The following is a 95911-nucleotide window of genomic DNA, read 5'->3' as shown; positions in this document are numbered from 1 at the left end:
CAACCACCGCCGACGCCACTCAGCACTGGGCTACCGCAGCCCCGCCGACTACGAACGAACCCTGGAAACCGTTACGCTGCAGCAGAGCGCGGCATAACCCGGTGTCCACATCCCGGGGGGAAGCTCAGGGCGCAATCGGGCGTAAGCCCGCGCCACCTGCCTCTCACGAAGTCCGAGCGCCCTGACAGCATCCGAAGCCACGCGCCTATGCCACAAAGGTAGGTCGGCCGAGGGCAGTGGTGCATACCTGCCGCCGTTGCACCCATCATGTCGCGCGCCGTGTTGACGAAGGAGATCAGCACCTTAGGTACATGGCCGCTGACCGCAGCGTTGGCATAGGGTTTGGCTGATGAGCCGGCGGCGGGCTAGTGGGCGCGCATTAGGGCGGTTCGCCATGCGCTCTCGGACAACCCCAATTCGTGACAATCCTTGCAACGCTGCAGCGCAGCCGACTGACGATCGACCGAGAAGATACGCACCTGACACAAGCCACTTCACGCCGGAGCCGAAACAGGTCTCGCCTTTCTGACAGACGGGTCCAGCCGAGCGACATGACTTGACGGGAGCGAGGCGTTCGCGAATCGTTTCGGTGAGCAGTAGGCACCGGCCGGTCTCGAGGGAGGCGTACAGCAGTGCCCTTGGTCCCATCACGGGGTCTTGCCACTCTGCGTGCGCCCCCCCTAACCGTGCGCTACTTGCGACACGTTTCATAAGTGCGTGGCCCTATCGCTACGCCAGCGGGTTAATGCTGCAAGATGCCCTAGAGGGCTGCTTGCCACAGATGGGCGCCGAGACTGACTGGGAGAGCAGTGACTGACCTGAGTGTCGTAGAAATTTGCGCTGGCGCGGGCGGGCAGTCTCTCGGCCTGCACCTGGCAGGCTTCAAGCACGAACTTGCCGTGGAGCTAGATCCGACGGCGGCGGCCACCCTGGCGGCGAACCTGCAGCGCCTTCAGCCTGATGACGACGTCGACGACCTGGTGCGGGTGGGCGATGTCGCCGATGAGGCAGTGTGGAAGCCGGAAGACTTCACCGGCAAGGCGGCTGTACTGGCCGGAGGTGTGCCTTGCCCGCCGTTCTCAGTGGCCGGCAGGCAGCTGGGCTCCGCCGATGAGCGTGACCTGTTCGCCTGGGCGGTCGAAGCCGCAGGCCGGATGCAGCCGGAGGCAGTGCTGCTTGAGAACGTGCGCGGGCTCAATGACGCTCGGTTCGCCGGCTATCGCCAGGCGGTGGTTGATCGCTTCGCCACGCTGGGCTATACGGCGTTCTGGGAACTGCTCGAGGCTCGGGACTTCGGTGTGCCGCAGCTTCGGCCGCGAATGATCCTCGTCGCCTTGCGCCCGGAGTATGTCGACTATTTCGCTTGGCCGGAGAAGTCGGCCGTCACTCGTACCGTCAGTGGTGTTCTGGGTGACCTAATGGCAGCGAACGGCTGGAGCGAGGAGTACCTGGCCAGGTGGATGGCTAAAGCCGATCGAATCGCTCCGACCATCGTAGGCGGCAGCAAGAAGCACGGTGGCGCTGATCTAGGTCCAACCCGCGCGAAGCGAGCCTGGGCCGAGCTGTGGACTGACGGGCATGGCCTGGCAGACAGGGCCCCCGGCGAAGACTGGAAGATCGAAGACCATCCCAGGGGGCCCAAGCTCACGGTCGAGATGGTCGCACGCATTCAGGGCTGGCTCGGCGAGGAATACCGATGGGATTTTGAGGGCAGGAAGACGAGTCGTTACCGGCAGATTGGCAACGCATTCCCGCCACCCGTGGCCCGTGCGGTCGGTGTCTCCATCGCCCAGGCCTTGGGAAAGAAGCAGAAGCCTTCCACAATTCCGGCACCGCGCCGGGTTCATGACGAGGTGTATCGGCTACTGCGCGACCGCGACGAAGCGCTTACGGCCGAGCGCATCCAGCAGCTGCTTGGCAGTACGATGAGCATCGAGAAGATCATCCAGCGCATAGAAGCCATCGCCCTGGACTTCATTGTTGAGGTGCAGTCCCGTGGTGGGCGCCCGACCTACCGCCTGGGCGCATGGAGGGCCTTCCGGGGGCAGGACGATCACGACCGCCACATCGCTTTCGCCGAAGCCCGGAGCCGGGCAAAAGTGAGCTAACCGGCAGCATACTGGCAGCAGCGCTCGTGGGCGTTGACGCGAGCCAGCACCGCACCCAAGTTTGATAGTGGATATCTGCCGTCAGACCTGGGCACAGTGGTCCCATGCCTCACGGCCCACGCGAACAGGCCTGGATCACCGGCCGTCATCCCCGCCCTCTCAACGAGGGCCGGTCCCGCAACATGCAGGCGAACAGGCGCACCGACACGAGACCTGAGATGCGTCTGAGAGCGGCACTCCATCAGCGCGGCTACCGCTTCCGCAAGGATCTGCGCCTCGATCTGGGCGGTACGCGGGTGCGGCCGGACATTGTTTTCACCCGAAAGCGGATCGCCGTCTTCGTTGACGGCTGCTTCTGGCACCTGTGCCCGCTGCATGGTCGCAAGCCCAAAGTAAACGACTGGTACTGGGGCCCAAAGCTGCAGCGGACAGTAGAGCGCGACCGCGCCGCGACCGCTGCGCTGACAGCCGCGGGCTGGAACGTCGTGCGCCTATGGGAGCACGTGTCGCTTGAGGCAGCCGTCGAAGAGGTTGAGCGCGCAATGGCGGATAGCGCCGCCATTCGGCCGTACCAGTAAGGCCTTCTTTCCGAGATCACATGGCACTGACCAAAAAGGCCACGACCGCCAGCCGGTCATGTATCACGTACGCGTTGTCCGCCATATAATTGTCGATTTGACAGACGGTCAATTTCCACCAACATGGCAGAAAACGCTGCTCGAATCCGTGGTATGGCACCGGTTTACTGTCTCCGTGACGGCCATTTGTGAGGCACTCTTCGCCGCCCAGCGGAGATTTGAAGCGCACAAGTTTCCACGGCGTCTGGTGTGTCACTCTTCGCGCCTAGCGGCCAATCTATCGAGGCCAGCGACCAACTAGGCCTGTCCTGGTTCTGGTTATAGCTTCACGCTCTCAATCTACGAGGGTTTCGGCCTTCGATCAGCACGGCGATTCGTGTCAATTTGCAGCCGAGAAGCTTCGGTCGGCGGGGAGGCACTCAGGTCCACGGGCTCATGGCGACCCGGACCAGATCGCCTATCAGCGTGCCTCGTCGGCTCTCGCGGCCGGCCTCAGGCCGGCTCGACCGTCTTCACCATGACGCAGTTCTTCAGCCCTTTCGGCCGGTCGTAGGCGAACCCGAGCCGCTCGTACAGTCGGCGGGTGCCGTTGTAAAGGAAGGACGACGACATCTTCTTGGTCTGGTCGGTCAGGTCGTGGGGATAGCTCTCCACCCGCCCGCCGCCGGCCTGGGCGATGAGGTCCAGCGCACCGGTGATCGCGAGCTCCGTCACCCCGCGTCGCCGGTGGCGCTTGTCGACGAAGACGCAGGTGATCCGGTAGTCCGGGTCGGCGGTCTTGGTGGCGTCGTACTCCTTGCGGTGGTGGATGGTGGGCAGTTCGGCCGGGGTGCCGTACTCGGCCCACGCGATCGCCTCGTCGCCGTCCATCACCAGCGCGGCGTGCGCCCTGCCCTGCTCGACGTAGGCCTTCTTCAGCGCTCGGTTGGCCTCCGCGCCCTGGCCGCGCTCGGGCCCGTCCGGGTGGAACCAGATGCACCAGCAGCCGCCGAAGATGCCGTTGTGCCGCTGCACCAGCGCGTCGAAGGCGGCCCAGGTGTCCAGGCTGAGAGGCGCGACGGTGTACGACGACTCGGTAGCCATGCCGGTCACGGTATGCGATCTCGCGGGGGACACGGTCAGTTGTTTCCCGAGGGCGCGTCCCGATGCTGCTCCAGCAAGGCCTCGAAACGTTCCGCCGGCATCGGCCGGCCCAGCAACTCGCCCTGCCCCAGCCGGCACCCCGCGGCCTGCACGACGTCGAGATCCTCCGGGGTCCGCAGCCCGTTGGCGATCACCTCCAATCCGAGCCGCCGCCCGAATCCCACCGCCACGTCCATCACCGCCCCGCCGTGGCCGAACGCGGCGTCCGGCAGCCCGAACACCTCCCGGTCCATGATCAGCAGGTCGATCGGGAGGATCCGGAGCCGGCTCAGCGAGGTGGGTCCCGCGCCGAAGTTGCTGACCGCGGTGCGGATGCCCTGGGCGCGTAGCGAACCGAGCCGGACGCCGACGTCCTCGGCGGGTGACCGGGGTGGTGCGTCGCGGGTGTCCCGGAGGTCCTCTTCGGCGACCTGGACGACCAGCGCCGACGGTGGGATGCCGTACGCGGCCAGGGCCTGGTGCAGGCCGGCCTGGAAGGCGTGGGCGGCCAGTTCGGCGGGGCCGACGGTGACGGCCAGCCAGAGGGATCCGTGCCGCCGGCGCCAGTCGGCCAGGAGCCGGCACGAGCGGTGCAGCACCCAGTGCCCGATTCGGGTCCGCAGGCCGAGGTCGCCGGCGAGGGCCAGCAGTTCGCCGGCCGGGACCGGGCCGAGGGTGGGGTGCCGCCAGGCCGGCACCGCCTCGACGCCGACCGGGCGGCGGGCGGACAGGTCGACGATCGGCTGGTAGGTCAGGTCGAGTTCGCCCCGGGCGACGGCACCGGGGAGGTCCTGTTCCAGGGTGGACCGGCGGACGAACCGCGCCTCCATCTCCTGTTCGTACCAGTCCAGGGAGGCCGGCGGGCCGGACCGCACGGAGCGCAGCGCGAGCGCGGCGCGGCGGATCACCTCGTCGATGCCGGCGTCGCGGGTGATGTCGGCCAGGCCGGCCCAGGCGCTCAGGTGGGAGACCTTGCCGACCACGGGGTACGGCGCGGACAGCGCGTTGAGCACCTGGCCGGCGAGCAGGTGCGCACGGACGGCACCGCTGCGGGTGAGCACGCCGAGCCGGGTCTCGCCCAGCCTGGCCGGCACGTCGGTGCTGTCCACCCGGCTCCGCAGCCGCCGCGCGGCCTCCACCACCACCGCCTCGGCGAGGTCGGCGCCGTGCACGTCGCCGATCGCGGTGAGCCCGCCCAGCTCGATGACGATAACCACGCCGGCGTCCCCGGTGAGTTCGGCCGCCCGCCGCAAGCCCTCCCGGTTCGCCAGGCCGGTCTGCGGGTCGAGGTGGGCGGCCTGGTGCAGCGCCTGTTCGAGGTCTCGCAGGTTGCTGACGTCGCGGACGTGCACCACCAGGGTACGGCCGGGTTCGGCGGGGTCGGCGCCGCTGGTCGTCCACTCCGTCTCGCGCCACCGGCCGAAGCCGTCGCGCAGCCGGACCACCACGCTGTCCCCGGGCGGCGGCGCCGCGGCCATCCGCGCGGTCAGGTAGGCGTGCACCGTGTCCGCCTGGTCGGGATGCACCAGCGCGGACGCGGACCGGCCCAGCACCTCCTGATCGGAGAGTCCGAACTGGCGTGCGGCGGCCGGCGACTGCCATCGCACCGCCAGGTCCGCGTCCAGGACCATGGCCACGTCGGTGGCGCCGAACACCAGGCTGCGCAGCCGGTTGCCGTGCGCGTCGAGGTGGTCGGCGTGCCTGCGCAGCGCGATCGCCGAGGTCCATTCCCGGCCCGCCACGGCCGTCATCGCCACGACGCCCAGGACGATCGACATGGCGTCCAGGCTGCCGCCGTGCAGCAGGTGGTACACGGCCGCCAGGGCCGAGCCCAGCACCGGCAGCGCGAACAGCGGGAACCCGGCGGAGGCCTCGCTGCCGGCGGGTGGGAGGGGACGCGCATCCGGGCTGATCCGGACCGATCCGTGCCACAGCACGGCGGCGGCGACGTTGATCGCGGCGGCGGCGGCCACGGCGGCGATGGCCGCGTTCGGTTCGCCGGGCAGGTCCATGGCGATGACCAGCGCGGTCAGCCCGATCAGGGAGAGCGCCGCGCCGGAACCGCACCACAGCAGCGCCGCTCGTTGCCGGATCGCGTGCACGCCCGCCACCGCCACGGTCGCCGAGACGGCACCGCCCAGGATCAGTGCGGTGATCGCCGCACCGCGCCGCTCGCCGGTGCCGAACAGCAGCAGCCAGGGCGGGAAGATCAGGCAGGAGGTCACGCCGACGGTGTCCAGGCCGACCCGCAGGCGCGCCAGTGGCTCCCGCCGCTGGTGCGGGCGGAGGATCGCCGGTAGGTAGGCCCCGGCGACCAGGAACAGGCTGACCAGCGGAATCTCCGCCGGCAACGGCACCTCCGAGACGAGAACGCCGGGTGCCACCAGTGCGGCCACGCCGCTGGCACCGCTGCTCAGCCCGGCGAGCAGGACGCCGCCACCGAGCGCCATCGCCCGCAGGCGCGGTCCGCGCGATCGCCCGGCCGCGGCGGCACGGATCATCAGCACGCCGAACCACACCGAGCACGCCGCTACCAGACCCGCGCCGGCGGTCGCCGGAAACCGGACGAAGACGGCGATCAGGAGGGGTACGCCGACGAACACCGACACGGCGAGGGGTACGCCGGGCACGCGGGTACACCTCACCCGTCCCAGCATCGACCATCGTCGTGATTCCGGCTATCACTCGACGGCCGGATTGACGTCCGTATGCCGGAAACGCCGCTGAGCGCGCGACCCCGTTGCTACGTTCGGTGACGATACGAGGGGGCGTACGCCATGAATTACGACCATATCGTCGTCGGCTCCGGATCTGCCGGCACCATCCTCGCGAGCCGGCTGTCGGAAGATCCGGGACGGTCCGTGCTACTGCTCGAGGCCGGTCCCGACTTCCCGGACCTGGATCTGCTCCCGTCGGATCTCGCCTCCGCGGCCACGGTGTCCGTCGTCGACCACGACTGGGGTTACCGCGCCGAGGCGATCCGCGGCCGGACCATGGAGTACGCCCGGGGGAAGGTCACCGGCGGCTGTTCCGCGGTCAACGGCGCGATCGCCCTGCGCGGCCTACCCGCCGATTTCACCGAGTGGGCGGGGTTCGGCAACGACGACTGGTCCTGGGACAAGGTGCTCCCCTACTACCGCCGGATCGAGAGCGACCAGGACGTGGAGGGACCGCTGCACGGTACGGACGGGCCCACCCCGTTCGTCCGGTTCAAGCACGACGAGCTGGTTCCGCTGCAGAAGTCCTTTCTGGACGCCTGCCTGGACCACGGCTTCGGCTACGTCGCCGACCACAACGATCCGGACAGCACCGGCGTCGGCCCGATCCCGATGAACCGCCGCGGCGGCCTGCGCGTCTCGACGGCCATCTCGTACCTCAATCCCGCCCGCCACCGGCTGAACCTGACCGTCCGGCCGAACACGCTGGTGCACCGGGTGCTCTTCGAGGGCACCCGGGCGGTGGGCGTCGAGGCCGAGGTCGACGGGCAGGTGCAGACGGTGTACGCGAACCACGTCACCCTGTCGGCCGGCGCGATCAACACGCCGACGATCCTGCTGCGCTCCGGGGTAGGCCCGTCGGCGCAGCTGGAGGAGTTGGGCATCCCGGTGGTGCTGGACCGCCCGGGGGTGGGCGCGAACCTCATCGAGCACCAGCAGATCACGGTCGGGATCATCCCGAAGGACGGCGTCACCCAGCTCACCGACCCGGACGTGCAGGTGATCGCCCGCTACACCGCCCCGGGCACCGAGCAGTTCAACAACATGCAGCTCTACTTCGTCAGCCGGTACGTGCCCGTCACGCACCGGCCGATCAGCGTGATGAGCGTGCTGCAGAAGCCGAAGTGCCGGGGACAGGTCTCGCTGACCACGAGCGATCCGCACGTACAGCCGGAGATCTTCCTCAATTCGTACGGTGAGGCGGAGGACCGGAAGATCGCCCTCGACGGCGTCCGGCTGTGCTGGGAGATCGCCACCTCGAAGGCGATCTCGGAACTGTCCGCCGGGGTCGCCGACACGCTCACCGAACGGCAACTGGACGACGACGAGGCGCTGCTCGGCTACATCAGGCAGCACTCCGCGACGCTGTGGCACCCGGTCGGCACCTGCCGGATGGGTGGCTCCGGCGACCCGGACGCCGTGGTCGACCAGCATCTCTCGGTGCACGGCCTGGACAACCTCAGCGTGGCGGACGCCTCGGTGATGCCCGCACACGTGAGCGCCAACCCGAATCTCACCTGCTTCGTCATCGGCGAACGGGCCGCCGAGTGGCTCCGGGACTGAAAGGGACAACGATGAAGATCGGCGTACTGATCGAGGATCATTTCGACCAGACCGAGTTCCGCGCGTTCAACCGGTACTTTCCCGAACAGGGCCTGGCGGTGGAGTACCTGTCGCACCTGTGGGGACAGCCGGAGCTGACCTTCGGCAGCAATCCCGACGACGGTACGGTCGCCGACCACGTCACGGTCACGACCGAGGTGGCCACGGCCGATCCTGCCGACTACGCCGGCATCATCCTGATCGGCGCGTACGCGATGGACCGGTTGCGTTACCAGGCGGAGATCACCGGGCCGGGCGCCCGGAACCAGGCACCGGCGGTCGAGTTCCTCCGCCGTGCGGTGGCCACGCCGAACCTGCGGATCGGCACGATCTGCCACTCGCTGTGGTTGTTCTGCGCGGACCCGGACCTGCTGCACGGCCGCCGGGTGACCTGCGCCCACAACATCGTCTGCGACGTCGAGAACGCCGGCGGGATCGTCGAGTACGCCGGGCGGTCGACCGCGGATCTGGTGATCGACGGCAACCTCATCTCGGCGCGGCACCCCGAGGTCACCGACCGGTTCATGGCGACGTTCCTCGCGGAGATCACCAGCGCTGCCGCCGTACCCCGCTGAACGTGCCCCTATCGGTCCTCGGCGGCGTGGCGGGGCGCCGCGCCGCGGTCCGCGCGGTCCCGCCCGGCCTTGGCGGCCATGCCGACCAGCTTGGCCGCGTCGGAGCGGCGGGTGCCGGTGATCGCGCCCACCGCCGGTCCGGTCGCGGCCACCGGAAGCGTCAGCTCGGCGGGAATCGTCACCGCCGCGGTGACGCCCCGGTGCTCCGATCGCCGGAGCACCACCCGGATGCCCCGCTGGGCGGCCAGCAGCGCCACCACGAAGAGGCCGAGTCGTGCGCTCTGCGCCGGATCCAGGCCCTGCGGGCGGGCCAGCCGGCGGTTGGTCTCGTCGAGTGCGGACGGGGACATCCCCAGGCCGTGGTCCTCGATCTCGACGAGGACGCCGTCCGGCACCCGGTGTGCCGACACCCGTACCGTGGTGTCCGGCGGCGAGAACGTGGTGCCGTTCTCCATCAGTTCGGCGAGCAGGTGGCCGATGTCGGCGACCGCGGCCTCGGGCACCTCGGCGTCCGCGACCGGGCCGAGCTCGATCCGCTCGGCGTGTTCCACCTCGCTCGCCGCCCGGGCGATGATCCGGTCCAGCGGTTCCGGGCCGAGGCCGCGCCGGCTCCGCGCGGAACCCGCCAGGATCATCAGGTGCTCGGCATGCCGGCGCATCTGGATCGCCAGCTGTTCGGCCCGCGCCGTCGCGCGCTCGCCGGCGGCGTCCACGGCCGGCGTCTGCACGAGGCTCTCCAGCTGCCGGTCGATCAGCGTCTGGTTGCGGCGGGCGATGTTGACCAGGACCCGGTTCATGTCGTACCGCAGGGCGGCCTCGGCGGCCGCCGACTCGACGGCGCTCTGCTGCACCTCGCTCAGCGCGGCACCGACGTCGGCGATCTCGTCGTCCCCCATGGACAGCCGCAGCGCGTCGCCGTCCAGGTCGACCCGCTCGCCGGCGCGTAGTCGCACGACCATCTCGGGTAACCGCCGGTGAGCGAGGTCGGTGGCCGCCGTGCGCAGCACGGACAGCCGTCGCACCACGGAACCGCCGATCCGGACCGACAGGTACAGCGAGATCAGGATGGCGGCCAGCCCCAGCACCCCGGAGAGGCCGAAGCGGAACAGGATCCGGTCGCGTTCGGCCCGCGCGAATCCGACGGCCTTGTCGTAGCCGTTCGCGAGGAAGCCGTACAGCTGGCGGACGGCCGGGTTGAACGTCGCCTTCCACACGTCCCGCGTGGTCGACACCGGTCCCCCGGCGTCGCCGTCCCGGAGAATCCGGTCCTCGGCCGCCCGCAGCGCCGCGAACGTCGGGCTGCTCAGCATGCTCTTGAACGCCGCCTGGTCCGCGGCCGGCAGGGTGGAACCGGCGACCGGGATCTGGAAACGCAACGCGCCGACGATCTCGGTCAGCTGCCGATACTCCCCGGGCCCGAACCGGCCGGCCGTCGTCGCGCCGGTCAGCAACGCGTCCTCCTGGTGCAGCAGTTCGCCGGCCCGGCGGATCGCCACCGTGGTCCGCATGACGCGTTCCACCAACGGTTCGCTGGACGCGGCGGCCGCCGTGGAGACGCTGAAGGCGTAGCTGATGATGCTGGTGTAGCCGCTCACCACCGCGGCGCGGTTGACCACCCGGGCGTCGACCTGGGTCCGGAGCAACACCAGCGAATCCACGGTCGTGATCATGTCGGCGATCCGGGCCCGGGTGATGCCGGCCGAGATCCCGCTCCCCCGGTAACGCCGGGACAGGTTCCGGAACTCGGCGACCGCCGCGTCGGTGGCCGCCCGCTGCGGGCCGAGCGTGGCGACGTCCCCACCGGCCGCGGCCAGGACCTCGACGGACCGGCTGCGCTCGATCTGCAACGCTTCCACCAGCTTGTCGCAGGGCAGACTGACGTTGTCCCGGGTGTGCGAGCTGTTCCGGACCGCGGTCACCTCGGTGACCGACGCGCTCACGTCGACCGCCCACAGCGCGATCAACGCGACCACGGGCACCAGCAGAGCCAAGATGATCTTCGAGCGAATCGATCTCGGTCTTCTCCGCATGAGGCCTTCCCGGATCCGTCCACGGTGGATTGCCCCCGTAGGTACTCCGCCCGGCGACCCATGGTTCAGAATCGAGCGGCGGTGTCCGGAACACGACAGATGTGGATGGCTCGATGATCGTTGACCGCTCGGTGGAGATCGGCGGGCGGACCCTGCGGTACTGCCTCTACGGGCCCGCCGACGGCTTCCCGGTCATCGCGCACAACGGCACGCCGAGCACCCGGTGGCGGCGGCCTGACCAGATCGAGACCATGCACCGGGCCGGCGTCCGCGTGCTGATGCCCGACCGTCCCGGGTACGGCGGCTCGACCCGCCGCCCCGGGCGCAGCGTCGCCGACGTCGCCGACGATGTCCGGGTGCTCGCCGACGCCCAGGGCTGGGACCGGTTCGCCGTGTTCGGTGGCTCGGGCGGCGGGCCGCACGCGCTGGCCTGTGCCGCGCTGCTGCCCGAGCGGGTGATCCGGTGCGCCGTCCTCTCCGGGATCAAGCCGTCCCCGCTGCCGGAGTCGCCGGAGGAACGGACTCTGCGACCCGATCTCGAGCGGATCGCCGGCCAGATCCTGGCCCGGGTCGAGGCCGGCGGCCCGGAGATGCCCGGACTGCCGCCGGGGACTCCGGCCCGGGACGATCCGGCGGCCATGGCGCGGCTCCGGGCCACGTTCGTCGACGGCCACGACGGCTGGGTCGACGACACGATCGCGTTCGCCCGGCCCTGGGGCTTCGCCATGCCGGACGGCACGGTTCCGGTCGGCGTCTGGTACGGGACACACGACGAGAACGTCTCCGGCGAGCACGCGCAGTGGCTGCTCGCCCACATCCCCGGGGCACGCGGCCATCGGTACGCCGGCGGGCACGTCCCGGGTCCCGGCACGTTCCGCGAGGTGTACGACTGGCTGCGCGGCGGCCCGGACGACTGACCGGCGGGACCCGCGGCGGCACCAAGTCGGCACACCGCCACGATAGTCAGACGACTATAGTCGGGTGTATGCCCCGCGAATCCCTTCGCCTTGTCGGCGCGCACGAGATCCGCAAACTGATCGGAGTCAGCCGCCAGCGGGTCTACCAGCTGGCGCGGCGGCCCGACTTCCCCAAACCCGTCGCGAAGCTCACCCAGGGCAAGATCTGGAATCTGAACGACGTCGAGGAATGGATCAGCGTCGAGCGGACCGGCAGGGAACCGGACCCGCGCTGACGCACCCCGCCGGCCGGGCCGTCACCCGTAGAACAACCCGAGCAACCCGAACACCGCGAACAGGGCACCGGCCCCCAGCGGCACGCCGACCGTCAGGGCGTCGTGCGTGGTCGAGCCCAACCGTGCGGCGTACGGGCGCCCCGGCGGGTACCGCACCGGGACCTCCTCGCCGACCGGATGAACCCGCCAGCTGACCCGGAGGTCGGCCGTGAAGCGCCGCGTGTGGCCCGCCGCGTCGACGAACGTGACCACCGGCGAGAAGACCGAGCCGTCATCGGCGTCCTGCTCGTGGCCGACCACCGTGCCGACGGAACGCACCCCGGTCCGGCGCAGGTCCCGGATCTGCCGCCACCGCACCACTCCGAAGCAAACCAGGCCCAGGCCCACCAGGAGCGTGAGGACGGCACCCGAGTTCACCACACCATCGTGCCGCCGGCCCGCGACGAGCGCCGTCCCGAGCACCGCGGATGGGCCCGAAAGACCCGCAACCCTGCCCGCCGGCGCGGCCGTCCCGGCACCCGGGTCGTCGAGGCGTCACGGCTTCCGGGCGACTCCGCAGAACTGGTAGACGTCCGTGTCCGCGGTCGGGTCGCCGGGGTCCGGGCGCCATTTCGTGCACGTGACCACGCCCGGTTCGAGCAGGTCGAGACCCTCGAACCAGCGGAGCATGTCGGCCTTGTAGCGCAACGTGATGGGTGGCGTGGCCGTCTTGTTCCACTGCTCGGCGGCGGCCGCCGACTCCGCCGGCCTGATCTCCAGCGTGGGATGGGCGACCGCCAGGTAGCTGCCGGACGGGACGGCCGCCATCAGCTGCCGCACGATGCCGAGGGCCTCGTCGTCGTCGCCGATGAAGTTGAGGATGCCGAGCAGCATGACGGCGACCGGCCGGTCGAGATCCAGCGTCCGCCGGGCGGCCTCGACGATGGCGGCGGTGTCCCGGGCCTCCGCGTCGATGTAGTCGGTGACGCCCTCCGGGACGCTGGTGAGCAGCGCCCGGGCGTGGGCCAGCACCAGCGGGTCGTTGTCGCAGTAGACGACGCGGCACTCGGGCGCGATCAGCTGGGCCACCTCGTGGGTGTTGTCGGCGGTGGGCAGGCCCGCGCCGATGTCGAGGAACTGGCGGATGCCGGCCTCGCCGACTAGGTGGCGGACGGCGCGCCGGAGGAAGGCCCGATCGGCGCGGGCCGACGTGACGATGTCCGGCAGGTGCTGCTGGACCTGGTCGCCGACCGCCCGGTCGGCCGCGAAGTTGTCCTTACCGCCCAGCCAGTAGTTCCAGATGCGCGCGGTGTGCGGCACCTCGGCGTTCAGGACGCCGTTCGCGTCATCGGTCACGTCGTCCTCCGCCGCCGGTCAGGGATACGCGCACGATGATAGATCGACGTCGCTACCCATGGTGCGTACGCCGGGCGGGTGAGGGCCGATGAGACGGCCGTGGCGATGCGGCAGGATGACCGGATGAGCCCTGTGCGTCGCGGCCGGAAGCGAACGGCCACCGGTTCCGGCCGGCCCGACCTGCGCATCCTGGAGCCCTTGGCCAGCGGCCCGGAGGAATGCGACTGCCCGGCCTGTACGGGCGCGGACCTCACCCCGGAAGCCTTCGTCAAGGACCTGGCCGCGGACGCGGCTGACCTCCTCGCCGTCGACGACCCGTTGGACGCCGAGTTGTTCGGCGCGAACCTCGTGGCCGTCAACGACCTCGTCGACGACTTCATCGGAGCGCTGGCGGAGGACATCGTGCCGGCGCTTGCCCGGATGTCCACGCCGGCCTCGCTGGGCGTACTCCTCGCCATCGGCGCGGTGGAGCCTCGCGTGCGGTCCGTGGACGCGGCCCGGCAACTGCTGGCGGACGGGGTGCCCGCTCCGGCGTGGGCGTCGGAACTGTCCGAGCCGGTCACGGTGGGAATGTGCCGGCGCTACGCCGACCCGGCCGGCGGAGCGTCGATGCTGCTGTGCTCCTTCGAGCGGTCCGGGCGCACACACGCCTTCCTGGTGCACGTCGATCACCTCGACTGTGACGCGGCGGCGGACGTCACCCTCTTCCCGGGCGAGGTACTGGACCGGCTCACCACCATGATCGAAGCGGACAGCCGCCGGATCGGCGCGCCCCTCGTCGCCGAGGACCTGAACCCGGACGAGTTCCGCCGGCAGGCGGAACGGGCCCTGGACGCCCGCGCCGTACACGATCAGGAGACCGGCCCCGATCTGGACGACCTCGACGACCCGGACGGGCCCGGCTACCACCCGGTGGCCGCGCTGCTGCGCGCCCGACTGGCGGTTCTTCCCCGGCCGACCCGCCCGTCAGACCCGCACGGCGCCCATGATCCCGGCCCGGTGCGACCGCGCCGGACGTCGTCGCCCCGCATGCCGGCGAAGCGCAGGAAGTCCGACGGACCGCCCAGGATCTATCAGATCAAGGTCAGCTTGCGGGATGCCGAACCACCGATCTGGCGGCGCCTCGAAGTCCCCGGCGACACCAACCTGGCCGAACTGCACCGCATCATCCAGGTGGCGTTCGGCTGGGACGACTGCCACCTGCACGTCTTCGAAACCCCGTACGGCGCGTTCGGCGTCGCGGACCGGGAACTGGGCCACCGCGCCGAGAAGCCGGTGACGCTGGAACAGGTCGCGCCGGACGCCGGGGCTCAGGTGCGGTACCGCTACGACTTCGGCGACGACTGGGAACTCGACATCGTGGTGGAGAAGCTCCTCGACCGGCAGGCGGTGGGGTATCCGCGCTGCACCGCCGGCCGGCGCGCCGCGCCTCCGGAGGACTGCGGCGGCATCTGGGGGTACGCCGACCTCGTCGACATCATCAGCGACCCCGCTCACCCGCAGCACCGGGAACGACTGGAGTGGCTCGGCCTGCCGTCGGCCGACGACTTCCGACCCGCCCGGTTCGACCCCGCGGAGGTGACCGGCCTCCTGACCGGACAAGGCCGACGAGGGTAGTCTGCCGTCCCATGCAACCCGCGTCGAAGCTGGAGCGCCGGGTGGTGACCGCCGCCGAGCAGGCGTTGACCCGCCAGCATCAGGTGAGCCCGCTGGACGTCCTGACCGGTCTGGGATGGGTCCCGCCCGGGCTGGTGACGGACTGGCGGCAGGGCCGTGCGCCGCACCTGGAAGCGGTCGCGGCGGTGCCCACCGGACGCCTCGCCGACGCACTGGAGGTGTTCCACCGCTGGGTCGCCCACCGCGACCTGCGGCCGTCCGAAGTGGAGTATCTGGCCGCCGCCCGCGACCGGCGGCCGTTGCGCTTCACCGCCGCCGGCGACCCCGAACTCGAACGGGCCTACCGCACCCACTGGACACCGGCGGACCTGCCGGAGGCGAAGCGCGAACGGCTGGCCGCCCGCCAGAGCAAGGCGCCGGACCTGGTCGTGGTGCAGCCCTTGACGGCGTTCACCTGCGCCACCTGCGGGCGCGCCGACGCCGACATGCTGATCATGGAGGACGCCGGGCCGACGTGCCTCACCTGCGCGGACTTCGATCACCTGGTCTTCCTGCCGTCCGGCGACGCGGCCCTGACCCGCCGGGCGAAACAGGCCAGCCGGCTGTCTGCGGTGGTGGTGCGGTTCAGCCGTTCCCGCAGACGCCACGAGCGGCAGGGGCTGCTGGTCGAACCGGCCGCGGTCGAGCTGGCCGAGCAGCAGTGCCTGTCCGACGAGGAGGCCCGGGCCCGCCGCCGCGAGCGGGACCGGCTGCGCCGGGAGACCGCGGACGAGCACTTCCACCAGGACTTCGCCGACGAGATCGGCCGGTTGTTCCCCGGCTGCCCGGCGGGACGGGCCGCGGCGATCAGCCGGCACGCCGGCACCCGCGGAAGCGGCCGGGTGGGACGCAGCGCGGCCGGCCGGGCACTCGACCCGGAGGCGGTGACCCGGGCGGTGATCGCCTCGATCCGGCACGAGGACACCGGCTACGACGAGATGCTGATGGCCGGCGTGCCCCGGGACCAGGCCCGGGAACGCATCCGCGACGACATCGATCAGATCATCGAACGCTGGCGGCGCCCGGCCTGACCATCGGAACCGGCCGGCGGGCCGGTCGAGACGGTCACCCGGCGCATGCCGACAGGCTCGGGGCCCATGCGCCCGAGCCGGTCCTGGCCCGGGGGCCCGGGTGCGCGGGACCGGCTCAGACCCGTTTCGTACGGCGGCGCACCACCGGCACCACCAGCGTGACGATCGCCAGGGCGGCGAGGACCGCCAGCCCGACCGGCCACCACCGCCACCCGGATTCGCCCGCGGCCGTCCGCCGCGCCGCGGACACCGGCGCGGCCTGCGCCGGTGCCGACTGGGCCGCCCGGGCCCGCACCTCGACGGCCGTCTCGCCGGTGTACGGCCTGGGCGCGCTGACCGTCACCCGCCAGCTGCCGGGCGCCAGAACCGGACCGCTGGCATAGAAGCCCTGTCCCTCCCCGGCCGGCTCGAGTTGCCGCGGGCCGACGGTCCGCCCGCCCGCGGCGGTGGCGGTGAGCACCAGCCGGACCGGCTTGTCCAGCGGGTGCCCGTCGGCGTGGCGGGCCCGCACGGTGACGCCGGTGGCGCCGTCGCCGGCCACCTCCAGCTTCAACCTGGTGTCGTGCGCCCAGGCCGGCCCGGCCGCCGGCAGGGTGGCCAGCAACAGGCCGGCCAGGACGGCCGCCGATCCGCGGGTACGGCGTACCGGGACGTTCCTCCCGAACACGACCGGGCGGCCCATCAGCGCGGTCGGTCCGGGGAGACCCGGGTCGGGTCCCCGGCGAGACGGCCGGCGTCGGTGACCGGATTGCCGCCGTTGGCGCGTACCCCGGCCTTGGTGGCCGTCCCGCCGAGCCGCACGATCATCGCGTCGGCGTCCCGGATCAGGGTGTTCCGGACGTCGGCGTCGCGGACCAGGGCGGTGTCGCCGGCCAGCGCCTTGAATGCGGTCAGCTGCTGCACCGCCCGCTTGTCGTTGCCGGCCGCCTCCGAGGCCCGGGCCGCGTTCAGCTTGTTGGTCAGCTGGCGCTGGGCGTCGGCGGAGAGCCGGCCGGTCGCGCGGAACCGGTCCACCAGGTTCTGCATGTCGCGGAACGAGGTGCTGACGAAGAACCGTACCGTCGAGGTGGTGTGGTTTCCGGCCTTGTCGGTCGCCGTCACGGTCAGGTCGTGCAGGCCGAGCGGCAGCTCGTACATCGCCTGCAGGGTGCCGCTGGCGTATGGCTCGCCGTTCAGCGTGCCGGCCGTCGTCGCCACGCCTGAGGTCGGGTCGACCGCCTGCCACGAGATCCGGACGTCCTGGCTGTCACCGTAGAGCTGGCCGTCGGCCACGCCGGAGACCAGGAGCGTGGGCTTCGTACCGTCGATCTTCAGGACCGCCGACTTCAGCGTCTCGGCGTTTCCGGCGGTGTCGGTGGCCCGGTACAGCAGTTCGTGCTCGCCGTCCCCGGTCACCGGCACCGGCTCGGTGTACCGGGTCCAGGCGCCGCCGTCCAGGGACCATTCCAGGACGTCCACCCCGGAACCGGCGTCGGTCGACGTCAGCGTCACCGGGACGGCGCCGTCGTGCCAGCCGTCGTCGTTGGGCGGGGCGAACTGCGCGGCGCTGACCGGGGCCGTACCGTCGATCTTGACGGTCACCGACTTGTTCTTCTCCACGTTGCCGGCGGCGTCGGTCGAGCGGAAGCGCACCTCGTAGGTGCCGTCCGAGGTGACCGGCACCGGACCGGTGTACCGGGTCCAGTCGGTGGCGTCCCCGATCTGGTACTCGGTGCTCTCCACCCCACTGCCGCCGTCCTCGTCCGCCGCGGTCAGCGTGACCGTGACGGGACCGGGGTACCAGCCCTGGACCGGAGTGCCGGAGACCTGCGCGCTGGTCACCGGCGCGGTGCTGTCGGCGTCCCCGGCGCTGATCCGGAAGTAGTCGAACGAGGCGGTCTTCGAGGCTGTCTGGTTGGCGCCGAGGGTGAACACCCCGACCTTCGGGACCGCCCCGACGGCGGTGCTGGTCAACGAGTCCAGCGTGGTCCACTCCGTGCCGTCGGCCGAGTACGAGGCGGTGTAGGTGGCGCCGGTGCGGGCCAGCCGCAGATGCCACACCCCCGACGTCAACCCGGTCGCCCCGGGCTGCGGATCCTGCACCACCGCGTCGATCTCGCTGCGGAACTCGATCCGCCGGCTGACCGATGCACCGGCCGCGTTGTCGGTCACGAAGTCGAGCTTGAGGTAGTTGTCGTCGTCGGCGTAGACGAGCAACCCGGCCTGCTGGTACTGCTCGTCCAGCAGGCTGCCGTCGACCTTCGTCTGGATGGTCCAGTCGCCCTCGGGGGCGTTCTGCAGGACGAAGTTCGTCGGCCCGGTGTTGTTGCCGGTGTAGATGTCGCCGTTCGGCACGTCGATCCGCAGCGCACCGTCGGTCACCCGGTACGTCGCCGGGTCCTCCCGGACGACCGCGTCCCACCGGCACTTGTCGAGCGCGTCGCCGGTGAACTCGTCCGACCGGTCGACCGGTTCGGCCGGGGCGTCCGGCGCGAACTGGAACCAGTCGAAGGCCGCGTCCACCACCGGGGCGGTGGTGCCGCCGTTGAGCGCGTACAGCCCGATCCGGGGGTTCTCGATGCCGGCCAGCGCGGCCTCCCGGCCGATCGGGCTGAACGTCCGGCCGTCGGCGGAGACCGCCGCGGTCAGGTTCGTGCCGTCGCTGCTCAGCCGCAGGTAGACGGCGTCGCCGTCGGGTGCGGCGGTGCTGTCGGCCGACTCGTTGCGCGGGGTGCCGGCGGTCTCGGAGATGAACTCCACCCGGCGGCCGCCGCTGTGCACCAGGTCGACCTTCGCGTAGTTGTCGTCGTCGCCGTACACCAGCAGGCCGGCCTGCTGGTAGTCGGCGGTGGTGGGCAGGGTGACCATCGTGGTGGCCTGCCAGGCCCCGCCGGGTACCGGCTGCAGAACCAGGTTGGTGGCGTCGTTGCGGGTGCCGTAGAGGTCACCCGCGGAGGTGGGCAGCCGCAGTCCCCCGTCGGCGATCGAGTACTGCTGGTTCTCCCGGACCACGGTCCAGCGGTCCCGGCTCAGCGTGCCGCCGAGGAAGTCGTCCGAGCGGGCCCCGAAGCAGGACGTGTTCGGCGCGTCGACCCGGATCGGGACGTTCGCGTACGACTTCGCCCCGCGCTTGTCGGTCACCGTCAGGGTGGCGGTGAACGTGCCCGGGACGGTGTACGTGTGCCGGGCGTCCAGGGTGGTCGCCGTGCCGCCGTCGCCGAAGTCCCAGGCGTACGTGAGCGGGGTGTCGCCCTCGGCGTCGGTGGCCGTGCCGTCGAACTCGACGGTGATCGGCGCCGTGCCGGCGGTCGGGGTGGCGACCGCGCTGACCTGGGGCGGCGCGTTCTCGGTCACGCCCCGGCCGAGGAAGTCCATCCAGTTCACGTTGAACAGCGACCCGGTGCCGCCGGCCGGGTCCCGGGCCACGAAGTACAGCGTGCCCGCGTTGGTACCGGTCACCGGCGCGGTCACGTCGACGTAGTCCTGCCAGTCCCCGGTGCCGGGCACGTCGGCCGAGGCGACCAGCGGGCCGTCGGCCGCGTCGGCGCGTACCTCGATCCGGCCGCCGCTGTTCGCCGAGGCGACCCGGAAGCGGATCGAGTCGATGCCGGTCAGGCTGGCCGGGCGCAGCGACCACCAGTCGCCGTCCTCGACGAAGCCGATGTTCTGGCCGCCGCCGGCCGAATCGCTGGTGGTCTCCCGCACCACGCCCGCGTCGCCGCCGCCGGCGCCGCCGGGCACCCGGCCGGTGCCGGTGAAGTACTCGGCCTGCTTCCGCTTGGGCTGCAGCTGCTCGATGGCCCGCCCGGTGAGCCGGCCGGCACCGCCGGTGCCGCCGTCGTCGGTGTAGGTCGCCTCGAACACGGCGAACACGTTCGCTTCGGCGCCGTGCCCGGAGGCGAGCGACGTCTGTACGGTGCCGGTGCAGCCGGTGTGCTGGTCCAGCGGGTGGCCGTGCTCGTCGTGGCCGAGCAGCACCTGCAGCTTCACCCGGTCGCAGTCGATTTCGCCGTCCTCCGGGTCGGTCACCGTGATGGTGTACCGGACCTGGTCGCCCCAGTCGAAGAAGCCGCCGTTCGGCGGGAACTCGATGGTCACCGTCGGCGCGGTGTTGCCGACCGTCACCGGCACGTTCGCCACCGCGGTACGTCCCTTGGGGTTGGTCACGGTGAGTTGTGCGGTGTAGTCGCCCGCCTCGGTGTACCGGTGGACCGGGTTTGCCTCGGCGGAGGTCCCGCCGTCCCCGAACGTCCAGGCGTAGGTCAGCGCGCCGCCGTCCGGGTCGCGGGAGCCCGCGCTGGAGAACTGCACCGCCAGCGGCGCCGGCCCGGACGTCGGGGTGGCGCTCGCCGCCGCGATCGGGGCCCGTTCACCGGCGACGTAGTCGATCCGGTAGATCCCGGAGTCGTCGTTGTTCCCGCCGAAACCGGTGCCCCATTCGATCAGGTACATCGCGCCGTCCGGGCCGAACTCGAACTCCATCGGGCGGATGAAGCTCATCCCGGTCAGCAACTGGTTGATGTCCACCAGGGACTTGCCGTCCGCGGTGACCTGCATCGCGTACATCTTCGACTGGTTCCACTCGCCGAGCAGCGCCTTGCCGTCGTAGTAGGCCGGCCACTTGCGGGTGGAGTCCAGTTCGGCGTCGTAGCGGTAGACCGGGCCGCCCATCGGGGCGCCGCCGCCACCGATCTCCGGGAAGCGCGGGTTGCCGCTGTAGTCGTAGTCCACGGTGGCGCTGACGGCCGGCGGCAGGTTGGTGAGGCCGGTGTTGTTGGGTGAGTTGTTCACCGGCGCCGCGCAGTTGAACTTCGCCCCGCTCGGCCCGGACGGGAACTGGTAGTCGTTGTACGCGTAGTTCGCGCCGGCGCAGTACGGCCAGCCGAAGTTGCCGGGGGCGGCGACGATGTTCCACTCCACCGTTCCCTCGGGACCGCGGGCGGGGTCGGTCGAGGCGGCGTCCGGCCCGTAGTCGGCGACGTAGAGGGTGTCGGTGGCCGGATCGATGCCGATCCGGAACGGGTTGCGCAGGCCCATCGCGTAGATCTCCGGGCGGGTCTGCGCGGTGCCGGCCGGGAAGAGGTTCCCGGCCGGGACGGTGTAGGACCCGTCGTCCTCCGGGTGGATCCGCAGGATCTTGCCGCGCAGGTCGTTGGTGTTGCCGGCGGTGCGCTGGGCGTCGTAGTCGGACCGGCCGGGCCGCTCGTCGAGCGGGGTGTACGCGTCCGACTCGAACGGGTTCGTGTTGTCGCCGGTGGCGAGGTACAGGTTGCCGGCGCGGTCGAAGGTCATGCTGCCGCCGGCGTGGCAGCAGGTGTTGCGCTGCGTGTTGACCTGCAGCACGACCTTCTCGCTGGCCGGGTCGATGGTGTCGCCGGTGACGGTGAACCGGGACAGCAGGTTGCGCGCCACCCCGTCGTTCTTCGCGTAGTAGAGGTAGATCCAGCCGTTGTCGGCGAAGTCCGGGTCCAGCCGGATGCCGATCAGGCCGTCCTCGTTGCCGGTGAACACGTCCAGGTCGACGGCGGTGACCGTGGTGCCGGTGCCGGGCTTGACGATCCGCACCCGGCCGTCGCGCTCCACATAGAACACCCGGCCGTCTCCGGCGATGTCCAGCTCCATCGGGTTGCTGGTGTTGCTGTCCAGGCTGACCTTCTCGAAGCTGTCGGTCAGCGAGGCGCCGCAGTCGGCGTCCCGCACCCCGGCGGCGGTCTCGATGCCGCCGAGCAGGTGGGTGAGGAACTCCGGTTCGGCGTACGACTCCGCGGTGTGGCCGCCGCCGGTGTACCAGGCCCGCCCGCCGTCGTAGTCCTGGCACCAGGCGGTCGGGTGGTCGTGGCCCATGGCGCCGGCGCCCGGGGTGTAGCTGGTCTCGTCCAGGCTGGCCAGAACGTGCACGTCGCCGCGCGGGTTGGACCGGAAGTTGTACCACTCGTCGAATCGCGACCAGCGCTCCGGCAGCCCGGCCGTGGACGGGTGGGCCTGGTCCTCGACCTTCACCGTGGCCTGCTGGTTGGCGGGGTGGCTGGCGAAGTAGGCGCCGACCAGTTCGCCGTACCAGGGCCAGCTGTACTCGGTGTCGGAGGCGGCGTGGATGCCGACGTACCCGCCGTCGGCCTGGATGTAGCGCTCGAAGGCGGCCTGCTGGCTGGGGTCGAGGACGTCCCCGGTGGTGGACAGCCAGACCACCGCGCGGTATTTGGCGAGGTTGGCGTCGGTGAAGGCGGCGCTGTCCTCGGTGGCGTCGACGGTGAAGCCGTGCTCCGCCCCGAGCTGCCGGATGGCGGCGATCCCGGTCGGGATGGAGTCGTGCCGGAAGCCGGCGGTCTTGGAGAAGACCAGCACGGAGTACGGCTCGGCCTCGGCCTGGGCGGCCACCGGTCGGGGTGCGGCCTGGGCGGCCGGTGCGCCGGTGAGTACGGTCGCCAGGAGCGCGAACGGGAGCAGGGCAGCGGTGAGCAGGCCACGCCCGAGGTGGCGTTGGCGTCGACGGGACACGCGTTCTCCTTGTCCTGAGTGGACATCAGGTTGCTGGGCGGGCCCGCCGAATGGCCATCCCGTCCCGATCCGTGCCGCCTCCGTGGAGTCACGCATCGAGATTGTTGACTTCCCTAACAAGCTAGGGTGGCGGGCTCCGTGTCCGGCACGTTGCGGAGATAACGGTTTGATAACCGGCGCGTCACTGACCGTGCATAGTGGATCATTCCGACCGGAACCGTGCGGGTCACTCCGGGACGGAGCCGGCCGCCGCGTCCGGATTGCCCTCCAGCCAGCTGACGTGCTGCGTGAGGGCGGCGATCTTCCAGCCGTCCGCGGTGCGCACCAGCTCGTTGTCGTACGAGCCGCGCATCAGGTAGAACTCACCGCCCGGTGCGCCCTTCTTGTAGTGCTGCGCGTACATGTAGGAGTAGCAGGTCGCCTTGTCCGGATCCATCCCGTCGAAGACGACCCGGTGGTTGGGACTGAGGTGCTGCCGCGCGGTCCACCCCGCCAGCGCCCCGGACGCGAACCCGACGAACTGGTCGCGCGGGAGGTCGGCGGCCGGCAGGCCGGCCTCGGAGAAGTCGATGTGCACCGGGTCGGTCATGGTCGAGGCGAAACCCGCCCAGTCCGCCTCGTCGATGGCGACGGCGTACGCGACGACGGTGTCGATGATCGCGTGGCGGTCCTCGATCCGCCGGATCCGCGCTTCCAGGTCGTCGGTGTGCATGGCTCCTCCAGGTGGGTGTGATCAGCGCGAACGCCGGGACGCGCCGGGGGTGTGGCATCATAGCGATGGAACGTACGTAGCTTATGTTTCGTTAGCCGCTAAGAAAAAGTAAGTGGAGTTGATCGTGGTGTCAAGCGCTCCTCCCCCGCCGCTGTTCGCCGAGCACGGCGCCGACGCCGGCGGCGTGTGCGAGACCCTGAGCGAGCCGCTGTCCCGGGTCATGACGCTGCTGGGGAAGCGCTGGACCGGCGTGGTGTGGGGCACCCTGATGCAGGGCCCGGTCTACTTCAGCGACCTCAGGCGCGGCATCCCCGGCATCAACGACCGCATCCTCAACGAGCGCCTCGTCGAGCTGGTCGACCTCGGTCTCGCCACCCGTACCGTGATCGACGAACGGCCGATCCGCGTGCGGTACCAGCTCACCGAGCACGGCGCGGCGATCCGCCCGGCCCTCGACGAGCTGACCCGCTGGGCCCAGGAACACCTGCAGCAGGCCGTCGACCGCTGATGCGCTGTGGCCCAGCTCACCTCGGTTCGTGATCCGTCGCCGCCCGCGGCAGCGATGAACCGGGTGTGAACGCGAACCCGCCAGACCCCGAGCGGCTGCTGCGCCGCGTCGCCAAGGGCGACCGGGCGGCGTTCGACGAGCTGTACCGCAGGACGGCGCCGACCGTCGCGGTACGGCTGCGCCGACGGTGCTCCGACGACGGGCTCGTCGCCGAGGTCCTGCAGGACACCTACCTCACCGTGTGGCGGGCCGCCGGGTCGTTCGCCGACATGCGGCCGCGCGGCGGCGGGGCGGCCGGCTGGCTGTGGACGATCGCCGCGCGCCGCCTGGTCGACGCGCTGCGCCGGCAGGCCCGGCGGCTCGAGGAGCCGGCCGGGGAACTGCCGACGGTCAGCACCCCGGCGGCCGAGGACGAGGCGCTGGCCGGCACGGTCGGCGGCGAACTCGGTGTCGCCCTGGCCCGGCTGGCGCCGGAGCTGCGGGCGGTGCTGCGCGCCATGGTGCTGGACGGGCTCACCGTCCGCGAGACGTCCGTCCTGCTGGGGTTGCCCGAGGGCACGGTGAAGAGCCGGGCGCGGCGCGCCCGCAACGCGATGAGGGAGGCGCTCTCATGACCGCCCACGTTCCGGCCGCGACGCTGACCGCGTACGCCTCCGGCGATCTCGGCGCCGACGACGCCATGGCCTGGCCGGTCGAGGCGCACCTGGAGAACTGCCCGCGGTGCCAGGACCGGCTGGCCGAGCTGGTCACCGGGCCGGTGCAGGAGATCCTCGCGGTGGCCCGGACCGCCGTCCTGGCGGAGTCGCGCAGCGGCCCGCGGCCGGCCCGGCGCCGCCGGCTGCGCCGCCTGTCGTACCGCTGGCTCTCGCCGTCGGTGATCCCGTGGGCGCTGGTGACCCTGATCGCCGTCGCCGCGGCATTCCTGCTCGACGAGGCCTTCTCGGCGCGGTCCTCGGTGGTGCTGCTGCTGGCGCCGGTGGCGCCGCTGAGCGGGCTGGCCGTGGCCTGGTCGCGCCGCTGGGACCCGGCGTGGGAGACCGTCTCGGGCACCGCCCGGGCCGGCCTGGACCTGCTGCTGCGCCGCACGGTGGTGATCCTGCTGACCGTGCTGCCGCTGCTCGCCGTGGTGGGCTGGCGGGTCGGCGCGAATCCCGCGCTGTGGCTGCTGCCCTGCCTGACGTTCACCGCCGCGGCCCTGCTGCTCGGCGGCCTGATCGGGGTGAGCCGGGCGGCGGCGCTGATCGGCGCCGCCTGGATGCTGGCGGTCGCCCTCCCCGCCCTGGTGATGGTCCGCCTGCCGGTGCTCGTCCAACCCGAGAGCCTGCGCGGATGGGCGGTGGCCGCGGTGGCCCTCGCCGGGCTGGTCGTGCTGCGCGCCGGTGACCACCGGCAGCACGCCGGCCGGAACTGATTCCCCCCTCGACGACGAAGGAGTATCCGTGGTTCGCGCAGTCAGAGCCGACGAACTGGCCCCGTCCACCGGCGCGTGGCAGGTCGAAGCCACCGGCCTGCGGGTCAAGGCGGGTTCCCGGCTCGCCGTCGACGGCCTCGACCTCACCCTGGGTCCCGGGGTGCACGGTCTGCTCGGCCCTAACGGCGCCGGCAAGACCACCCTCATGCGGGCGCTGGGCACCGTGATCAGGCCGAAGGGCGGCCGGCTGCACCTGCTCGGCCGGGACGTCACGGACCGGCGCTCGCTGCGGGCGGTGCGCGCCCGGCTGGGATACCTGCCGCAGATGTTCGGCTTCTACCCGAAGTTCACCGTCCGCGACTACGTCGAGTACATGGCCTGGTTGCGCGAGATGCCCGCCGCCGCGGTCCCCGCCGCCGCGCAGCGCGCCGTCGACCGGGTCGGCCTGACCGACCGCGCGGACTCGCGGCTCAAGTCGCTGTCCGGCGGCATGGTGCGCCGGGTCGGCATCGCCCAGGCGATCGTCAACGAACCGGACCTGCTGCTGCTCGACGAGCCGACCGTCGGCCTCGACCCCGAGCAACGGGTGGAGTTCCGGGAACTGCTGCGCGACCTCGGCGACACGTCCTGCGTGCTGGTCTCCACCCACCTGGTGGAGGACGTGGTGGCGGCCTGCGGCGACGTCCTGCTGGTCGACCAGGGCCGGCTGGTCTTCCGGGGAGTGCCCGCCGACCTGGCGCGCCTCGGCGCCCACGACGGTGCCGGGGACAGCGCCGCCGAACGCGGCTACTCGGTGCTCCTGCGCGACCACCGGAGCGCCGCATGATCCACGCCATCCGCACCGAGCTGCGCCGCTCCAACGCCGTCGCGCTGGCCGTACTGCTGTTCGTGACCGGGGCGCTGCCGATCGCCGCGCTGGCACAGAGCTGGGACCGGCAGTGGCTGACCTTCTCGTTCATGCAGGCCAGCGTGCAGTTCTTCGTGGTGCCGCTGGCACTGGCCGGCGGCGCGATGCTCGGCCGCCGGGAGAAGCGCACCCGGGCCACCGAACTGATCGGCAGCACCGGCCGGCCCCGGTGGCAGAAGGTCACCCCGCCCGCCACCGCGCTGGCCGTGGCGGTGACCCTGGTGCAGCTGCTGACGCTCGGGGCCGGCGCCGCCGTGATCGGCGCGACCGGCGGCTTCCTCAACGCCGGCGGCGCGTTGCCGGCCCTGGTGGACGTCACCGTCCTGATCGGTGCGACCTGGCTGGGCTTCGCCGCCGGCCGCGCCTGGCCCGCGCCGCTGCTGCCGCCGGCGTTGGCCACGGTGGCCCTGGTGGGCCAGGTGGCGGTGGAGTCCGCGGGCGAGAACAGCAGCCTGCGCAACCTCACGCTGATGCTGCCGCCGCCGGGGTTCCCGTGGGAATCGTTCACCGCCGAGGCCCTGCTGGGACGCCTGGCGCTGGGCGCCGGCCTGCTGCTCGGCGGCCTGCTGCTCAGCTTCGGCGGGTCCTGGCGGCCCCGGGTGGCGGGCGTCGCGGCGCTGGCCGCGGGTGTACTGCTCAGCGCGGTCGTCACGCCGGTCGGGCTGGGCGCGCGGTACCAGGTGAACACCGCCGCGCAACGGCTGGTCTGCGCCGACGGCGCACCCCAGGTGTGTGTCACCGAAGTGCACGCCTACCAGCTGCGGACGGTGACTCCGGCGGTACGCCGGGCGCTCACCATGCTGGCCAGGCTGCCCGGCGCACCGACCCGCGCCGTGGAGTGGCGCGCCGACGCCCCGTCCACCTTCGACGCCGCCCAGTTCCGGGGCCGCACACCGAAACTGGAGCCCGGCACGGTCGCGTTCCGCCTCGCCCCGGACAACCGCATGCTCAGCACCGCCGACCTGTTCCGCTTCTCGCCGGTCTCCCCGGACGCCGTCACCGCGAGCATCGTCAACGGCGCCGGCACCACGGCGAACGGCTGCCGGCTCGGCGACCGGGTGGCCCTGGGCGCGGCCGGCGCCTGGCTGATGGACGTCGACGTACTCCCGCCGATCCACGGGGAACCGTTCGACGACGGGACCGCCCGCGCCGAGATCACCGCGACCGTCCGGGCCCTGCGCGCCCGGCCCGCCGCGGAACAGGTACGCCGGGTGACCGCCCTGCGCGACGCCGCCAACGCCTGCCGCACCGACGACCTGCGCAGCATCCTCACCGGCGAGCCGACCGTATGACCACCGGCTGGCTGCCGCTCTACCTGCGCTCCCGGCGCGTCCCGTACGCCGCACCGGTCTCGGTCGCCGCGGTCGCCGCGGTCGTGCTGCCCTGGTCGGCGTGGGCGGAGAGCCCCGAGGTGGACCCGAGCCTGGCGGTCCTCACGGTGATGCTGGCCCTGACCCCGCTGATCCCCACCCTGGCCGGCGACGACGACGCCCTGGAGAAGACGGCGGCGCTGCCCTGGCCGCCCCGGCGGATGCTGCACCTGATCGGGGCCGGCACGTTCGTCGCCGTCCTGCTGCTCGGCGCGCGGGCGGCCGGCGCCGACTTCGGCCCCGGCTGGCTGATCCTGCGCAACTGCGCCGGACTCGCCGGGCTGAGCGGGCTGAGCGTGGCGCTGCTCGGACCGCGCCTCGCCTGGGCCGCCCCGGTCGCCTGGTCGGCCGTGCAGGCGATGCTGGCCGCACCGGGCGGCTCGGGCTGGCGGCAGTCCCTGCTCTGGCTGATGCAGCCGGTGGGCAGCGTGCCGGCCGCGGTCACCGCCCTGGTGCTGCTGGTGGTGGGCGTGCTCGCGTACGCCGCGCGGGTCAGCCCGCCCCGGGCACCGAACGAGACCGCGATGGGCCGGTAGGCGCCCCGAGCCCGGAGATCTCCTGGTCCCACAACCGTTCGGTGAGCTGCGCGACGGCCCGGTCGCGGTGCCGCCGGTAGGTGTTGAACGACAGGTGCAGCGTGGCGGCGACCCGCTCCTGGGTGGTGGCCGGCCGCAGGAACGTCCGGGTGATCAGCTCGCGGGGTTCCGGCTCCAGCGTGGCGGCGGCCCGCTCGATCACCTCCCGCAGCACCTCGGCCGGCGCCGCTCCGGCACGGCGGTGCCGCCGGACCATGCGCGACGACAGCAGCGGATTGTCCCGCAGCAGGTCGGGCGCGTGCAGATGACGCAGGGCGGACCGGACGGCGTCGGTGAACCCCGGCCGGTCGAGCACCGGCTCGCCGAGGTCCTCCCGGGCCGGGCGCGGCGGCGCACCCATCCGGCGGGCGTGCAACCGGTTCACGTACTCCTCGACGCCGGTCCGGCGCCAGTCGTGCGCGAACACCGGGAACCGGGTCGCGCCGACGTCGTACTCCGCCTCGGCGGCCGCCCAGAAGTCCAGGGATTCCATGGCGGGCGCCCACCGGTCGGCGTCCTCGAACGCGCCCACCAGGCTCCACGCCGTGCCGGCCGGCAGCAGGATGATGTCGAGCATCTGCGACGCGACGAACAGCGTCAACGACGGCGACGGACGCTGCCCCTGGTCGCGGTCGAGGAAGAACCGCCAGGCCCGGATGCCCTCGCCGGGCCGCGGCGGTCCGTACTTCTGGGCGTACCGCCACATCGCGTCGACCGCCGGGTCCACGCCGACGTCGGCCTCGGTCAGCTCCAGGCACGCGGTGTACCCGCGCAGGTCGCCGCTCGCGTCGCGGAAGACCCGGAACGCCTCCGGACGACACCCCATCCAGTACGCCGCCAGCTCCGCCTGTTCCCGTCCCTGCCAGCGGGCCGTCAGCGCGACGATCGGCGCCCGGTCGCCGTCCCGCAGGCCGTCCGCGTACCCCTGCATGGTCGGCGGCAGCGACCGCATCGCGGCGATCGGGGAACGGGCACCGTTCAGCACGACGGTGAGCGCCACCATCTGCAGCCGCTCGCGTTCGCCCGGGGTGGCCCGGATCCGTTCGGCGACCGCGGCGAGTTTCCGGCGGTACAGGTCGGCGTACCGGTCCGGGTCACGCCAGCGCAGGTCGGCGTCGAGGGCGTCGCGGACCACGTCGTGCGGATACAGCCCGTACGCGCACTCGTCGACGAACGGCTGGGCCCGCAGCCAGGCGAACACGTCACCGACCTCGCCGCCGACCATCGAGCGCAGCAGGGCCTCGGTGGTGACCGCGGTCTGCGCGCACACCTCCAGCGCCGCGCGATGCCGTGGTCCCGGCACCTCGTCGATCATCTGGGTGAGCAGCGCACCCACCACGTCGGGCACGTCGGCCAGGGTCCGCGGCGAAGCGCCGCGGCGTACCGCGTCGACCAGCATCGAGAGGGTGAGCGGATGGCCGCGGCTGATCGCGAGCAACCGGTCGTGCAGGTGCGCGGGAACGTCCTGAGCGGCCAGGTACGCGCGCCCGTCCGCGGGCGGCAGATTGCCCAGCGGCACGACCCGGAGCAGCTCCCGCCACGCCGGATCCGCTCGCCACCGCGGTCCCGGAGCACGCCGCCCCGCGATCACCACCACACCACCCGCCGGCAGCGACGGCAGGTACTCCTCGCGGAACCAGTCGTCGATCGGCTCCAGCAGCTCGTAGGTGTCGATCAACAGCACCGGGCGCTCCCCGGCGACCGGCGCGGGCAGTCCGTCCACGCCGAACGCCAGGTGCCGGGCGTCGACCCGGACCGGGTCCGCGCCGTCCTGCGCGGCGGTGCGCGCGAACGCGTCGAGCAGTGCGCTCTTGCCCACCCCGCCGGGGCCGTGGACGAACGTGACACCGGGGGTACGCAACGTGTCCCGGAACGCCGCGACCTCGTCCGCACGGCCCGCGAACGACCGCCACCGCAGCTCGTTCAGGGTCTCTCCGAGCAGCGCCACGCGGGCGACTGTACCCGGCCGTGTCGCGCCCTCCGGCCGCCCTAGAACACCGCGAGCGGATTCACCGGGAGGCCGGTCGTTCCGGCGATCCGGGGTACCGCCACGACGAACTGGAACGTCCAGCGGCCCAGGCCGGCACAGGTCTGCGCCAACTCGTCCGGGTCGGCGCCGTCGATCAGCGGGATGGCGAGCCGGCCCAGCGCGAGGAAGTGCAGCGCGCCCGGCACGTCGCCCGGGATCGGCGGGCGGGCGTCGCCGATGTCGCCCGCGTAGACGGAGATCCCGTGCCGGTGCATCCAGCGGACCGCGTCCGCCGTCATGCCCGGCCACCCGGGCCGGCCCCAGTCGTTGCTCGTGTTCCAGCCGCCCCGGACCACCAGCGCGTCGCCGGACAGCACCTCGACACCGGCGCGGGCCGCGGCCGCGTCCAGATCCGCACCGGTCACCGGATGGCCCGCGGCCAGCCGCCCGCCGGGCGCCAGGTCGAGCAGCACGCCACGGGTGAGGATCCCGCCGGCGTAGACGTCCGCCGCGCCGTGCCGGACGCCGGAGGGGCCGGAACTGTCGGCCGCGTCGACACCCGGGTACACCTTGCCGCCGGCGACCCAGTGACTCATCGCGTCGAGGTGGGTGACCTCCGGGTGGTGGGTGGTCACGACCATCACCTCGGCCATGGCGGGAGCGTCGATGCCGGTGAACATCATGGCGGTCTGTACCGCGGTCGAGGACGCCGTGGTGGTCGCCGTCGGACCCCCGGTCAACGGGTACGGCGTGGTGATCCGGGCGATCGACACGGTCCGGCCGGTCCGGGCCTCGGCGGCGCCCCGGGACCGGGCCTCGTCGGTGATCAGGTTGACGGCGCCCCGCTCGTCGCTGTCGCCCCACCGTCCCCAGTTGGTGGGAAAGTCGTCAGTTGTGGCGGTCATGTGGCGGCCTCCAGGCAAGAACGGGTGTGCGGAAGATGCAGACCCGATCGTCACCGGACCGGCCGGCGACCGCCTGGCCACCGGCTGCCCAGGCGGTGCCCAATCGGGCTCCGCCTGGGCAGCTCATGCGGCCTCGGCCTGAAGGGCGGGGCCCAGCAGGAGTCCACCGTCGATGACGTACTCCGAACCCGTGATGAACGAGGCGTCCGACGACGTGAGGAACAGAAGCAGCCGGGTGACGTCGGTCGGTTCGCCGAGCCGGGGGATGGCGAACGGCTCGGGTGAGTAGAAGTCGGCGATTGCCGTGGCGGCGCCGGCCGCCGGTTCCTGGATGAAGGAGGTCGCGATCACGCCGGGGTGGATGGTGTTCACCCGGATGTGGTCGCGGCCGAGCTCGAGCGCTGCCGTTCGGGTGAGACCACGCACGGCCCACTTGCTGGCGACGTACGGCGCGTAGTGCGCCGTGCCGCCCAGGCCCATCGTCGAGGCGATGTTGACGATGACTCCCCCGGCCGCGCGGCGCAGAGCGGGGGCGGCGACCTTGATACCGAGGAAGGTCCCGGTGAGGTTGACGTCCAGGATGCGCGACCACGTGGCCTGGTCCGTGTTCTCGATCGGCGCCGGCGGGTTCTGCACGCCCGCGTTGTTGACGAGCACGTTCAGGGCGCCGAAGGCGCTCTCGGCGGCCAGTACGGCGGCGGACCACGACCTCTCGTCGGTGACGTCGAGGCGGGTGAAGCGTGCCCGGGTCCCGAGCTCGCCGGCGAGAGCGGCGCCGCGTTCGGCGTCGATGCCGCCGATCACCACGTTCGCTCCCTCCCGGTGGAAGGCGCGTACGTGGCTGGAGCCCTGGCCGCCGGTCCCCCCGGTCACGAGCACGGTCTGGTTGTCGAAGCGGGGCATCAGATGTTCCCTCGTCAGGTGGTGGCCAATGGTGAGCCGAGCGACTCACCATTGCCCCGACCCTAGGTGGGCGGCAGAGGTGAGTCAAGCCACTCACCTCGTATGCTCGGCCGATGAGCCGGATCGTGACGACGTACCACCAGCGCGTCGCCCAGGAGAAGCGCGCACTGATCGTGACGGCCGCGACCGCGCTGTTCCTCGAGTCGGGCTACGACCGGACGTCGCTGGCGCAGATCGCGGAGCGCTCGGGCGTTTCCCGGGCCACCCTGTTCAAGCAGTTTCCGAGCAAGGCCGTCCTGTTCGACGCCATCGTCACCGAGTCCTGGTCGACGGCCGACGAAAGGAATCCACCGCCGGCGGGCAACCTCGTCGACGGGCTCAGCACCATCGGTCACCGCTACGCCGAGCTGTTGCGCCAGTCCCGGATGACCGACCTGTTCCGAATCGTCATCGCCGAGCTGCCGCGCTTCCCCGAGCTGGCCCACGCGCAGTTCTCGCAGGGCAAGATGCCTTACTTCGAGTCCGTACGCGACTACCTCGTGGCCGAGCACGAAGCGGGAACGGTGCGGGTTGACGACGTTGATCTCGCCGCCACCCAGTTCCTGGGCATGATCTCCAACTACGTCTTCTGGCCGACCCTCCTGGTGCCGGGCTGGGAGGTGAGCGCCGAACGCGCCACTCAGGTGGTCGACGAGGCCGTCCGCACCATCGTCGCCCGGTATGCCGCGGCGGGACGAGAGACGTCCGCCACCGGCTGATCCCGCCGGAGGCCTTCGCCGCAACCGCCTCCGAGTGATCGGACTGAACCGGTCGCGGATCCGGACCATGGTCCGGGCGGTCAGCCCCGGTCCGGGAACGCAGGCGTGGGGGGCCCCGGGGACCCCCGGGGGGCCCCCGGCCGGTCCCCCCCCCCGCGGGGGGCAGGACCGGGGGGCCCCCCCCGGCCCCGGCACCGCGGGGGGGGTCCCCCGGGTCACCCCGGGCCCCACCACGGGCCTTTCCCACCGCCGGTGGGCTACTTCACGTCGATCGTGGTGATCATGCGACCGGCGCTGCGGCAGTTCGCCTCGAAGGTCTCGAACGACTCCAACCGCTGGTACCGGGTGTCGGACTGGCCGAAGCTACCGCCGCGGTGCCGCCAGACCGCCATCACGTACGAGTCGTTGGGGTGGGTCTTGAGGATCTTGAGGTCGTACCCGCGCCGCTTGTTCCGTGCATTGACCCGGTCGAACTCGCTCATGTTGTTCTCGTCCACGCCGGTGGCCGGGATGCCGTACTGATAGACCTCCGCGGCCGTGCCCTGGTCGCCGCGCCAGACCGCGGCGATGTCGTCGTCGTCCTCGATGACCACGTCGACCAGCCGCCTCCCCCGGTTGAACTGGACCGTGTTCTCATTCTCGAAGTCCTTCCAGGACGGGATGCCGGACCGCACGAACTGGCCCCCGGAACCCGGCCGCCACACTCCGGCCCAGTCGTCTCCGTCCCGGTCGATGTCGACCAGCCGGAGCCCCTGCGCGAAGTAGGTACTGTCCAGCGCCAGGAACTCGTCCCAGTCGTGGTTCCAGCGGATCCGCTCGGTGCCGGTGCCGGGCTGCCACACCGCGGTGATGCCGTTGCCCTCGATGTCGAACTGGGCCACCCGCCGCCCCGCGTTGAAGTGGGTCGTGGCGAGCGCGTCGAACTGAGCCCAGGACTTGCCGGTCGCCCAGTACTCCAGCACCGGTGACGCGGTGGAGCAGGAGGCGGTGAAGCCGTCCCACGGAGCGGCCTGGGCCGGTGCGGCCGGTCCGGCCAGCGTGACGGCAACCACGGTGGCCAGCGCGGCGGCCAGCCCGGTCGTGGACCGCAACATGGTGCGTACGGTCATGTTCCCCCCTATCGGTCGGTTGCTCATCGGGGTCGACGAGCGTGTTCGGACGGCGGCCGGTCCCGCCCTGCCGGGCCGGCCGGCGCGTCCGCCGTCAATCACCGTGCCGCCTGCCGCGCACAGAGGAATCGGGGAAACCCCCCGCCGACGATCGACCGGGGTCCGAGGGTCGGCGTAAACCCGACACTCCACTTCGGATGACAAAGCCCATCGATGGACGTTTCACTGAAACGCCAGAGGATCGACGGGGGTGGGCATGGCGGACGAGCTACCTGACGCGGAGGGCCGGGTCACCGAGCTGGCCGCGATCGGCGGGTTCCTCGACACACTGCCCGGTGGCGCCACGGCACTGGTTCTGAACGGCGAGGCCGGCATGGGGAAGACCACGTTGTGGCACCACGGCGTCGCGAACGCCCGCGCGCGGGGCTACCGGGTACTGCTCTGCCGGCCCGCGGAGGCCGAGGCCGCGCTGACCCTCAGCGCGCTGGGTGACCTGCTCGACGGCGTACTCGATCTGGTCGCTCCCGATCTGCCCGCGCCGCAGGTGGCCGCCCTGGAGGTGGCGTTGCTGTGCCGGGCGGCCGACGACCCGCCGTGGCCCGAACGTGCTCTGGCCGCGGCGACGCTGTCCGCGGTGCGGGCGCTGGCCCGGAGCGGGCCGGTGCTGCTGGCCGTCGACGACGCGCAGTGGGTGGACGAGGCCAGCTGCCGGCTGCTCAGCTACCTGGCACGCCGGCTCGCCGACGAGCCGGTGGGCCTGCTGGCCACCCGCCGCACGGAATCGCCGGCGCCGCCCCCGTTCGGGCTGGCCGCGGCGCTGCCCGCCGGACGGCTGACGAGCCTGAGCCTCGGCCCGCTGGACCTGCCGTCGCTGCGCCGGGTGCTGCTCGCCCGGACCGGACTCGAGTACGCCCTGCCCGAACTGCGGATGATCCACCATAGCGCCGGCGGAAACCCGCTGAACGCCGTGGAGATCGCCCTGTCGCTGCAGCGCGCCGGGCATCGCCTGCGGCCCGGCGAGCCGCCGCCGGTCCCGGAACCGGTGATCGCGTTGCTGTGCCGGCGGATCCGGGCGCTGCCCGAACCGGTCTTCGAGGCCCTGCGGTACGCCGCGCTGCTGGCGCAGCCCACGCTGGGCACGGTGCGCGCGGCCCTCGGCGTGCCCGACGGTGCGGTGTCCCCCGTGGCGCCGGCCGAGGAGGCGGGCATCGTGCAGGTCACCCATGGCCGCATCCGGTTCAGCCACCCGCTGTACTCCTCCGCCGTACGCGCGCTGACCTCGACCGAACACGGTCAGCGCGCGCACCGCCGGCTCACCGCGGTGGTGACCGACGTCGAGCAACGGGCGCGTCATCTGGCGCTGTCCAACAACGTTCCCGATGCCGGCGTCGCCGCCCTGCTGGAGCAGGGGGCCGAGCAGGCGTGGCGCCGCGGGTCCTCGATCTCGGCGGCGGAGCTGTGGCGGCTGGCCGCGGTCCGCACCCCGGCCGCCGACCTCGACGACCTGCACCGGCGGAATGTCGCGGCGGCGGAATGCCTGTTCGCGGCCGGCGACGCGGCGGGCGCTCAAGACCTGTTGCGGGCCGTGGTGACCGGCTGCCCGGCGGACCGGCTGCGCTCCCGTGCGCTGCTCAAGCTGGCCGAGGTCACGTTCTACCAGGGCAGCGCGGCGGAGGCCGCCGAGCTGTGCCGCGCGGCCCTCGCCACGGTGGCCGACGACCCCCAGCTGACGGCGGAACTGCACCTGCGGCTGGCCTGGTTCAGCTCCCACGACGCGGGCGGGCAGCTGGCCAGCGCCGAGGCCGCCGTCGCCGCTCTGCACCGGCCGGGTGCGGCGCCGGAACCGGCGATGCTGGCGTGCGCGTTGGCCGTACGCGGGGTGTTCCGGCTGGCCAACGGCGGGGGCATCGCCCGGGACGACTTCGACCGCGCCGCCCGGCTGCTGCCGGCGCGGCCGACCCGGCACTGGGCCGACACCTGGGGCCGGCAGATGTTGGGCACCTGGGAGAAGTACGCGGACCCGGTGGCGGCGCGGGCCCGCTTCGCGCTCGAGCTGCACCTGGCCACCGAATTCGGCGACGAACCCGCGATGGGGCATGCCTTGATGCACCTGTCCGAGATCGACTGCTGGCTCGGGGACTGGGCGCGGGCGGCCACCGGGGCCGAGCGGTCCATCCAGGTCATCGAGCTGACCGGCCAACGGCACTGGCTCGGTCACTGCTGGTTCGCCAGCGCGCAGGTGGCCGCGCACCAGGGTGCCGTGGACACCGCCGAGGACACCGCCCGGCGGGCGCTCGCCCGGGCCCGCGAGGGCGGCGATCCGTACCAGGCCGCCTTGCTGTTGCAGGTCCTCGGCTTCATCGGGCTGTCCGTCGGGGATCCGGAGCGCGCCGCCCACCACCTCGGCCAGGCCGCCGACCTGGTCGACGGCATGCGGCGCACGGAACCGGTGCGGCACATGTTCCACGGCGACCAGGTGGAGGCCGCGATCGCCACCGGCCGGCTGGCCGAGGCGCACCGCCTGCTCGACCGGCTGCGGGCCCGGGCGGCGGTGGCCCGCCGGCCGTGGCTGCTGGTCGTGCTCAACCGCGGTGCGGCGGCGGCCGCCGCCGCGGAGGGCGACCTGCATTCCGCCGCCCGGGCCGCCGGCCGGTCCCTGGAGGTCTGCGACGCCCTGCCGATGCCGTTCGAGCGCGGTCGCTCCCTGCTCGTGCAGGGCCGGATTCTGCGGGCCGGCCGGCAGTGGAGCGCGGCCCGCGCGTCGCTGGGCGCCGCGAAGCGGGTCTTCGACGAGCTGGGCGCCCCGCTGTGGTCGGCGCAGGCGGAGGTGGATCTGAGCCGGTGCGGGCAGCACCGGGCGGAGACCGATCAGTTGACGCCCACCGAGGAACGGATCCGCGCGCTGGTGGCGACCGGCCTGACCAACGTCGAGGTGGCCGGTCGCCTGTCCATCAGCGCGAAGACGGTGGAGGCGAACCTCACCCGGATCTACCGCAAGCTGGGCGTCCGCAACCGTAGCGAGCTGGCCGGGCTGGCCGACTCGCACCGGCGGTCCGGCGACGGCCGGACCCGCCGGTTGACCGGACCGGGCGTGGGTTCCCCGGTCAGCCCTTCACCGCGCCGGCGGTGAGCCCTTCGGTGAGGAAGCGCTGCCCGAACGCGTACATGATCACCACCGGGATGCTGACCAGCAGCGACGCCGCCGCCAGCTGACCCTGCGGTACGACGTCCCCGGCGATCATCGACTGCATGCCGACGGGGAGCGTCTTGTACTCGTCCTTCGTGATGAACACGAAGGCGAAGAGGAACTCGTTCCACGCGTTGGTCAGGGTGAACAGCGCCACCGCCAGCAGGCCCGGCTTGGCCAGCGGCAGCACCACCCGGCCGAACGCCTGGATGCGGCTGCAGCCGTCGACCAGCGCGGCCTCCTCCAGCTCGATCGGGATCGACGAGAAGTACCCGACCAGCAGCCAGGTGGCGAACGGAAGCGTGAAGGTCGGGTACGTCACCACCAGCGACCACAACGAGTCGGTGAGCCGCACGCCGATGAGCATCTGGTACAGCGGGATGAACAGCAGCGCACCCGGCATGACGTAGGTGAGCAGCACCGTGACGGTGAAGCCCTGCGCCCCGCGGAACCGCAGCCGGGCCAGCGCGTAGCCGGCCAGGGCGGCGCAGACCAGGGCCACCGCGGTGGACGCCGCGGACACCAGCAGGGTGTTGGCGTACCAGCGGCCGAACGGCTGGTTGGTGAACAGGGCACCGAACTGCTCCAGCGTCCACGGCGTCGGCCACAGATCGCGTTCGCGCGTGACGACCTGGCCCTCGGTCTTGAACGCCGTGACCGCGATCCAGTACAGCGGGGCCAGCACGAACACCAGCAACCCGGCCAGCGCGACACCGGATCCGAGGCCCGACACCACCGACGACGCCCGGCCACCTCCCCGGGACTTCAGCGTGGAGACCACCCGGCCGACGGCCGCGGCGATCAGGAGGAACACCGCGAGGACCACGGCGGCCTTCCAGAAGATCTGTGGTGACGCCCAGATCAGCAGGCCGGTGACCACCGCGGTGGCGACCCACGGCAGCGCCTTGCGCGCCGTCGGGGTCCACCGCATCGACCCGACCCAGCGCGCCGTCCGGGTCCGCCCGGGCAGCTTGACGCCCGGGTCCTGGCGCAGCTGACGGACCAGGAAGAAGACCAGCGCGCCGATGATCGGCAGCATGATCAGCGTGACCGCGGCCCCGGCGCCGTACTGCAACTGCAGGATCGCCTTCGAGTACGCCACGAGCACGTACGGCGCGGTCACGTCGCCTGGGCCGCCCTGGGTCAGCAACCAGATCAGGTCGAAGTTGTTGAACGTCCAGATCGACGAGAGGGTCACCGTCACGGTGATCACGTGGCGCAGTCCGGGCAGCGTCACGTTGGCGAACCGCTGCCACGGCGAGGCGCCGTCGATCGTCGCCGCCTCGTACAGGTCCGCCGGGATGGCCTTCAACCCGGCGAGGAAGCAGACGGTGAAGAACGGCACGCCCTTCCAGACGTTGACCATGATCACCGACGGCATGGCCAGCGACGGGTCGGAGAGCCAGCCCGCGGGCCAGCTGTCGACCAGGTGCAGGTCGACCAGCAGCGGACCGATCCCCGACTTGGTGAGCAGCATGTTGACGCTGCCGAAGATCGGGTCGAGCAGCGAGCGCCAGCTGAACGCCGTCACCACGGTCGGCACCACCCAGGGCATCAGGAGCAGCCCGGCCAGCACGGCCCGCCCTCGACGCCGGTGGTGCAGCAGCAGCGCCGCGGCCAGCCCCAGCACCACCTTGAACACCTCGGCGTACACGGTGAAGACGAACGAGTTCACCACGCCCGTGTGGAACTGCTCGTCGCCGGCGAGCGCGAGGTAGTTGCCCAGGCCGACGAAGACGCTCTCCTGCCCGTGCCGTTCCGTGGTGCTGGTGATGATCGACCGGGCGATCGGCACGAGCACGAGGCCGCCGACCAGCAGGGCCATCGGCGCCAGGAACAGTGCCGACAGCCGCCAGTCCCGGCCCAGCCGTCGCTGGGTCTTCGTGAGGGAGCCGGGCCCCGGCGGCGAGGGTTTCCTCGCCGCCGGGGCCGGTGCCGGACGGACCGATGTCACTGCGGCAGCCCCTGCTGGGTGAAGATCTGCACCATCTTGGCGTGGGCGGTCTTGACCGCCTGCGCGGCCGCCGTGCCCTGCACCACCTGCTGCATCATGTCGGTGAGGACGTAGGCGGCGCCCACCGCCTGCTGCCCGGCGCTGGCCTTCTGCGGGAACTTCAGGCCGTTCTTGGTGGACAGCGGCAGGGACAGTTCAGTGATCTTGCGCAGCATCGGGAACGCGGGGTCGCCGCTGGTGAAGAACGGGTCGGCGTCCCAGACCTTCTCCCAGGCGGGCATGACCAGGCCGGGTGCCTCCTTCGCCACCCCGAGCAGGGCCGGCGCGCTGACCAGGTACTGCGCCAGAAGCTTGGCGAGCGTGGGGTTCTTGGCGCCCTTGAAGACGACGAAGCCCTGCGACTGGCCGAGCAGCAGCGGCGTGTCGGTGGCCGGCCCGGTGCAGTCGGAGAAGACGTGGGTGTTCGCGTGGACCGGGTTCTTCTTGGTCCGGGAGTCCGCGTAGACGCTGAACTGGTTACGGGTGTAGCCGAGGATCCCGGCCAGCCAGTTCTCGTTGTTGCTGGTGTCGGTCCAGCTGGCCACGCCCGGCGGCAGCATCGGCTTGAACTTCGGGTTGGTGTAGATGTCGCCGAGGAACGTCACCGCCTGCACGGTTTCCGGCGAGTCGAACGTGACCTTCCGGCCCTCGTTGTCGGCGATCGCCCCGCCGTACGCGTTGATCAGTGCCTCGATCATGCCGTTGGCGTCACCGGACCGGTTGACCGTCATGCCCCAGCCGTACCGTCGCTTGCCCGGATCGGAGATCGCCAGGCACAGGTCGCGCAGTTCCTCCCAGCTGTACTGGTCCTTGGGCGTGATGCCCTTGTCCTGCATCCAGTCCTTGCGCAGGAACGAGCCGATTCCGATGAAGTGGTACGGGATCGCGTACCACTTGCCGTCGAAGACGCAGAAGTTCTTGGCCTCCGCGCAGGGCTCGCCGTACTTGGCGGTGAGCGTCTTGACGACGTCCGTGACGTCCTCCAGGTCGCCCAGCCCGTGGAACTGCGCGATGAACCGCGAGTCGGTCATGAACGCCAGGTCCCGTGCCACGCCGCCCTCGACCTCGGCGTGGATCTTGGCCACCACGTCGCCGGCGTCGGCCTGGACCAGACTGTTCTCGATCTTCGTCCCGGTCGCCCCGGCGAACGCGTTGATCGACTTGTCGAGCGCCTCGTTCGCCGCCGCCGAGTACAGCTTCTGCGACAGCACGCCCATCGAGGTGCCCTTCGCCGCCGCTGCGGCGTCGATCAGTTCCTTGGGGACCTCCGCCTGCGGCGTGGTGGGCGATTCGGATTCGCCGCCGCACGCGGCCAGACCGGCCGCGCCGAGCACCCCCACTCCCATGCCCAGAAAGCCGCGCCGGGACCACACTGGATTATCCCTCATGGACAGTCGCCTCCCTCATCTCACACACCGCTGCACGCCGACGGCGCACTTGGCGGACACCGCGTTCCACACGCTCAGGTTGTGTCTTGATGTCGGCGACCGTGGGCCCGTCATTGGTCGCCCCTCGCCGCGGGCCCCCGACGTCGCCGCGTACGGCGCAAACGGCGGCCCGAGTTCGGGAGGTAGCGCTGACGTTCCGGTTCGGTAGACTCACGGACACCGCCGTTCGAAATTTCGAACTGAGTTCGATATATCGTTTCGAGTGGACGCGAGGCTAGAGGACCGCCGTAAGGGGTGTCAATGTTTCTACGCTGTTTCCGGCTGGATCCGGCACGCCGGCTATCGAGGCTGGGCCAGGTATCCCATCCGGGCGGACAGCGTGGCCGCGCCGTCGCGAATCAGCCCGGTCCACTCCACCTGCGCCGCCGGGGTCCAGCGGATGATCGGCGCGGAAAGACTCATCGCGGCGATCGCGGCGCCGGAATGGTCCCGGATCGCCGCGGCGACGCACCGCATGGCGCTGTCGGACTCGCCGATGTCGACCGCGACGCCGTCGGCCCGGACGCTGTCCAGCTCGGCCCGCAGGCGGTCCGGATCGGTGACGCTCTCCGGTGTCATGCCCGGCAGGTCACCCTTCACCAGGAGGGCGTCCAGGGCCGCCGGAGCCAGGTCCGACAGCAGCACCTTGCCGACCGCCGTGCAGTGGGCCGGCAACCGCCGCCCGACCGCGGAGACCATCCGGACCGGGTGCGTGCTGTCGACCTTGACCAGGTAGATGACGTCGGCGCCGTCGAGCACGGCCACGTGGACCGCCTCGTCACACGCGGCGGCCACGTCCCGCGCGACGCTCTGCGCCTCCCGGACCAGGTCGAGCCGGCCGGCGAACGCCGCGCCGAGCTGGAACAGGGGCATGCCGAGCCGGTACTGCACCGGCTGGCCCGGGACGGAGATCAGGTACGAGCGGGCCTCCAGCGTCACCAGCAACTCGTGCACGGTGGTGCGGGGCAGGTCGAGCCGCTCCATCACCTCGCGGGCGGACAGCTGGGGACGGTCCAGAAACAGTTCGAGGATGTCGAGTGCACGGATGACCGCCGGTACCACACGGGGCATGTCGATAGTCCCTTCGCGTTGCCGGACGCGGGTCAGCGATCTCCACGGACCGGCACCTGACGAGGGTAACCGCGTCTCGACGCCAGGCGAACCGCACATTTCCGCATTTACACACACTTAGGATGGCCAAATGCCGATCTCCATTTACCACCTGCGCGCCGGCGGCGCCTCGCGCTGGGCGGTGCGCCAGGACGGCGCCTGGGGCGAACTCGACGGTACTCTCGCCGACCTGCTCGCCCTGCCGCTCGACCAGGCCCGCGCCGTGGTCGAGGCCGCCGCCCGCGACGCCGGCGGCGACATGCCGGGCGACACGACGCTCCCGCCCATCGACCAGCAGGAGGTGTGGGCGGCCGGCGTGACGTACCTGCGCAGCCGCGACGGGCGCAAGGACGAGTCCGACCACGGTTCCCTCTACGACCACGTCTACGACAACGAGCGCCCCGAGATCTTCTTCAAGTCCAGCCCGTGGCGCGTGGTCGGCGACCACGACCCGGTCGGGATCCGCGTCGACTCCGGCTGGGACGTACCCGAGGCCGAGGTGGGCCTGGTGCTCAACGCGGCCGGCGAGGTGTTCGGCTACACCCTGGGCAACGACATGAGCAGCCGGTCGATCGAGGGCGAGAACCCGCTCTACCTGCCACAGGCGAAGATCTACGACCGTTCCTGCTCGCTGGGCCCGGCCATCGTGCCGAGCTGGGCGGTCGGCGCCGATCCCTTCCCGATCGGGGTCCGGGTGCTACGCGACGGACGCGAGGTCTTCGCCGGTACGACCTCGACGTCGGCGATGGCCCGCGGCTTCGAGGACCTGGCCGACTGGCTGTTCCGGGCGCTCAGCTTCCCGGCCGGCGTGATCCTGCTGACCGGCACCGGCGTGGTGCCGGACGCCGACTTCACCACGCAACCCGGCGACACGATCGAGATAACGTCCGAGACACTCGGAACGCTGACCAACCCCGTCGTCGCGGTCGGCGATGCCACCAGTGGAAAGGGACAGTCATGACCACGATCGAGAGCCGCTCCCCGCAAGCGCCGTCGGACGTCGTCGTCCGCTTTCCCGACACCCCCGCGGAGCAGGTGGCGGCGGCCGCCGGCGTTGCCCGTGACGCGGCCACCGGCTGGGCGCGCGGACCGGCGCACGCCCGGGCCGCCGCCCTGCACGCCTGCGCCGAGGCGCTCGCCGCCGCGACCGGCGAACTGACCGATCTGGTGGTCCGCGAGGTCGGCAAGCCGCTCGGCGAGGCGGGCGCCGAGATCGGCCGCGGCGTCGCCATCCTGCGCTACTTCGCGCAGCAGGCGCTGTACCCGGAGGGCGAGGTGTACCCACCGGCCGACGGCGTGTCGCTGCTGCACACCCGGCGCCGTCCGCACGGCGTCGTCGGGCTGATCACCCCGTGGAACTTCCCGGTGGCGATCCCGCTCTGGAAGGCCGCGCCGGCCCTCGCGTTCGGCAACACGGTTCTCCTCAAGCCCGCGCCGCAGTCGTCCGCGGTGGCGCTGCGGCTGGCCGAACTGTTCGCCGGAGCGCTCCCGGACGGCGTACTCACCGTGCTGACCGGCCTCGGCGGAACCGGCGAAGCGGTGGTCGACACCGCGGACGCCGTCTCGTTCACCGGCTCCGTCGCGGCCGGGCAGGCGGTCGCCCGCCGGTCGGTCGCCCGCGGCATCCCGGTGCAGGCGGAGATGGGCGGCCAGAACGCCGCCATCGTGCTGCCGGACGCGGACCAGGAGGCGGCCGCGAAGGCGATCGCCGCGGCGGCCATGGGGTACGCCGGCCAGAAGTGCACCGCCACCAGCCGGGTGATCGTGGTCGGCGATGCCGCACCGTTCGCCGAGCGGCTCGCCGCGGCGGTCGAAGCGCTGCCCACCGGCGACCCGGCGGATCCGGCGACGGTGGTCGGCCCGCTGATCGAGTCGCGGCCGCGCGAGGCGATCCAGGCGGCGGTGCAACGCGCCGGCAAGGGCGGCGCCCGGGTGCTGACCGGCGGCGGCCAGCCGGACCGCGACGGGTGGTTCCAGGCGCCGACGCTGTTGACCGACGTGCCGGCCGGCGACGACCTGCTCAGCGAGGAGTACTTCGGACCGGTCTGCGTGGTGCTGCCCGCGGAGTCGGCCGAGGCCGCGGTACGCACCGCCAACGAGGTACGGCACGGGCTGGTCGCGGGCGTGTACACCCAGCACCTCGGGTCCGCGCTGACCTACGCCAACCAGCTGGACGTGGGGATGGTGAAGGTCAACGCACCGACCACCGGAGTGGACTTCCACGCCCCGTTCGGCGGCGAGAAGGAGTCCAGCTACGGGCCCCGCGAACAGGGCATCGCGGCCCGCGACTTCTACACCCGGACGGTCACCGTGACGATCACCCCGTGAGGCCGCGGGCACCCCGGTGCGGCGAGTCACTCTGATCGATCCGTCACACCAGCTGGGCAGGGTTGTTCGCAGTAACCCGCTTCGATACCGTGAGGCCGCCTTGTACAGCTTCCACGGGGGGTGCCGTCAACGTGCGGTCAATGCTTGCTGTCCTATTCCACTCCAGACGCCCGGTGTCACGCCGCGTGAGATCCATCGCGGCCGTCGTCGTTCTCGTTCTGATCGGCTCCTTCATCTCTCCGGGCGCACCGGCCGCGGCCGACGACGACGTGGCACTGGACCGCCAGGAGGCGGTGTGGGACCTGTCGTCCGGTGGGCCGTCGTTGCGACGGGCGGCCGAGCTGGCCCTGACGGGCTCGGACGAAGACCTGCGTGCGTACCTCGACACCGGTTACCGGACCGCCATGGAGGCCGACGAGCGGGCCTCCGCCCAGATCCTCGCCGCCATGGACGGTCCGGCGATGCGGGCGGCGGCGCAGCGGGCGCTGGCCGGGTCGCGCGCCGACGTGCAGGCGTTCATCGGCGGCGGGTGGCACACCCCGTTCGAGGCCGACGAGCGGGTCCGGGCGCACCAGCTCCTGGAGAGCGGTGGGCCGACGGTGAAGGCGGCGGCGCGCAACGCGCTGGCCGGGACGCCGGAGGACCTGGACGCCTTCCTGTCGTCGGGACGGAACGCGGCCGCGTACGCCGACGACCGGTTGGCGGCCACCCGGATGCTGACCGGGGGCTCGAACAACAGCGGGCCGGTGCTGAACACCGCGGCGCAGCAGGCGTTGCAGGGTACGGCGGAGCAGTTGCGCGACTTCCTCACCTGGGGCCAGTTCACGGCCCGGGCGCGGGACAAGGAGATCGCCGAGGTCCGCGCGCTGACCGAGCAGGCACGTCAGGCCGGACAGGACACCGCCCGGGAGGCGCTGTCGGCGCAGCAGTCCTCGGACCGCGCCGAGGCGGCCGCCGGGCAGGCCAAGAACGCGGCCCAGACCGCGGCCGCGGAGGCGAAGGCCGCCGGCAGTGACGCGGCCAAGGCGACCGCTGCGGCGGGACGTGCGGCGGACGCGGCGGAAGGCGCGGCGGACGCGGCGCGGGAGGCCATCAAGGCGTCGAACTCGGCCATGCGGGCGGCGCGGGTCGCGGCCGACGCGGCCCGGCGCGCCACGTCGGCGGCGTCACTGACGGCGCAGGCGGCGGCGCGGGCCCGGCGCGCGGCATCCGCGGCGCACCTGAACGCGGGCGACGCCCGGCTGGCCCGGGAGGCCGCCGAGGCGGCCCGCGACGCGGCGGCCCGGGCGCGCGAACTGGCGCAGGTGAAGGCCGAGTCCGACCGGGCACAGGCACAGGCACAGGCGGCGGCGCAGGCGGCCAAGCGGGCGAGCGGCAACGCGGCCGCGGCGGGTACCGCGGCGGACGAGGCCGGGCGGCACTCCGGCGTGTCGGCGGCACAGGCCGCACGGGCGCGCAACGCGGCGGCGCAGGCACGCAACGCGGCGGCGACGGCGGACCGCGCGGCGGACCGGGCCGAGTCCCTGGCGGCGTCCGCGGCGCAGGCGTCGCAGGAGGCGTTCGCCTTCGCGGCACGGGCGGCCGAGCACGCGGAGAACGCGGAGCGGGCCGCGCTGGACGCGGCCGTGGCCGCGGAGCAGGGCCGCAAGTCGGCGGAGAAGGCCTTCGAGCACGCCCAGGCGGCGGTGGAGTCGGCGAACCTCGCCGTGCAGGCGGCCGGTGACGCCGACGCCGTGCAGAAGCTGGCCCGTGCCGAGGACGTCGCACGCCGGGCGGAGTGGACCGAGCAGGGCGTGCTGGCGGCGCAGGAGGCGCTGGCGGCCGAGCAGGCGGTGAAGTCGGCCGGTGGCGAGGCCGCGGCCTGGGACCGAACGCTTGCCTGGGACACCGCGGAGCAGGACCGCATCGAGGCGGGCACCCGGACGTCGCTGGATCAGGCGAGTGCGGTCGGCGCACCGAGCGCGGTGGTCCTGGACCACGGCCGGCGGGCGGCGATCACCCTGAGCACGTACGGCGGGGAATGGACGAAGAACGCGGCGGCGACCGCGTTGACCGGCGGCGAGACCGAGATGCGGTCCTGGCTGGCCGAGGGCCGGCGCTTCGCGGCCGGGCAGGACGACCGGGCGCGGGTGTGGCGGCTGATCGACACGCTGCCGGACGGAGCGGAGAAGACCGCGGCCCAGACCGCGCTGGCCGGCGACGACGCGACGGTCGAGGCGTTCCTCCGCACCCGGAACCACGCGGGCAAGACCACGAAGGACCGGCAGCAGGTGTACGCGCTGATCGCCGGCGCCACCGACATGCCGAACCTGAAGGCGGCGGCGCAGAAGGCGCTGGAGGGTACGCCCGCCGACGTGCACCGGTTCCTGCGGGACGGTCAGCACGTGGCCCGGGCCGCGGACGAGCGCCTGCTGGTGTACCGGGCGATGGAATGCGCATGCCCCGAGGTCAAGGCCGCCGCCCAGGTGGCGTTGGCGGGCCCGCCGTCCTACGTGTCGTACTTCCTGAACGTGTCGCGATACGAGGCGGCACAGCGTGACGCCGAGCAGGAAGCGCACGTGCAGGCGGTGCAGTCGCTGGTCCGGCAGGCGCAGCAGTACGCGAACACCGCCCTGACCGACGCCAACAAGGCGGCCGAGGCGGCACAGCGGGCGCGGCAGCAGTCCGCGGACGCCGACAAGTACGCGGCGGCGGCCAAGAAGTCCGCCGAGGTGGCCGACGGTCACCGGCTGAAGGCCGCGGCAGCGGCGGATGCCGCGCAGAAGTCGGCCGAGGAGGCGGCGAAGAGCGCCACCACGGCCCGCAACGCGTCGAACGCGGCGCAGGCCTCCGCGAGCCGGGCGGCGCAGTCCGCCGCCACCGCCACCGCCGCTTCCCAGCGGGCGCAGAAGGACGCCACCGCGGCCTACCGTTCCGCGGAGGCGGCTCGGGCGGACGCGCAGGCGGCCGGCAAGGATGCCGCGGCCGCCGACGTGGCGGCGAAGCAGGCCGCCGCCATCTACGCCACGAAGCTGAAGGAGTGGGAGGCGCAGCAGCGCAACACCGCACCCGGCAGCGGGGCCGACGGTAAGGGCTCCGCCGCGGACGACCACAAGACCTGGGGCTGCATGGTCCTGGACGCCTCCGCGGTGTCCAAGGAATGCCTCATGGTGTACAAGGACTTCGCCGGTGCGTTGATGGACCAGGCCAAGTGCGCCGCTCCGGTCAACCAGAACACCGCCGGCTGCACCATGCTCGCCGACATCAAGGAACTCGTCGGGGAGAACAAGGACCTGCTGCTGGACGTCCTGCAGTTCACCCTCATGGCGTGTGGCCTGGTGCCCGGCGCCGGGGAGGTCTGCGACGGCATCGACGCGGCCGTGTCGTTCGGGCGCGGCGACTACGTCGGTGGTTTCCTCTCCGGATTCTCCGCCATCCCCGTCATCGGGTACCTCGGCACCGGCGCCAAGGCCTTCAAGAACTCGGACAAGCTGCGGTCCATCAAGGAGCTCTTCGAGAAGCTCTTCAAGAAGTGCAGGCGCAGCAGCTTCGTCCCGGGCACCCTGGTCCTGCTCGCCAGTGGCCGCCTGGTGCCGATCGAAGAGGTGGAGAAGGGCACCGAGGTTGCGGCCACCGAGCCGACCGTCGGCGGCACGGTGGACAAGCCGGTAGCGGGCACCAGAAGCGCGGACGGCGTCAAACGGATCATCGACGTCGGCATCGACGACGACGGCGACCCGGACACCGCGCCGAAGATCGTCTCCGCCACCGAGAGCCACCCGTTCTGGGTGCCGGGGCTGAACACGTGGATTCCGGCGTCGGGGCTCGCGGTCGGGCTGCCGCTGCTCAGCGCGGACGGCACCCGGACGCATGTCGCCACCATCGCCGAGCGCACCGTCGCGACGCGGGTGCACAACCTCAGCATCACGGGGATCCCGACGTACTACGTGATGGCGGGCAGTGCCTCGGTCCTGGTGCACAACTGCCCGACGGATGTGCCCAACGATCCGCCCAAGGCGCCGGTCTACGAGAACCCCGGCCACCACGATCCGCACGGCGGACCGAACCCGTACAACCCGAACAAGGCGGTGCTGCCCGCTGACGCGGCGGAGCAGTTCGCCAACAGCATCGAGGTCGCCGGCGTGCGGTGGACCAAGATCGGCCGAGGTAAGAAGGCCGTCTACTACCGTTACTCCAACGACGCGAACGGCAACTGGCACTTCAGCGGAAGCAGCAACGGCGTGCGGAACAACGGCAGGCCGGATCCGATCCCGGATCACCACATTCCGTCCGAGGTCAAGAAACAGAAGTAGTAGTACCGACCGCCCCGTCGCCCGCGACGGGGCGGTCGCATCTATCGGGCATTCGAGAAGAGACGAACGATGACGCGACAGTTCGGTGACCGGGCCACCTTCGGCGTGGAGATCGGCGAGATCGCGTCGCCCGGCCTCCGGGTCGTCGACCTGTGGGCCGCCGACACCTGGCTGACCAGTGACGACAACGCGGCCTACGTACCATCGTTCGTGTTGTCCATGCGGCGGGACGCCGAGCGGGTACGCCGGGGCGACGTCCCGCCCTGCCCCTTCCCGGGCCGCCCACCGCAGGAGATCCACCGGCTCCTGCTGGCCGACCAGACGGAGTTCCGCGAGCAGTTCTGGTTCCTCCAGTGGGGCGAGACCGTGGACAACGTGGCGGCCTTCGCCTACCGGGACGGCGACCTGGTGATCGTCTTCCAAGCGTGGCCGACGAAGCATTCCGTCGCCCAGGACCGGGCCGAGATACTCGCGGTCCGGATCCCTCCGGACGATTTCGCGGCGATCGTGGAGGATGCGGCCGCCGTCCTGGACGCCGAGTCCCCGCGATGAGGCGTCAGACCGTCAGCAGGACCTTAACGGCGGTGCGCCGATCCATTGCCTGGTAGCCCTCTGCCGCCCGGTCCAGCGGCAGGGTGAGGTCGAAGACCTTGCCGGGGTCGATCCGGCGGTCCCAGATCAGCTGAATCAGTTCGGGCAGGAACTGCCGGACCGGCGCGGGGCCACCGTGGAGGTGAACGCCCGCCATGAACAGCTCGTCGCCGGAGATGGCGACGTCGTGCGAGACACCCACGAATCCGACGTGGCCACCGGGACGGGTGGCACGGATGGCCTGCATCATGGCTTCCTGGGTGCCGACCGCCTCGATCACGCTGTGCGCCCCGAGTCCGCCGGTCAGCTCCTTGACCTTCTGGACACCGGCATCGCCGCGTTCGGTGACGATGTCGGTGGCGCCGAACTCCCGCGCGAGCGCCTGCCGGCCGGCGTGCCGGCTGAACGCGATGACGCGCTCGGCGCCCAGTTGCCGGGCCGCCAGGATCCCGAGCAGGCCGACCGCGCCGTCCCCGACGACCGCGACGGTCTTGCCGGGCCCGGACTCGGCCGCCACGGCCGCGAACCAGCCCGTGCCGAGCACGTCGGAGGCCGCCATCAGAGACGGGATGAGATCGGGGTCGGGCTGACCGGGGGTCGCCACCAGGGTCCCGTCGGCAAGCGGGATGCGGGCCAGCTCGCTCTGGGTGCCGATGGCGCCCATCAGGACGCGGTGCACGCAGTACGCCTGGTAGCCGGACCGGCAGATCTCGCAGGTGTTGTCGGACGCGAAGAAGGAGCCGACGACGAAGTCGCCGACCCTGATCTTGCGGACCTCCGACCCGACCTCCTGGACGACGCCGACGTACTCGTGGCCCATCACCTGATGCTCGACCGGCTCGGCACCGCGGTACGGCCACAGGTCGCTGCCGCAGATGCAGGTCGCGCTGAGGCGGATGATCGCATCGGTCGGCTCGACGATCTTCGGGTCGTCACGTTCCTCGACTCGCACGTCCCCGGGCCCGTACATGACCACTCCACGCATCGTGGTGTGCTCCCTTCACCGCTTCGATCAGGCCGGCACGTCACCGACCGGCGGACCCCTCGGTCCCACGGCATCCAGTCAACTGGCCGTACTGAGGAGCAAGAAGTCCCTGCCGATGGGTGTACTGACAGGGCACCCTTCGTCGGTGCCGGGCGGCTCCGGCCCGCCTTACGCTCAACGGGTGGACAACCGTTCCGAGGTGCGCGAGTTCCTGACCACTCGTCGTGCCCGGCTGACGCCCGAGCAGGTCGGCCTGCCGCCGACGCGCAGCCGCCGCGTCCCCGGCCTCCGGCGCAGCGAGGTCGCCGCCGTCGCCGGACTGAGCGTGGAGTACTACGCGCGGCTCGAGCGTGGCCAGATCGCCGGCGCGTCGTCCGGCGTCCTCGAAGCCCTGGCCCGCGCGCTGCAGCTCGACGACACCGAACGCGCCCATCTGTACGACCTGGCCCGCACCGCCGACGGCATCCCGGCCTCGGGCCGGCCCCGACGCCGCCCCGCCGCGAAGGCCGCCTCCCGCCTGAGCCTGCGCTGGGCCCTGGAAGCGATCACCGACGCGGTCGCCTTCGTCCGGGATCCCCACCAGAACCTGCTCGCCACCAACGCTCTCGGCCGTGCGTTCTACGCACCGGTGATCGGCGACGGCGGACGCCTGCCGAACCTGGCCAGATTCCAGTTCCTCGACCCCGCGTCGCACGACTTCTACCCCGACTGGGACCGGTTCGCCGAGATGTGTGTCGGTGTCATGCGCACCGAGGCCGGCCGTGACCCGCACGACCGCGAGCTGCGGGACCTGGTCGGAGAACTCTCCACCCGGAGTGACGTCTTCCGCCGGCTCTGGGCCGACCACAACGTCCGAACCCACGGCACCGGCACGAAGCGGTTCCACCACCCCGTCGCCGGTGCACTCACCCTCGCCTACGAGGAGCTTGCCATCACCGCCGAACCGGGCCTGGTGCTCCATGTGTACACCGCCGAACCCGGCTCACCGTCCGCCGAGCGCCTCCGCCTGCTCGCCTCGTGGGCGGCGACCTCCCCTGCCGACGGAACGTCCGGGTCGCACGGGCGGCACCGGTAGCAGTGCGGTTGCAATCTCCGGGTTAGTGCCGCGGACGCCGCCACCTGACGATTCTGGAGGCATGACGCAGTCCACGGCCCGGCTTGCCGGCGGCAGGCAGGCCGGTGCTCCGGCGACGGGCGACCTCGGTGCGGACGTCGAGTTCGCCGGCCGGATCGGCGGTGGCGCCAACTCGGTCGTCTACCGGGTACGTCGCGGCGGGGCGGACTACGCGTTGAAGATGCTGACCGTCCAGGCTGCGGACAGCGATCGGATGGCGACCGCGTTCTGCCGTGAGGCGGCGCTGCTGGCACGCATCGATCACCCCGGCGTACCCAAGGTGTACGACGTCGGGTACGCCGCCGGCCGCCCGGCGCTGATCATGGAGTTGATCCGCGGGAAGGCCCTGGGTCCGTCGCCCGACGGCACGCTGCCGGGTGAGCCGGCGATCGTGACGGTTGCGCTGGATGTCGCCCTCGCGCTGGCCGCGGCACACCGGGCCGGCCTGGTGCACCGCGACGTCAAGCCGGCCAACATCATGGTCGGCGAGGACGGCCGGGCCCGGCTGATCGACTTCGGGCTTGCCGCCCACCGCCGCGCGGGCCGCGACGACGCCGCCGTCGGCACCTTCGACTACAGCCCGCCGGAGCAGACCGGCATGCTGAACCGCCCGGTCGACGGACGGTCGGACCTGTACGCGCTGGGGATCGTGCTGTTCGAGTACGCGACCGGCGTGCTGCCGTACCGCGCCGACGACGTCGGTGACCTGATCACCATGCACGCCACCGCACCGCTGCCGTCGCCGGGCGCACTGCGGGCCGGCCTGTCCCCCGGCCTGACCACGATCATCCAGCGGCTGATGGCGAAGGACCCGGACGACCGCTTCGCCGGCGCCGCGGACCTCGTGTCCGCGCTCCGGGACCTGCCGCAGGCGCCGGCGAGTGGCCGTGCCGAGATCCCGGCGGCGGGCATCCGGCTGGCCGGCCGGGCCGACGAGATGGCGGCACTGACCGCCCGGTGGGAACGGGCCCGGCGCGACGTGGGCGGCATGGTGCTGATCAGCGGCGCCGCCGGCGGCGGCAAGTCGGGGCTGGCGCAGGCCCTGGCCGACATCGCCGCCCGGGACGGCGCCCTGGTGCTGCGCGGCAAGTGCGACGTCGACGCGTCGCTGCCGATGGCGGCGCTGCGGACCGCGGTCGAGGAACACCTCCGCGGCGTCGCGAGCCTGCCGGCCGAGCAGCGAGCGACCGCCGTGGCGGCTCTCCGGTCGGCCGCCGGTGCGGGTGCCAGCCTGCTGCGGCCGCTGTCACCCACGCTGGACCTTCTGCTGGATGCGCCCGCGCTGAGCGCCGACGACCGGCGCGACCAGTTCTCCGGCGCCGTGGCGTCGTTCCTGACCGGGCTCGCCGCCGGCGGGAACGCGGGCGGGCTGCTGGTGCTCGACGACGTGCAGTGGCTGGACGAGGCCAGCCGCGGCGTCGTCCGCCGGCTCGCCGAGGAGATCGCCGGCACTCCCCTGCTGATCGTGGCCACGGTCCGTGACGACGACGCCGCCGCGTCCACCCGCCAGGCCTTCGAGGACGCGGCCGGGGCGGCTCTCGACCTGCACCTGCCGGTCGGCCCCCTGACCGACGACGACACCGCAGAGCTGATCCGGTCGTTCCTGTCCGCCTCGGCGATCGAATCAGCGGTCGTCGCGGAGATCGGCGCCCGCTGCCAGGGCAACCCGTTCACGATCCTGGAGTACCTGCGTTCGCTCATCGACGTCGGGGCGCTGCGGCCGTCCTGGGGGACCTGGCGGTTGGACACCCGGCAGCTGCAGGAGATCAACCTGCCGACGGACGTCATCGCCCTGGTCCTAGCGCGGGTGCAGGGCCTGGACGAACCCGTCCGGGAGGTGCTGACCGCCGCCGCCGCGATCGGCGGCATCGTCGACCCCGCCCTGCTCTCCGAGGTGGTGGATGCGGAGCCGATGGTCCCGCTCGCCGAGGCGGCCGGCCGCGGGCTGCTCCATCCGCACGGCGACGCGTACGCCTTCGTGCACGACCGCATCCGGGAGGCGCTGCTGTCCGGCGTCTCCCCCGCACAGCTGCGCGCCCTGCATCAGCGCATCGCCACGGTCCTGGACCGGCGCGCGCCCACCGCCCCGGCCGACGTGTACGCCATCGCCCGCCACTACGCCGACGGCGGCAGCGACGAGACCGCGGACCGGCTGTTCGCCACCGGATTGGCCGCCGGGCAGCTCGCCCTCGACGAGAACGCACCCGACGCGGCGCTCGCGTTCCTGGAGTCGGCGGCGGAGGCGGCCCCGCGGGCGGGGATCGAGCCGGACAGCCGCTTCCGGGAGGCCCTCGGCGTCGCCTACTGGTCGACCGGCCGGGTGGACGCCGCCGTACACCAGCTGGAGGCGGGGCTGGCCGACGAGATCGCGCCGGTGCGCCGTGCCGCGCTCCTGCTGCAGCTCTCCCACGTGCGGCGGACGAACTGGGACCTGACCGGGGCGCTCTCCTGCGCCCGCCAGGGCCTCGACGAACTCGGCACCGGCGTACCCGAGAATCCGGTCCTGTTCGCCCTGACCACGGCCCGGATCATGGTGCGGTGGCTGGCCACCGGCAGCCGGCCGCCGGCCACCGAGCCGGCCACCGGCGAGGCAGCCGAGCGTCTGCGTCTGCGGGTGCTGCTGGGCCGGGCCGCGGTCGCCGCCGCGGCCATCGACCTCAAGCACGGGCAGGTCGTCGAATTCACGCTGAACGCGGCTCCGTTCGCGCATCGCCTCGGCGCCACCGACGGCTATCTCCTCCACCTGTCCGCGATCGGCTCGGTGGCCGGGTCGATGGGGCTGCGCCGGCGCCGCGACCGCATCTTCCGGCAGGCGAAGAACCTCGCCAATGAGCTCGGTGACCCGAAGGCGTACGCCAACGCGGCCTGGTACGAGGCGTTCTCCAAGGTGCTGGGCAAGGAGATCCTGGTCCACGAGTGGGCCGACGTGTGCGAGACGCACCGCCGGTACCTGGAGGTGGACTTCTACACCAACATCCTGCTCATGCGCGGCCGTGACCTCGTCCAGCGCGGCTACGCCACCGAGGCGCTGATCTGGCACGACCGTGGCCGCAGCCGCATCTCACCGGCCGCCGCGGACACGTTCCCCGGCTTCTCCGTGCTGTCCGACATGGCCCACGCGCTGCTCGGCCGGTCCGGTGAGGAGCCCCAGGCCCTGGCCGCCCGGTCGGCGGAACCGCTCGACGTCGGGCACCGCATCCAGTTCGCCCTCGGGGCCGTGCAGACCGCGCTGGAGCAGGACGAGCTCGGCGAATCCTTCGAGCAGGCGGTGCAGGCGTTCGACGCGATGCGCCTGTCACTGGCGGCGATCTTCACCGAGTACCGCATGTACTACGCCTACGTCGCGTTCGCGCGCCTGACCCAGCTGCACCGTGCCGAGAACGCCGGATCCGAGGAGCAGGCCCGGCTCCTCACCGCGGCCCGGACGGCGGTGCGGGACCTGACCCGGGCGGCGCACAAGACCGGGCCCGCCGCCGGGCCGATGGCGCTGACGCTGCTGCGCGGATACGACCTGGTGGCGACGGCGAGCCTGGCGCAGCTGCGCGGCCGGCCCGCCGAAGCGCTGCGCGTCCTCGCGAAGGGCGAGGAAGCCCTGGTCCGCCTGGACGCTCCCCTGGTGCAGTACGAGGCGGCCCGGGTCCGCGCGCGGGCCCTGGCCGCCCTGGGCGAGCACGCCGTTTCGGCACGACAGGCCGGCGCCGCGCTCGCGGTCGCCGCCGAGCAGGGCTGGGCGCGGCGGGTGCGCTGGGTCCGGACGGAGTTCGGCGCGGCGGTGGCAGCCGGCACGCGCCGCGGCGGCGACCGCTTCGGCAGCCGGCACCTGACCACGACGATCGATCCGTACCGGCGGAGGCTGGAGGCCCTGCAGCAGGTCAGCATGGCCGCCGCCCAGGTGGTCGACCCGGACAAGGTGGCCCGGGTGGCGCTGGACGAGACCCTTCGCATCCTCGGCGCCGAGCGGGCGATCCTGTTCCTCGTCGACGAGGCCGACGGTTCCCTGGCACCCCGGATCGGCCGGACGTCGGCCGGCTCGGACCTGGCCGAGATGGCCACGTACTCGTCGACCCTGGTGACCCGGGTGGCCGCCGAACGGCAGCCGATGGTGGTCACCGGAAGCGAGGACGGAGCGGCTCTGGGTTCGCGCAGCGCCGTCGTCTTCGGCCTGCGCAGCATTCTGATCGCACCGCTGGAACTGGACGGCCGGCTCACCGGCGTGGTGTACCTGGACAGCCGGATCGCGAAGGGCGTGTTCACCGAGGCGGACGTGGACATCCTCACCGCCGTGTCGAGCCACATCGCGGCGTCCCTGGCCACCGCCCGGGCCGCCCAGCTGGAAGTCACCGTGCGCGCCGTCCGCGAGCAGCGCGACACCGCCGAACTCATGCGTACGGCGCTGAGCGAGCTGACGTCCACCGTCGAACCGGTCGAGGTGCTGGAGAAGCTCCTCGGCATCATGGCCCGCACGCTGCCCGCCGATCGGCTCTGCGTCGCGCACCTGGACGGTGCCCGGTGCACCGTCCTGACCCGCGGCCCGATCGACGCCGCGGCGGTCGGCGATGGGCTGCAGACGGCCGTCCCGCGCGCCGCCCACGGCGACGGTGCGGCCCCTCCGGCCGCCGTCGCCGCGGTGCTCGGCGACACCGGCAGCTGGTTGGCGGTCCCCCTCGACGTGCGCGGCCACGGCCGCGGAGTGCTGCTCGCCGGCGCATCCGAACCCGGCCGGCTGCTGCCGGCGCACGCGGAACTGCTGTCCGCGCTCGCCGGACAGGCATCGGCCGCGTACGAGAACGCCCGCCTGTTCGCGACCGTGCAGCAGCTCGCGACCACCGACGAGCTGACCGGGGTCTACAACCGGCGGCAGTTCACCGCGGCGGCCACCACCCAGCTGGAGGTCGCCCGACGCGGTCACCGCCCGATGACGGCCATGATGCTGGACATCGACCACTTCAAGGACGTCAACGACACCTACGGTCACGCGGCCGGAGACGACGTCATCCGCGCGGTCGCCACGGTCCTGCGGCGCAACGTACGCCGGCCGGATGTCTTCGGCCGGTACGGCGGCGAGGAGTTCGCCGTCGTACAGAGCGAGGTGCACGGCGATCCCATCGACCTCGGCGAGCGCATGCGTGCGGCGGTCGAGGCCATCACCGTGACCGGGCACGGCGAGCCGATCACCGTGACGATCAGTGTCGGACTGGCCGAGCTGAAGCCGGACGACACGCTGGACACCCTGCTCGGACGAGCCGACCACGCGCTCTACCGCGCGAAGGAGGCCGGACGCAACCGGGTCGTCGCGGGCTGACTCCCGGCGCGGACCGGGCGCCTACGCCGCGGCTGACCCGACGCCGGTGACAGGACGCAGGTACGTTCGGGCAAGATCGTTTACCTGCGGCAAGGGGACGGCTCAAGGTGTGTCCCATGCCCGTTACCTGGTCCGACGAGGTGCAGTCGGTGTTCGCCGGCGACCTGGTCACCGTATCCGCCTATCTGACCCCCGCGGGCGGGGCGGTCGTCGTCCCGGTCAGCCCCGTCGGCCTGGTCGACCGCGACGCCGGCAGCGTCGCCATGACCACGTCGCTCGCCTTCCCCGGCAAGCTGAAGCGCCTGCTCCAGGAGCCGCGGGTCGCGATGGCCTACCACACGCGGGAGCACGGCTTCGCCACCAGCTCCCGCCTCGTGCTCGCCCAGGGCACCGCCGTGGTGCCCGCCGAGCCGTCGCCGCAACAACTCGCCCTCGTCACCGAGCAGGCCGGCCGGTTCTTCGGCGACCTGCCGACCGGCCGGTTCTGGAACTGGGCGCTGCGCGAATACGTCGAACACCGCCTGGTCATCGACATCCCCCTGATCCGCGTCGTGTCCTGGCCCGACCCGCACGCCACCGGCACCCCGGACGTGTCGGGTGCCCCCCAACCCGAGCCACCGGCCGCGCAGAAGCCGCCCGCCAAGGGCACCGGCCCGCGCGTCGACACCGCAAAGTTCGCCCGCCAGGCCCGGAAGATGCCACACCACGTCATCGCCTACCGCGGCGGCGACGGATACCCGGTCATCGCGCCGGTCCGGGTGACCGGTCACAGCGAACGCGGCCTGCACCTCGACGTCACCCCCGGCCTGCTCCCGCCGGGCGGCCGCCGCGCCGGGTTCGCCGCGCACGCGTTCCGACCGCAGGCCGCCGGGGTGTCCAACCGGATCGGCACCGGCTGGCTGGAGGTCACCGACGACACCGCCGTCTGGGCGCCGCACACCGCGGGCGGGTTCAGCTCGCCGCCCAACAAGACCTTGCACCTGCTCGGCAACGGCCTGCTGTCGAAGTACCTCATCCGGAAGCTGCGCCGCACCGGCGCCCTGGACGAACTGGCCCGGGCCCGGGCCGAGATGCGGGGCGAGCAGCAGGCAGGACGCGAGCAGGGCGCCGACCGCTAGGGTACGCAGCCGCCGTGTCGCGCCGCCGTGGAGAGCCGGGGTAGCGGCCGTGGGCCGCCCGGTAGTCGGTTCGACGGGGGTGCAGCCCGCATGGTGCGCCGGATCTCGCGGCAGTCCAGGCAGACTGCACGGTATGGAAGCCGCATCATGGCCAGTCACCGCGCACGGCAAGCTGCAGCGGATCGCCGATGCCCCGGAGCCGGGCTGACATGACCAAGTACGCCTACGTGTACGTCGGCAGCGACGCGAAGCGAAACTTCGAGATCGGTATGAACGGCCTCATCTGGGGCTGGAAGAACCCCCGCTACGGCCCACTGGCCTCAGCGGCGACCGACTGGCTGGAGAACCCGTCTCAGCCGACCTATCTCGCGTTCGTGCAGGCGGTGTCACCGGCCACGCCGATCCGTGGCTGGCCGCGAACAGCCGACGGAAACCTCGAGCCGTGGCAGACCGCAACCTACGGCGCGATCACCATCGCACGAGTCACCGGAACAATGTTCCGGGCGGTCACCCCGGTATGGCCCGACGCACCCTACGAATTCCGCATCCGCTTCGACTCCGTGGTGCCGCTGGGCGGCTTCAACGGCAGCCGGCTCCGGCCGGAAGCTGTCGCCGCGATCCGCGACTCGACACTTCGCCGTGGCGTGCCGATACTCGGCCCCGAACCGCTGGTGGACGACGACGCCCTGACGGAGCGCGACGTCGCGGAAATGCTGCGGGCCGGGGCCTCCGCCGAAGCGGGTGCGATCCTGGACGCCGACGGGCCGAACGTGGGCTTCGAGATACCGGACCGGCTCCTCGACGGACTCGACAATCTCGACGGCCTGGCCCGCACCGTCGTGCGGTTGGAGCAGCGTCGGCTACGCCGCAGCCGGTTCGGCCCGCGCGTCCGCATCACCTGCGCCATCTGCGGCCGCCTTCTGCCGGTCGCCCTCGTTCGGCTGGCCCATATCAAACGGCGCGCCGAGGCCGACCGCAACGAACGCCTGCAGCTGGCGAACACCATGCCGGCCTGCACACTCGGCTGCGACGAACTCTTCGAGCGCGGTTACCTCACGGTCAGCGCCTCCGGCATCGTCACCGGCAACCCGAGGAAGCAGGCCACCGACGACCTCCGGCGGGTGGTCAAGGACCTCACGGGCCGCCACCTGCACGGCTATCAGCCGGACCAGGAGCCGTTCTTCGCCTGGCACCGGACGCGCCACCAGTAAGTCGCACCGCGTCGTTCGCGTTCGACCCGGACGAGCAGATTGCACGTGTCCGGCCGTCAGCGGGATTGCCGCTCCACGTCCCGGGCCATCGCTCGCAGGGTGGCGCCGAAGCCGACCCGCCCGGCGAAGGACAGCAACGGCCCGGCACGTCCGGTGACCCGATGCGGAGTCACGGTCACGTCCTCGTCCCAATCGACACGGCAGCGACCGGCAGCCAGCGGAATCACCGAGAACCCGGCGCGGCCGAGCACCACCCGGCCACGCTTGGCCACCTCGCAGCGGCCCGGCTCGTCACCCGGCGCGTTGCCGCCCGGTGGCTGCCACACCTCCACCGTCATCGGGTCGTCGAAGGCCGACCAGCCGATCCCGGTCCGGGCGACGAACTCCGCGCCGGCGCCGTCGGGCCGGGAGGTCGTCACCCGTACCGCCGTCAACGGTGCCCAGTCACCGTGCCGGCGCCGGTCCACCAAGGCAAGCCCCCAGACGCCGGCAGAAACAGAGGGTCGCCGGCCGGGAAGCAGATGGCAACCCCATCAGCGGGTTCGGCGGTCAGATAGCCGCCATCTGCCGCTCGCAAGCCGCAACCCTCGCCACGCGCAACGCCAAGGAACATCCAAGATCAGGGAGCTGGGTCTCCGGGAAGATGTTCCGGGTCCGGCGAAGCTGAGCCTCGTTCCCTTCGCGCGAGGCGACCGTTGTGGTCCACCGCGCCCGTCAACCGCTTGTCGTGGTCTTGAGCAGCGCCGCGGCCACCTCGTCCGGGTGGGTGAGCAACGCTTCGTGGGTGCCGGGCACCATGACCGGCTCGACGCCGAGGCGGGCGGCCAACTCGACGCCCGGCGCCGCGAGCGCGATGTCACGCTCGGCGAGCAGATAGCTGAGAGGTACGCCGAGAGTCGCCAGCCCGTCGACGTCGAGCGACTCGAGGATGTATCCCCCGGGCTGCGGCGTCAGTTGGTCGAAGACGAACCGCTGCAGGTCGGGCGACTCGTCCTGCATGAGCCGGGTCCGGAAGGTCTCGAAGTCGATGGGGACGGTGTCGTCGGGCGACGCCTCGACCGTCGCACGGATCCACGCTTTGGTTTGCGGCCCGAGCGCGTCGGCCATCGACTCGCCGCGCCTCGGGATGAACCCGCTGAAGAAGGCGATGTGCGCGAGCCGGTCGGCGATCCGGGGAGCAGCGCCAGTGATCGGAATGCCGGCGAAGCTATGCCCGACGAGCACGACGTCGACCAGGTCGCGTCGCTGCACCTCATCGACGATGTGGTCAACGGCGTCCGCGAGGCTCAGCCCGGTGGGATCGTCACCCATCGCGAGGCCCGGCAACGTCAACGCGTACGCCCGGTGCCCGGCGGCCCGCACCCGCTGCCCGACGGGATGCCAGCACCAGCCGCCGTGGTTGACCCCTGGAACGAATACGAAATTCATGGCCCAGACCTTAGGTACGCCCCTTGGCCGTCATCCGCCGAGAAGTCTCTTCGGCCCCCCATTCGTGCCCCATTCCCCTCGGCGTCCGCACCCGACCGGCAGCACTCGGGCGGTCGCCTCGACACTCGAGGGAGCATCCGGCGAGCACCGGACCGGCGCCGGGAAGATCGAAACGATCGCTCTTATCACGTCACCGCTCCCCCGCCGGAATACCCCACGACGGCTTCACACCGCTGCGCGGTACAGGTCCATCGCGCGATGATCACGTGCGCACTTCTGCCGAGGACAGCGCTGACGGCCACGGCGTTGGAACCATTCCACTTCGACTCGGCCGTTATGAGAGTGGGCAGGACGCGACCGGACCACGGGGGTATCGCGGTGAGTGCCGATCAAGCGCGGAATGCCCGGATCGCGAGCGCGGCAAAGCGGCGGGAGGCAGCAACCCGAGCGTTCGTCGATCTGGTGTGCAGGCCGCCGTTGGCCATCAGCATGAGGATGAGGTCGTCCAAGACGAAGTCTGCCCGCAGCTGGCCGGCGTCCTTGGCGCGGCGCGCGAGCTCGGCGAGCGAGGTGAGCGCGTGTTCGCGCTCCGCGGCAAGATCCATGGCATAGGGGAAGGCCGAGGTGAACGCTGTGGTGAAGCCCCGGTTTCGTGCGTGCAGTTCACAGAGCTTCTCGATCACAAGGCAAAATCCGTGCCACGGATTCGGGTCGGCAAGCCCCTCCTCGACAATGGTGTGGCACGCAGACATCTGCTCTGTGAAGGCCTCAGTGGCTAGCGCCTGCTTGGTGGGAAAGCGGCGGTACAAGGTGGCGGGGCCGACCCTGGCGCGCCGGGCTATCTCGCGCATCGGCACGTCCAGGCCTTCGGCGGCGAACACTGCCCGAGCCGCGTCGAGGATGCGCGCGCGGTTGTCCAGGGCGTCCGAACGCAGCGTCTGAGGCAAACGGCCGATCACTCTCTCACTTTAGCTAGAACGGACGCCGGCGCCCGCTACCGTCCCCAGCAGCCAGGGGGTCGCCCAACGGCGGCTTTGATCGAGCCACCAAGAGGGACAACGGTGAAGGCAGTCGCGATCAAGGAGTTCGGGGGCCCCGAGGGGCTTACAGTCATCGATATCTCTGGCCGGGCTCCCGCTCAGGGGCAGGTGTCGATCGCCACTGAGGCGATCGGGGTTGGAGGCGTCGACGTCGTGATCCGCAGTGGTGCTCTCGCTGCCTACGGCTTCCGGGAGGGTCATGTCCCGGGCGGTGAGGTGGCGGGGACGGTGACCGCGGTGGGCGATGGTGTCGACCCCGCATGGGTCGGGCAGCGCGTGTGGGCGTTCACCGGTACGGGCGGCGGCTACGTCGAGCAGGCAATTGCGCCGATCGCAGAGGTCTTGCCCCTCCCCGCGAGCCTTTCCGCTGTCGACGCCGTGACGCTCGGGAGCTCCGGGGTCGTGGCCCACTTCGGTCTCTCCCACGCCTGCTTCTCTTTGGGGGAGGCCGTGCTGGTGCGCGGCGCGGCCGGCAGCATCGGGATCATGACGGTCCAGCTCGCGGCGAAGGTTGGTGCCGGTGCCGTGGCAGTCACCACCTCTTCCCATGAGCGCGGCCGTCGACTGCGTGACCTCGGTGCGACCCACGTGCTGGACCGCTCCGGAGAAGGAGAGGCGGACGCTCCCGCAGGCTACGACGTCATCATTGATGTCGTCGCAGGTGAGGACATGCCTTCGTTCTTCGACAGGCTCAACCCTAACGGTCGACTCGTGGCCGTCGGCGCAGTCGGTGGCCAGCCGCCCGCTGATTTCGGCACGAAGTTGATGGCCGGGTTCCAGAAGTCGATGTCCTTCGCCACCTTCAGCGCCGCAACCGTAGCGGAGCCCGCTCGACGTGCCGTGCGGATGGAGCAGTTCGCTGCCGCGGGTCGTGGCGAGCTCCAGACGGTGGTGCACGAGGTGCTGCCGCTGGAGCATGCCGTGCTGGCGCACCAAAAGATGGACGCTGGCGAGGTCTTCGGGAGGATCGTGCTGACCCCGTAGTCACCTGATCACGCCAGCTGACGATGTGGCTCGCGAAGCACGACGTCCCAGGGATCGTCGTCCAAGCGCACGCATCTGCCTCCGCGACGGGCAAATCGCCGCCCGGCACGCCGATCCGAAGACCACGATGCGCTACGACCGGGCCCGCAAAAACCTCGACCGGCACCCCCGCTACATCCTCGCCGCCTACATGGCCTCCGGCACCTGAACCACGAGGTTCGCCCGACGGGACGGCCAGCGTGCATCAACCGTCAGGTCGTTCGGTCCGGTCGGTTCAGTTGGTTGCGGTGGGTGCCAAGTCGGTCCGGGCTTGCCCGGTGGCCGGATCAAACGGGAAAGACACGTGCTGGTGGATCAGTTCCCACCCTCGGTCGGTCTTCTGGAAGATCCGGGTGCCACGGGACCAGCTTTCGACCAGGCCCCCGTTGTCCTGTTCCACGGTCATCCGGTTCAGGCCCCAGGCCACCGCGAGGTCGTCGCGCACGACGACGTTCAAGTCCGGAACCTCCCAGGTGACCGTTCCGGAGCTGGCGTCGAGGCCGTTTGCGCAGACCTCACGGACCCGGTCACGGCCGACGTACTCCAGTGGCTGCTCGTGCTCGTAGGAGATGACCGATTCGGCGATCGGGGACATGAGCCCGTCGAGGTCCTTCGCCGCGGTGGACTCAAACCATCGCTGATGCAGCGTTCGGACCTCGCGTTCGGATACTTCGCGGTTGTCGGTGCCGCTCTCGTCCGGGAACGAATGGTGCTCATGTGCGACGGCCCAGCGGCCCTGCTCCTTGCGTAGGCCGAAGGTCAGCCGCAGCAGGAAGTCCGGCTTTCTCGTCAGTTCCTCAGGCGTGCCGCAGCGCAGCAGGGCGTGTGCGTAGGCGACCGTGTCTCCAGCTGTGATGTCCAGGCTGGCCAGCTCGAAGGTGGCGCCTGTTGCCTGCCCCTGGAAAAACTCGGGCCACGCTCGCCCGTACGCTTCGATTCCTTTGATGCCGTGGTAGGGCGGGGGGACGTCGTACATGATGATGTCGTCAGTGTGGTCTGCGAGAACGCCAGCCAGGTCACCGGCCCGCACGGCTGCCGTCCAGTGCTCGATCAGTTCGCGGATCTGTGCCTCGTCGTCTGTCATGACGTCCTCCACGGATTGGGTTGCTATCACCTCTACAACCCGCGCAGACCGGCGAACTCATCGCATGGGCCGGACTGATCTTCTTAATCTTGGGCAAGTTCCATCTGGAGGCCGAACCTCGGGAAGATCTTCGGGGTCAAGAACGACACCACCTCGGCGATACCGGTGCCACGCACAGCGATCAGGTCCAGCGCCGCCGCGGTGAAGACGGACGCCTCGGGGTCCCACCGGTAGGTTCCAAAGGCCAACTGTCCGTTCGCGTGCGCCGGGACGAACCGCCACCGCAGTGACAACGGACCATCCAGCAGAAACTCGCGGATGCTGTCACGGCCTTCGTACCACTGCGCTAGCGGTGGCATCGAGTATCTGGAGTCGTCGGTCAGCATCGCCACAATGGCGTCGACGTCGCCGGTTTCCCACGCGGTCGCGTAGCGCCGCGCCACCTCCCGGAGTTTGTCGTCACCGAGCTCAGCGAACTCCGCCTGCTGGATGGGTGTCTGACGCAACTCGTCGACGGTCCGGCGCGCTCGCTGCAGGGCGCTGTTGACGGCCGCGACAGAGATGTCGAGCAGGTCGGCAACCTCACCGGCGTGATAGCCGAGCACCTCGCGCAGCAACAGCACGGCCCGCTGCCGGCCGGAGAGGTGTTGCAGCGACGCGATGAACGCAAGCTCCAGATGCTCACGCGCCAGCATCCGCTGCGCCGGGTCAAACGCTCCGACGGAGCCCACCCCACTGTCCGGGTACGGCTCCAGCCACGCCGTCTCGGTCAGCGGCGCGGTTCCCGGCGTGAAGTCCGTCGGCAGTTCCCGGCGGCGCCCCCGACGCTCGATCAGGGTCAGACACCGATTCGTCGCGATCTTGTACAGCCAGGCACGCGTCGTGCCGCGATCCTCGTACCGTTCCTGACCTCGCCAGGCCCGCACCAACGTCTCCTGGACCGCGTCCTCGGCATCGTGAAACGAACCCAACATCCGGTAGCAATGAGCTGTCAGCTCGTCGCGGTACGACTCGGCCAGCCGCTCGAACGTCACGGCGGATCAGCATACTTATGCGTCACGGCACCGATCCCTCGAAACCCCCCGACCGCCAAACGCGACCTGACGGCGCAACCTCATCTGCCACCGACAAGGTGGGTGTCGGCCATCGGAGCCGGCCCTGGTGGCGGTGCACGGGCGTTTCAACAGCTCACGCCACAAGCACTGAACGGCCATCGGCCGCTGCCGCATTCCTGCGCTAGCATTGCTAGCAGACCTGGTATCGAGGAGATGAGGCCATGGCCGCCCTCAGCATTCGAGACCTGGACGATTCCGTCAAAGAGAAGCTGCGTCTCCGAGCCGCCCGGCACGGCCGTTCCATGGAGGCCGAGATTCGCCTGATCCTCACCGCGGCCGCCACCGAGGAGGAAGGCCCGCGAAACGACCTCTTCAGCGCACTCGCCGATCGTTTCGCGCAGCTCGGCGGCGTGGACCTCGCCGTACCCCCGAGGATCACCCCACCCCGAGCAGCGGACTTCGGCGAGTGATGATCGTCCTCGACACCAACGTCGTCTCCGAACTCATGCGGGGCACTCCTGCTCCAGCCGTGCTCGCCTGGCTCCGGCAGACCTCAAGCACCGGTCTCTACACCACGTCGGTCACCGTCGCCGAGATTCGGTACGGCATCGCCCGGCTACCGGACGGCCGGCGCAAGCATGACCTGCACCAGGCAGCCAACGAGATCTTCGCCGCCTTCCCCCGCCAGGTTCTGCCCTTCGACCTCGCCGCAGCCACCGCCTACGCGGACGTGGTCGCCGGCCGAGAAGCAGATGGCAACCCCATCAGCGGTTTCAACGGCCAGATAGCCGCCATCTGCCGCTCGCAAGCCGCAACCCTCGCCACGCGCAACACCACGGACTTCATCGACGTTGGCATCTCGCTCATCGACCCGTGGCAGGCAACAACCGCCTGACAGCACCGACTCGACGTCCTGAGCACATCGCTGACTCAGCCGGGGCGACGGATGATTCGCGCAACGCCCCTCGTACGACCCGGAATCCCACCCAGGTCAGCGGAGAGGTGGGCCGGACGTTGCACCATGCGAACCACCCGTCTCGGGCGGTGCGCTACCAAGCCGGAGGGCCGAGACGGCGTCGTACCTCAGCGGCGACGTCGTGACCGGCCCCGGCGTGGCCAACGCGGCAAGCTGCTCCGGAGCCGGAGCGGTGTCCTGCCCCCGCAGCTCCAGCAGACGCGACAGCCGACTCAGTCAAGCCGGGCCCGGTCGAAACGGTCGATCAGGCTCGGCTTGCGGGCATGACGCTCCCGCAGCCGAGTCATCTGCTCCGCGAAGTCGAAGGTTTTACCCTCCCGTACCGCCAGTGCTTGAAGATCCAGAAGCAGAGTGACCGCCATGTCGTAGTCCTTCGGACGCTTGGTCGCGATCAACTCGTCTACCTTGTTCCATACCCGGACCGGGTTCCGGGCCAGCTCGTCCAAACGCTGCTCGCGGGCCGCGGCCGCCGCTTCCGCACGACGCTGACGTTCGGCCGCCTCTTGTTCGCGCTTCTGCTGTGCCCGCGCCGCCCAACGTTCCTCGGCGGCGGCGAGCAGATCTCCGGCGGTCCGCCCTTCCCCGGCAGGCGATTCCTCCGCAACGCCGTGGAACCGCCGCAGCAACTCCGACCGCAGCAACCCGGCATCGCCGCGCAGCACCCGCACCAGCGCCTCGTCCTTATCCGCCACCGGCAGACCCGCCACCCAGCGACGCCTCGGCGACCAAGGCATCGAACTCGGCAGCACGGAGCGAAGACACCCGCGCAGGATAGAGAACCACCTCCGGCGCTCCACCGGCAGCCAACGACAGCGAACCGCCGGGCGGCGATTCGCATGTAAGAGCTCACCGACTCTCCGCATAACGCCCGGCAGGCTCACCCGCGCAAGTGATCGCCGCACATCGTGTCCGAGGGCGGTCGGGCACTGACGGTATCGTGGCCGCATGCCGGAACCGCGGACCTCGTTCGGACTGGACGATTTCGGGGTCGACGATCGCCTTCGGCTGTTCAGCTATGTCAATGCCGACAACCGGCTCGCGTACCTGTGGCTCCTCCGTGCCTTCGACGCCGCCCGTTCCAGTTACCACGTCGTCCTGCACACCTCGGACGTGCAGGCGGCCCTGGCCGGTCTCGCCGGGATCCACCCAGACTGCCCCGACCCTGCCGGGCTCGATCTGCCACGGCTGCTGGACGCCCTCGTCGACTGGGGTGTGCTGGACCGCGGCCAGGATGGCACCCGGGCCGCCACGCTCGCCGAATACCGCAACCGGCATTCGGTCTACCAGTTCACCGAGGCCGGTTACCGCGCCCACCGCGCGGTCGAGTCCGTCCTCGCGGCCGGCCTGGACGACAGCACACTGTCCCGACTGGTCTTCGCCGACCTGCTCGCCGACCTCAAGGCCCTCGCCACGGCGAACTCCGACGGTGACGCCGAGGAGGTCTACCGCAAGCTCAACCGCCTCGACCGGGCGCTGGCCGACGTCGCGGAACGCGCCGCCCGCTTCTATCACATGCTCGGCGATCTGAGCCGGACCCATGACGTACGCCCGGAGGTCTTCCTCACCCACAAGGATGCACTCCTCGCCCACCTACGCGACTTCCACGACGAGTTACAGCGGTACACGCCGCGCCTGCGGGAGGCCGTGCACGAGGTCGAGGCAACCGGTCTGGAGCGGATGCTCCAGGCCGCGGCCGAAGCTGACGAGCGGCTCTTCGCGACGCCGATCGAGCGGATCGAGGATTGGCGCCGCCGCTGGGGCGGGCTGCGTTCCTGGCTGGCGCCGGAGACCGTCCGGCCCAGTGAGGCCGACCGGCTCTCCGGTGCGACGATGGCAGCGATCGGGGACGTGCTCGCTCTGCTGCGCCGGGTCACCGAGGCCCGCCGGGGTGGGGTGAGCCGGGAGTCGCAGTTGCGGCATCTGGCGGCGTGGTTCACCGGAGCCGGCTCCGACGAGGCCGCGCATGCCGTCTTCGATGTGGTGTTCGGGTTGGGTGCGCCACGGCACGTCGGTGTGGGGTACCCCGATCCGGATGCGATCCCGGGACGACTGTCCTGGTGGGAGGCGCCGGCCGTGGAGCTGTCCCGGACGCTGGTACAGAGTGGCCGGATGCCGGGGCAGGGCAACGGCCGGATCGCCCGGATCGAACGGTCGGAGTCCTCCCGCCGCGCGTTGCGAGAGCGGCAGGTCGCCGAGGAGCGCCGCCAGGCGGAGGCGGCCACCAGCCTCATCGGTGCCGGGACACTCACCGACGCGCAGGCCGGTGCGCTGCGCCGGCTGCTCGACATCGCCTTGGCGACGCGGCAGGCAGGCCGGCGGGAAGCTCCTCTCGCGGCCGCCGCTTTCGGGGTACGCCTGACGCTCACCCCCTGCCCCGGACGGTTCACCACGGTGCCCACCGAGTCGGGCAGGTTGCACATCGACGGCTTCGAGCTGTCCGTGACGACGGCCGCGCACACCGCCGCGCGTCGGACCGACCCGGTGGCCGTGTGAGGTTCGCCGCTGAGGTCTCCGATCTGGAGCTCGCCGACTATCAGCGCGCGGTCCGGCTCGTGCTGCGGCATCCGCTGATCACCGCGACCTGGCCGGACGAGAAGGCACTGTCGCGGATCCGCCGGTTCGCCGCCGAACTGCGCGTTGACCTGTCAGAGGCGTTCGGGTACCGGCTGGAGTCGCACGGCACCACCGCGCGGCTGGTCCGCACCGCTGACCGGCTGGAGACGGACCGGCCGGCGGTCTCGCGGACCGGTCGCCCATTCGACCGGCAGCGTTACGCCTATCTGTCGTTGTGCCTGGCGACGCTGGGCCGGGCCGGTATTCAGATCACGCTGAGCGAGCTGGCCGAGGCGGCGGCCGCCGACGCCGGCCGGATCAGCGGGCTGGGGCTGGACCCGGACTCCGGCGCGGACCGGCGGGCGTTCGTCGACGCGGTCGCCTGGCTGGAAGAGCGGGGTGTGCTGCGGCTGGCCGACGGCTCCAGTTCGGCATGGGCGAGCGATCCCGGCGCGGGTGAGGCGCTGTACGACGTCGCGCGTGACGCCGTACTGGCACTGTTCCGGCCGCCCCGGGTGCTGCAACACATCGAATCGGTGACCGCCCTGCTGGACCGCTCGCTGAGTAGCAGCGGCAACGCCGAGCGCCGGGCCGCCGCGCAGGCCGCCCGGCGCGCGGTGCTGGAACGGCCGATCGTCTACTACGACGACGTCTCCGCCGAGGTCGGCAACCATCTACGGGGCCAGGCGCTGGCCGCCGACCTGTACCGGCTCACCGGGCTGCGCCTGGAGCGGCGGGCCGAGGGTGCGCTGCTGGTCGACACGGCCGGCTGGTCGGCGGAGCGGTTCCCGGGTACCGGCTCGGTGGCGCAGGCGGCAGTGCTGCTGGCGGTGACGATCGCCGAACGGGTGGCCGATCCGGACGGCCGCAGGACGCGTCGGATGCCGGTGCCTGATCCGGCGGAGGCACGGGAGAAGCTGATCGGCCAGATAGACGCCGGCTTGCCGACGAGCGTCCCACTGGGCCTCGACTCCGATGAGACGACGGTGCACGAGCCGGAGGAGGCGGAGAACCCGGAACGGCGGCTGCCACTGATCACCGACAGTTTCCTGCGGGAGGCGACAGCGGAAATTCTGCACCGGTACGGATCGGCTTTCGGCGCCGCGTGGCACGCCGATCCCGACCGGCTGCGTACCGAGGCGGTCGACCTGCTCTCCCGGTTCGGTGCGGTGCTCCCCGTGCCCGGTGGTGTGCTGGCCCGCCCCCTGATCGGCCGCTATCGCAGCACTGTGGCCCAGGTCAGACAACGTAGCCTCTTCTGAGATCGAGGATCTGTCTTGGCTCGTTTCGCTCCCACTCGCGCCGGCATCATCAACCTCTGGGACTACCGCGACGAGGAGTTCCTGTTCGTTGACGGATGGCTCGTGCTGCGCGGCCCGAACGGCTCCGGTAAGACGAAGGCCCTCGAAGTGTTGTTTCCGTTCGTGCTGGACGGGCGAATCGAGCCGCGCCGGCTGAATCCGTTCGCCGGCGAGGACCGGACGATGAAGTCGAACCTGCTCTACCGGGGGCAGGAAACGGCGTACGCGTACGTCTGGATGGAATTCTCCGACGGCGACCGGTTCGTGACGGCCGGGATCGGGTTGCGGGCCCACCGGCACAACGACCGAGTGACCCGCTGGCACTTCGTCGCCGACGGCCGGGTCGGGGTGGACCTGTCGCTGCTGGACGACGAGGACCGGCCGGTCTCCCGGCGGGATCTGATCGACCGGCTTGGCGCGGACGCGGTACGCGACTCGGCCGAGGAATACCGGCACCTGGTGGACGCGAAGCTGTTCGGGCTGGGTCCCGCCCGCTACGAGCAACTGCTCGATCTTGTGCTGACACTGCGCAAGCCACAGCTGGCGAAGGATCTGAACCCGGTGGAGCTGTCCCGCACTCTGCAACGCGGCCTGCGCCCGGTGGAGGACCACCTGCTGGTGGAGGCGGCACGCTCGTTCGACGACATGGAGGCGGTCGCCCGTACCCTCGAAGGTCTGGTCGCGGCCGATGCCGCGACCGGTTCATTCCTTGGTGTCTACGCCACCTACCTGCGGACCCACGCGCGAGCCGCGGCCGATGCGCTCGCCGCACGCCGGGACAACGCGGAGGTACGCCGGGAGGCGCTGGCCTCGGCACGTGACGAGGCCGAGGCGGCACGGGAGCAGGCGGCGGAGGCGGAGCGGCGGCTGCGCGCGGTCGAAGGTGAGCCCGGCAGGCTGCGCGCGCATCTGGACCGGCTGAAGAGCTCGGCCGCCTACCGCTCGCACGAACAACTTGCCGACCTGGAACGGCATGTGCACGACCTGGCGGACGCCGCCCGCCGCGCCGACCGGCAGGTGGAGGCGGAGCGTGACGTCGCCGTCAGACGGCGGGTGGAGTCCGAGCGAGCCGCCGTGGCGCTGCGCGACGCCCGAGCCAGGGTCGGCCGGGTGACGGCCGAGCTGGCGTCGGAGGCGGAAAGCGGCGGCCTCGAATGGCGGGCCGGGGACGCGGACGCCGACGGGCTTGCGACACGGCTGGCCTCCCGGTCGGCGGCACGCCGGGCGGACGTGCGAGCGATCCGGGAACTGGCGGACCGCCTGGCGGAGGCGGAACGCGAACATGTGCGGGCCGCGGAGGCCGACCGCGCGGCCCGCGCCGCGGCGGAGGACGCCACCGCGGCGGAGGAGCGGGCCGGCGATGCCCTTGAGGTGGCCCGGGAGCAGACCTCCCAGGCGGTGAGAGCATGGGGTTCCGAGCACGCCGGGCTGTTCACCGCTCTGGGCGTCGCCGATCTACCGGACAATCTGGCCGGGGCGGTGACCAGCCCGTCGTTGCGCAACCTCTATCACGACCAGGTGGCCGCCCCGACCGGTGCGATCCGGGACGAGGTGGCCGCGCTCGGCTCCCGATCCGACAGCCTGGACCTCGAACGCCGGAAGGTGGTGGAGGAGCGGGCGCTGATCGCGGCCGAGCACGACGACTCGCCGCCGCCGTCGCCGACCCGCCCGGCCTCCCGGGAGAACCGGGCCGGCGCGCCGTTGTGGCGTCTCGTGCGATTCGCCGACGGCACACCGGAGGCGGAGGCGGCCGGCATCGAAGCCGCCGTGCAAGCGGCCGGCCTGCTCGACGCCTGGGTGCACCCGACCTCCGACGACGACGAACAGGACGCCTACCTACGCTCCGGCGAGCAGACCGGCGGGACGCTGGCCGACGTGCTCGTGCCCGAGGATCAGGACTTCGTGCCGGCCGAACGGATCACATCCGTGCTCCGCGGCATCGCGCTCGGCGACATCACCGGCCCGTCCGGGGTGACCGGCGACGGCCGCTGGGCTCAGGGCTCCGGGGTCGGCCGATTCACCAAGGACCGGTGCGAATACATCGGGGCGACCGCCCGCGCGGCACGCCGCGCCGCGCGAATCGCCGACTGCAACCGCCAAATCGCCGCCCTCCACCGGGAGATCGACGAGGTCGAAGCCGACCGCGCGGCCCGGGGGGAGATTCTGAGCGCCGTGGACCGGGCGGGCACGGCGCTGCCGCCGCGTACCGCGATCACACAAGCCGAACGCGATCTGGACCGGGCCGCGACCCTTCTGCGGGTACGCCGCGAGGCTGCCCTGGACGCCGCGGGCCACCTCGACGCGGCCCTGGCCGGCCAGGCCGACGCCACCACCAAGCTGCGCCGGGCGGCCGCCGACCGGTCGCTGCCGGTGGAACGACTCGACTCGACTGCCGCGGCGCTGGACCGGTTCGACCGGCTCGGGGTGGAACTGCGGCACACCCAGGACAGCGCGGACGGCGCCGACGTGCTGGCCGGGGAGGCCGCCGAGCGCCATGCCGAGGCGGAGGAACGGTCCGAGGCGGCCGGTCAGGCGGCCCGGGCAGCGCACGCCCGGCACGCCGAGAAGGACGAGGAACTGCGCACCCTGTCGGCGGCCATCGGGGCCGAGACGACCCGGGTGCTGGCCGAGGTGGCCGAGACCGAGAACGCGGTCACCGCGGCGGAACAGGCTCTGGAGCAGGCCAGGGCAGTGCACAGTGCGGCGTTGCAGAGCCGGGCCGGCGCGGTCGCACGGGTCGAGATCGGCGAGCGGTCCGTGGCCGAGGCGATCGTCGAGGCGCGGCGCGAGGCGGTGCGGCTCCGCCCGTACGCCCAAAGTGATCTTCTGGGTTTGATCCGCTGCCCTTCGCACCTGCGGTGGCCGGCTGCCGACGCCACGGAGGACGATCTCGAACCGGCGATCGTGGCGCTGCACGAGGCGATCCTGACCGCCACCCGCGAGCTGAGCCCCACCGAGACCTCACTGAAGCAGAGCGCGACCCGGCTGACCAGCGCCCTCACCGACCTGCAGGCGCAGCTACCGGCCGCCGGGCTCGACCATCGGCCGGAATGGGACACCGACGAGGGTGTCATCGTCGTGCGGGTCGCCGACGAACAGGGTCTAACACCGGTGGCGCACTTCGCCGAAAGGATCGCCGGAGAACGACGCGACCAGGAACAACTGCTCACCGACGCCGAGCAGCGGGTCTTCGAGGACGCATTGCTGGGCCAGCTGGCCGGGCAGATCCATCGCCGTACGATCGAGGCCCGCGACCTGGTCGACGCGATGGACCGGCAGATGCGTGCCCGGCGGATGTCGTCCGGCCTGACCGTCGGCGTGGGCTGGCGGCTCTCCGACGACCTCGACCCGGAGCAGCGTGAGGTTTGCAAACTGCTGGAACGGGATCCGGCACGACTCGGGCCGGGACAGCTGACCACCCTGCGCCGCCACTTCGCGGCCCGGATCAAGTGGGCCCGGGCACAGGCCCCGGAGAAGCCCTACCGGGACCTGCTGGCCGAAGTGCTGGACTACCGGCAGTGGCGGGTCTTCGCATTCACCCTGCATCGGCCCGGCGGTATCAGGGAGCCGCTCACCCGGGCCCGGCACAGCCAGCTCTCCGGTGGTGAGCAGTCAGTGTCGCTGCACCTGCCGCTGTTCGCGGCCGCCAACGCGCTGTTCGGGTCGGCCCGCCCGGACGCGCCCCGGCTGCTCGGCCTCGACGAGGCGTTCGCCGGTGTCGACGACAACGGGCGTGGCGAGTTGATGTCCCTCGCCAAACAGTTCGACCTGGACCTGTTCATGACCGGGTACGACCTGTGGGCCACCCACCCGGCGGTGACCGGGTGCGCGCACTACGACCTGTCGCACTCCACGGTCGAACACGCCGTGTCGACGGTCCTGCTGGTGTGGGACGGCGCCGTGAATGTGGCCGATTTCGACGGGACGCTCGCTGCGGCGCTGGGCTCGCCGTCGACCCGTACCGTTGGCTCACATGCCTGACCTCACCATCGATCCGGGCTGGCGGCGGCTGCTGACCGCTGCCCGGCGCAGCCTGGAGCGCACCGGTGGAAGTCTCGCCGGGACGGTCTCCCTGACGGCGCCGGACGAGGCGGAACGGCATGTCGTCATCGGAGTGACGGGGGTACACAGGCCCGCCGGCGTCAAGCGGGTCGCCGTCCGCCTGTCCGAGATCGATGCCTTTCTGCGGAGCGCCCACGGCATCGATCTGCCGTCGGCGGTGGGCGCGTTCCGGGACCGCCCTGCCGAGCGCGCCATTCTCGCCGAGGCCCGGGAGGCGATGCTCGCGACGGCAGCCGGGAGCCGCCACGCCGGGCAGCCGTGGTTCGAGGAATGGCTCGACGGCCTGCGCCGTGACGGGACCCTCACCCGGATGGCCCGAAGCGGAATCCTGTTCGCTCGAGCGCTGGCGGCACTCGACGCGTTGCCGGTCAGCGCCGAGCCGATGCCGGTCTTCGCCGAACGGGTCCTCGGCGACACCAAGGCCCTTGCTGAGGGGCCGATGCGCGGACTCGTGCTCCGGGCGCTGGCCGCCTGGCACCAGGTCAAGTCCCCGACCGGAGCAGAACAGGAACGGGCGCTCTGGGAGATGGCCGGGTTGGTCCCCGACGACCTCGCCAGCCAGGCCCTGGTTCTCAACCTGCCCGCCACCGGCGGTCTTCTCGGCGACTGGCTGTCATCCGCCACGATGGCTCATGTGCCGTTCCGCGTCACCCTGCACCAGCTGCGCCTCGCCCGGCTGTCCCTCCCTGTGCCGGAGATCTATGTGTGCGAGAACCCGGCCGTGTTGCGGGCCGCGGCGGGACACTCTACGGCCCCGCTGATCTGTACCGAAGGAGTGCCGTCCGCAGCGGTCCATACGCTGCTGGCGAACTGTGCGGCGGGCACCGTGATCCGATGGCGCAACGACTTCGACTGGACCGGTATCCGGCTGACCGCAGCCGCTCTCGCCCGCTACCCGGATGCTGTGCCATGGCGCATGTCTGGTGCGGATTACCTCGCGGCCGACCCGATAGGTCTGCCGCTGACCGGCGCTCCGGCAGTTGGTCCCTGGGATCACTCCCTAACGGAGGCGATGACCAGTACCGGCCGATCGGTGATGGAGGAACGCCTCATCGGCACACTTGTGGACGACCTCCTGCGGGGCCTCGCGACACCGCCGGCGCCCGCTGGCGAGAGCGACCGTTGACCTGCGGTTTGCGCGATGCCAAATGCGGCCGCCACGAACACGCAGGCCAGGCTTGGAGTGGACCGGACGACGCACCATACGAACCGCTTCACTGCCGTGGCCGGCGACCCGTTGCCCAGTGGCATCGCACCGTCATGGCGCTGGCCGTGACACTCCGGTCGAGCGCGGCCGACATGAAGTCATATGTGGATGACCGTCTCCGCGCGGGACCCCGTCACTTGGAGCAAATGAAAACCGTTACCATTGTCGGGGCTGGGTCGGACGCCCGGTTCGGCGCGCAGCGTTGCTCATGAGGCGTGCCGGCCGCGGCGCTGCATCAGTCGCTGATCACTGCCGTACGTTGTTGGGAGTTCCGGAGATGTTCAGCCCGCGAAGCGTGAGCCAAGTCGACAGCCGGAAGGCAACCGTCGCCCTCGCCCGACCGGGGGATCTGGTCGAGGCACAGGCCATGATGCAGGAGGTGCTGCAGGCGGATCTGGGCGGCTATCGACCGCAGTGGCACCGCGATCTCGACGATCTCGAAGCCGCCTATCTGCGTCGTCCCGGCTGCGCACTGATCGTCGCCCGGGAGTCGTCCGGCATCGTGGGCACCGCCGCGGTCATACCGTGCGCGTTGGCCAGTCCGCCCAATCCGCAATGGCTGGCACGCCGCTACAACCAGCCCGACGTGTGTCAGCTCGTACGGGTCTGGGTGGCCGCCGGTGCGCGGCGGCGCGGCGTCGGTCACGCCCTCGCTGAGCGGGCCGTCGCCTGGAGCGTCGGACCGGGTGGATACAGCCGCGTGTACCTGCATACCGATGCCGGCGTTCCCGGCGCTGAGGCGTTCTGGCGCTCCCTGCCGACCCGGGAGGTCTGCGACACCCGGCCGGATCCGTTCAACACGGTGCACTTCGAGATCGACACCGAGGCGATGCTGCGGACGCACCAATGCTGAGCGCGTCGGCTGCCCCCGCCCGCGACGCCGACAACCAAGTGCTGGCCGGTCGCATTCTGCGCTTGTACGACGGGCTGCGCGCCCAGGACAGCCTGGCCCCGTCACCCGTGGTCAACTCCCTGTTCGCCGACCTGGTCGCCACCTGCGCCCACGCCGATCCGGTCGATGTCTCGTCGGTGCTGACCGACCCGCGGATCGCCGAGGCACGCGACAACCTCGTCCGGTTGTGTGCCGTAGGGGAATCCCAGCTGGAAGACTGGTGGGCTCGCCGTACGCTTGCCGCCCCCGACCCGCACGCCGAGTTGGCCGCCTTTCCCTACCTGCGCAACTACGAGCAACTGGCGCACCTCGAACGGCATGCGCTGGCGGGAACCGGTCACCGGCCCGGGGATTCTGGACGGCTGTGTTTCATCGGTGGCGGACCGCTACCGCTGAGCGCGATCATGCTGTCCCGCATGCTCAGGACCACGGTCACGGTGGTGGACCAGGACGCCGACGCGGTCGAGTTGTCGCGCCGCCTCATCGGTCGGCTCGGCCTGGCGGACCGGATCAGCGTGCTCCTGGCCGATGCCCGATCGGCATCCGACCTGGCGTGCGCGGCCGCCGGCTGCGACGTCGTGGTGGTCGCCGCGCTGGTCGGCACCACCCGGGTGCAGAAGCAGGCGGCGCTGCGTGCCGTCGGCACGTCGATCGAGGCGGGGACGCGCGTGGCCGTCCGCAGCGCGAACGGACTACGGTCGCTGCTCTACCCGGTGGTCAGCGTCCGGGACGTACGCGACGCCGGGCTGGTCCCTGAGGTTCTGCTGCACCCGTTCGGGGAGGTCATCAACTCGGTGTTGGTCGCCCGGCGTCACTGACGACGCACCGGCCACGCAGCACCACCTCGCGGACCCGGGTCAGGGCGAGAGCGTCGTGCTGCAGGTCGCCGTCAACGATCAGCAGGTCGGCCACCAGGCCTGGCCTCAGCCTTCCGACGGTACCGGCCAGGCCGCAGGCCGCCGCGGCGCCCGATGTCGCGGCCGCCGCCGCGGCGTGTATCGGCAGCCCGGACCGGACCAATTCCTGGACCGCGTAGGCCAACACCCCGTGCGGCTTGGCCGGATGGATCCCGGCATCAGAGCCGGCCACCAGCGGTACCCCGGCCGCATGGAGCCGGCCGACCTGCGCGAACCGGGCCTCCAACGTCATGCCGGTCCGACGCATGACCTCGATCGCCTGCGGCGACGGCGGCAGCCCCGGCATCCGGCCGAAAGTCGGGCACACCACGACCCGCCGTACGGCCAGCGCGTCGATCACCGCGTCCGGCGTGGCGATTCCTGTGTCGGTCAGGCAGGTGCAGTGCTCGATGGCGTCGACGCCTGCGGCCAGGCACACCTGCACAGCCGACACCGGGTGGGCATGGGCTGTCACCGGCAGCCCTCGACGATGCGCCTCATCCACCACGGCCCGCACATCGGCGACGTCGAACTGCAACCGCAGCAGGTCCGAGCCGGCGGTCATTGCACCACCACTGACGATCACCTTGACGATCCGGGCGCCCCGCTCGTACCGCTGCGCGACCGCGGCTCGCAGGCCGGCTCGGTCACGTACCGCGCCTCCGAAGGCGGCGCAATGACCACCGACCGAAGTGATCGGCGGCCCCGAGCCCAGGACCGACGGTTCGTCATCTCCGACCGCCCGGTCCACGACCGCGAATCGGTTGTCGCCGAGATCGCGCACCGTCGTCACACCCGCACGGACCTGCGCCAGCAGAGATTGGCGAACGACGTGCTCACGTTCGGCCGCGGAACGACCCGCATCCAAGGTCAAGGCGTCCGGTTCCCCGCCCCCGACCAGGTGCACATGAGTGTCGATCAGGCCGGGCAAAATCGTGCTGCCCGGACGGTCCACCGCCAGCTGACCGTCCGGCAACGGCGCGTCATAGGCGCGAACAGCGACGATCCGACCTGCGGCAACGTGAACCTGCAACCCCCCGGGGACGAAGCCATCCCCGTCGAAGGCATGAGCCGCCCGGAACACCACCGTCCGTGCCATCCGCGAAACGTACCGTCCGGACTCGATCGCGGACAATCCTCCGACTTCGTCCGGGAGACCGCATCGCCATCGTCGTATGCCTTTCCACAAGCATGCGCGGGCGATGGGCCGGCTGATCGTGCAACCTCAGAGACCGGCGGCGCCGTGCATGTCAAGAGTATGACATGACCTTGTGTCGTCACGAGAATGTGGCAGCACTCTGACACCAGCCTCTTCATGTTTTACGCCGTTTTCTCGGGTTTTCGCGCCTTGGCTGGCCACGCGGCTACAGGGTTGGAACATCCAAGAAATGTCAGAGTAATGACGCGGCGTCACTCTTCTCTCACCTGCAGCAGCCGACTGAACCTTGCCGGCGGCATGGGGCGCGAGCTCGGGACGCCGGCGGCTCGCCCAGGACATCTCCATCTGCACGATCCGCCGTGCCGCGATCCCGGCGTCACGCCCCTTCACCAGGAACGGAGTTCTCATATATGTCCACCACCAGCAAGCGGCTGCGCACGCTGACGGCGTTGGGCGCCCTCGGGACGACCGTGGCCCTCGTGCTCGCCGGCTGCGGCGCCCGCGCCGGCGACTCCGCTTCCGCCGGCGGGACGTCGGCGGCGCCCAGCTGCGTCGACACCTCCGGCGACAGCATCAAGCTCGGGTTCCTCAACTCCCTCACCGGCGGCATGGCGATCTCTGAGAAAACCGTCTCCAACGTGCTGCACATGGCCGCCGACGAGATCAACGCGGGCGGCGGCATCCTCGGCAAGAAGATCGCGTACATCCAGGAGGACGGCGCCACCGACTGGCCCACCTTCGCCGAGAAGACCGAGAAGCTGCTCACCCAGGACTGCGTCGCCGCGGTCTTCGGCGGCTGGACCTCGTCCTCCCGCAAGGCCGTCAAGCCGGTCGTCGAGAAGCACAACGGCCTCTTCTTCTACCCGGTGCAGTACGAGGGCCTCGAGTCGTCGCCGAACATCTACTACACCGGGGCGACCACCAACCAGCAGATCATCCCGGCGATGGACTTCCTCGCCACCAAGGGCGTGAAGCGGCTGTTCCTCGCCGGCAGCGACTACGTCTTCCCGCGCACCGCGAACGCGATCATCAAGCTGTACGCGGCCAAGCTCGGCATCCAGATCGTCGGCGAGGAGTACGTGCCCCTCGACAAGGACGACTGGACCAGCCAGGTGGCGAAGATCGTGGCGGCCAAGCCCGACTTCATCTTCAACACCATCAACGGCTCGTCGAACGTCGGCTTCATCAAGGCGTACTACGACGCCGGCCTCAACGCCCGGACGACGCCGATCATCTCGGTGTCGATCGCCGAGGAGGAGGCGCCGGCGATGGGCCACGAGGTCACCGGCCACTACGCGTCGTGGAACTACTTCCAGTCGCTCAAGACCCCGACCAACCCGAAGTTCATCGAAAGCTGGAAGAAGTACCCGAACAGCAGCGGTGTCACCTCCGACCCGATGGAGGCCGCCTACATCTCGCTGTACCTGTACAAGGCCCTCGTCGAGGCGGCCGGCTCGTTCGACGTCGACAAGGTGAACGCCGCGGCGAAGAGCAACGCCATCACGTTCGACGCGCCGGAGGGCAAGGTCACGCTCGACGGCGACAACCACCACATCTCCAAGCCGGGCCACATCGGACAGATCAACCCGAACAATCAGTTCGACATCGTCTGGGCCTCCGACAAGTTCATCGAGCCCGACCCGTACCTCGAAGGCTACGACTGGTTCCCGGCCGACATCCGCAAACAGCTCGTGGACGCGGCGGGCTGATCACCCGCGGGGTCGCGTGTCACGACGGCACGCGGCCCCTCCCCCTCCGTAAAGACGCTAGAGAGAGCGAGTGCACGTGGACGCATTGATCGCGCCGCTGCTGAACGGAAGCGCACAGGGTGCGCTGCTCCTGCTCGCCGCGCTGGGCCTCTCGCTCACGTTCGGCCAGATGGGCGTGATCAACATGGCCCACGGCGAGTTCCTCATGATCGGCGCCTTCGCCGCCTATCTCGTCCAGCAGGTCATCACCGCCAGCGACCTGTCGATCCCGGTCGCGCTGCCGGTCGCGTTCGTCGTCGCGGGCCTGTTCGGCCTCCTGCTGGAGGTCACCATCATCCAATGGATGTACCGCAGGCCCCTCGACACGCTGCTCGTCACGGTCGGGGTCGGCCTGATCCTGCAGCAGGCGGCACTGCACATCTTCCCGTCCCAGGGAGTACCGGTGGAGAAGCCCAGCTGGCTGGACGGGCAGCTGAGCATCCTCGGCTACCAATGGCCCTTTCGGCAGCTGTTCACCATCCTGCTCGCGTCCGTCTGCGTCGCCGCGCTGGCAGCCTGGCTCAAGTACACCTCGTTCGGCCGTCGGATCCGGGCGACCGTCCACAACCGGGACCTCGCCGAGACGTCGGGTATCTCCACACGTACGGTCGACCGCCTCACCTTCTTCACCGGGTCGGGTCTGGCCGGGGTCGCCGGCGTGGCCGCGTCGCTCATCGGCGGGACGAACTCGCAGATGGGCGCGCAGTACATCATCCCGGCCTTCCTCGTCGTCGCCGCCGGTGGCATCGGCCAGCTCAAGGGCACCATCGTCGCCGCGTGGGCGGTGGGCGTCGCGCTCGCGTACTTCGCCTACTGGACGACCGGCAGCCTGGCGCAGGTGCTCGCCTTCATCCTCGTGATCGTCTTCCTGCAGGTCCGCCCGCAGGGACTCTTCACGGTGCGAACCAGGAGTCTGGTATGACCAAGCTGAAGCCATGGATCTCCCTCGGCGGCATCGGGGTGTTCGCCTTTCTGCTCCTCGGGGTCGCTCCTCTCGTACTCACCGATCACTGGATCAACAACCTCGGCAAGTACTGCTGCTGGGCCATCGTCGCGGTCGGCATCGGCCTGGCGTGGGGCCGGGGCGGGATGCTCGTGATGGGGCAGGGGGTGTTCTTCGCCCTCGGCGCGTACGCGATGGCCATGCACCTCACGCTGGAGACCGCTGGGGACCGGATCCCGGGTTTCATGGTGCTCTACGACCCGCTAGCGCCGCTTCCGGCGTTCTGGGAGCCGTTCCGCAGCGCGGGATTCACCCTGCTGGCGATCGTGCTGCTCCCGGTGATCGTGTCCGGCATCCTCGGGTACGCGCTGTTCAAGCGCCGCGTGAAGGGGGCGTACTTCGCGATCCTGTCGCAGGCGCTCGCCGTCGCGCTGGCCACCCTGATCAGCTCCACGATCCGCCAGACGGGCGGCGACACCGGGCTCAGCGACTTCAAGTACTTCTTCGGCTTCGTGCTGAACGACCCGGCGAACAAGCTCCTGGTGTACCTCATCGCAGCCGGGCTGCTCGTCGTGTGCCTGCTCGCGGTGTGGCAGCTCTACCGCAGCCGCTTCGGTGAGCTTCTCGTCGCCACCCGGGACGCCGAGGAACGCGTGCGCTTCCTCGGCTACGACCCGGCCAACGTCAAGCTCGTCGCGTTCGTCGCCTCCGCACTGATGGCCAGCATCGGCGGAGCGATGTTCGTACCCATCGTCGGCATCATCACCCCGGCCGAGATCGGCGCCGCCGCCTCGATCCTCATGATCGCGGGCGTCGCCCTCGGCGGCCGCGCATCGCTGTTCGGCCCCGCGCTCGGCGCGATGGCGGTCGGATGGGGGCAGTCGAGCCTCGGTTCGACCTGGCCCGACGGCTGGACCTACATCCTTGGTCTGCTGTTCATCGTGGTGATCCTCTTCCTGCCGAACGGGCTGTCGTCGCTGCCGGCCCGGTTCGCCGCGGCGCGCCGGAGCCCGGCCCCACCACCGCCCACCCCGGCCGCCGCTGCCGCAGAGCTCGAAGGGGTCCGGTCGTGACCGCCTGCACCGAGCAGCATTTCCATGAGTTGCATGCGCACGCCGCAGGCGAGGGCCAGAAGGGCACGACAAAGGAGGCCCAGGCATGACCGACGCCTCACTGATCGTCACCGACCTGCACGTCGAGTTCTCCGGCTTCGTCGCGGTCGGCGGCGTCTCCTTCGACGCGCACCCGGGCGAGGTGCGGTTCCTCATCGGACCGAACGGCGCCGGCAAGACGACCTGCATCGACGCCATCACCGGGCTGTCCAGGGCCACCGGGTCGGCGAGACTCGGCGACAGAGAGCTGCTCGGCACGCCAGTGCACAAGATCGTACGCCTCGGGATCGGCCGCACGTTCCAGACCGCGAGCGTCTTCGACGAGCTGACCGTGCTCCAGAACCTCGACATCGCCGCCGGGCGCCACCGCCCCTGGACCTCGCTGCTGCGGACCCGGCGTGGCGTCGACCCGTCGATCGAACGGGCGCTGGAGGAGACCGGACTCACGGCCGAGCTCGCCACGCCGGCCGGAATCCTGTCGCACGGCCAGAAGCAGTGGCTGGAGATCGCGATGCTGCTCGTCCAGGACGCGAAGGTATTGCTGCTCGACGAGCCCGTCGCCGGCATGAGCCAGGACGAGCGCACCGCGACCGGCGAGCTTCTCCAACGCATCGCGGCCAAGCGGATCGTGCTCGTGGTCGAGCACGACATGGACTTCATGCGCCGCTTCGCCACCCGCGTGACCGTGCTGCACCAGGGCAAGGTGCTCTCGCAGGGCACGGTGGCCGAGGTCCAGGCCGATCCCAAGGTGCAGGAGGTCTACCTGGGCACCGCGGGCGCCGCCACCACGGCCGCCATGGCGGTCGTACCCGAGACGGTGGCCGCGATGCACCAGCCGGAGGAGAACTGACATGCTGGAGATCACTGACGTCGAGGCCGGCTACGGCCGCACGCGGGTGCTGCACGGCGTGACCGTGCCGTCCGGCAAGGTGGTGGCCGTGCTCGGCCACAACGGGGCCGGCAAGTCGACGCTGCTCCGTCTCGCGATCGGCCTCATCAAGCCGTCGGTGGGCCGCGTGCTGTTCGACGGCGAGGACGTCACGTCGCTCGCCCCCAACCAGCGCGTCGCTCGCGGCATGGCGTACGTGCCGCAGGGTCAGCAGTCGTTCGGCCAGCTCACGACGCTGGAGAATCTCCAGCTCGTCGCGGACGGGCGCCGGGGCGGCAAGGCGCTCGTCGACCGGCAGATGGCGCGTTTCCCCGCACTCAAACAGTTCGCCTCCCGGAAGGCCGGCCTGCTCTCCGGCGGGCAGCGCCAGCAGCTCGCAATCGCCCGCGCCCTCATCACCGAGCCGAAGCTGCTCATCCTGGACGAGCCGACCGAGGGCATCCAGCCCACGATCGTCGCCGAGATCGAGCAGACCATCATGCAGCTGGCCGAGGAAGGCATCGATGTGCTGCTCGTCGAGCAGCACATCGGCTTCGCCCTCGAGGCGGCCGAACGCTACGTCGTGCTCTCCTCGGGCCGCGTCACCCAGACCGGTACGGGTGGCAAGACAGCCACCTCCACCGTGCGAGCCGCCATGGCCATCTGAGCCGACATGACCCACGCCCGCAATGCCGTCGTAACACCGGACGGCGACGATGCCCCCACGCAAGGTGCTCTAGGGGATGTCACTGTGTCGACGGACAACGCGCGCGCGGCCGCAGAGGACAGCCTGGAGGACTACGCCTTCCGTTATGTGCCGCGCACGTTCCGGCGGTGGAGCGCGGCCTCCGTCGGTGCGACCGCCCTCGGGTCCATCGCGTTCCTCGCCGACTTCTCGATCGGCGCGACCATCGGCATCGATCACGGCACCACGAACGCCGTGCTCGGCATCATATTCGCCTCGGTCATCATCGTCATCGTGGGCGTGCCCGTCGCCTACTACGCGGCCCGCTACAACCTCGACCTCGACCTCATCGCCCGTGGCGCCGGGTTCGGCTACTACGGCTCCATCATCACGACCCTGGTCTTCGCGGGCTTCACCTGCATCTTCTTCGCTCTGGAGGGCGCCATCATGGCGCAAGGGCTGCAGGTGGCGACGGGGATGCCGCTGTGGCTCGGCTACCTCATCTCGACCGTCGTCGTGATCCCGATCGTCATCTACGGCATGCGTGCGCTGGAACGCCTGCAGTTCTGGACCACGCCCCTGTGGCTCGCCCTTGCCCTGCTGCCGCTGCTGTGGATCGTCGTCTCCGACCCCGAGGCGGTGCGCGCCTTCACGTCGTTCACCGGCAACTCCGACGGTTCGATCAGCCTCAGCGCCGTGGTCGCGAGCGCGGCCGTGTGCTTCGCCCTCACCCCTCAGCTGGCCGAGCAGATCGACTACATCCGCGCCATGCCGCCGCGTACGCCGTCGAACACCCGCTCGTGGTGGACGTCGTTCGCGTTCGCCGGCCCGGGCTGGGTCTTCTTCAGCGGCATCAAGCAGGTGATCGGGGTTTTTCTCGCGGTCTATCTCCTGGTCCGGGTGGAACCGACGCTCGGGCACCAGGCGACCGAACCGGTCAAGCAGTTCGTCGAGATGTACCAGATCCTCGTCCCCGACTGGCTCGCGATCGTTCTCGCCCTGGTGCTCATCGTGGTCGCGCAGGTGAAGATCAACGTAACGAACGCGTACTCTGGCTCGCTCGCGTGGTCGAACGTCTTCACCCGGGTGGCGAAACACTACCCGGGCCGTACCGTCTTCGTCCTGTTCAACCTCGTGATCGCGTATGCGCTCATGATGCTGGACGTCTTCACCCTCATCTCCTTCGTGCTGAGCCTCTACGCGAACGTCGTCATGGCCTGGCTCGTGACGATCGCCGCCGACATCGCGATCAACAAGTGGCTGCTGGGCCTCTCGCCGCGCTTCCCCGAGTTCCGCCGCGGCATGCTGCACGACTGGAACCCGGTCGGACTCGTGTCGGTAGGACTCGCCTCGGTGCTGTCCCTGCTCGCGTTCGCCGGGGCGTTCGGCGCCGCCGTCAAGCCGTTCTCGGTGCTCATCGCGATCGGCGTGGCGGTTGTCGCGACGCCGGCCACGGCCCTCGCCACGCGGGGCCGCTACTACCTGCGCCGCCGCTCCGACGGCATCGACTCCCCCCGCTTCGACGGGGACGGCAATCCCTCGGGCGAGCGGCTCCGCTGCCACGTCACCGGCTACACCTTCGAGCGGCCGGATATGCTGGCATCGGCCGAGAGAGGACCGAACGGCGAGGTCCAGTACGTCTCGTCGCTGGCGCTCACGCTCGACGACTCCGATCGCTACGTGCTCCCGCCCGACGTCACCGGGCGCCCGCACTGAGCCGCCGCCTCACAGAGCGGAGACATGATGGAGGAGCCGGTCGACACGGCGACCGCGATTCTGGCGAGCGCCGCGGTGCTGCTGCGCGAGCGTACGTTCGACGACGTCTCTTACCGCGCCCTCGCCGACGAGGTCGGCATCTCGGAGCGCACGATCTACCGCCAGTACCCCACGCGCGCGCACCTGCTCGCCGCACTCTCGAACTGGATCGAGCAGACCTGCCTCCCGCTGCCGCCGTTCGTGACCGTGTCCGATTTCCGCGCCGCCGTTCACGAGCGCTTCCGCGCCTTCGACGCGTCGCCGGCGTACGCGTACGTCGGCGCGCGGGCGTCCGCGATCTCGCCGACGATCGACACCGAGCCGGCCTTCATCACGCGTGCGATCGAGGCGATGCTCGACGTGGAGGCACCGATGCTCAACCGGCGGGACCGGCGGCGGGTCGCGGCATCCCTGCGCTACTTCTCCTCGGCGATGTTCTGGGCACGCCTGCGGACCAGCTTCGACCTGGATGCCGGCGAGATCTGCGACGCGTTCGACCACGCCGTGGACACCGTCCTCGCGAGACTGCCCGACGCGACGTGGGCGAAGCCGTGACCGCGCCGGCGCTGAGCGGCACGCAGGCGGCGATCCTCGCCGCCTACGCCGAACTGATCGAGGAACTCGGCAGCGACGACGTGTCGTACCGGGTCATCGCGCGCCGGGCCGGCATCGCCGAACGCACGGTGTTCCGCAACTATCCCACCCGGGTCGACCTCCTGCTGGCAACCGCGGCATGGATCGAGGCGACGCTGTTCGCCCGCGAGGAGTCCGCGTCGATCTTCGACATCCCTCTCGCGATCCGCGACGCGATGGAGCGCTACGACGCGCGGCCGGAGCTCGCACACGTCGTCGCCGAGACGGCGATGCGCGGCGTGAGCGGCGCGTCCCCGTCGCCCGGCCGAGAGCAGCTCGAGCGGCTGCTGAACGCCGAGGTGCCATCCCTCGACGCGGAGCAGCGCCGGGCGATCATCGCGGCGCTGTCGCACCTCGACTCCGTCGGGACGTGGGTGACGTTCCGCCGCGAGTTCGGCATGGACCGCCGAGACATCGCCGACGCCGCGGCGTGGGCGGCGGAGGCGGTGCTCGACGGCATCCGCGACCGCGTCGCCCCGCAGCGGGACGCATAGGCCGACGACAGGGAACCACCGGGCTGTGTCGCAAGCAGGATCAACGTGCGGCGGACGTTGCACCGTCCGAACCACTCGGCCACCGTGGCCGGCTACCGCTACCGGGGTGTTTGACCATTTCAAAGGGGCAAGCTCGCTTTCTCGACTCCGAGCTTCGCGAGTCGTGGCCGCCCGCCCCCGCCGCCCTCGTCGCCGGTCCGCGCGCTTGCGGCAAGACGACCACGACCCGGCGTCACACGAGCTCGGTCCTGCGCCTGGACGTGCTTTCGCACAGGTGCGACTTGCTCAACGCCTGGCCGGATGAGATCCCCGGCAGCGTTGTGCGACTGGCTGGCGAAAGTGTCACCCACCGATGACGCCCGGCGACCAATCGCGCTGTGGACCCGTTCTTCGCGCAAGTAGCGCCCGAACTGCTGCAGCCGCCGGTCAACCTGATCCGGTTGGGACTGGACCCGCGCGGCTTCGCTCGCATGGTTGTCAACCTGGCCGATGCGCGTCCCGGCGCGGCCATGGGCAGCCGTTGCTGGATCATCATCAGCATGGCTGTAATGGTGGAGATTCACGTTCCGATGACCGCTGACCACGAATGGATCGATGATGTCGGAGACTTCATGATCGATCTAGAGGAGGAACTCGGCATCGAAGAGCACGACGACGGTGAGGAGTTCGGCCGTGTCTACATCTTCTTCATCGCCGGCTCAAGCGAGCGGACGCTACTGGCGGCGGCCTCCAGGGTGGCGATCAGGGAGGGTGTGCCTGCGGGCGCCTTCGCGATGGTGACCGACACCGCCGCTCCGAGGTTCGGCATGGGCCGCCGGGTGGACCTCCCGGCGCGGTGATTGTCCCGGTCGTTAGCCAATTCGGCGTACGTCGAGGTACGGACGACGACGGCGTATGCACCGTCGTCGGCTGCGAGACGTCTTCCAGGCAGTCGGACAGATCGGACAGAATGGCAACATGACCATCGTCAAGATCAACGCAATCACGGTACCGGCAGAAAGCGGCGACGAGTTGGCGCACCGCTTCGCCGCGCGCGCCGGCGCCGTCGACGATCAGGACGGCTTCGAGGGCTTCGAGTTGCTGCGGCCGAACGACGAGCGGAACACGTGGCTCGTCATCACCCGCTGGCGCGACGAGGAGGCATTCCAGGCCTGGGTCAGCTCGCCCGCCTTTGCCCACGGCCACCGCTCGCCCGCCGAGCGCGCAGGTGAGCCGGGACCGCCACCGGTCGGGGTACACAGCGAGATCTGGTCGTACGCCCCGGCCGGCGGGTCCGACCCAGCACGATCCTGACCGGATCAGAGTCATGGCAGTGGCCCGCCGACCGCCCGTCGGTACACACCTACCGATGAGCGGCGGCCGGGTCGCCTGTCCTACTTGACGACTCGGCGGGAACCCCTGTGATGTGGGGACTCATAATCCCCCGGGTCACCGGGATCCCCGTCGCCGGCTGCCGTTCACGGTAACGCAACCGCACGGGGCGCCCACCGCAGCCATGGCGGATGCGGCCGTCAGGAGCCACTCGCGCCGGCACTCGAAGCCTTGGATGTAGAACATGGTGTTCTACCAATACCGCATGGAGCGCATCGGTGTCCGAGAGTTGAACCAGAACACCAGTCAAGTGCTGGCCCGAGTCAGCGGCGGTGAAACCGTCGAAATCACGGACCGAGGGCATCCAGTCGCCCGACTGGTGCCGGTGGGCGAGGACCGATCCGCCCTCGCAAAACTGGTAGCCGCAGGACGGGCGCTTCCCCCTGTCGGCAGCGGTCCAGTTCCTCTGCCACCGAAGTTCGGTGACGATGACATCGACGTCGCCGCGACACTCGCCGAGATGCGCGATGAGGAGCGCTGGTGATCTATCTCGACTCCGCCGCCGTCGTCAAACTCGTCCGCCAGGAGGCACACAGCGCCGAACTCGTCGCCTGGCTCAATACCCACAGCGATGCACCTCTCGTCTCATCGGCTCTCGTGGAGGTCGAAGTGCCCAGGGCGTTGCGCCGGTCAGCCCCACAGGCACTGGTCGGCGTGCCGGCCGCAGTCGGGCGGCTGTTCCGGCTGGAGATCGACAACACGATCCGCGCAACAGCGGCCGCCTTTGCGGAACCGACACTGCGCAGCCTCGGCGCCATCCACCTCGCCACCGCACAGGTCCTGACCAATGAGTCCGGGTCGGAGTTGCTGGCCTTCGTCACCTACGACCGGCGACTACTCGACAGCGCCAAGGCAGCGGGGCTACCCACGGCGAGTCCCGGCCAGGAGTGAACCCATCTCCCGGCGGCCGGCAGACGGTCTTCTCCCCTACTCCGCGGCCTCACACGCGAGGCGGCGGCCGGCCAGAACAGCCCTGCTCGACTTCGCGCCTCACCCCCCGCCGTACCGGCTCCAGTCGAGCCGTGGCCGCTCAGCAGCCGCCCGGCAGACGACGCTCGCCCGGCCCAAATCCCGGAGTGGTCGTGCCGATCGGTAGGCAAGCGGTCGCCTCCGACCCGACGGCGTGGCAGGCGCCGGCCAAGTCGACAAAGTCGACCGGACGCATGCCGGCCCAACAGAACGCCCTACCGGCGCCCATTGTGACGAACCGCCGTCCCGAACAGCTGGGACGGCGGTTCGCACGCAAGATCAAAGTGGGGCGGACGGTGCACCATGCGAGCCGCCCAGTCGCTGTCCCCGGCAGCCCACTGCCAGGACGTTTTACCAGTTCGCGGAATTCACTCACTCGCCGATGAGCGTGCGTCGACGTCGACCCCTGCTCGGGGGTGCTGCGGTTATCGCTCTGCCGGACGACGTCCGTGTGAGTCTCAGCCGTACCGGTCGACGAGCGCGTTGCCGATCGAGGCCAGGCGGTCGCGCACGCCCAGCGGGGCCGGTCACCTCGATCCATTCGACCAGCCCGGCAAGCTCGCCGGCGAGTATGCCTTCGTCGTTGCCGCGGATCACGACCTCGATCCGGCCGTCGGTCGTGGAGCCTCCCACCTCGAGCCGACCGCCGAACCCCATCCGGAGCACGCCTATCCCGTGGGGCGCGCACACCGCCCGCGCCTCGAGGGGCGTTCGCTTGCGGTCGACCTCGTCCGCGATCGCGCGCCAGCTCTCGGCAAGGTCGAAGTCATCGGGCCGGTGCATGGGATCGCCGGTCGGGGCGACGGACGACACGCGGTCGATCCGGAAGGCCCGCCGCCGGAGCCCCGCCAGGACGCCGAGCACGCCGGCAGACGCCGAGCAGCTCGCCGGTGCGGTGCGCGAGGGGCTCGCGATACTCCTCAGCGCCGGGATCGGTCAGCGTGCCGAAGTAGCCGAAGATCACCGCGCGCATGGCCCACACACGGACGCGCCGGAGACCCCCGTGGTGCGAGGGCCTCCGGCCAGGCGGTTCCGTGCGGTGGATCAGGATCCGCGAAGGATCAGGTTGCCGTTGTCCGCGGCGCCGCTCTGCGAGCCGCTTGCTTCGCTGGCGCGCGTTTGCGGCGCCGCATTCCCTTCGGCTTTATCCCGCTGGCGTTTCGTTCAAACCCAAACCACGCAGGACGTCATCGCGGTTCGCGTTTGCCCGCAGCGCGGTCAAGGAATTCAAGCGGCCCAGCAAAGTCGTGGACGATGCGGGGCACTTCAAGTCTTGAATCGCCGACAAGGTCTTTTCAAAACGTTGGATGCGGCTTTCAAGGTCCGTTCCACTCGGAAGGTTCGCATTCTTGAGCGCTACCCGCGCGTTCACTTGGGCTTGAGTGGGTGGGCAGCGACCGGGAACGTTTACCCCGGTGGGGCCCACGCGGTCGGCCGTCGCGTTCGGATCGCCCGGGCTGAAACCCAGCGCCGGCACCAAAGCGTCAACGTTACCGGAGCTGGCTCCGGCGTTCCCCGTCGCTTCGCTCGCGGCCGCGTCACCGGATCCTGTGGCGACGGCTTTATCCGCTGGCGTCTCGTTCAAACCCAAACCACGCAGGACGTCATCGCGGTTCACGTTTGCCCGCAGCGCGGTCAAGGAATTCAAGCGGCCCAGCAAAGTCGTGGACGATGCGGGGCACTTCAAGTCTTGAATCGCCGACAAGGTCTTTTCAAAACGTTGGATGCGGCTTTCAAGGTCCGTTCCACTCGGAAGGCTCGCATTCTTGAGCGCTACCTGCGCATTCACTTGGGCTTGAGTGGGTGGGCAGCGACCGGGAACATTTACCCCGGTGGGGCCCACGCGGTCGGCCGTCGCGTTCGGATCGCCCGGGCTGAAACCCAACGCCGGCACCAAAGCGTCAATGTTACCGGAGCTGACTCCGGCGTTGCCCTGTTCGGCGGCTTGGCTCATCCCCGTGCCGACCGCGAGAGCCGAGCCGAGCAGCGCTGCGGCGGCACCTCCAATCACCAGCTTGCGCGTCCGGCTGCTGACTCCGCGTCGATAGCTGCTGACTCCGCCTCGATACATGCACGGCTCCCTCTTCGCCCCGTATTGCTTGTGCCGAGATATACGAGCAACGATGTGCAGCAGTTCATGACGCTGAGCAAGCGTTCCTTAAAGTTTCTTTAACGCGGCTCCGGGGGGGGGCAGTCGCCAGCATTGTCACGCCCACGTCCGCGGGCACCCGGCCGGGGGTCAGCAGCGAGCCCGCCACCATCACCGTGAACGCGAGCGGCACCGTTCACACGGCGGCTGCGCGAGCAGCTCGATCTGCCAGCCAGACAGCGGCGGCCCGACCACCGTGACCAGCACTGCGGCCTGGCATGGTGGGCCGAACGTTGCACCATGCGAACCGCCCCGCCGTGGTTGCCGGCGATCCGATGCCGAGATGTCTAGCGACGTCGCGCGTCGTGACGACGCACGATCCTGCGCAGCGCGCTTGATGGGCCGCCGCCCTATGTCCTTCGTTGTACCGATGATTAGGTCGTCGCGGGCCCGGTCGTTCCTCGGATCACGAGTTGGGGTGGAACGACGATCGTTCGGTGGGCGACGTCGGCGCCTTCGATGCGCTCGATGGCTCTGGCCACGGCCAGCTTCGTCATGGTGTGGACGTCCTGGGCGACCGTGGTCAGGTTGATGTGGGCGAGGCGGGCCAGATGGCTGTCGTCGTAGCCGACGACGCTGACGTCTTCCGGCACGCGCTTCCCGCCACGGAGGAGCACGTCGAGGACGCCTGTCGCGCAACGGTCGTTGAAGACGGTGATTGCGGTTGGTGGGTGGCTCTGGTCGAGGAGCGCGCGGGCTGCGGTGGTGCCCGCCTGCTCGGTGAGGCCGCCCGCGACGATCTGCACGTGGCGGCTCAGGCCAGAGGCGTCCATCGCCTCGCGGTAGCCGCGCCGCCGGTCCGCGGCACCAGGTGCGCGCCCGCCGTCGATGTGCGCGATTCGCTGGTGGCCGAGCCGGCCTAGATGGTCGACGGCCAGATGCAGTCCGTCGGCGTCGGCGGTGCGGATCACATCAGCGCCGCGGACGCCCCGGGCAAGTACGACGACCGGTAGCCGGGTGGTGAGCCGGGCCAGAGCGTGGGCGGGTGTCTGCGGGCCAAGCATGATGAGGGCCTCGCACCGGTCCTGGAGGAGGCCGGTGGTGGCCTCGGTCTCGTCGCGGTCGGGCGTGACGGCGCTGAGAGCGAGTTCGTACCCGGAGTCGCGGGCCGCGGTGTAGAGGGCGGTGACCAGGTCGACGTGGAAGGCGTGCTGGATGCCGAACACGACGCCGAGCAGGCGGCTGCGGCCGCTGCGCAGCAAGCGCGCCCGGCTGTCCGGGTGATAGCCCAGCTCGTCGGCGGCCTTGAGGACCCGCCGGCGCGTCTCCGCGCCGGCGCCCGGCTCGTCGCGCATCACCAGCGACACCAGCGACTTCGACACTCCGGCGCGAGCGGCCACGTCAGCGAGCGTGGGCCGGGAATCCGCGTCCGCCATCTGCATATCGTAGATATGGAACGTTCCAGGGCCAACCCTTGACACCCCTCGTCGCCGTCTTCCACTCTCGACTTATGGAACGTTCCAGGAAAACGGGTGTCGCATTGATCGGAGCCGGCCGGATGGGCCTGTTCCACGGAGAGACCGTGAGCCGGCGCCTCCCCGGCACCCGGCTGGTCGCCGTGGCCGATCCGGTCGGCGGCGGCAAGGGCCTCGACGCCGACCGGTTCTACGCCGACGCCGCGCAGGTGTGGGACGACTCGGAGGTCGACGCGGTGGTGATCGCCGCTCCCGCGAGGTTGCACGCCGACCTGGTCGTCGCAGCCGCCGAGGCGGGCAAGAGCGTGTTCTGCGAGAAGCCGATGGCGCTGACCCTGGCTGACGCCGACCGCGTCATCGCCGCGGCGCGCGACGCCGGCGTGGTACTGCAAGTGGGGTTCCAGCGGCGGTTCGCTCCTGACTGGGCAGCCGCCCGCGCGCTGCTGGACGCGGAGCAGATCGGGACGCCGCGGCTGCTGCGATCGCTGACTCGCGACCCGGGCGGCTTCGATCCGGCGCGCGTGCCACCGAACACGATCTTCTTCGAGACATTGATCCACGACTTCGACGTGCTGCGGTTCCTCAACCCCGGTGCCACCGCCGTCGAGGTGTACGCGACCGCCGACGCCCTGGTCGAGCCGGACTGGCGCGACCGCGGCCTGCGCGACACGGCCGCGGCCGTGGTCCGCTTCGACAACGGCGCCACCGGGTTCGCCGAGGCGTGCTTCGCGACCACCTACGGGCACGACGTGCGCGCCGAGGTCTTCGGCTCGGCGGGCGCCGCCACTGTCGGCGACGCGCGCCGCACCGCGATGACCTTCTCGGGGCCGGCCGGCCGCACGACAACGACGATGCAGAGCGACCAGGAGTTGTTCGGCGGCGCCTACGTCGCCGAACTGGCCGCCTTCGCCAAGGCGGTCCGCACCGGCACACCCGCGCCGGTCACCGGCCAGGACGCGCGCGCCGCTCTCGCGATCGCGCTGGCCGCCGCGGAATCGGCGGAAAGCGGCAAGCCCGTGCGGGTGACCGCATGACCGGCTTCCGTCTGGCCGTGTGTGCCGAGATGGTGTTCCTCGACTTGCCGTTTCCCGAGCGTGTCGCACGCATCGCCGAGCTCGGCTTCGAGGCCGAGATGTGGAACTGGGCGGACAAGGACATCGACGCCCTCGTCAAGACCGGCGCCACCATCTCGTCCATGACCGGGTACCTCACCGGCACGCTCGCCGACCCGGACGGCGCCGAGCAACTCCTGCGGACCGCGCGGCTGTCCATCGAAGTCGCCGAACGCCTCGGCTGCCCACGGCTGAACATCCACGGCACTGGCCTGGACGACCGGGGACTCCCGGTGGTGGCCGCCGCCGTGGTGACGCCGCAGATGTGGCTCACCGCCGCGCGTACCCTGGGCCGCCTCGCAGAGCTTGGCGAACGCGCCGGCCGGACCTTCACGCTGGAAAACTTGAACACCTCGGTCGACCACCCGGGCACGCCGTTCGCGCGTGCCGCGGACACGCTGGCGCTGGTCGAGGCCGTCGACAGCCCGCATCTGCGGCTGAACCTGGACCTCTACCACGCGCAGATCGGCGAAGGTAACCTCGTTCAACTCGTCGAGCGCGCGCTGCCGTTCGTCGGCGAGATTCAGGTTGCGGACGTGCCCGGCCGGCAGGAACCCGGCACCGGCGAAATTCACTACCCGGCAGTCGCCGCCGCGCTTGACCGGCTCGGCTACCAGGGCGTGGTCGCACTCGAAGGCTGGGCCTCCGCCGAAACGGCGATCGCGCTCGAACGTTTCCGCCATGCCTTCACCATCAGCCGGTGATGCTTCGGGATCTCACGCAACGAGGACGGCGGGAACATGGAATGGCGCTCATGCCGTCGGGGACGGCGTTTGTGGTGATAACGGATAGCCCCCGCACGAGCCGGAAAGGAACCGGCCCCCCGGAGTCGGCACAGGTCAAACGAACGGGCGGCTCTTGAGTTGAGTCCGGCGAAGTCACCGGGAGTGGTGGTGTAGAGCGCAAGCCGGTCGAGGGGTCGAGTAGAGGGTCCACCACGGAGGTCAGGGGGATGAGGGGATCACTTGTCATTCGCTCTACACCGGTGTAGGAAATGTATCGACCGATGTAAATGTGGACTGTCGCGGCTGTCGGGAGGTCTCGGTGGCCGATCTCGATGGTGATGCGCAGGCCTTCGATGCGGGAGGCCTTGACGCTCTGAGAGGAGCAGCAACGCGATGTCACACAGCAGTGGCCTCCGAATGACCGGCCTGGCCGCAGCCGCGGCTCTGGTGGTGTCAGTCATCGCGGCCGCCCCGGCGGCTGCCGCGGCCGACACCTGGCATACCAACGACGACATCTATCACTACTTCAAGGTTCCGCAGTCGCAGGTCAGCAGCATCATCGGCGCAACGCCGACGACGCTCGAACTGGAGGCGAACATCGGCCCGAGCGGCACCTGGTCGGCGCTCGCGCTCGACCCGAGCGGCTCGGACTACGCCGGGAACGTCGGCCCGCTCGAGCCCGGGCTGTACCACTACCAGTACACCGCGACCATGGCGGACCGGTCGAAGGTCTCCTTCCGCCAGCCGGGCAGCCCGGTGGCGGTGACGTCGAAGCCGAACTGGAACACCTTCTTCGTGCCAGGTGAGTCGGTCGCGTGGATGGACGACGTCGCTGCGGGCGGAAAGGTGGAGGAGCTGTCCTACCTGAGCGCAGCGACGGGAGAGAGCCGCACCGCCTCGGTATGGACGCCGCCCGGCTACGACGCCGCCCGAGCCGAGGCGTACCCCGTCCTGTACCTGCTGAGCGGCGAGGGTCAGACCGCTCGTGAGTGGCTGGAACTGGGCCGGGCGAAGCAGATCCTCGACAACCTGGTCGCCGGCCGGGACGCCAAGCCGATGGTGGTCGTGATGGCCGACGCCAACACTGCCGACCCCCGCACCGAGCTACTCAAGGCCATTGTCCCGGCAGCACGGGCCGGCTTCAACATTTCGTCCCGGTCCCAGCGTCAGGCGTTGGCCGGTGTCGCCACCGGTGCCGAGCAGGCGATCAGCATCCTGCGCAGCGATCCGGGGACCTTCGCCTACGTCGGCTCCTTCTCCGGCTCCCTCGACGCTCCGATCAGCAGGGCGCAGGCCAAGGCGATCAACAACGGCACCACACTGCTCCGGACGTACGTCGGCAACACCCTCGACCCGTCCTACAACGACAACTACGACCTGCGGACGAACCTGAAGAACTCTGGGGTCAAGTTCGAGTTCGACGGCGTCAACCCCGACGACGCCTCCTGGGACGCGTGGCGGGAGAACCTGCGCGACTTCGCCGCCCGGCTCTTCGGGCAGAACGTCACCGGCCACGGTCCCAGCAAGGGACACCGCGCGCTGACCCAGCCGTACCAGCCCCCGGCGGCCGGTTCGATCACGACCCCGCACATCGACCCGTACGGCGTCGTCACGTTCGAGACCGGCACCCAGTGGGCCGACGCCAAGGACGTCACGGTCTGGGGCAACTGGGCCCCGAACGGCCAGTGGTTCCGGATCCCGATGGCCAAGCAGCCCGACGGCCGGTGGCGCATCGCTGTCGGACCGCTCGACGGCTACTACTACTACCGGTACGTGGTCGACGGCGTCGACAAGAAGGACCCCACCGACACCGTCAACAAACACGTGAACGAGACGCAGCTCTTCGTACCGGGCAAGACCGACGCGATGCTTGCCGACGTGCCCGAGGGCCTGGGCGGCACGGTCTCGCTGATGACCTACACCGGAGCCCAGGGCACCGAGCGCTACGCGTACGTCTGGACGCCGCCCGGCTACGATGCTGACCGCGAAGCCGCCTACCCGGTGCTGTACCTCTACCACGGCGGGGGCCAGAACTACGGCAGCTGGCTCGAGACCGGACGGGCCAAGCAGATCCTCGACAACCACTACCTCAACGGGACGTTGGAACCGATGGTCGTGGTCATGCCCGACCAGAACGGCGTCGACTTCTGGACCGACCTCAGCCAGCACGTGCGGACCACCGCGGCGGAGAAGTACAACGTCTCGACCGATCCGGACGAGCAGGCGCTCGCCGGTCTGTCGTGGGGAGCCATGAACACCCTCGGCTCCTGGCTCAACCATCCGGGCGAGTTCGCCTACATCGGTGCCTTCTCGGGGGGCCTGCTCGCCAACCCCGCCGTCGACGCCCAGGCGGTCAACGACAGCACGAAGCTGGTGCGGCTGTACTCCGGTGACGTCGACTTCACGTACAACTTCACCCAGAGCACGATGCAGTGGCTGACCTCCCAGGGCATCGACTACGAGTACGCCGGCACCTGGATCGGACCGCACGGCTTCGACATCTGGATGGCGAACCTGATCGACTTCGTGCCGCGGCTGTTCACGCCTGAGTACCGGTTCGGCGGGGTGCGGCCACCGCTGGCCGGCGACGGTTCCGACAACGTCAAGGCCGGAACCCAGGTAGCGGTCAGATTCACCCTGACCGACGCGGACGGCAAGGCGGTCACCGACGCGCAACCGCGTCTCTACCTCGTGAAGAAGACCGACGGCGTGGCCGGCATCCGCGTCCCGGCCACACCTCTCCAGGAGAGGGCGGACAACATCGCACGCTACAACGCCGCAAGAAACCAGTACGTCTTCGACTGGGACACTACCGGGCTCGCCCCGGGCACCTACGAGTTACAGATCGACCCGGTCCGCGGCGCCGTTCACACCATCGCCCTGACCATCGACTGACCTCTCTCACGCGGCCGGTCCGCCCCGCTGGGGGCGGGCCGGCCGCTGCGCGTCTTATAGGTTGGCTCACATGTCGGCCGGCGGTGGGAGGGGCTGTGGCGCGCAAGACCAACGGATCGGCGACGATGCGCGACGTCGCCCGTCTCGCCGGGG

General features: G+C 70.9%; 75 protein-coding genes (1 of these 75 only partly in view). 49 read left to right on the top strand and 26 right to left on the bottom strand.

Features of this window, described 5'->3' with window-relative positions; all coding sequences use genetic code 11:
• Window positions 1-809 precede the first annotated feature (809 nt).
• Entirely contained in the window at window positions 810-2108 is a 1299-nt protein-coding gene (locus LDL48_RS29685) for a DNA cytosine methyltransferase (protein ID WP_225258536.1), read from the top strand.
• A 104-nt stretch (window positions 2109-2212) separates the two neighbouring features.
• Window positions 2213-2686 (top strand): very short patch repair endonuclease, encoded by a 474-nt coding sequence (locus tag LDL48_RS29680; protein WP_225258535.1) that lies wholly within the window; start codon window positions 2213-2215, stop codon window positions 2684-2686.
• Window positions 2687-3178: 492 nt separating this feature from the next.
• On the opposite strand, the gene LDL48_RS29675 is transcribed toward LDL48_RS29680, so the two are convergent.
• Window positions 3179-3769, bottom strand: coding sequence for a GNAT family N-acetyltransferase (locus LDL48_RS29675; protein ID WP_225258534.1), 591 nt, complete (start codon window positions 3767-3769; stop codon window positions 3179-3181).
• Window positions 3770-3804: 35 nt separating this feature from the next.
• Window positions 3805-6438 (bottom strand): GGDEF domain-containing phosphodiesterase, encoded by a 2634-nt coding sequence (locus tag LDL48_RS29670; RefSeq protein ID WP_225258533.1) that lies wholly within the window; start codon window positions 6436-6438, stop codon window positions 3805-3807.
• A gap of 147 nt (window positions 6439-6585) precedes the next feature.
• Here LDL48_RS29670 and mftG point away from each other — a divergent pair, with 147 nt between their 5' ends.
• On the top strand, window positions 6586-8088 hold the full coding sequence (gene mftG / locus LDL48_RS29665; protein WP_225258532.1) for a mycofactocin dehydrogenase MftG: 1503 nt from the start codon (window positions 6586-6588) through the stop codon (window positions 8086-8088).
• 11 nt (window positions 8089-8099) lie between these two features.
• Entirely contained in the window at window positions 8100-8702 is a 603-nt protein-coding gene (locus tag LDL48_RS29660; protein ID WP_225258531.1) for a DJ-1/PfpI family protein, read from the top strand.
• 8 nt (window positions 8703-8710) lie between these two features.
• Here LDL48_RS29660 and LDL48_RS29655 read toward each other — a convergent pair whose 3' ends face one another.
• Complete coding sequence (locus LDL48_RS29655; protein ID WP_225258530.1) at window positions 8711-10693, bottom strand: sensor histidine kinase; 1983 nt, start codon at window positions 10691-10693, stop codon at window positions 8711-8713.
• Between the two features lie 152 nt (window positions 10694-10845).
• Here LDL48_RS29655 and LDL48_RS29650 point away from each other — a divergent pair, with 152 nt between their 5' ends.
• Window positions 10846-11649: an alpha/beta fold hydrolase gene (locus tag LDL48_RS29650; RefSeq protein WP_225258529.1), complete on the top strand. Its 804-nt coding sequence runs from the start codon at window positions 10846-10848 to the stop codon at window positions 11647-11649.
• Between the two features lie 68 nt (window positions 11650-11717).
• A complete protein-coding gene (locus tag LDL48_RS29645) occupies window positions 11718-11924 on the top strand; it encodes a helix-turn-helix transcriptional regulator (RefSeq protein ID WP_225258528.1) in 207 nt (68 codons plus the stop codon).
• A 21-nt stretch (window positions 11925-11945) separates the two neighbouring features.
• On the opposite strand, the gene LDL48_RS29640 is transcribed toward LDL48_RS29645, so the two are convergent.
• Window positions 11946-12341, bottom strand: a complete 396-nt coding sequence (locus LDL48_RS29640; protein ID WP_225258527.1) for a DUF3592 domain-containing protein — start codon at window positions 12339-12341, stop codon at window positions 11946-11948.
• Between the two features lie 117 nt (window positions 12342-12458).
• Window positions 12459-13259, bottom strand: coding sequence for an SAM-dependent methyltransferase (locus LDL48_RS29635; protein WP_225258526.1), 801 nt, complete (start codon window positions 13257-13259; stop codon window positions 12459-12461).
• A gap of 123 nt (window positions 13260-13382) precedes the next feature.
• Here LDL48_RS29635 and LDL48_RS29630 point away from each other — a divergent pair, with 123 nt between their 5' ends.
• Together LDL48_RS29630 and LDL48_RS29625 are read left to right on the top strand one after the other, a co-directional pair.
• Window positions 13383-14876 (top strand): plasmid pRiA4b ORF-3 family protein, encoded by a 1494-nt coding sequence (locus LDL48_RS29630; RefSeq protein WP_225258525.1) that lies wholly within the window; start codon window positions 13383-13385, stop codon window positions 14874-14876.
• An 11-nt stretch (window positions 14877-14887) separates the two neighbouring features.
• Complete coding sequence (locus LDL48_RS29625) at window positions 14888-15946, top strand: DUF2293 domain-containing protein (RefSeq protein WP_225258524.1); 1059 nt, start codon at window positions 14888-14890, stop codon at window positions 15944-15946.
• Window positions 15947-16061: 115 nt separating this feature from the next.
• Here the strand turns inward: LDL48_RS29625 and LDL48_RS29620 are convergent, their stop codons facing one another.
• The 3 genes from LDL48_RS29620 to LDL48_RS29610 all read right to left on the bottom strand — a co-directional run bounded on the left by LDL48_RS29620 (window position 16062) and on the right by LDL48_RS29610 (window position 23135).
• A complete protein-coding gene (locus tag LDL48_RS29620; protein ID WP_225258523.1) occupies window positions 16062-16628 on the bottom strand; it encodes a hypothetical protein in 567 nt (188 codons plus the stop codon).
• Entirely contained in the window at window positions 16628-22423 is a 5796-nt protein-coding gene (locus LDL48_RS29615; protein WP_225258522.1) for a ThuA domain-containing protein, read from the bottom strand. The genes LDL48_RS29620 and LDL48_RS29615 overlap by 1 nt, the downstream gene beginning before the upstream one ends.
• A 226-nt stretch (window positions 22424-22649) precedes the next feature.
• Window positions 22650-23135 (bottom strand): nuclear transport factor 2 family protein, encoded by a 486-nt coding sequence (locus LDL48_RS29610; RefSeq protein ID WP_225258521.1) that lies wholly within the window; start codon window positions 23133-23135, stop codon window positions 22650-22652.
• Window positions 23136-23259: 124 nt separating this feature from the next.
• Here LDL48_RS29610 and LDL48_RS29605 point away from each other — a divergent pair, with 124 nt between their 5' ends.
• From LDL48_RS29605 to LDL48_RS29580, 6 genes are all read left to right on the top strand, one after another.
• On the top strand, window positions 23260-23643 hold the full coding sequence (locus LDL48_RS29605) for a winged helix-turn-helix transcriptional regulator (RefSeq protein WP_225258520.1): 384 nt from the start codon (window positions 23260-23262) through the stop codon (window positions 23641-23643).
• Window positions 23644-23708: 65 nt separating this feature from the next.
• Entirely contained in the window at window positions 23709-24257 is a 549-nt protein-coding gene (locus LDL48_RS29600) for an RNA polymerase sigma factor (RefSeq protein WP_225258519.1), read from the top strand.
• The gene (locus tag LDL48_RS29595; protein ID WP_225258518.1) at window positions 24254-25054 is read left to right on the top strand and encodes a cupin domain-containing protein; all 801 of its coding nucleotides are present in this window, start codon (window positions 24254-24256) and stop codon (window positions 25052-25054) included. Before LDL48_RS29600 ends, LDL48_RS29595 begins: the two co-directional genes overlap by 4 nt.
• 28 nt (window positions 25055-25082) lie before the next feature.
• Window positions 25083-25880, top strand: a complete 798-nt coding sequence (locus LDL48_RS29590; RefSeq protein WP_225258517.1) for an ATP-binding cassette domain-containing protein — start codon at window positions 25083-25085, stop codon at window positions 25878-25880.
• Window positions 25877-27253 carry a hypothetical protein gene (locus LDL48_RS29585; protein WP_225258516.1) on the top strand — a complete coding sequence of 459 codons (1377 nt, stop codon included), beginning with the start codon at window positions 25877-25879 and terminating at the stop codon, window positions 27251-27253. Before LDL48_RS29590 ends, LDL48_RS29585 begins: the two co-directional genes overlap by 4 nt.
• Complete coding sequence (locus tag LDL48_RS29580; RefSeq protein ID WP_225258515.1) at window positions 27250-27867, top strand: hypothetical protein; 618 nt, start codon at window positions 27250-27252, stop codon at window positions 27865-27867. Before LDL48_RS29585 ends, LDL48_RS29580 begins: the two co-directional genes overlap by 4 nt.
• Here LDL48_RS29580 and LDL48_RS29575 read toward each other — a convergent pair.
• From LDL48_RS29575 to LDL48_RS29565, 3 genes are all read right to left on the bottom strand, one after another.
• Window positions 27824-29854: an ATP-binding protein gene (locus LDL48_RS29575; RefSeq protein WP_225258514.1), complete on the bottom strand. Its 2031-nt coding sequence runs from the start codon at window positions 29852-29854 to the stop codon at window positions 27824-27826. The genes LDL48_RS29580 and LDL48_RS29575 overlap by 44 nt on opposite strands.
• A 41-nt stretch (window positions 29855-29895) precedes the next feature.
• Entirely contained in the window at window positions 29896-30780 is an 885-nt protein-coding gene (locus tag LDL48_RS29570) for a cyclase family protein (RefSeq protein ID WP_225258513.1), read from the bottom strand.
• Between the two features lie 123 nt (window positions 30781-30903).
• Window positions 30904-31683 (bottom strand): glucose 1-dehydrogenase, encoded by a 780-nt coding sequence (locus LDL48_RS29565; RefSeq protein WP_225258512.1) that lies wholly within the window; start codon window positions 31681-31683, stop codon window positions 30904-30906.
• Window positions 31684-31796: 113 nt separating this feature from the next.
• On the opposite strand from LDL48_RS29565, the gene LDL48_RS29560 reads away from it, so the two are divergent.
• Window positions 31797-32441: a TetR/AcrR family transcriptional regulator gene (locus tag LDL48_RS29560; protein ID WP_225258511.1), complete on the top strand. Its 645-nt coding sequence runs from the start codon at window positions 31797-31799 to the stop codon at window positions 32439-32441.
• 257 nt (window positions 32442-32698) lie between these two features.
• On the opposite strand, the gene LDL48_RS29555 is transcribed toward LDL48_RS29560, so the two are convergent.
• Window positions 32699-33550 (bottom strand): hypothetical protein, encoded by an 852-nt coding sequence (locus LDL48_RS29555; RefSeq protein ID WP_225258510.1) that lies wholly within the window; start codon window positions 33548-33550, stop codon window positions 32699-32701.
• Between the two features lie 256 nt (window positions 33551-33806).
• Between LDL48_RS29555 and LDL48_RS29550 the strand changes: the two genes are divergently transcribed.
• Complete coding sequence (locus LDL48_RS29550) at window positions 33807-36680, top strand: helix-turn-helix transcriptional regulator (protein WP_225258509.1); 2874 nt, start codon at window positions 33807-33809, stop codon at window positions 36678-36680.
• Here LDL48_RS29550 and LDL48_RS29545 read toward each other — a convergent pair.
• From LDL48_RS29545 to LDL48_RS29535, 3 genes are all read right to left on the bottom strand, one after another.
• Window positions 36655-38691, bottom strand: coding sequence for an ABC transporter permease (locus tag LDL48_RS29545; RefSeq protein WP_225258508.1), 2037 nt, complete (start codon window positions 38689-38691; stop codon window positions 36655-36657). The genes LDL48_RS29550 and LDL48_RS29545 overlap by 26 nt on opposite strands.
• Entirely contained in the window at window positions 38688-40118 is a 1431-nt protein-coding gene (locus LDL48_RS29540) for an extracellular solute-binding protein (RefSeq protein ID WP_225258507.1), read from the bottom strand. Before LDL48_RS29540 ends, LDL48_RS29545 begins: the two co-directional genes overlap by 4 nt.
• A gap of 339 nt (window positions 40119-40457) precedes the next feature.
• Window positions 40458-41228 (bottom strand): IclR family transcriptional regulator, encoded by a 771-nt coding sequence (locus tag LDL48_RS29535; protein ID WP_225258506.1) that lies wholly within the window; start codon window positions 41226-41228, stop codon window positions 40458-40460.
• 130 nt (window positions 41229-41358) lie between these two features.
• Between LDL48_RS29535 and LDL48_RS29530 the strand changes: the two genes are divergently transcribed.
• The 4 genes from LDL48_RS29530 to LDL48_RS29500 all read left to right on the top strand — a co-directional run bounded on the left by LDL48_RS29530 (window position 41359) and on the right by LDL48_RS29500 (window position 48439).
• Window positions 41359-42228: a fumarylacetoacetate hydrolase family protein gene (locus tag LDL48_RS29530; RefSeq protein ID WP_225258505.1), complete on the top strand. Its 870-nt coding sequence runs from the start codon at window positions 41359-41361 to the stop codon at window positions 42226-42228.
• On the top strand, window positions 42225-43595 hold the full coding sequence (locus LDL48_RS29525; protein WP_225258504.1) for an aldehyde dehydrogenase family protein: 1371 nt from the start codon (window positions 42225-42227) through the stop codon (window positions 43593-43595). Before LDL48_RS29530 ends, LDL48_RS29525 begins: the two co-directional genes overlap by 4 nt.
• 185 nt (window positions 43596-43780) lie before the next feature.
• A complete protein-coding gene (locus LDL48_RS44265) occupies window positions 43781-47887 on the top strand; it encodes a polymorphic toxin-type HINT domain-containing protein (protein ID WP_308016509.1) in 4107 nt (1368 codons plus the stop codon).
• A gap of 69 nt (window positions 47888-47956) precedes the next feature.
• A complete protein-coding gene (locus tag LDL48_RS29500; protein ID WP_225258503.1) occupies window positions 47957-48439 on the top strand; it encodes a hypothetical protein in 483 nt (160 codons plus the stop codon).
• 4 nt (window positions 48440-48443) lie between these two features.
• On the opposite strand, the gene LDL48_RS29495 is transcribed toward LDL48_RS29500, so the two are convergent.
• On the bottom strand, window positions 48444-49463 hold the full coding sequence (locus LDL48_RS29495; RefSeq protein ID WP_225258502.1) for a zinc-dependent alcohol dehydrogenase family protein: 1020 nt from the start codon (window positions 49461-49463) through the stop codon (window positions 48444-48446).
• 181 nt (window positions 49464-49644) lie between these two features.
• Between LDL48_RS29495 and LDL48_RS29490 the strand changes: the two genes are divergently transcribed.
• The 4 genes from LDL48_RS29490 to LDL48_RS29475 all read left to right on the top strand — a co-directional run bounded on the left by LDL48_RS29490 (window position 49645) and on the right by LDL48_RS29475 (window position 58208).
• Complete coding sequence (locus LDL48_RS29490; protein ID WP_225258501.1) at window positions 49645-50538, top strand: helix-turn-helix transcriptional regulator; 894 nt, start codon at window positions 49645-49647, stop codon at window positions 50536-50538.
• A gap of 61 nt (window positions 50539-50599) precedes the next feature.
• Entirely contained in the window at window positions 50600-55879 is a 5280-nt protein-coding gene (locus tag LDL48_RS29485; RefSeq protein ID WP_225258500.1) for a diguanylate cyclase, read from the top strand.
• A gap of 116 nt (window positions 55880-55995) precedes the next feature.
• On the top strand, window positions 55996-56997 hold the full coding sequence (locus LDL48_RS29480) for a hypothetical protein (RefSeq protein ID WP_225258499.1): 1002 nt from the start codon (window positions 55996-55998) through the stop codon (window positions 56995-56997).
• Window positions 56998-57224: 227 nt separating this feature from the next.
• Window positions 57225-58208 (top strand): hypothetical protein, encoded by a 984-nt coding sequence (locus LDL48_RS29475; RefSeq protein ID WP_225258498.1) that lies wholly within the window; start codon window positions 57225-57227, stop codon window positions 58206-58208.
• 56 nt (window positions 58209-58264) lie between these two features.
• Here LDL48_RS29475 and LDL48_RS29470 read toward each other — a convergent pair whose 3' ends face one another.
• From LDL48_RS29470 to LDL48_RS29460, 3 genes are all read right to left on the bottom strand, one after another.
• Complete coding sequence (locus LDL48_RS29470) at window positions 58265-58627, bottom strand: SRPBCC family protein (RefSeq protein WP_225258497.1); 363 nt, start codon at window positions 58625-58627, stop codon at window positions 58265-58267.
• A 295-nt stretch (window positions 58628-58922) separates the two neighbouring features.
• Window positions 58923-59636 carry an alpha/beta fold hydrolase gene (locus LDL48_RS29465; protein ID WP_225258496.1) on the bottom strand — a complete coding sequence of 238 codons (714 nt, stop codon included), beginning with the start codon at window positions 59634-59636 and terminating at the stop codon, window positions 58923-58925.
• Window positions 59637-60025: 389 nt separating this feature from the next.
• Complete coding sequence (locus tag LDL48_RS29460) at window positions 60026-60595, bottom strand: TetR/AcrR family transcriptional regulator (RefSeq protein ID WP_225258495.1); 570 nt, start codon at window positions 60593-60595, stop codon at window positions 60026-60028.
• 102 nt (window positions 60596-60697) lie between these two features.
• Between LDL48_RS29460 and LDL48_RS29455 the strand changes: the two genes are divergently transcribed.
• Window positions 60698-61660 (top strand): zinc-binding dehydrogenase, encoded by a 963-nt coding sequence (locus tag LDL48_RS29455; RefSeq protein WP_225258494.1) that lies wholly within the window; start codon window positions 60698-60700, stop codon window positions 61658-61660.
• A gap of 274 nt (window positions 61661-61934) precedes the next feature.
• Here LDL48_RS29455 and LDL48_RS29450 read toward each other — a convergent pair whose 3' ends face one another.
• Entirely contained in the window at window positions 61935-62783 is an 849-nt protein-coding gene (locus LDL48_RS29450) for a YybH family protein (RefSeq protein ID WP_225258493.1), read from the bottom strand.
• 83 nt (window positions 62784-62866) lie between these two features.
• Window positions 62867-63817: a sigma-70 family RNA polymerase sigma factor gene (locus tag LDL48_RS29445; protein WP_225258492.1), complete on the bottom strand. Its 951-nt coding sequence runs from the start codon at window positions 63815-63817 to the stop codon at window positions 62867-62869.
• 242 nt (window positions 63818-64059) lie between these two features.
• Here LDL48_RS29445 and LDL48_RS29440 point away from each other — a divergent pair, with 242 nt between their 5' ends.
• Both LDL48_RS29440 and LDL48_RS29435 read left to right on the top strand, forming a co-directional pair.
• On the top strand, window positions 64060-64308 hold the full coding sequence (locus LDL48_RS29440; protein ID WP_225258491.1) for a FitA-like ribbon-helix-helix domain-containing protein: 249 nt from the start codon (window positions 64060-64062) through the stop codon (window positions 64306-64308).
• Window positions 64308-64733, top strand: a complete 426-nt coding sequence (locus LDL48_RS29435; protein WP_225258490.1) for a type II toxin-antitoxin system VapC family toxin — start codon at window positions 64308-64310, stop codon at window positions 64731-64733. Before LDL48_RS29440 ends, LDL48_RS29435 begins: the two co-directional genes overlap by 1 nt.
• A gap of 293 nt (window positions 64734-65026) precedes the next feature.
• Here LDL48_RS29435 and LDL48_RS29430 read toward each other — a convergent pair whose 3' ends face one another.
• Entirely contained in the window at window positions 65027-65521 is a 495-nt protein-coding gene (locus LDL48_RS29430; protein ID WP_225258489.1) for a hypothetical protein, read from the bottom strand.
• 238 nt (window positions 65522-65759) lie between these two features.
• On the opposite strand from LDL48_RS29430, the gene LDL48_RS29425 reads away from it, so the two are divergent.
• From LDL48_RS29425 to LDL48_RS29400, 6 genes are all read left to right on the top strand, one after another.
• Complete coding sequence (locus LDL48_RS29425) at window positions 65760-67307, top strand: TIGR02677 family protein (RefSeq protein ID WP_225258488.1); 1548 nt, start codon at window positions 65760-65762, stop codon at window positions 67305-67307.
• Window positions 67304-68629 carry a DUF2398 family protein gene (locus tag LDL48_RS29420; RefSeq protein WP_225258487.1) on the top strand — a complete coding sequence of 442 codons (1326 nt, stop codon included), beginning with the start codon at window positions 67304-67306 and terminating at the stop codon, window positions 68627-68629. Before LDL48_RS29425 ends, LDL48_RS29420 begins: the two co-directional genes overlap by 4 nt.
• Before the next feature lie 15 nt (window positions 68630-68644).
• Window positions 68645-72649, top strand: coding sequence for a TIGR02680 family protein (locus tag LDL48_RS29415; protein WP_225258486.1), 4005 nt, complete (start codon window positions 68645-68647; stop codon window positions 72647-72649).
• The gene (locus LDL48_RS29410; protein WP_225258485.1) at window positions 72642-73856 is read left to right on the top strand and encodes a TIGR02679 family protein; all 1215 of its coding nucleotides are present in this window, start codon (window positions 72642-72644) and stop codon (window positions 73854-73856) included. Before LDL48_RS29415 ends, LDL48_RS29410 begins: the two co-directional genes overlap by 8 nt.
• A 358-nt stretch (window positions 73857-74214) precedes the next feature.
• Window positions 74215-74790, top strand: a complete 576-nt coding sequence (locus LDL48_RS29405) for a GNAT family N-acetyltransferase (RefSeq protein WP_225258484.1) — start codon at window positions 74215-74217, stop codon at window positions 74788-74790.
• Window positions 74784-75647, top strand: coding sequence for a nicotianamine synthase family protein (locus tag LDL48_RS29400; RefSeq protein WP_225258483.1), 864 nt, complete (start codon window positions 74784-74786; stop codon window positions 75645-75647). The genes LDL48_RS29405 and LDL48_RS29400 overlap by 7 nt, the downstream gene beginning before the upstream one ends.
• On the opposite strand, the gene LDL48_RS29395 is transcribed toward LDL48_RS29400, so the two are convergent.
• On the bottom strand, window positions 75616-76824 hold the full coding sequence (locus LDL48_RS29395) for an amidohydrolase family protein (protein WP_225258482.1): 1209 nt from the start codon (window positions 76822-76824) through the stop codon (window positions 75616-75618). The two genes, LDL48_RS29400 and LDL48_RS29395, sit on opposite strands and share 32 nt — an antisense overlap.
• Window positions 76825-77294: 470 nt before the next feature.
• Here LDL48_RS29395 and urtA point away from each other — a divergent pair, with 470 nt between their 5' ends.
• The 12 genes from urtA (at window position 77295) to LDL48_RS29335 (ending at window position 87384) form a co-directional block, all read left to right on the top strand.
• Window positions 77295-78593, top strand: a complete 1299-nt coding sequence (gene urtA, locus LDL48_RS29390; protein WP_225258481.1) for an urea ABC transporter substrate-binding protein — start codon at window positions 77295-77297, stop codon at window positions 78591-78593.
• A gap of 76 nt (window positions 78594-78669) precedes the next feature.
• Complete coding sequence (urtB, locus tag LDL48_RS29385) at window positions 78670-79554, top strand: urea ABC transporter permease subunit UrtB (protein WP_225258480.1); 885 nt, start codon at window positions 78670-78672, stop codon at window positions 79552-79554.
• Window positions 79551-80648, top strand: a complete 1098-nt coding sequence (gene urtC, locus LDL48_RS29380) for an urea ABC transporter permease subunit UrtC (RefSeq protein ID WP_225258479.1) — start codon at window positions 79551-79553, stop codon at window positions 80646-80648. The genes urtB and urtC overlap by 4 nt, the downstream gene beginning before the upstream one ends.
• Before the next feature lie 85 nt (window positions 80649-80733).
• Entirely contained in the window at window positions 80734-81537 is an 804-nt protein-coding gene (urtD, locus tag LDL48_RS29375) for an urea ABC transporter ATP-binding protein UrtD (RefSeq protein WP_225258478.1), read from the top strand.
• 1 nt (window position 81538) lies between these two features.
• Window positions 81539-82222: an ATP-binding cassette domain-containing protein gene (locus LDL48_RS29370; RefSeq protein ID WP_225258477.1), complete on the top strand. Its 684-nt coding sequence runs from the start codon at window positions 81539-81541 to the stop codon at window positions 82220-82222.
• Between the two features lie 6 nt (window positions 82223-82228).
• A complete protein-coding gene (locus LDL48_RS29365; protein WP_225258476.1) occupies window positions 82229-83956 on the top strand; it encodes a purine-cytosine permease family protein in 1728 nt (575 codons plus the stop codon).
• A 24-nt stretch (window positions 83957-83980) separates the two neighbouring features.
• Window positions 83981-84550, top strand: a complete 570-nt coding sequence (locus tag LDL48_RS29360; protein ID WP_225258475.1) for a TetR/AcrR family transcriptional regulator — start codon at window positions 83981-83983, stop codon at window positions 84548-84550.
• Window positions 84535-85122 carry a TetR/AcrR family transcriptional regulator gene (locus tag LDL48_RS29355; RefSeq protein ID WP_225258474.1) on the top strand — a complete coding sequence of 196 codons (588 nt, stop codon included), beginning with the start codon at window positions 84535-84537 and terminating at the stop codon, window positions 85120-85122. Before LDL48_RS29360 ends, LDL48_RS29355 begins: the two co-directional genes overlap by 16 nt.
• Window positions 85123-85499: 377 nt before the next feature.
• Window positions 85500-85961 carry a hypothetical protein gene (locus LDL48_RS29350; RefSeq protein ID WP_225258473.1) on the top strand — a complete coding sequence of 154 codons (462 nt, stop codon included), beginning with the start codon at window positions 85500-85502 and terminating at the stop codon, window positions 85959-85961.
• A 118-nt stretch (window positions 85962-86079) separates the two neighbouring features.
• On the top strand, window positions 86080-86415 hold the full coding sequence (locus LDL48_RS29345; protein WP_225258472.1) for an antibiotic biosynthesis monooxygenase family protein: 336 nt from the start codon (window positions 86080-86082) through the stop codon (window positions 86413-86415).
• 262 nt (window positions 86416-86677) lie between these two features.
• The gene (locus LDL48_RS29340) at window positions 86678-86977 is read left to right on the top strand and encodes a type II toxin-antitoxin system Phd/YefM family antitoxin (protein WP_225258471.1); all 300 of its coding nucleotides are present in this window, start codon (window positions 86678-86680) and stop codon (window positions 86975-86977) included.
• Complete coding sequence (locus tag LDL48_RS29335; protein ID WP_225258470.1) at window positions 86974-87384, top strand: type II toxin-antitoxin system VapC family toxin; 411 nt, start codon at window positions 86974-86976, stop codon at window positions 87382-87384. Before LDL48_RS29340 ends, LDL48_RS29335 begins: the two co-directional genes overlap by 4 nt.
• A gap of 450 nt (window positions 87385-87834) precedes the next feature.
• On the opposite strand, the gene LDL48_RS29330 is transcribed toward LDL48_RS29335, so the two are convergent.
• The 3 genes from LDL48_RS29330 to LDL48_RS29315 form a co-directional block, all read right to left on the bottom strand.
• Complete coding sequence (locus tag LDL48_RS29330) at window positions 87835-88326, bottom strand: WYL domain-containing protein (RefSeq protein WP_225258469.1); 492 nt, start codon at window positions 88324-88326, stop codon at window positions 87835-87837.
• A 280-nt stretch (window positions 88327-88606) separates the two neighbouring features.
• Entirely contained in the window at window positions 88607-89533 is a 927-nt protein-coding gene (locus tag LDL48_RS29325; RefSeq protein ID WP_225258468.1) for a hypothetical protein, read from the bottom strand.
• Window positions 89534-89985: 452 nt separating this feature from the next.
• Complete coding sequence (locus tag LDL48_RS29315) at window positions 89986-90987, bottom strand: LacI family DNA-binding transcriptional regulator (protein WP_225258467.1); 1002 nt, start codon at window positions 90985-90987, stop codon at window positions 89986-89988.
• Between the two features lie 74 nt (window positions 90988-91061).
• On the opposite strand from LDL48_RS29315, the gene LDL48_RS29310 reads away from it, so the two are divergent.
• From LDL48_RS29310 to LDL48_RS29295, 4 genes are all read left to right on the top strand, one after another.
• The gene (locus LDL48_RS29310) at window positions 91062-92060 is read left to right on the top strand and encodes a Gfo/Idh/MocA family oxidoreductase (RefSeq protein ID WP_225258466.1); all 999 of its coding nucleotides are present in this window, start codon (window positions 91062-91064) and stop codon (window positions 92058-92060) included.
• Complete coding sequence (locus LDL48_RS29305; protein WP_225258465.1) at window positions 92057-92842, top strand: TIM barrel protein; 786 nt, start codon at window positions 92057-92059, stop codon at window positions 92840-92842. The genes LDL48_RS29310 and LDL48_RS29305 overlap by 4 nt, the downstream gene beginning before the upstream one ends.
• Window positions 92843-93256: 414 nt before the next feature.
• Window positions 93257-95758, top strand: coding sequence for an alpha/beta hydrolase-fold protein (locus tag LDL48_RS29300; RefSeq protein ID WP_225258464.1), 2502 nt, complete (start codon window positions 93257-93259; stop codon window positions 95756-95758).
• A 95-nt stretch (window positions 95759-95853) separates the two neighbouring features.
• Window positions 95854-95911, top strand: the beginning of a protein-coding gene (locus tag LDL48_RS29295) for a LacI family DNA-binding transcriptional regulator (RefSeq protein WP_225258463.1). The gene runs 989 nt beyond the window's last position; the window shows 58 of its 1047 coding nt (coding positions 1-58); it begins with the start codon at window positions 95854-95856; its stop codon lies beyond the right edge, outside the window.

It is taken from the genome of Jidongwangia harbinensis, assembly GCF_020216025.1.
Lineage (GTDB): Bacteria > Actinomycetota > Actinomycetes > Mycobacteriales > Micromonosporaceae > Actinoplanes > Actinoplanes harbinensis.
This window is presented reverse-complemented; position numbering and strand designations above follow the sequence as displayed.

Excerpts from the sequence above, each read along its gene's own strand:
- LDL48_RS29565 (WP_225258512.1), bottom strand. The coding sequence starts at position 31,683 with ATGCCCCGCTTCGACAACCAGACCGTGCTCGTGACCGGGGGGACCGGC.
- LDL48_RS29360 (WP_225258475.1), top strand. The coding sequence starts at position 83,981 with ATGATGGAGGAGCCGGTCGACACGGCGACCGCGATTCTGGCGAGCGCC.
- LDL48_RS29625 (WP_225258524.1), top strand. The coding sequence starts at position 14,888 with ATGCAACCCGCGTCGAAGCTGGAGCGCCGGGTGGTGACCGCCGCCGAG.
- LDL48_RS29570 (WP_225258513.1), bottom strand. The coding sequence starts at position 30,780 with ATGACCGCCACAACTGACGACTTTCCCACCAACTGGGGACGGTGGGGC.
- LDL48_RS29495 (WP_225258502.1), bottom strand. The coding sequence starts at position 49,463 with ATGCGTGGAGTGGTCATGTACGGGCCCGGGGACGTGCGAGTCGAGGAA.
- LDL48_RS29465 (WP_225258496.1), bottom strand. The coding sequence starts at position 59,636 with ATGAATTTCGTATTCGTTCCAGGGGTCAACCACGGCGGCTGGTGCTGG.
- LDL48_RS29610 (WP_225258521.1), bottom strand. The coding sequence starts at position 23,135 with ATGCACACCGACGACCTGGAAGCGCGGATCCGGCGGATCGAGGACCGC.
- LDL48_RS29645 (WP_225258528.1), top strand. The coding sequence starts at position 11,718 with ATGCCCCGCGAATCCCTTCGCCTTGTCGGCGCGCACGAGATCCGCAAA.
- LDL48_RS29315 (WP_225258467.1), bottom strand. The coding sequence starts at position 90,987 with ATGGCGGACGCGGATTCCCGGCCCACGCTCGCTGACGTGGCCGCTCGC.
- LDL48_RS29650 (WP_225258529.1), top strand. The coding sequence starts at position 10,846 with ATGATCGTTGACCGCTCGGTGGAGATCGGCGGGCGGACCCTGCGGTAC.
- LDL48_RS29630 (WP_225258525.1), top strand. The coding sequence starts at position 13,383 with ATGAGCCCTGTGCGTCGCGGCCGGAAGCGAACGGCCACCGGTTCCGGC.
- LDL48_RS29680 (WP_225258535.1), top strand. The coding sequence starts at position 2,213 with ATGCCTCACGGCCCACGCGAACAGGCCTGGATCACCGGCCGTCATCCC.
- LDL48_RS29450 (WP_225258493.1), bottom strand. The coding sequence starts at position 62,783 with ATGACAGACGACGAGGCACAGATCCGCGAACTGATCGAGCACTGGACG.
- LDL48_RS29675 (WP_225258534.1), bottom strand. The coding sequence starts at position 3,769 with ATGGCTACCGAGTCGTCGTACACCGTCGCGCCTCTCAGCCTGGACACC.
- LDL48_RS29480 (WP_225258499.1), top strand. The coding sequence starts at position 55,996 with ATGCCCGTTACCTGGTCCGACGAGGTGCAGTCGGTGTTCGCCGGCGAC.
- urtC (WP_225258479.1), top strand. The coding sequence starts at position 79,551 with ATGACCAAGCTGAAGCCATGGATCTCCCTCGGCGGCATCGGGGTGTTC.
- urtA (WP_225258481.1), top strand. The coding sequence starts at position 77,295 with ATGTCCACCACCAGCAAGCGGCTGCGCACGCTGACGGCGTTGGGCGCC.
- LDL48_RS29620 (WP_225258523.1), bottom strand. The coding sequence starts at position 16,628 with ATGGGCCGCCCGGTCGTGTTCGGGAGGAACGTCCCGGTACGCCGTACC.
- LDL48_RS29550 (WP_225258509.1), top strand. The coding sequence starts at position 33,807 with ATGGCGGACGAGCTACCTGACGCGGAGGGCCGGGTCACCGAGCTGGCC.
- LDL48_RS29500 (WP_225258503.1), top strand. The coding sequence starts at position 47,957 with ATGACGCGACAGTTCGGTGACCGGGCCACCTTCGGCGTGGAGATCGGC.
- LDL48_RS29540 (WP_225258507.1), bottom strand. The coding sequence starts at position 40,118 with ATGAGGGATAATCCAGTGTGGTCCCGGCGCGGCTTTCTGGGCATGGGA.
- LDL48_RS29410 (WP_225258485.1), top strand. The coding sequence starts at position 72,642 with ATGCCTGACCTCACCATCGATCCGGGCTGGCGGCGGCTGCTGACCGCT.
- urtD (WP_225258478.1), top strand. The coding sequence starts at position 80,734 with ATGACCGACGCCTCACTGATCGTCACCGACCTGCACGTCGAGTTCTCC.
- LDL48_RS29535 (WP_225258506.1), bottom strand. The coding sequence starts at position 41,228 with ATGCCCCGTGTGGTACCGGCGGTCATCCGTGCACTCGACATCCTCGAA.
- LDL48_RS29530 (WP_225258505.1), top strand. The coding sequence starts at position 41,359 with ATGCCGATCTCCATTTACCACCTGCGCGCCGGCGGCGCCTCGCGCTGG.
- LDL48_RS29560 (WP_225258511.1), top strand. The coding sequence starts at position 31,797 with ATGAGCCGGATCGTGACGACGTACCACCAGCGCGTCGCCCAGGAGAAG.
- LDL48_RS29305 (WP_225258465.1), top strand. The coding sequence starts at position 92,057 with ATGACCGGCTTCCGTCTGGCCGTGTGTGCCGAGATGGTGTTCCTCGAC.
- LDL48_RS29485 (WP_225258500.1), top strand. The coding sequence starts at position 50,600 with ATGACGCAGTCCACGGCCCGGCTTGCCGGCGGCAGGCAGGCCGGTGCT.
- LDL48_RS29525 (WP_225258504.1), top strand. The coding sequence starts at position 42,225 with ATGACCACGATCGAGAGCCGCTCCCCGCAAGCGCCGTCGGACGTCGTC.
- LDL48_RS29310 (WP_225258466.1), top strand. The coding sequence starts at position 91,062 with ATGGAACGTTCCAGGAAAACGGGTGTCGCATTGATCGGAGCCGGCCGG.
- LDL48_RS29365 (WP_225258476.1), top strand. The coding sequence starts at position 82,229 with ATGACCCACGCCCGCAATGCCGTCGTAACACCGGACGGCGACGATGCC.
- LDL48_RS29300 (WP_225258464.1), top strand. The coding sequence starts at position 93,257 with ATGTCACACAGCAGTGGCCTCCGAATGACCGGCCTGGCCGCAGCCGCG.
- LDL48_RS29585 (WP_225258516.1), top strand. The coding sequence starts at position 25,877 with ATGATCCACGCCATCCGCACCGAGCTGCGCCGCTCCAACGCCGTCGCG.
- LDL48_RS29425 (WP_225258488.1), top strand. The coding sequence starts at position 65,760 with ATGCCGGAACCGCGGACCTCGTTCGGACTGGACGATTTCGGGGTCGAC.
- LDL48_RS29580 (WP_225258515.1), top strand. The coding sequence starts at position 27,250 with ATGACCACCGGCTGGCTGCCGCTCTACCTGCGCTCCCGGCGCGTCCCG.
- LDL48_RS29660 (WP_225258531.1), top strand. The coding sequence starts at position 8,100 with ATGAAGATCGGCGTACTGATCGAGGATCATTTCGACCAGACCGAGTTC.
- LDL48_RS29435 (WP_225258490.1), top strand. The coding sequence starts at position 64,308 with ATGATCGTCCTCGACACCAACGTCGTCTCCGAACTCATGCGGGGCACT.
- LDL48_RS29340 (WP_225258471.1), top strand. The coding sequence starts at position 86,678 with ATGGTGTTCTACCAATACCGCATGGAGCGCATCGGTGTCCGAGAGTTG.
- LDL48_RS29370 (WP_225258477.1), top strand. The coding sequence starts at position 81,539 with ATGCTGGAGATCACTGACGTCGAGGCCGGCTACGGCCGCACGCGGGTG.
- LDL48_RS29325 (WP_225258468.1), bottom strand. The coding sequence starts at position 89,533 with ATGTATCGAGGCGGAGTCAGCAGCTATCGACGCGGAGTCAGCAGCCGG.
- LDL48_RS29400 (WP_225258483.1), top strand. The coding sequence starts at position 74,784 with ATGCTGAGCGCGTCGGCTGCCCCCGCCCGCGACGCCGACAACCAAGTG.
- LDL48_RS29555 (WP_225258510.1), bottom strand. The coding sequence starts at position 33,550 with ATGACCGTACGCACCATGTTGCGGTCCACGACCGGGCTGGCCGCCGCG.
- LDL48_RS29405 (WP_225258484.1), top strand. The coding sequence starts at position 74,215 with ATGTTCAGCCCGCGAAGCGTGAGCCAAGTCGACAGCCGGAAGGCAACC.
- LDL48_RS29345 (WP_225258472.1), top strand. The coding sequence starts at position 86,080 with ATGACCATCGTCAAGATCAACGCAATCACGGTACCGGCAGAAAGCGGC.
- LDL48_RS29595 (WP_225258518.1), top strand. The coding sequence starts at position 24,254 with ATGACCGCCCACGTTCCGGCCGCGACGCTGACCGCGTACGCCTCCGGC.
- mftG (WP_225258532.1), top strand. The coding sequence starts at position 6,586 with ATGAATTACGACCATATCGTCGTCGGCTCCGGATCTGCCGGCACCATC.
- LDL48_RS29440 (WP_225258491.1), top strand. The coding sequence starts at position 64,060 with ATGGCCGCCCTCAGCATTCGAGACCTGGACGATTCCGTCAAAGAGAAG.
- LDL48_RS29395 (WP_225258482.1), bottom strand. The coding sequence starts at position 76,824 with ATGGCACGGACGGTGGTGTTCCGGGCGGCTCATGCCTTCGACGGGGAT.